General features: G+C 68.3%; 103 protein-coding genes, 1 tRNA gene and 1 pseudogene (2 of these 105 cut by a window edge). 56 read left to right on the top strand and 49 right to left on the bottom strand.

What is annotated here, in order from left to right:
• Both GLX25_RS19435 and GLX25_RS16280 read left to right on the top strand, forming a co-directional pair.
• Positions 1–2470: the 3' portion of an MMPL family transporter gene (locus GLX25_RS19435; protein ID WP_271192398.1), read on the top strand. 425 nt of this gene lie to the left of the window's left edge; only the last 2470 of its 2895 coding nucleotides appear in the window; its start codon lies off the left edge, out of view; its stop codon occupies positions 2468–2470.
• Positions 2467–4713 carry a YhgE/Pip domain-containing protein gene (locus GLX25_RS16280; protein ID WP_155843555.1) on the top strand — a complete coding sequence of 749 codons (2247 nt, stop codon included), beginning with the start codon at positions 2467–2469 and terminating at the stop codon, positions 4711–4713. Before GLX25_RS19435 ends, GLX25_RS16280 begins: the two co-directional genes overlap by 4 nt.
• A gap of 55 nt (positions 4714–4768) precedes the next feature.
• Here GLX25_RS16280 and GLX25_RS16275 read toward each other — a convergent pair whose 3' ends face one another.
• A complete protein-coding gene (locus GLX25_RS16275; protein WP_420837659.1) occupies positions 4769–5629 on the bottom strand; it encodes a sugar phosphate isomerase/epimerase family protein in 861 nt (286 codons plus the stop codon).
• A gap of 166 nt (positions 5630–5795) precedes the next feature.
• Between GLX25_RS16275 and GLX25_RS16270 the strand changes: the two genes are divergently transcribed.
• The 5 genes from GLX25_RS16270 to ilvC all read left to right on the top strand — a co-directional run bounded on the left by GLX25_RS16270 (position 5796) and on the right by ilvC (position 13252).
• Positions 5796–7967: a bifunctional alpha,alpha-trehalose-phosphate synthase (UDP-forming)/trehalose-phosphatase gene (locus tag GLX25_RS16270; RefSeq protein ID WP_155843903.1), complete on the top strand. Its 2172-nt coding sequence runs from the start codon at positions 5796–5798 to the stop codon at positions 7965–7967.
• Between the two features lie 110 nt (positions 7968–8077).
• Positions 8078–9772 carry a dihydroxy-acid dehydratase gene (gene ilvD, locus GLX25_RS16265; RefSeq protein ID WP_155843551.1) on the top strand — a complete coding sequence of 565 codons (1695 nt, stop codon included), beginning with the start codon at positions 8078–8080 and terminating at the stop codon, positions 9770–9772.
• Between the two features lie 46 nt (positions 9773–9818).
• A complete protein-coding gene (locus GLX25_RS16260) occupies positions 9819–11627 on the top strand; it encodes an acetolactate synthase large subunit (RefSeq protein ID WP_155843549.1) in 1809 nt (602 codons plus the stop codon).
• A 2-nt stretch (positions 11628–11629) separates the two neighbouring features.
• On the top strand, positions 11630–12139 hold the full coding sequence (gene ilvN / locus GLX25_RS16255; RefSeq protein WP_155843547.1) for an acetolactate synthase small subunit: 510 nt from the start codon (positions 11630–11632) through the stop codon (positions 12137–12139).
• A gap of 84 nt (positions 12140–12223) precedes the next feature.
• Positions 12224–13252, top strand: coding sequence for a ketol-acid reductoisomerase (gene ilvC, locus GLX25_RS16250; RefSeq protein WP_155843545.1), 1029 nt, complete (start codon positions 12224–12226; stop codon positions 13250–13252).
• 146 nt (positions 13253–13398) lie between these two features.
• On the opposite strand, the gene GLX25_RS16245 is transcribed toward ilvC, so the two are convergent.
• Positions 13399–17793 carry a DUF11 domain-containing protein gene (locus tag GLX25_RS16245; protein ID WP_155843543.1) on the bottom strand — a complete coding sequence of 1465 codons (4395 nt, stop codon included), beginning with the start codon at positions 17791–17793 and terminating at the stop codon, positions 13399–13401.
• 138 nt (positions 17794–17931) lie between these two features.
• A complete protein-coding gene (locus tag GLX25_RS16240) occupies positions 17932–18519 on the bottom strand; it encodes a hypothetical protein (RefSeq protein ID WP_155843541.1) in 588 nt (195 codons plus the stop codon).
• 63 nt (positions 18520–18582) lie between these two features.
• Here GLX25_RS16240 and GLX25_RS16235 point away from each other — a divergent pair, with 63 nt between their 5' ends.
• From GLX25_RS16235 to serA, 3 genes are all read left to right on the top strand, one after another.
• Entirely contained in the window at positions 18583–19089 is a 507-nt protein-coding gene (locus GLX25_RS16235; protein WP_155843539.1) for a DNA polymerase III subunit gamma/tau, read from the top strand.
• A complete protein-coding gene (locus GLX25_RS16230) occupies positions 19086–19508 on the top strand; it encodes a hypothetical protein (protein ID WP_155843537.1) in 423 nt (140 codons plus the stop codon). The genes GLX25_RS16235 and GLX25_RS16230 overlap by 4 nt, the downstream gene beginning before the upstream one ends.
• 160 nt (positions 19509–19668) lie before the next feature.
• A complete protein-coding gene (gene serA / locus GLX25_RS16225) occupies positions 19669–21261 on the top strand; it encodes a phosphoglycerate dehydrogenase (RefSeq protein ID WP_166548913.1) in 1593 nt (530 codons plus the stop codon).
• A 248-nt stretch (positions 21262–21509) separates the two neighbouring features.
• On the opposite strand, the gene GLX25_RS16220 is transcribed toward serA, so the two are convergent.
• Positions 21510–22079: a TetR/AcrR family transcriptional regulator gene (locus tag GLX25_RS16220; RefSeq protein ID WP_155843535.1), complete on the bottom strand. Its 570-nt coding sequence runs from the start codon at positions 22077–22079 to the stop codon at positions 21510–21512.
• A 79-nt stretch (positions 22080–22158) separates the two neighbouring features.
• Here GLX25_RS16220 and GLX25_RS16215 point away from each other — a divergent pair, with 79 nt between their 5' ends.
• Positions 22159–23808: an MFS transporter gene (locus GLX25_RS16215; RefSeq protein ID WP_155843533.1), complete on the top strand. Its 1650-nt coding sequence runs from the start codon at positions 22159–22161 to the stop codon at positions 23806–23808.
• A gap of 66 nt (positions 23809–23874) precedes the next feature.
• Here the strand turns inward: GLX25_RS16215 and GLX25_RS16210 are convergent, their stop codons facing one another.
• Positions 23875–24138: a DUF6458 family protein gene (locus GLX25_RS16210; RefSeq protein WP_155843531.1), complete on the bottom strand. Its 264-nt coding sequence runs from the start codon at positions 24136–24138 to the stop codon at positions 23875–23877.
• A 138-nt stretch (positions 24139–24276) separates the two neighbouring features.
• On the opposite strand from GLX25_RS16210, the gene GLX25_RS16205 reads away from it, so the two are divergent.
• From GLX25_RS16205 to GLX25_RS16190, 4 genes are all read left to right on the top strand, one after another.
• Positions 24277–25347, top strand: coding sequence for a 3-isopropylmalate dehydrogenase (locus GLX25_RS16205; RefSeq protein WP_155843529.1), 1071 nt, complete (start codon positions 24277–24279; stop codon positions 25345–25347).
• Between the two features lie 47 nt (positions 25348–25394).
• Entirely contained in the window at positions 25395–26492 is a 1098-nt protein-coding gene (locus GLX25_RS16200; protein WP_155843901.1) for a branched-chain amino acid aminotransferase, read from the top strand.
• Between the two features lie 82 nt (positions 26493–26574).
• On the top strand, positions 26575–27354 hold the full coding sequence (locus GLX25_RS16195) for a fumarylacetoacetate hydrolase family protein (RefSeq protein ID WP_155843527.1): 780 nt from the start codon (positions 26575–26577) through the stop codon (positions 27352–27354).
• Positions 27354–27884 (top strand): group III truncated hemoglobin, encoded by a 531-nt coding sequence (locus tag GLX25_RS16190; RefSeq protein ID WP_205719919.1) that lies wholly within the window; start codon positions 27354–27356, stop codon positions 27882–27884. The genes GLX25_RS16195 and GLX25_RS16190 overlap by 1 nt, the downstream gene beginning before the upstream one ends.
• 13 nt (positions 27885–27897) lie before the next feature.
• Here the strand turns inward: GLX25_RS16190 and GLX25_RS16185 are convergent, their stop codons facing one another.
• Both GLX25_RS16185 and GLX25_RS16180 read right to left on the bottom strand, forming a co-directional pair.
• Complete coding sequence (locus tag GLX25_RS16185) at positions 27898–28479, bottom strand: dihydrofolate reductase family protein (protein WP_155843525.1); 582 nt, start codon at positions 28477–28479, stop codon at positions 27898–27900.
• A gap of 82 nt (positions 28480–28561) precedes the next feature.
• Positions 28562–29632 (bottom strand): aminotransferase class V-fold PLP-dependent enzyme, encoded by a 1071-nt coding sequence (locus GLX25_RS16180; RefSeq protein ID WP_155843523.1) that lies wholly within the window; start codon positions 29630–29632, stop codon positions 28562–28564.
• 81 nt (positions 29633–29713) lie between these two features.
• Here GLX25_RS16180 and GLX25_RS16175 point away from each other — a divergent pair, with 81 nt between their 5' ends.
• The 5 genes from GLX25_RS16175 (at position 29714) to GLX25_RS16155 (ending at position 33655) form a co-directional block, all read left to right on the top strand.
• Positions 29714–30730, top strand: a complete 1017-nt coding sequence (locus tag GLX25_RS16175; RefSeq protein WP_155843521.1) for a LysR family transcriptional regulator — start codon at positions 29714–29716, stop codon at positions 30728–30730.
• Positions 30723–32237, top strand: coding sequence for a glutamate--tRNA ligase (gene gltX, locus GLX25_RS16170; RefSeq protein ID WP_155843519.1), 1515 nt, complete (start codon positions 30723–30725; stop codon positions 32235–32237). The genes GLX25_RS16175 and gltX overlap by 8 nt, the downstream gene beginning before the upstream one ends.
• A gap of 132 nt (positions 32238–32369) precedes the next feature.
• A tRNA-Gln gene (locus GLX25_RS16165) sits at positions 32370–32441 on the top strand.
• Positions 32442–32588: 147 nt separating this feature from the next.
• On the top strand, positions 32589–33371 hold the full coding sequence (locus GLX25_RS16160; protein WP_155843518.1) for a hypothetical protein: 783 nt from the start codon (positions 32589–32591) through the stop codon (positions 33369–33371).
• Positions 33372–33409: 38 nt separating this feature from the next.
• Entirely contained in the window at positions 33410–33655 is a 246-nt protein-coding gene (locus tag GLX25_RS16155; protein ID WP_155843517.1) for a hypothetical protein, read from the top strand.
• A 7-nt stretch (positions 33656–33662) separates the two neighbouring features.
• Here GLX25_RS16155 and GLX25_RS16150 read toward each other — a convergent pair whose 3' ends face one another.
• From GLX25_RS16150 to GLX25_RS16140, 3 genes are all read right to left on the bottom strand, one after another.
• Complete coding sequence (locus tag GLX25_RS16150) at positions 33663–34103, bottom strand: site-specific integrase (protein WP_166548912.1); 441 nt, start codon at positions 34101–34103, stop codon at positions 33663–33665.
• Positions 34104–34230: 127 nt separating this feature from the next.
• Entirely contained in the window at positions 34231–35142 is a 912-nt protein-coding gene (locus GLX25_RS16145; protein WP_166548911.1) for a TolB family protein, read from the bottom strand.
• A complete protein-coding gene (locus tag GLX25_RS16140) occupies positions 35139–35621 on the bottom strand; it encodes a heme-binding protein (protein ID WP_240898392.1) in 483 nt (160 codons plus the stop codon). The genes GLX25_RS16145 and GLX25_RS16140 overlap by 4 nt, the downstream gene beginning before the upstream one ends.
• Positions 35622–35705: 84 nt before the next feature.
• Between GLX25_RS16140 and GLX25_RS16135 the strand changes: the two genes are divergently transcribed.
• Positions 35706–36767, top strand: coding sequence for a Gfo/Idh/MocA family protein (locus GLX25_RS16135; protein ID WP_155843513.1), 1062 nt, complete (start codon positions 35706–35708; stop codon positions 36765–36767).
• A gap of 113 nt (positions 36768–36880) precedes the next feature.
• The gene (locus GLX25_RS16130; RefSeq protein WP_155843511.1) at positions 36881–38083 is read left to right on the top strand and encodes a glycoside hydrolase family 1 protein; all 1203 of its coding nucleotides are present in this window, start codon (positions 36881–36883) and stop codon (positions 38081–38083) included.
• 87 nt (positions 38084–38170) lie between these two features.
• On the opposite strand, the gene GLX25_RS16125 is transcribed toward GLX25_RS16130, so the two are convergent.
• A complete protein-coding gene (locus GLX25_RS16125) occupies positions 38171–39094 on the bottom strand; it encodes an NAD-dependent epimerase/dehydratase family protein (RefSeq protein ID WP_155843509.1) in 924 nt (307 codons plus the stop codon).
• Between the two features lie 184 nt (positions 39095–39278).
• Here GLX25_RS16125 and GLX25_RS16120 point away from each other — a divergent pair, with 184 nt between their 5' ends.
• On the top strand, positions 39279–39935 hold the full coding sequence (locus GLX25_RS16120) for a TetR/AcrR family transcriptional regulator (protein WP_166548910.1): 657 nt from the start codon (positions 39279–39281) through the stop codon (positions 39933–39935).
• Between the two features lie 68 nt (positions 39936–40003).
• Here GLX25_RS16120 and GLX25_RS16115 read toward each other — a convergent pair whose 3' ends face one another.
• A complete protein-coding gene (locus GLX25_RS16115; protein WP_155843898.1) occupies positions 40004–41056 on the bottom strand; it encodes a Gfo/Idh/MocA family protein in 1053 nt (350 codons plus the stop codon).
• Between the two features lie 90 nt (positions 41057–41146).
• A complete protein-coding gene (locus GLX25_RS16110; protein ID WP_155843505.1) occupies positions 41147–41749 on the bottom strand; it encodes a TetR/AcrR family transcriptional regulator in 603 nt (200 codons plus the stop codon).
• 100 nt (positions 41750–41849) lie between these two features.
• On the opposite strand from GLX25_RS16110, the gene GLX25_RS16105 reads away from it, so the two are divergent.
• The 6 genes from GLX25_RS16105 (at position 41850) to GLX25_RS16080 (ending at position 50185) form a co-directional block, all read left to right on the top strand.
• The gene (locus GLX25_RS16105; RefSeq protein WP_155843503.1) at positions 41850–43139 is read left to right on the top strand and encodes an extracellular solute-binding protein; all 1290 of its coding nucleotides are present in this window, start codon (positions 41850–41852) and stop codon (positions 43137–43139) included.
• Between the two features lies 1 nt (position 43140).
• Entirely contained in the window at positions 43141–44079 is a 939-nt protein-coding gene (locus GLX25_RS16100; RefSeq protein WP_271192397.1) for a carbohydrate ABC transporter permease, read from the top strand.
• Between the two features lies 1 nt (position 44080).
• A complete protein-coding gene (locus GLX25_RS16095) occupies positions 44081–44950 on the top strand; it encodes a carbohydrate ABC transporter permease (protein WP_155843501.1) in 870 nt (289 codons plus the stop codon).
• Between the two features lie 152 nt (positions 44951–45102).
• The gene (locus tag GLX25_RS16090; RefSeq protein ID WP_155843499.1) at positions 45103–46293 is read left to right on the top strand and encodes a glycoside hydrolase family 1 protein; all 1191 of its coding nucleotides are present in this window, start codon (positions 45103–45105) and stop codon (positions 46291–46293) included.
• A complete protein-coding gene (locus GLX25_RS16085; RefSeq protein WP_166548909.1) occupies positions 46290–47747 on the top strand; it encodes a glycoside hydrolase family 43 protein in 1458 nt (485 codons plus the stop codon). Before GLX25_RS16090 ends, GLX25_RS16085 begins: the two co-directional genes overlap by 4 nt.
• On the top strand, positions 47744–50185 hold the full coding sequence (locus GLX25_RS16080) for a beta-glucosidase family protein (RefSeq protein WP_155843498.1): 2442 nt from the start codon (positions 47744–47746) through the stop codon (positions 50183–50185). The genes GLX25_RS16085 and GLX25_RS16080 overlap by 4 nt, the downstream gene beginning before the upstream one ends.
• A gap of 63 nt (positions 50186–50248) precedes the next feature.
• Here GLX25_RS16080 and GLX25_RS16075 read toward each other — a convergent pair whose 3' ends face one another.
• The 4 genes from GLX25_RS16075 to GLX25_RS16060 form a co-directional block, all read right to left on the bottom strand.
• Positions 50249–51556, bottom strand: coding sequence for an ABC transporter permease (locus tag GLX25_RS16075; RefSeq protein ID WP_155843496.1), 1308 nt, complete (start codon positions 51554–51556; stop codon positions 50249–50251).
• Positions 51553–52281 (bottom strand): ABC transporter ATP-binding protein, encoded by a 729-nt coding sequence (locus GLX25_RS16070; protein WP_271192396.1) that lies wholly within the window; start codon positions 52279–52281, stop codon positions 51553–51555. The genes GLX25_RS16075 and GLX25_RS16070 overlap by 4 nt, the downstream gene beginning before the upstream one ends.
• Positions 52282–52934: 653 nt before the next feature.
• Positions 52935–53669, bottom strand: coding sequence for an SDR family NAD(P)-dependent oxidoreductase (locus GLX25_RS16065; protein ID WP_155843494.1), 735 nt, complete (start codon positions 53667–53669; stop codon positions 52935–52937).
• Positions 53670–54278: 609 nt separating this feature from the next.
• Entirely contained in the window at positions 54279–54920 is a 642-nt protein-coding gene (locus GLX25_RS16060) for a TetR/AcrR family transcriptional regulator (RefSeq protein ID WP_155843493.1), read from the bottom strand.
• A 221-nt stretch (positions 54921–55141) separates the two neighbouring features.
• Between GLX25_RS16060 and GLX25_RS16055 the strand changes: the two genes are divergently transcribed.
• Positions 55142–55906 (top strand): VOC family protein, encoded by a 765-nt coding sequence (locus GLX25_RS16055; RefSeq protein WP_155843492.1) that lies wholly within the window; start codon positions 55142–55144, stop codon positions 55904–55906.
• Positions 55907–55966: 60 nt separating this feature from the next.
• Here GLX25_RS16055 and GLX25_RS16050 read toward each other — a convergent pair whose 3' ends face one another.
• From GLX25_RS16050 to GLX25_RS16025, 6 genes are all read right to left on the bottom strand, one after another.
• Complete coding sequence (locus GLX25_RS16050; RefSeq protein ID WP_155843895.1) at positions 55967–56794, bottom strand: ATP-binding cassette domain-containing protein; 828 nt, start codon at positions 56792–56794, stop codon at positions 55967–55969.
• Positions 56794–58593, bottom strand: coding sequence for a dipeptide/oligopeptide/nickel ABC transporter permease/ATP-binding protein (locus GLX25_RS16045; RefSeq protein ID WP_155843491.1), 1800 nt, complete (start codon positions 58591–58593; stop codon positions 56794–56796). The genes GLX25_RS16050 and GLX25_RS16045 overlap by 1 nt, the downstream gene beginning before the upstream one ends.
• On the bottom strand, positions 58590–59531 hold the full coding sequence (locus GLX25_RS16040; RefSeq protein ID WP_155843490.1) for an ABC transporter permease: 942 nt from the start codon (positions 59529–59531) through the stop codon (positions 58590–58592). The genes GLX25_RS16045 and GLX25_RS16040 overlap by 4 nt, the downstream gene beginning before the upstream one ends.
• Positions 59528–59929 carry a nuclear transport factor 2 family protein gene (locus tag GLX25_RS16035; protein WP_166548908.1) on the bottom strand — a complete coding sequence of 134 codons (402 nt, stop codon included), beginning with the start codon at positions 59927–59929 and terminating at the stop codon, positions 59528–59530. The genes GLX25_RS16040 and GLX25_RS16035 overlap by 4 nt, the downstream gene beginning before the upstream one ends.
• An 88-nt stretch (positions 59930–60017) precedes the next feature.
• A complete protein-coding gene (locus GLX25_RS16030; RefSeq protein ID WP_166548907.1) occupies positions 60018–61559 on the bottom strand; it encodes an ABC transporter substrate-binding protein in 1542 nt (513 codons plus the stop codon).
• Positions 61560–61878: 319 nt separating this feature from the next.
• The gene (locus GLX25_RS16025) at positions 61879–62286 is read right to left on the bottom strand and encodes a nuclear transport factor 2 family protein (protein WP_155843487.1); all 408 of its coding nucleotides are present in this window, start codon (positions 62284–62286) and stop codon (positions 61879–61881) included.
• Positions 62287–62451: 165 nt separating this feature from the next.
• Between GLX25_RS16025 and GLX25_RS16020 the strand changes: the two genes are divergently transcribed.
• Positions 62452–63462: a LacI family DNA-binding transcriptional regulator gene (locus tag GLX25_RS16020; RefSeq protein ID WP_166548906.1), complete on the top strand. Its 1011-nt coding sequence runs from the start codon at positions 62452–62454 to the stop codon at positions 63460–63462.
• Between the two features lie 9 nt (positions 63463–63471).
• Here GLX25_RS16020 and GLX25_RS16015 read toward each other — a convergent pair whose 3' ends face one another.
• Positions 63472–64890: a GH1 family beta-glucosidase gene (locus GLX25_RS16015; RefSeq protein ID WP_271192395.1), complete on the bottom strand. Its 1419-nt coding sequence runs from the start codon at positions 64888–64890 to the stop codon at positions 63472–63474.
• Positions 64891–65088: 198 nt separating this feature from the next.
• Between GLX25_RS16015 and GLX25_RS16010 the strand changes: the two genes are divergently transcribed.
• From GLX25_RS16010 to GLX25_RS15970, 9 genes are all read left to right on the top strand, one after another.
• Positions 65089–66405, top strand: a complete 1317-nt coding sequence (locus tag GLX25_RS16010) for an ABC transporter substrate-binding protein (RefSeq protein ID WP_155843485.1) — start codon at positions 65089–65091, stop codon at positions 66403–66405.
• A gap of 29 nt (positions 66406–66434) precedes the next feature.
• Positions 66435–67433 carry a carbohydrate ABC transporter permease gene (locus tag GLX25_RS16005; RefSeq protein ID WP_420837658.1) on the top strand — a complete coding sequence of 333 codons (999 nt, stop codon included), beginning with the start codon at positions 66435–66437 and terminating at the stop codon, positions 67431–67433.
• 68 nt (positions 67434–67501) lie between these two features.
• Positions 67502–68266: a carbohydrate ABC transporter permease gene (locus tag GLX25_RS16000; protein WP_271192394.1), complete on the top strand. Its 765-nt coding sequence runs from the start codon at positions 67502–67504 to the stop codon at positions 68264–68266.
• Positions 68263–69231, top strand: coding sequence for an aldo/keto reductase (locus GLX25_RS15995; RefSeq protein ID WP_155843484.1), 969 nt, complete (start codon positions 68263–68265; stop codon positions 69229–69231). Before GLX25_RS16000 ends, GLX25_RS15995 begins: the two co-directional genes overlap by 4 nt.
• A 158-nt stretch (positions 69232–69389) precedes the next feature.
• Positions 69390–70175, top strand: coding sequence for an alpha/beta fold hydrolase (locus GLX25_RS15990; protein WP_155843483.1), 786 nt, complete (start codon positions 69390–69392; stop codon positions 70173–70175).
• Positions 70165–71394: a glycoside hydrolase family 1 protein gene (locus tag GLX25_RS15985; RefSeq protein ID WP_155843482.1), complete on the top strand. Its 1230-nt coding sequence runs from the start codon at positions 70165–70167 to the stop codon at positions 71392–71394. Before GLX25_RS15990 ends, GLX25_RS15985 begins: the two co-directional genes overlap by 11 nt.
• A gap of 81 nt (positions 71395–71475) precedes the next feature.
• Positions 71476–72510: an aldo/keto reductase family protein gene (locus tag GLX25_RS15980; RefSeq protein ID WP_166548905.1), complete on the top strand. Its 1035-nt coding sequence runs from the start codon at positions 71476–71478 to the stop codon at positions 72508–72510.
• A 146-nt stretch (positions 72511–72656) separates the two neighbouring features.
• Positions 72657–73649, top strand: a complete 993-nt coding sequence (locus GLX25_RS15975; RefSeq protein ID WP_155843481.1) for an aldo/keto reductase — start codon at positions 72657–72659, stop codon at positions 73647–73649.
• Positions 73649–74902 (top strand): MFS transporter, encoded by a 1254-nt coding sequence (locus GLX25_RS15970; protein ID WP_155843480.1) that lies wholly within the window; start codon positions 73649–73651, stop codon positions 74900–74902. Before GLX25_RS15975 ends, GLX25_RS15970 begins: the two co-directional genes overlap by 1 nt.
• 63 nt (positions 74903–74965) lie before the next feature.
• Here the strand turns inward: GLX25_RS15970 and GLX25_RS15965 are convergent, their stop codons facing one another.
• Positions 74966–75283 (bottom strand): hypothetical protein, encoded by a 318-nt coding sequence (locus tag GLX25_RS15965; protein ID WP_205719918.1) that lies wholly within the window; start codon positions 75281–75283, stop codon positions 74966–74968.
• 252 nt (positions 75284–75535) lie between these two features.
• Here GLX25_RS15965 and GLX25_RS18995 point away from each other — a divergent pair.
• A pseudogene (locus GLX25_RS18995) lies at positions 75536–75625 on the top strand (hypothetical protein); the annotation flags it as partial.
• Positions 75626–75821: 196 nt separating this feature from the next.
• Here GLX25_RS18995 and GLX25_RS15955 read toward each other — a convergent pair.
• The 4 genes from GLX25_RS15955 to GLX25_RS15940 form a co-directional block, all read right to left on the bottom strand.
• The gene (locus tag GLX25_RS15955; RefSeq protein WP_155843479.1) at positions 75822–76790 is read right to left on the bottom strand and encodes an aldo/keto reductase; all 969 of its coding nucleotides are present in this window, start codon (positions 76788–76790) and stop codon (positions 75822–75824) included.
• Positions 76791–76906: 116 nt separating this feature from the next.
• On the bottom strand, positions 76907–77764 hold the full coding sequence (locus GLX25_RS15950) for an aldo/keto reductase (protein ID WP_155843478.1): 858 nt from the start codon (positions 77762–77764) through the stop codon (positions 76907–76909).
• 181 nt (positions 77765–77945) lie between these two features.
• Positions 77946–78860, bottom strand: a complete 915-nt coding sequence (locus GLX25_RS15945) for a helix-turn-helix transcriptional regulator (protein ID WP_155843477.1) — start codon at positions 78858–78860, stop codon at positions 77946–77948.
• 128 nt (positions 78861–78988) lie between these two features.
• Positions 78989–79654: a TetR/AcrR family transcriptional regulator gene (locus GLX25_RS15940; RefSeq protein WP_155843476.1), complete on the bottom strand. Its 666-nt coding sequence runs from the start codon at positions 79652–79654 to the stop codon at positions 78989–78991.
• Positions 79655–79764: 110 nt separating this feature from the next.
• Between GLX25_RS15940 and GLX25_RS15935 the strand changes: the two genes are divergently transcribed.
• The 4 genes from GLX25_RS15935 (at position 79765) to GLX25_RS15920 (ending at position 82819) form a co-directional block, all read left to right on the top strand.
• Positions 79765–80697, top strand: coding sequence for an NADP-dependent oxidoreductase (locus GLX25_RS15935; RefSeq protein WP_155843475.1), 933 nt, complete (start codon positions 79765–79767; stop codon positions 80695–80697).
• A gap of 70 nt (positions 80698–80767) precedes the next feature.
• Entirely contained in the window at positions 80768–81787 is a 1020-nt protein-coding gene (locus GLX25_RS15930; protein WP_155843474.1) for an LLM class flavin-dependent oxidoreductase, read from the top strand.
• Complete coding sequence (locus tag GLX25_RS15925; protein ID WP_166548904.1) at positions 81784–82425, top strand: NAD(P)-dependent oxidoreductase; 642 nt, start codon at positions 81784–81786, stop codon at positions 82423–82425. The genes GLX25_RS15930 and GLX25_RS15925 overlap by 4 nt, the downstream gene beginning before the upstream one ends.
• A 19-nt stretch (positions 82426–82444) precedes the next feature.
• Positions 82445–82819, top strand: a complete 375-nt coding sequence (locus GLX25_RS15920) for a DoxX family protein (RefSeq protein WP_155843473.1) — start codon at positions 82445–82447, stop codon at positions 82817–82819.
• A gap of 106 nt (positions 82820–82925) precedes the next feature.
• Here the strand turns inward: GLX25_RS15920 and GLX25_RS15915 are convergent, their stop codons facing one another.
• On the bottom strand, positions 82926–83219 hold the full coding sequence (locus GLX25_RS15915; RefSeq protein ID WP_155843472.1) for a hypothetical protein: 294 nt from the start codon (positions 83217–83219) through the stop codon (positions 82926–82928).
• Positions 83216–83893, bottom strand: a complete 678-nt coding sequence (locus GLX25_RS15910; RefSeq protein WP_155843471.1) for an SDR family NAD(P)-dependent oxidoreductase — start codon at positions 83891–83893, stop codon at positions 83216–83218. The genes GLX25_RS15915 and GLX25_RS15910 overlap by 4 nt, the downstream gene beginning before the upstream one ends.
• A 22-nt stretch (positions 83894–83915) precedes the next feature.
• On the opposite strand from GLX25_RS15910, the gene GLX25_RS15905 reads away from it, so the two are divergent.
• Both GLX25_RS15905 and GLX25_RS15900 read left to right on the top strand, forming a co-directional pair.
• Positions 83916–84683 (top strand): TetR/AcrR family transcriptional regulator, encoded by a 768-nt coding sequence (locus tag GLX25_RS15905; protein WP_205719917.1) that lies wholly within the window; start codon positions 83916–83918, stop codon positions 84681–84683.
• A gap of 601 nt (positions 84684–85284) precedes the next feature.
• Positions 85285–88749 carry a family 78 glycoside hydrolase catalytic domain gene (locus tag GLX25_RS15900; RefSeq protein ID WP_166548903.1) on the top strand — a complete coding sequence of 1155 codons (3465 nt, stop codon included), beginning with the start codon at positions 85285–85287 and terminating at the stop codon, positions 88747–88749.
• Positions 88750–88859: 110 nt separating this feature from the next.
• On the opposite strand, the gene GLX25_RS15895 is transcribed toward GLX25_RS15900, so the two are convergent.
• A complete protein-coding gene (locus tag GLX25_RS15895; protein WP_155843469.1) occupies positions 88860–91112 on the bottom strand; it encodes an alpha-L-rhamnosidase in 2253 nt (750 codons plus the stop codon).
• Positions 91109–93571, bottom strand: a complete 2463-nt coding sequence (locus GLX25_RS15890) for a beta-glucosidase (protein ID WP_240898390.1) — start codon at positions 93569–93571, stop codon at positions 91109–91111. Before GLX25_RS15890 ends, GLX25_RS15895 begins: the two co-directional genes overlap by 4 nt.
• 135 nt (positions 93572–93706) lie before the next feature.
• Between GLX25_RS15890 and GLX25_RS15885 the strand changes: the two genes are divergently transcribed.
• Together GLX25_RS15885 and GLX25_RS15880 are read left to right on the top strand one after the other, a co-directional pair.
• Entirely contained in the window at positions 93707–94288 is a 582-nt protein-coding gene (locus tag GLX25_RS15885) for a TetR/AcrR family transcriptional regulator (RefSeq protein WP_155843468.1), read from the top strand.
• A 90-nt stretch (positions 94289–94378) separates the two neighbouring features.
• The gene (locus GLX25_RS15880) at positions 94379–95893 is read left to right on the top strand and encodes a glycoside hydrolase family 43 protein (RefSeq protein WP_155843467.1); all 1515 of its coding nucleotides are present in this window, start codon (positions 94379–94381) and stop codon (positions 95891–95893) included.
• 161 nt (positions 95894–96054) lie between these two features.
• On the opposite strand, the gene GLX25_RS15875 is transcribed toward GLX25_RS15880, so the two are convergent.
• The 3 genes from GLX25_RS15875 to GLX25_RS15865 are packed head-to-tail and all read right to left on the bottom strand — an operon-like array spanning position 96055 to position 99141.
• Positions 96055–96816 carry a nitrilase-related carbon-nitrogen hydrolase gene (locus GLX25_RS15875; RefSeq protein ID WP_166548902.1) on the bottom strand — a complete coding sequence of 254 codons (762 nt, stop codon included), beginning with the start codon at positions 96814–96816 and terminating at the stop codon, positions 96055–96057.
• A gap of 13 nt (positions 96817–96829) precedes the next feature.
• On the bottom strand, positions 96830–98212 hold the full coding sequence (locus tag GLX25_RS15870; RefSeq protein WP_155843465.1) for an APC family permease: 1383 nt from the start codon (positions 98210–98212) through the stop codon (positions 96830–96832).
• Positions 98213–98220: 8 nt separating this feature from the next.
• The gene (locus GLX25_RS15865) at positions 98221–99141 is read right to left on the bottom strand and encodes a carbon-nitrogen hydrolase family protein (protein ID WP_155843464.1); all 921 of its coding nucleotides are present in this window, start codon (positions 99139–99141) and stop codon (positions 98221–98223) included.
• 79 nt (positions 99142–99220) lie between these two features.
• Between GLX25_RS15865 and GLX25_RS15860 the strand changes: the two genes are divergently transcribed.
• Positions 99221–100006, top strand: a complete 786-nt coding sequence (locus GLX25_RS15860) for a FadR/GntR family transcriptional regulator (RefSeq protein ID WP_205719916.1) — start codon at positions 99221–99223, stop codon at positions 100004–100006.
• A gap of 117 nt (positions 100007–100123) precedes the next feature.
• Here the strand turns inward: GLX25_RS15860 and GLX25_RS15855 are convergent, their stop codons facing one another.
• Positions 100124–100951: an oxidoreductase gene (locus tag GLX25_RS15855; protein ID WP_155843462.1), complete on the bottom strand. Its 828-nt coding sequence runs from the start codon at positions 100949–100951 to the stop codon at positions 100124–100126.
• 80 nt (positions 100952–101031) lie between these two features.
• Between GLX25_RS15855 and GLX25_RS15850 the strand changes: the two genes are divergently transcribed.
• Complete coding sequence (locus tag GLX25_RS15850; protein ID WP_155843461.1) at positions 101032–101643, top strand: TetR/AcrR family transcriptional regulator; 612 nt, start codon at positions 101032–101034, stop codon at positions 101641–101643.
• 676 nt (positions 101644–102319) lie between these two features.
• Here GLX25_RS15850 and GLX25_RS15845 read toward each other — a convergent pair.
• The 10 genes from GLX25_RS15845 to GLX25_RS15805 all read right to left on the bottom strand — a co-directional run bounded on the left by GLX25_RS15845 (position 102320) and on the right by GLX25_RS15805 (position 109577).
• A complete protein-coding gene (locus GLX25_RS15845) occupies positions 102320–103018 on the bottom strand; it encodes an SIR2 family NAD-dependent protein deacylase (RefSeq protein WP_155843460.1) in 699 nt (232 codons plus the stop codon).
• A 91-nt stretch (positions 103019–103109) separates the two neighbouring features.
• A complete protein-coding gene (locus tag GLX25_RS15840; protein ID WP_155843459.1) occupies positions 103110–104240 on the bottom strand; it encodes a hypothetical protein in 1131 nt (376 codons plus the stop codon).
• Positions 104241–104307: 67 nt separating this feature from the next.
• Positions 104308–104955, bottom strand: a complete 648-nt coding sequence (locus GLX25_RS15835) for an NAD(P)-dependent oxidoreductase (RefSeq protein ID WP_155843458.1) — start codon at positions 104953–104955, stop codon at positions 104308–104310.
• A 130-nt stretch (positions 104956–105085) separates the two neighbouring features.
• On the bottom strand, positions 105086–105664 hold the full coding sequence (locus GLX25_RS15830) for a TetR/AcrR family transcriptional regulator (protein ID WP_166548901.1): 579 nt from the start codon (positions 105662–105664) through the stop codon (positions 105086–105088).
• An 80-nt stretch (positions 105665–105744) separates the two neighbouring features.
• Positions 105745–106518, bottom strand: a complete 774-nt coding sequence (locus GLX25_RS15825) for a GTP pyrophosphokinase (protein ID WP_205719915.1) — start codon at positions 106516–106518, stop codon at positions 105745–105747.
• A complete protein-coding gene (locus GLX25_RS19200) occupies positions 106515–106979 on the bottom strand; it encodes a VanZ family protein (RefSeq protein WP_155843457.1) in 465 nt (154 codons plus the stop codon). The genes GLX25_RS15825 and GLX25_RS19200 overlap by 4 nt, the downstream gene beginning before the upstream one ends.
• 6 nt (positions 106980–106985) lie before the next feature.
• The gene (locus tag GLX25_RS19195; RefSeq protein ID WP_271192393.1) at positions 106986–107108 is read right to left on the bottom strand and encodes a hypothetical protein; all 123 of its coding nucleotides are present in this window, start codon (positions 107106–107108) and stop codon (positions 106986–106988) included.
• Positions 107108–107521 (bottom strand): DUF6069 family protein, encoded by a 414-nt coding sequence (locus GLX25_RS15815; RefSeq protein ID WP_155843456.1) that lies wholly within the window; start codon positions 107519–107521, stop codon positions 107108–107110. The genes GLX25_RS19195 and GLX25_RS15815 overlap by 1 nt, the downstream gene beginning before the upstream one ends.
• A 41-nt stretch (positions 107522–107562) precedes the next feature.
• Positions 107563–108864, bottom strand: a complete 1302-nt coding sequence (locus tag GLX25_RS15810; RefSeq protein WP_155843455.1) for an ABC transporter permease — start codon at positions 108862–108864, stop codon at positions 107563–107565.
• Positions 108861–109577, bottom strand: coding sequence for an ABC transporter ATP-binding protein (locus GLX25_RS15805; RefSeq protein ID WP_155843454.1), 717 nt, complete (start codon positions 109575–109577; stop codon positions 108861–108863). Before GLX25_RS15805 ends, GLX25_RS15810 begins: the two co-directional genes overlap by 4 nt.
• A gap of 150 nt (positions 109578–109727) precedes the next feature.
• Here GLX25_RS15805 and GLX25_RS15800 point away from each other — a divergent pair, with 150 nt between their 5' ends.
• The 3 genes from GLX25_RS15800 to GLX25_RS15790 all read left to right on the top strand — a co-directional run bounded on the left by GLX25_RS15800 (position 109728) and on the right by GLX25_RS15790 (position 112194).
• Positions 109728–110930 carry a sensor histidine kinase gene (locus GLX25_RS15800; RefSeq protein ID WP_155843453.1) on the top strand — a complete coding sequence of 401 codons (1203 nt, stop codon included), beginning with the start codon at positions 109728–109730 and terminating at the stop codon, positions 110928–110930.
• Positions 110927–111598: a response regulator gene (locus tag GLX25_RS15795; protein WP_155843452.1), complete on the top strand. Its 672-nt coding sequence runs from the start codon at positions 110927–110929 to the stop codon at positions 111596–111598. Before GLX25_RS15800 ends, GLX25_RS15795 begins: the two co-directional genes overlap by 4 nt.
• Positions 111599–111885: 287 nt before the next feature.
• Positions 111886–112194, top strand: coding sequence for a hypothetical protein (locus GLX25_RS15790; protein ID WP_155843451.1), 309 nt, complete (start codon positions 111886–111888; stop codon positions 112192–112194).
• Here the strand turns inward: GLX25_RS15790 and GLX25_RS15785 are convergent.
• Complete coding sequence (locus GLX25_RS15785) at positions 112163–112780, bottom strand: hypothetical protein (protein ID WP_155843450.1); 618 nt, start codon at positions 112778–112780, stop codon at positions 112163–112165. The two genes, GLX25_RS15790 and GLX25_RS15785, sit on opposite strands and share 32 nt — an antisense overlap.
• A gap of 92 nt (positions 112781–112872) precedes the next feature.
• The gene (locus tag GLX25_RS15780) at positions 112873–113577 is read right to left on the bottom strand and encodes a hypothetical protein (protein ID WP_155843449.1); all 705 of its coding nucleotides are present in this window, start codon (positions 113575–113577) and stop codon (positions 112873–112875) included.
• Between the two features lie 135 nt (positions 113578–113712).
• Between GLX25_RS15780 and GLX25_RS15775 the strand changes: the two genes are divergently transcribed.
• Positions 113713–114054 carry a hypothetical protein gene (locus GLX25_RS15775; protein WP_155843448.1) on the top strand — a complete coding sequence of 114 codons (342 nt, stop codon included), beginning with the start codon at positions 113713–113715 and terminating at the stop codon, positions 114052–114054.
• 29 nt (positions 114055–114083) lie between these two features.
• A protein-coding gene (locus tag GLX25_RS15770; RefSeq protein WP_155843887.1) for an FAD-binding oxidoreductase crosses the window boundary here: on the top strand, positions 114084–115343 show its 5' portion. Its footprint extends 126 nt past the window's final position; 1260 of the gene's 1386 nt are visible here — the first part of the coding sequence; the start codon lies at positions 114084–114086; its stop codon lies beyond the right edge, outside the window.

Genomic DNA, 115343 nt, shown 5'->3' with positions numbered 1-115343 from the left:
GGACCAGATCGACGCCGTGACGGCCACCGGCGAGACCGGCCGCGACGCGGGCCTCGAGGTCGCGTTCGGCGGCGAGGTCTTCCAGGAGACGACCTTCGGCCTCACGATCACCGAGGCGTTCGGCGTGATCTTCGCGGGCGTCGTGCTGCTCATCACGTTCGGCTCGCTGCTGTCCGCCGGGATGCCGCTGCTCACCGCGCTCGTCGGCGTCGGCACCGCCTTCGGCGGCATCTCGCTCGTCGCGGCGTTCGCGACCATCTCGAGCACGGCGCCGATGCTCGCGGTCATGATCGGCCTCGCGGTCGGCATCGACTACGCGCTGTTCATCCTGTCCCGACACCGGACCCAGCTCGCGCGCGGCATGGATACCGAGGAGAGCGCGGCCGAGGCGGTCGCGACGGCGGGCGGCGCGGTCGTGTTCGCCGGCCTCACGGTGATCATCGCGCTCCTCGGCCTGCTCGTCGTCGGCATCCCGTTCCTCAGCGTGATGGGCGTCGCCGCCGCCTTCGCGGTGCTCGTCGCCGTGTTCGGCGCGACGACGCTCCTCCCCGCGCTGCTCGGCCTCGCGAAGGGCCGCCTCGCTCCGAAGGAGGGCAGCCGCGCGCACCGCCGCGCGGTCGCCTCCGACGACTCCGGCAAGCGCACCATGGGCCGCCGCTGGGTCGACACCGTGCTGAAGGCCCCCGTGGTGTTCGTGCTCCTCGTCGTCGGTCTCCTCGGCGCCGCGGCCGTCCCCGCGGCGAGTCTCGACCTCAACCTGCCCGGCGGCCAGGGCGAGGAGGGCACGAGCCAGCGCGAGGCGTACGACATGATCGAGGAGGGCTTCGGTCCCGGCTACAACGGCCCGCTCATCGTCACGGTCGACATCACGCAGACGACCGACATCTTCGACGACCTCGACGCGATCGGCGCCCGGCTCGCCGAGGTCGACGGCGTCGCCTACGTCGGCGACGGCCTGCCGAACGAGACCGTCGACACCGCGATCATCCAGGTGATCCCCGAGTCGGCGCCGACCGACCCCGAGACCAAGCAGGTCGTGCAGGACATCCGCGCCCTCGAGGACGACATCGTCGACGAGTTCGGCACCCCGATCGCGGTGACCGGCTACACGGCCGTCTCGATCGACATCTCGCAGCGGCTCAACGACGCGCTCGTGCCGTTCGCGCTCATCGTCGTCGGCCTCTCGGTGATCCTGCTGCTCGTCGTCTTCCGATCGCTCTTCGTGCCGGTCAAGGCCGCGCTCGGCTTCCTCCTCTCGGCCTTCGGCGCGATCGGCCTCACGGTCGCCGTGTTCCAGTGGGGATGGCTCGCCGACCTCATGCACGTCGAGCCCGGGCCCATCCTGAGCTTCCTGCCGATCCTGCTGATGGCCGTGCTCTTCGGCCTCGCCATGGACTACGAGGTGTTCCTCGTCTCCGGCATGCGCGAGGAGTTCGTGAAGACCCGCGACCCGCGCACCTCGATCGTGCACGGCTTCCAGCACGCCGCACGCGTCGTGACGGCCGCCGCGCTCATCATGTTCTTCGTCTTCTTCGCCTTCGTGCCCGAGGGCACGGGGGTGATCAAGGGCATCGCGTTCGCGCTCGCCGTGGGCGTCGCCTTCGACGCGTTCCTGGTGCGGATGACGCTGGTGCCCGCCGCGATGGCCCTGGCCGGCCGCGGCGCGTGGTGGCTGCCGAGGTGGCTCGGCCGCATCCTCCCCGACGTCGACATCGAGGGCGAGGGCCTGCGGCACCACCTGGCCGAGTCGGAGTGGGCGGCCGCGCGGAACGCGGACGTGCTCGCCGACGGCCTGCTCGTCGGCGACCGGGCGGCGGCGATCGGGCCGATCTCGGTGAGCGTGCCGCGCGGCGGCGTCCTCGTCGTCCTCGGCGAGCCCGCCGAGCGCCGAATCGTCGCCGCGACGCTCGCCGGCCGCGTCCTCCCGGCGGGCGGCCGACTCGCGGTCCTCGGCGCTCCGCTCCCGGTCGACGCCGGCACGGTCATGCGTCGCGTCGCGATCGCCGACGGGGCAGCGGATGCCGCGGCCGCGGGCAGCGCGGGCGAACTCATCGCCGCGCGTGCCGACGCGACCCGCGCGTGGTACCGCCTCGACTCGACCCGATCGGCCGTGGAGGCCGCGCTCCGGCGCGTCGCGGACGCGCGTGTCGCGCCCGACGACGAGATCTCGCGCCGGTCGCGCACGATCGATCCGGACACCCCGATCGCATCCCTCGACGCGCTCGACCGCCTGCTGGTGACGGTGTCGGCGGCACTCGCCGAGCACCCCCGGGCGATCGTCGTCGACTTCGACGGCCTCTCCGGGTCGGCCGCCGCGTGGACGGCCCTCGACCGCATCGTTCCCCCAGGCGTCGTGCTCATCGCGACCGCCGACCCCGACGCCGACCTCGACGCCGCCGGCGCGGCGCTCGCGCCCCGCGGCATCCGCTCGATCGACCTCGCCACCCGCCCGATGGAGGCACTCCGATGACCCGCACCGACGCCCCCGCCCAGGCCGCGCCCGCGGCCCGCCGCAGAGGCCGCCGCGCCGCGCTCCTCGCGGCCGTGATCGCCGTTCCGCTCGCCGTCGCCGGCCTCGTCGCCGGCGCGGTCGGCGGCGCCGACGAGCGCATGGACGCGATCCCCGCGATCGTGGTCAACAACGACGAGATGGTCACGACGACCACGCCCGACGGCGAGGAGCAGGCCGTGCTGGCGGGCCGGCTGCTCGTGACCGAGCTCACGGGCGACGGCGACACCGGGTTCGACTGGACGATCTCGAACGACGAGGAGGCCGCCGACAAGCTCGCCGACGGCGAGGCGTACGCGGTGCTCACGATCCCGGCCGACTTCTCGGCGTCGGTCACCTCGCTCGCGGGCGACGCGCCGACGACGGCGGCCCTCGACATCCGCACCGACGACGCGCACAGCTACCTCGCCGGCACCATCGGGTCGGCCGTCGGCGACGCGATCGCGACCACGTTCGGGCACGAGCTCACGACCCAGTACCTCGAGGGGCTCTACGGCAACCTCGTCCAGGTCGGCGGCTCGCTCGGCGATGCGGCGGATGGCGCGGGGCAGCTCGCCGACGGCGCCGACTCGCTCGCGACCGGGCTCGACCAGCTCGCGGGCGGCATCGGCTCGGCGGCCGACGGCACCGCCGAGGCGGCCGACGGCGCCGCCGCGTACGCGTCGGGCGTCGGCCAGTACACCTCGGGCGTCGAGCAGCTCGCGGGCGGGCTCGGCACGCTCGACGCCGAGGCCGGCGGCCTGGACGGTATCACCTCGGGCGTCGCGCAGTACGTCGGAGGCGTCGCGCAAGCGGGCGCGGGGATCGACGACGGCATCGCGCAGTACGTCGCCGGGGTGAAGGCAGCCGGAACCGGCGTGGACGACGGCATCGCCGCGTACCTCGACGGCGTCGCCGGCGCCGGCGCACAGCTCTCCGCGGGCACGGCGCAGTACGTCGACCGGCTCGACCTGCTCGCCGACGGCGGCGACCAGCTCGCCGAGTCGATCCCCGCCCTCCTCGCGGCGGACCCGACCGGCGCGCTGGCTCAGGCCGCCGTGGCGGAGTACGCAGCAAACGTCGAGGCCGCGGCCGACGGGGGTCGCGACGTCGTCGCGGGCACGGATGCCACGTTCGCCGGGCTCGCGTCCGGCGGCGAGGAACTCCGCACGGGAACGGCCACCGGGTTCTCGAAGCTCGTGGCCGGCGGCGACGCGCTCCGCGCGGGCACCGCGACCGGGTTCGACGAGCTCGCCGCGGGAGGCGCGGCCCTCGTCTCGGGCACGGGGTCGGGCATCGACGGCCTGCAGTCCGGCATCTCGCAGCTCTCCGGCGGCGCGTCGCAGGCCGCGGCCGGCTCGCCCGCGCTGCGGGACGGCGCCGACGGGCTCGCATCCGGCGTGAGCGGTATCGCGAGCGGCCTCACCCAGCTGAGCGACGGCGCCGCGGCATCCGCCGACGGAGCGGCCCAGCTCGCCGACGGCACGGGAGAGCTCGCCGACGGCCTCGCCCAGGGCGCGGAGGGAACGTCGTCGCTCGACGGGCTCGACCCCGAGGAGACGGCGGGCGTCGTCGCCGAGCCCGTCGTCACCGAGGCGACCCGCGCGAACGAGATCTCGACGTTCGGCGAGGTCGTCGCCATGCTCATCGGCCCGATCGGGCTGTGGCTCGGCGCGATGACGACGTTCCTCGTGTTCCGCCCGCTCCGCCGCGAGGCGCTCGAGACGACCGCGCCCACCGGCCGGCTCGTCGCGCGCACGCTCTACCGCGGCTCGCTCCTCGGGCTCGCGCAGGCGGCCGCAGTCGTGCTGCTCATGCACACCGTGCTCGGCGTCGACTGGTCCCTGCTTCCGCAGACGCTGGCGTTCTCCGCGCTCCTCGCGGTCGTGTTCACGGCGCTCCACGCGTTCCTCAGCGCGTGGCTCGGCCGGATCGGGACGGTCGTCTCGCTCGTGCTCGTGGTGCTCCAGCTCGCGGCATCCGGCGGGGTCTACCCGCTCGAGATCGTGAGCGGGCCGTACCAGGCGATCAGCCCGTTCCTGCCGCTGACCTGGGCGGTGCAGGGCATGCAGCTCATCGTCTCCGGGGCCGGCGGCTCCGGGGTCTGGGCCGCAGCGGGCGCGCTGGTGCTGTTCGGGGTGCTCGGAGTCGCGGGCACGGCGATCGTGGTCGCGCGGCGCCGAGGCATCCGCACCGCACCGCGCCTCGCACCCGCGGGCGCCTGACGGGATCGGCGGCGGCGTCGCGGCTGACGCCAGGCGTCGCCGCCCGCCACCCGGGCTACGAGTGGCGGCCCGGGATGATCGCGTCGATCACGCGGCGGAGCGGCGACTCGTGCGACGGCTCCGGCGCGGCGACGGAGGCCGCGACCGCGGTGTGCTCGCGCGCGAACGCGACGGTCTCGCGCAGCATCTCGAGTCGCTCGGCCTCGGTCTTCGCCTTGCGCGTGTTCACCTCGGCGACGATCGAGCCGTCCCAGCCCTGGTCGGCGAGCATGCGCAGCACCTCGGCCACGGGCTCGCGGCCCTTGCCCGGCAGCAGGTGCTCGTCGAAGATCTGGCCCTCGCCGATCGCACCCGACCCGTCGCAGAGATGCACGTGACGCAGGCGCTCGCCGAGGTCGGTCGCGAGTTGCAGGCTGTCGGTGCCGGAGAGCGCTGCGTGCGAGAAGTCGAGCGTCACCGCGTCGCAGTCCATCTGCCGGGGATCCCAGCCGGGGGCGTACGCCTTCATGTTCCGGCCGGCGGCGCGCCACGGGAACATGTTCTCCACCGCGATCTCGACGCCGTGCTCCTCGGAGAGGGTGCGCACGATCGAGAGGAACTCGAGCGCGTAGCTGGCCTGCCAGCGGAACGGGGGGTGGACGACGACGCTGTCGGCACCGACCGCTTTCGCGAGCTCGGCCGTGCGGGCGAGCTTGACGCGCGGGTCGCGGCCCCACACGAAGTGCGTGAGCAGCAGCACCGGGGCGTGGATCGAGAGGATGGGGAGGCCGTAGCGCTCGGACATCTCGTTCAGCGCCACGGGATCCTGTGTCGTCGCCTCCTGGGAGACCATGATCTCCACGCCGTCGAACCCGGCGTCCTTCGCGATGCGGAAGGCGTGCTCGGGTTCGAGTGGGTACACGCAGGTGGTGCTCATACCGATACGGATCATGAGGCTCGAAGTCTAGCCCCGACGGCTGAGGATCGGGTGGGGACCTTCGGCTGTTAGCCTGATTCGCGAGCCGCCAGGAGGATCCGACGACGTGAAGCCCGCGACCGACTCCGAGACCGAGCCAGAGCCCGAGATCGAGCCCATCTACGACATGGTCGTGGTGAGCAACCGCCTGCCCGTCGACTACGTGGGCGGCGAGGGCGCCGACACGACGTGGAAGTCGTCGCCGGGCGGGCTCGTCACGGCGCTCGAACCCGTCATGCGTGCGAACGACGGAGCGTGGGTCGGCTGGGCCGGCGTCGCCGACCGCGAGTTCGCGCCCTTCGAGCACGACGGCATCTCGATCGTGCCGGTGCCGCTCTCCGAGCAGGAGATCGAGGAGTACTACGAGGGCTTCTCGAACGACACGCTCTGGCCGCTCTACCACGACGTCATCGCGCCGCCGAGCTTCCATCGCGAGTGGTGGGAGGCGTACGTGGCGGTGAACCGCCGCTTCGCCGAGGCCGCCGCGGCCGCCGCCGCCGAGGGCGCCGTCGTCTGGGTGCAGGACTACCAGCTGCAGCTCGTGCCGCGCATGCTCCGCGAGGCCCGCCCCGACCTCGTCATCGGCTTCTTCAACCACATCCCGTTCCCGGCCTACGGCATCTACTCGCAGCTTCCGTGGCGGCGCCAGGTCGTCGAGGGCCTGCTGGGCGCCGACGTGATCGGCTTCCAGCGGGCAGCGGATGCCGGGAACTTCTCGCGCGCGGTCCGGCGCCTGTTCGGCTACAAGACGCGCGGCACCGTGGTCGACGTCCCGGAGGAGGACGGCGGCGTCCGCCACGTCGTCGCGCGCCACTTCCCGATCTCGATCGACGCCGCGGCCTTCGAGGACCTCGCGCGCATGCCCGAGGTGCAGGAGCGCGCCCGCGCAATCCGTCGCAGCCTCGGCGACCCCGACGTCGTGATGCTCGGCGTCGACCGCCTCGACTACACCAAGGGCATCCGCCACCGCATGAAGGCGTTCGGCGAACTGCTGCGCGACGGGCGCCTCGAGGTCGAGCACGCCACGCTCGTGCAGGTGGCGAGCCCGTCGCGCGAGCGCGTCGAGACCTACCGCCAGCTGCGCGACGAGATCGAGCTCACGGTCGGCCGGTTGAACGGCGACTACTCGACGCTCGGGCATCCGGCGATCACCTACCTGCACCACGGCTACCCGCGCCAGGAGATGGCGGCGCTCTACCTCGCCGCCGACGTGATGCTCGTCACCGCGCTCCGCGACGGCATGAACCTCGTCGCGAAGGAGTACGTCGCGAGCCGGTACGACGACGACGGCGTCCTGCTGCTCAGCGAGTTCACGGGCGCGTCCGACGAGCTCCGCCAGGCGATCCTCGTGAACCCGCACGACATCGAGGGCCTGAAGGACGCCATGGTCGAGGCGACGAAGATGCCCAAGCGCGAGCGCGCCCGCCGTATGCGCGTGCTCCGCAAGCGCGTCAAGGACAACGACGTCGCGAACTGGTCGGCGACCTTCCTCGAGACGCTCACCGGCGTCGGCAAGATCGCGCCGGGCGTGCCCGACGCGCTCCGCAGCGCCGTCCGCCGGCTCGTCGAGGCGCCTCGGCTGCTCGTCGCGCTCGATTTCGACGGCACGCTCGCCCCGATCGTCGACCGCCCGGAGGACGCGCGCGCGACCGAGCGCGCCCGGGCCGCCGTCGAGCGGATGGCCGGACACGAGGACACCCGGGTGGCCCTCGTCTCCGGGCGAGCGCTCGACAGCCTGAAGGAGGTCGCCGAGCCGCCCGTGGCCGCGCTCCTCAGCGGGTCGCACGGCGTCGAGCTGCAACTCGATGCCGGGGGAGTGACGATCGACCTCCGCGAGGGCGAGCTCACGCGTCTCGAGCAGCTCATCGAGATCGTGGAGGACGCGGCATCCGCCGCCGACGGCGCCTGGGTCGAGCGCAAGCCCGCGGGCATCGCGCTGCACACCCGCATGCTCGGCGCGAGCGCCGGCGCGGCCCTGCAGCGGAGCGCCCGCGAGCAGGTCGAGGAGGCCCTGCCGGGGCTCGCGACGCGCACCGGCAAGAACGTGCTCGAGTTCGCGGTGCGCGCGAGCGACAAGGGCGAGGCGCTGCTGCGCCTGCGCCAGCACGCCGGCGCCGACGCCGTGATCTACGTCGGCGACGACGTGACCGACGAGGACGCGTTCGCCGTGCTCGAGGGCGAGGACGTCGGCGTCAAGGTCGGCCAGGGCAAGTCGATCGCCGCCTACCGGCTGAAGGGGCCCGACGACGTGGCGGAGCTCCTGGAGCTGATCGCCGACGCACGCGACGCCGCCCGCTGAAACGCCGCGGCGCGGCATCCGCCCCGCCCTCGACGCCGTGGCGAACGGAAGCCGCCGCGAGCGCCGCACGCGCGGCGAAACGGGTCGCGCTCGGCCCGTAGACTCGACCCATGTCGGAGATCGATCCCAAGCCCCGCAGTCGCGTCGTCACGGATGGCATCGAGGCCACCACGAGTCGCGGGATGCTCCGCGCGGTCGGCATGGGCGACGCCGACTGGGACAAGCCCCAGATCGGCATCGCGTCGTCCTGGAACGAGATCACGCCCTGCAACCTCTCGCTCGGCCGCCTCGCGCAGGCCGCGAAGGAGGGCGTGCACGGCGGCGGCGGGTACCCGCTGCAGTTCGGCACCGTCTCGGTCTCCGACGGCATCTCGATGGGCCACGAGGGCATGCACTTCTCGCTCGTCTCGCGCGAGGTCATCGCCGACTCGGTCGAGGTCGTCATGCAGGCCGAGCGCCTCGACGGCTCGGTGCTCCTCGCCGGCTGCGACAAGTCGATCCCCGGCATGCTCATGGCCGCGGCACGGCTCGACCTCGCGTCGGTGTTCCTCTACGCCGGCTCGATCGCGCCCGGCTGGGTGCGCCTCTCGGACGGCACCGAGAAGGACATCACGATCATCGACTCGTTCGAGGCGGTCGGCGCCGTCAAGGCCGGCAAGATGAGCGAGGAGGACGCCAAGCGCATCGAGTGCGCGTTCGCGCCCGGCGAGGGCGCGTGCGGCGGCATGTACACCGCCAACACCATGGCCTCGGTCGCCGAGGCGCTCGGCCTCTCGCTGCCGGGCTCGGCGTCGCCCGCCTCGGCCGACCGCCGCCGCGACTACTACGCGCACCGTTCGGGCGAGGCCGTCGTGAACCTGCTGAAGCAGGGCATCACCGCGCGGCAGATCCTCACCAAGGAGGCGTTCGAGAACGCCATCGCGGTCGGCATGGCGCTCGGCGGTTCGACGAACATCGTGCTCCACCTCCTCGCCATCGCGCGCGAGGCCGAGGTCGAGCTCAGCCTCGACGACTTCAACCGGATCGGCTCGAAGGTGCCGCACATCGGCGACCTCAAGCCCTTCGGCAAGTACGTCATGAACGACGTCGACCGCCGCGGGGGCCTGCCCGTGCTCATGAAGGCGCTCCTCGACGCCGGCCTCATGCACGGCGACGCGCTCACGGTGACGGGGAAGACCCTCGCCGAGAACCTCGCCGAGATGGACATCCCGCCGCTCGACGGCGAGGTGCTCCGCACGCTCGACGACCCGATCCACGAGACCGGCGGCCTCACGATCCTGCACGGCTCGCTCGCGCCCGAGGGGGCGGTCGTCAAGACCGCGGGCTTCGACGCCGCGACCTTCGAGGGTCCCGCGCGCGTGTTCGAGCGCGAGCGCGCCGCCATGGACGCGCTCACCGCGGGCGAGATCACGCACGGCGACGTGGTCGTCATCCGCTACGAGGGCCCGAAGGGCGGCCCCGGCATGCGCGAGATGCTCGCCATCACCGCCGCCATCAAGGGCGCTGGGCTCGGAAAAGATGTACTACTCTTGACGGACGGTCGATTCTCAGGCGGCACAACCGGCCTGTGCATCGGCCATCTGGCACCCGAGGCGGTGGACGCAGGTCCGATCGCCTTCGTGCGCGATGGTGATCTGATTCGGGTCGATATCGCGGCTCGTTCCATCGACCTACTGGTCGACGAGTCCGAGCTGGCAGCCCGCCGCGACGGCTGGGCTCCGCTTCCTCCGCGCTACACCCGAGGCGTCCTCGCGAAGTACTCCAAGCTCGTGCGCTCCGCAGCCGAAGGCGCGACCACGGGCTGAGGCTCTCGCCTGTCCCGAACTCACCATCACCATGAACAGGAATCGAATGACCACGGAAGCCAACCCCGTGCCATCGCCCGCCACCCTGTCCCAGTCCCAGAACGGGCCCGAGATGCTCACCGGAGCCGAGGCGGTCGTGCGATCGCTCGAGCTCATCGGCATCACCGACGTGTTCGGACTGCCCGGCGGTGCGATCCTGCCGGTCTACGACCCGCTGCTCGACAGCCGCCGACTCCGGCACATCCTGGTCCGCCACGAGCAGGGCGCCGGCCACGCCGCCGAGGGCTACGCGTCCTCGACCGGCAAGCTCGGCGTCGCGATCGCGACCTCGGGACCCGGCGCGACGAACCTCGTGACCGCGATCGCCGACGCGCACATGGACTCGGTGCCGATGCTCGCGATCACCGGCCAGGTGTTCTCGAACCTCATGGGCACCGACGCGTTCCAGGAGGCCGACATCGTCGGCATCACGATGCCGATCACGAAGCACTCGTTCCTCGTCAAGCGCGCCGAGGAGATCCCGGCGACCATCGCGGCCGCGGCGCACATCGCGTCGACCGGCCGGCCCGGCCCGGTGCTCGTCGACATCACGAAGGACGCGCAGCAGGCGACGTTCGCGTTCTCGTGGCCGCCGAAGCTCGACCTGCCCGGCTACCGCCCGATCACGAAGGCGCACGGCAAGCAGGTGCTCGCGGCCGCGCAGCTCATCGCCGAGGCGAAGCGTCCGGTGCTCTACGTCGGCGGCGGCATCATCCGGGCCGGCGCCTCCGACGAGCTGACGGCCTTCGCCGAGGCGACGAAGGCGCCCGTCGTGACGACGCTCATGGCGCGCGGCGCGTTCCCCGACTCGCATCAGCAGCACCTCGGCATGCCGGGCATGCACGGCACGGTCCCGGCGGTGCTCGCGCTGCAGGAGTCCGACCTGCTGGTCGTGCTCGGCGCCCGCTTCGACGATCGCGTGACCGGCAAGGCGGCGCTGTTCGCACCCGAGGCCAAGGTGGTCCACGTCGACATCGACCCGGCCGAGATCGGCAAGATCCGCGCCGCCGACGTGCCCATCGTGGGCGACGCGAAGGAGGTGCTCGTCGACCTGCTCGCCGCGTACCGCGAGGTCACGAAGGCGGGCGAGCCCGACCTCGAGGAGTGGTGGGCCACGCTCGACGGCCTCCGCACCGAGTACCCGCTCGGCTTCGCGCCGACCTCCGACGGGCTGCTCGCGCCGCAGTACGTGATCCAGCGCATCGGCGAGCTGACCGGCCCCGAGGGCGTCTACGCCGCGGGCGTCGGCCAGCACCAGATGTGGGCCGCGCAGTTCATCAAGTACGAGCGCCCCAACTCGTGGCTGAACTCGGGCGGCGCGGGCACCATGGGCTACGCCGTTCCCGCGGCCATGGGCGCGAAGGTCGCCGAGCCGAACCGCACCGTGTGGGCGATCGACGGCGACGGCTGCTTCCAGATGACGAACCAGGAGCTCGCGACCTGCACCCTGAACGACATCCCGATCAAGGTCGCGGTCATCAACAACTCCTCGCTCGGCATGGTCCGGCAGTGGCAGACCCTCTTCTACGACGGCCGGTACTCCAACACCGACCTGAACACGGGGCACGACACCGCCCGCGTGCCCGACTTCGTGAAGCTCGCCGAGGCCTACGGCGCGCTCGGCATCCGGGTCACGAAGGAGGAGGAGGTCGACGACGCGATCAAGCTCGCGCTCGAGACCAACGACCGCCCGGTGGTGATCGACTTCGTCGTCTCCGCCGACGCCATGGTGTGGCCGATGGTCCCGCAGGGCGTCTCCAATTCCTACATCCAGTACGCCCGCGACCACTCGCCGGCCTTCAGCCAGGAGGACTGAACATGTCGACCCACGTGCTCTCCCTCCTCGTCGAGGACAAGCCCGGCCTGCTGACCCGTGTCGCGGGACTGTTCGCGCGGCGCGGCTTCAACATCGAGTCGCTCGCGGTCGGCCACTCCGAGATCGACGGCCTCAGCCGCATCACCGTCGTCGTCGACGTGGAGGACCTGCCGCTCGAGCAGGTCACGAAGCAGCTGAACAAGCTCGTCAACGTGATCAAGATCGTCGAGCTCGACCCGACGCAGTCGGTGCAGCGCGAGCACTTGCTCATCAAGGTGCGCGTCGACAACACGACGCGCTCGCAGGTGCTCGAGGCCGTGAACCTCTTCCGCGCCCGCGTCGTCGACGTCTCGACCGACGCGCTCGTGATCGAGGTCACCGGCGACTCCGGCAAGACCAACGCGCTGCTGAAGGTCCTCGAGCCCTACGGCATCAAGGAGATCGCCCAGTCGGGCCTCCTCGCCATCGGGCGCGGCGGCAAGTCGATCACCGAACGCGTCTTCAAGAACTGACGGCGGACGCCGTCAAGGTCGAGTAGCGCGAAGCGCGTATCGAGACCCGCAGAATCAGAACCACCACAAGGAGAAAGAACCGCAATGGCTGAGATGTACTACGACCAGGACGCCGACCTCTCGATCATCCAGGGTCGGAAGGTCGCCGTGATCGGTTACGGCTCGCAGGGCCACGCGCACGCGCAGAACCTGCGCGACTCGGGCGTCGAGGTCGTCATCGGCCTCAAGGAGGGCTCGAAGTCGATCCAGAAGGCGGAAGAGGCCGGCTTCGAGGTCAAGAACGTCGCCGACGCGGCGGCGTGGGCCGACGTCGTCGTGATCCTCGCTCCCGACCAGTACCAGCGTCACATCTTCGCCGAGTCGGTGAAGGACAACCTGAACGAGGGCGACGTGCTCGTCTTCGGCCACGGCTTCAACATCCGCTTCGGCTACATCGAGGCCCCGGCGGGCGTCGACGTCATCCTCGTCGCGCCGAAGGCGCCAGGCCACACCGTGCGTCGCGAGTTCGTCGCGGGCCGCGGCATCCCCGACATCATCGCCGTCGAGCAGGACGCCTCGGGGACGGCCTGGGACATCGCGAAGTCGTACGCGAAGGGCATCGGCGGCACCCGCGCCGGCGTCATCAAGACGACCTTCACGGAAGAGACCGAGACCGACCTGTTCGGCGAGCAGGCCGTGCTCTGCGGCGGCACCTCGCAGCTCGTGCAGTACGGGTTCGAGACGCTCGTCGAGGCCGGCTACCAGCCCGAGATCGCCTACTTCGAGGTGCTCCACGAGCTGAAGCTCATCGTCGACCTCATGTGGGAGGGCGGTATCGCCAAGCAGCGCTGGTCGGTCTCCGACACGGCCGAGTACGGCGACTACGTGTCGGGCCCGCGCGTCATCGACCCGTCGGTCAAGGAGAACATGAAGGCGGTGCTCGCCGACATCCAGGACGGCACCTTCGCCACGCGCTTCATCGCCGACCAGGACAACGGCCAGAAGGAGTTCCTCGAGCTCCGCGCCAAGGGCGAGCAGCACCCCATCGAGACCACCGGCCGCGACCTGCGCAAGCTCTTCGCCTGGACCCAGGTCAGCGACGACGACTACGTGGACGGCGAGGTCGCTCGCTGACGCTCGCATCCTCGCGCGTCCTCGTAGTCGGCGACGCGGTGCCTGTTGCTGCGCCGTCGGCGCAGGGGGACGGCGAGGTCGCTCGCTAGAGTTCCCTGCGAACACCGCGCGGCGGGGCCGGTCCGGGTCGGCCCCGCCGTGGGTGCTCAGCCGTTGCCGCCCTTGCCCTTGCCGGTGCCGCCCTTCACGACGAGCGATGCGGCGTTGCCGTTGTTCGACCCGTTCGGGTCGGACGTCGAGCTCGTCACGTCGGCGTCGTTGAGGACCGTGCCGACGCTGCCGTTGGCCTGGGCCTCGATGACGAACGACACGGTGGCCCCCGCAGGCACCTCGGACGCAGAGCACGTCACCGTGTGCGCGGCCTTGTCGTACGAGCACTGCGGCGAGATGTACTGCACGACGAGCTTCTTCGCCGTGAGCGGCAGCTCGTCGGTGACGACCACGTCGCGTGCGTCGGACGGCCCGCCGGTGCCGCAGTTCGGCGACGGCGTCGACTGGGCGTCCTGCTCGCACCCGAGGTCGTTGTGCACGACCAGGGTGAAGACGATCACCGGCGCCGGGTTGCCCGAGCGCAGGACGGCCGTCTTGTCGAGCCACAGGTCGGCGGCGGTGTCGACGTTCGTCGACTGGTTCGCCGTGTTGTCCGAGCCGTCCGGATCGGGCGTCGCCGATTCGACCGTCGCGGTGTTCTCCAGCACGGCGTCGGGGTCGAGCGACGGGTCGACGGTGACGGTCAGGTAGACCGTCCGCGTCTCGCCCGGCGCCATGGTCCCGAGGTCGCAGACCACAGTGCCCGCCTGGACGAGGGTGCACACCGTGGTCCCGTTGCCGTCCACGCCCTCGACGAAGGTCGTGCCGTCCGGCAGCTCGTCGGTGACCACCACGTCGGTCGCCGTCGACGGTCCGCCGTTCGCGACCGTGATCGTGTAGGTCAGGTCGTCGCCTGCGAGCACGGGGTCGGGCGAGTCGGTCTTGGTGATCGACAGGTCGGCCGACGCGCTCACGACCGTGGTGACGGTGTCGAGGTTGTCGATGAGGTCGTCGTCGAACGTCTGGCTCTCCACGCGGGCGTCGTCGTGCAGCTCACCCGTGAAGCCGGGGAGGATGCGGACGACGACCGTCATCGTGCGCGTCGCCGACGGCGCGAGGTTGCCGAACGAGCACCGGCTCGGCTGAGCCGCGTCACCCGGCACGCCCGCGTTGCAGCTCGCGCCGTTCGACCCGGTGACCGAGACGATCGTGACCCCGGAGGACACGGCGTCGGTCACGACCACGCCGGTGGCCGTCGAGGGCCCGCCGTTCGCGATCGAGAGCGTGTACGTGATCTCGGTGCCGGCGATCGCGGTCGGCGGCCCGGTCTTGTCGACCGAGAGGTCGGTCACGGCCTTCACGCTGATCGACTCCTGCGCCTCGTTGTTGGAGGCGTCCGGATCGGGTGTCGGCGACGTGACCCGCACGACGTCGTTGATGTCGACGTCCTCGGTCGCCGAGACCTCGACGACCACCGTCGCGCGGCCGCCCGCGGACGGCGATGCCGCCGCGAGGTCGCCCAGCTGGCAGGTCACGACTCCGCCGCTCACGCCGCACGTTCCCTGGCTCGGGGTTATCGCCCCGAAGGTGAACGCGCCGTCGCTCAGGTTCGTGTCGGTCACGACGATGTCGCGAGCCGACGAGGGCCCGAGGTTGTCGACGAAGATCGTGCACGTCCCGGTGTCGCCGGCCGGCAGTTCGTCGTCGGGCTTGCAGACCTTCGTGACGGCGAGGTCGCTGCGCTCCTGCACGAACGTCCGCTGCGTGAACGAGTTGTTCGTCAGGTCGTCGTCGACGCTCGCGCCGGACACGGTGACGACGTTCTCGATCCGGATCGTGCCGTCGTCCTCGTCCACCACCGCATCGGAGTCGACGCGCGTCTTGACGACTATCTCGCGAGACTCGCCGGCGGGGATGTCGCCCACCTGGCACGTGAGCCGATGCTCGACGGCGTCGTACGTGCAGTCGCCGTCGTCGGAGAGGTACACGACCTCGTCCGGCAGTTCGTCGACGACGACCGCGCCGGCCGCGGCATCCGGCCCGTCGTTGGTGACCGTGATCGTGTAGAAGAGCTCCTCGCCGGCGATCACTGGATCGGGCGAATCGGTCTTCGTCACGCGCAGGTCGGCGATGGGGATGAGGTCGGAGACGTCCTCGACGAGCCAGGAGCCGCGGCCCATGGTCCCGACGAGCATCACGTCGTCGCCGGCGTCGTAGGTGACGTCGAAGGCGATCGTGTTCGGCAGCGAGGAGCCGAGCTCCGCCCAGACGCCGAGGTTCTGCGTCTGGCTCATGAAGACGCCCGTATCGGTGCCGGCGAACAGCGCGAGCACGTTCATCCCGGGCACCGGCACGATCGCGAGCGAGCGGATGACGGCTCCCGGCGACACCGCACCCAGGTTGCCCGTGATGTCGGCGAACGAGCCGCCGGCGTCGGTCGTGCGGAACACCTGCGTGGAGGTCGCGACGAACGCGTCGGCCCAGTTCTCCGGGTTCAGCACGATGTCGTTGGCCACGCCGTTGGTCCAGCCCGGCAGCGTCGCGGGCGTGCCCGCGCCGCTGCTGCGCAGCCGCAGGCCGCCGTTGGAGTCGCCGAACCAGAGGACGCCGGCGTTGTCGGCGCCGCCCGCACGGCCGCCGTAGGCGATCGCGCGCGTCGTTCCCACCCCGGCGCCGAGGCTGTTCACGATGATCGTGAGGTTGTCGAGTGCATCGGTGGACTCGTAGACGCGGTTCGAGGTCACGATGAACCGCGACGGATCGATGTCGTTCATCACGAGCGGCGTGTAGAGCGGCAGGGTCGAGTTGCCCGCGCCGTCCACCTCGAACGCCTGCAGGGTCTGGCCCTGGCCGACGACGTTGAAGCCGGGCGCGGAGTTGATGCAGACGTTCGCTGCCGTGCAGCCGCGCCGCAGGAACGATCCCGCACCGAGGCTGTTGGAGCTGCTGTACCTGACGGATGCCGCGCCGCTGTCGTCGACCGCGACGAACCCGCCGTCACCCGCGCTCAGCGTCTCCCAGCTCGTGGAGCCGGAGGAGGACTGCTCGGGCGCGCCGGTGTCCTGGTCGCCGCAGAGGATGAGGTCGCCGACGTTGTCGTAGGCGCACGAGTGGTGCTCGCTGATCTGCAGGTTGCCGTTCAGCGACTGCCACTCGCCGTTCGTCGTCGACGGGTCGGTCTGGCGGTAGACGCCGCCGTCGTCGCCCTCGAGGATGTCGCCGTTCGCGTCGAACACGATCTCGCGCGAGTCGGCGTGGGGTGCGCTGTCGTCGCTCGTGCCGACGTGGGTCAGCGGAGTGCACTGAGCGCCGGCGGCGTTGCCCGAGTCGCACCGGAACAGGCGGCCGGAGAAGTCGTCCGCCCCGATCGAGTTCGGGAAGCTGCCCGCGTTCGGTCCCGCGTCGAGCGGTTGACGGTCGCCGCCGAGGTACACGAGCTGCGGATCGGTCGGGTCGGCGGCCATCGAGAAGTGGATGCCGCCCTGCCCGCCCGGCTTCGGACGCGGTTGCAGGCCGACGATCACGCCGCCCTCGTTGGTGGACGGTGTGTCCATCTGCGTCCAGTTCGCGCCCTGGTCGGTGGAGCGCCAGAGGCCAGCGAGCTGGTTGTTGTTGACGACGCCGGCGAACACGACGTTGTCGGGTCCGTCATCGTGCACCGCGAACTCGAGGTTGTTCGTCGTGGCGTTGCTGATGCCGGTGAGGTTGTTCGTCACGTTGGTCCAGCTCGCGCCCGTGTCGAGGCTGCGGAAGATGCCCTGCTGGGTCCCGGCGTACAGCACGGTCGGGTCGCCCGGGTCGCCGACCAGGTCGAAGACGCCGACGTTCGGCAGGCCGCTGGTCCCGTTGCCGGAGAGCCGCGTGAAGCTCGTTCCGCCGTTCGTGCTGCGGAAGATGCCGCCCTGGCCGCCGCCGATCACGTTGCTGTTGCTGTTCGAGGCGACGACGAGCGTGGTGCCGCGCGGCGCGACGCCCGAAATGCTCTCGCCCGCGAGCTGTGCGCCGCCGAGGGGCGTCCAGCTCGTGCCCGCGTCGGCGGTGCGGAGCAGGCCCGTGAGCGGTCCGGAGATCCGGCCGAACGAGCTGACCCGCCCGATTCCGGCGAGCAGGACGGTGTTGCTCGCGACGGTCGGGTCGAGCTCGAGCGCACCGATCGAGAGGCTCGCCTGCTGGTCGGTGAGCGGCACCCAGTGCGGCGACGCCGACGTGGCGTCGTTCGTCCGCCAGATGCCGCCGTTCACCGTGCCGATCCAGGCGATGTCCGGATCGTCGGGGTGCGCGACGACGGTGTGCACGGCGCCCGCGACCTCATCGTCGGGCGATACCGACTCGACCTGGCCGCCGGTGATCGGGCTCGGACCCTGCGCGACGTAGTCGGCCGCGATGGTCGCCGCGCCCGCGCCGGCGCCCGGCGCGAGGATCTGGGTACTCAGGAAGACGGCCGCTGCGAGTGCAGCCAGGAACCCCTTCTTCGATGAATTCGCGGTCTGTTCGGCGACGCGCTCGGTCATCACAACCCCCTCGGCGCGGTCCCGGGGCACCCCCATGTCCCATGAGGGACGCGCTCGACGGCGCCGAGTATGGCCCTGCCCGACGGCGGCGTCCAGCCTCCGTCGGACGATCGGCTGCCCCCAGTTCGGGGGTTGTCCTCAGCCGTGCGGCGCGCTGCGCTCGAGCACGTCGAACTGCACCTTCGACCGCTCCTGCCCGGCGAGCGTCTGGCGCTCCAGAACGCCGTCGAGCGTGTAGGTCGCCTCGCGCTCCCAGTCGCCGCAGGCGCCCCCGCCGTTGCCGGGCTCGTGACAGGTCACGAGGGTGCCGTCCTCCGCGAGCGGCAGCGCCTCGTCGACGTCGGCGGCGATGAGCACCCCGCGGTCGGGATCGGCGACGTAGCCGACGAGCACGCACGGTGTCGACTCGGCGCCCGGCGGGGGGCACTGCGCGACGAAGAACACCTTGCCGACCAGTTCGACCCGCCGGTCGAGCCAGGCGTCGGGGTCGGCGACGAGATCGTCGATGGATGCCTCGACCGCGGCATCCATCGTCGGCGAGGCGGTCGGTTCGGCGCTCGGGCTCTCACTCGAGGAGCCCGCCCGACCGGACGACGCGCACGCCGCGAGGGCGAGGAGGATCGCGGCGGCGACGGCGATGCCGCCGCGCCACCGTGCTGCGCCGCTGCCGGTCCGGGTCGCGCCACCGACCCCGGCCACCGGGGCGCCGTGCGACGAGACGCCCACATGTCCATGATGCGCCCGACCCATCGGCGGGTCAACGGCCGCGCCGTCGCTAGGCTGATCGGCATGGCGCGCGAATCCGGCGACGATGACGAGGCCCTCCGCTGGGAGGGCGATGACGACGCGACGCTCGCGCCGGGATGGAAGCGGGTCGGCGAGCCGGCGGCGGCCGGCGACGGCGTCGACGACGGCGACGACGACGGCGACGACGAGGCGACGGAGGCCGCGGCATCCGCTCGCTCGAACGGCGACGCCGCAGCGACGGCCGACGCCGGGTCGGCCGCGCAGGTCGGCTCGGCCGAGCTCGTGCTGCTCGGCGTCTTCGGCGGCGCGTTCCTGCTCTACACGCTGGGCTGGATCCTCACCGCGCTGCGCGTCACGAACACCGCGACCGACCCGGTGGGGCAGTCCATGTTCGCCCTCGGGCTGTGGCTCGCCGTGCTCGCGCCGGCGCTATGGTTCGGCGTGACGTTCGCGCTCACGCGCGGGCGCGTCCCGCTCCGGTTCACGTGGCTCGCGGTCGGCGCCGTCGTGCTGCTGCCCGTGCCGTTCGTGGCGGGGGTGACCGCATGAGCACCGAGCCCGACCCGACGGATCCGACCACCAGCGCCGGCCGCGCCGGCGGCGCCGCGGAGACGACCGCGCCCGCCGTGGAGAGCGCGCCGACCCGCCGGACCCCGTTCTGGCTCGAGCTCACGCTCGCGATCGTGTTCGGGCTCTTCTTCGCGTACGACGCCTGGGAGGCCGTGGGCAACCTCGTCGGCATGGCCGGCATCGCGTCGACGCTGGGCACCACGCTGAGCGCGACGGGCTGGATCGTGCTCATCCTCGCGATCCTCCTCCCGGTGGCCTTGTTCGCGATCGCGTTCCTCATCGGGCGGCGCCGCAGCGCGCTCGTGCAGGCGGCCCTGTACCTCGCGGGGCTCGCAGTGTCGGCCGCGCTGTACCTCGACATCCTGCTCATGTTCGGGCCGGGCGCGCTGCTCGCCTGAGCAGGCGCGAACCGCCCGCACGCTCGTCTGCGCGCGTCACACGATTCGGGCGGCGCGATACCCCTGAAGTAGGCTGGCCGCGTCATCCGCGCCCCGATGATGCCGGCGCGACGTTCCGCGGTGCGCGCACCGCAGCCCCAATCGCAGTGAGGATCCGTCCGTGACCAAGCCGGTCGTGCTGATCGCCGAAGAACTCTCGCCCGCCACCGTCGACGCCCTCGGGCCCGACTTCGAGGTCCGCAACGTCGACGGCACCGACCGTCCGGCGCTCCTCGCCGCGCTCGCCGACGCGAACGCGATCCTCGTCCGCTCGGCCACGAAGGTCGACGCCGAGGCCATCGCCGCGGCGCCGAAGCTGCAGGTCATCGCGCGTGCGGGCGTGGGTCTCGACAACGTCGACATCAAGTCGGCGACGACCGCGGGCGTCATGGTCGTGAACGCCCCGACCTCGAACATCATCTCGGCCGCCGAGCTCACGGTCGGCCACATCCTGAGTCTCGCCCGTCACATCCCGGCCGCGCACTCCGCGCTCGCGCAGGGGGAGTGGAAGCGCTCGGCCTACACCGGCACCGAGCTCTACGAGAAGACGGTCGGCATCATCGGCCTCGGCCGCATCGGTGCGCTGATCGCCGCTCGCCTGCAGGCATTCGGCGTCGAGGTCATCGCCTACGACCCCTACATCACGGCCGCGCGCGCGCAGCAGCTCGGCGTCCAGACGGTGACGCTCGACGAGCTCCTCGAGCAGAGCGACTTCATCACGATCCACATGCCGAAGACCCCCGAGACCACGGGCATGATCAGCGCCGAGCAGTTGGCGAAGATGAAGCCGACGGCGTTCGTCGTGAACGTCGCGCGCGGCGGTCTCATCGACGAGGACGCGCTGCACGACGCGCTCGTGGCGAAGACCATCGCGGGCGCCGGCCTCGACGTCTTCGTGCAGGAGCCGCCGAAGGAATCGCCGCTGCTCGCCCTGCCGAACGTCGTCGTCACGCCCCACCTCGGCGCCTCGACCGACGAGGCCCAGGAGAAGGCCGGCATCTCGGTCGCGAAGTCGGTGCGCCTCGCGCTCGCCGGCGAACTCGTGCCCGACGCGGTCAACGTCGCGGGCGGCATCATCGACCCGTACGTGCGCCCCGGCATCCCGCTCGTCGAGAAGCTCGGCCAGCTCTTCGCCGGCCTCGCGCAGGGCCCGCTCGAGAGCCTCGACGTCGAGGTGCACGGCGAGCTCGTCGACTACGACGTGAGCGTGCTCAAGCTCGCGGCGCTGAAGGGCGTGTTCACGAACGTCGTCAGCGAGTCGGTGTCGTACGTCAACGCGCCGCTGCTCGCCGAGCAGCGCGGCGTCGCCGTGCGGCTCATCGCCGACGCCGAGAGCCCCGAGTACCGCAACGTGATCACGCTGCGCGGCGCGCTCGCCGACGGCACGCAGGTGTCGGTCTCAGGCACGCTCACCGGTACCAAGCAGATCGAGAAGCTCGTCGGCATCAACGGCTACGACGTCGAGGTGCCGATCGCCGACCACCACATCGTCATGCTCTACACCGACCGCCCGGGCATCGTCGCGGTCTACGGCAGCGAGTTCGGCGAGGCCGGCATCAACATCGCCGGCATGCAGATCGCGCGACGCGAGGCCGGTGGCCAGGCCCTGTCGGTGCTCACTGTCGACTCGCCGGTGCCGGCCGACGTGCTCGAGCGCGTGGGCGAGGCGATCGCCGCTGACGTGCTCGTCGAGGTCGACATCACCGAGTCCTGATCGCACTTCCGGTGGTCGAGTAGCCGCGAAGCAGCGTATCGAGAACTCGCGCCCCGGGGCCTCGCTTCGCGCCTGGGGTGCTACTGACCAGCGGGTCTCGATACGCGCGCGGCTGCGCCGCGTGCTACTCGACCACCGGTGCCGCTGCGGCTGCGCCGCGTGCTACTCGACCACCGGTGGTGCCGCTGCGGCTGCGCCGCGTGCTACTCGACCACCGGGTCTCGATACGCGCGCGGCTGCGCCGCGTGCTACTCGACCACCGGTGACGGGCCGTGGGCGAGCCGCTCGAGGAGCTCGACGAGCGCGTCCATGTCGGCGCCGTGCGGCGCGTCGACGCCGATCTCGGGGTCGACGCCGTGGAGGGCCGAGTCGTAGTAGAGGCCGTCGCCGATGAGCGTGACGGCGAGGGCGATCGTCGGGTCTGGCACGTGGCGACGGATGGCGCGCAGCCACCGGTCGCGCACGTCGCGGATCATCACCACGGCGGGCGCGCTGCCGGCCTGGGCGAGGCGGGCGGCGGCGACGCCGGCTCGTTCGAGCGGCGAGTCCTGCGAGACCGAGCTGCGGACGTAGTAGGCGATCGCGCCCTCGGGCGCCTGCTCGAGCACGGCGATGTCGTCGTCGACGAGGCGGGAGAAGCGCTCGAGCACGCCCTCGACGAGCGCGTCGCGGCTCGCGAAGTGGTAGAGCAGCCCGCCCTTCGACACGCCCGCGGCGCGCGCGGTCGCGTCGAGCGTCGCCGCGCGCACGCCGCCGTCGATGAGCAGTCGCTCGAAGGCGTCGAGGACGGCGTCGCGGGCGGCGGGGGGTCGGCTCATGGCTCCGATGGTAGCGAGGGGAACGGTCGGCGGCATCTGATACTCTACCGTCCAGCCGGTACAGTAATAGGACCCCGACATGACGAACGACACCAACACCAGCACGATCGACCAGACCCGCCGCGGCGCGAATGCCGAGGCCCACGCGACGACGGATGCCGCGGCATCCGGCCTGCGCCAGGACCCCGGCCGCGAGCAGCCGCGCGGTCGTCGTGCGGCGACCCGCCGCTGGATCGCGCTCGCGGTGCTCATGCTGCCGGTGCTGCTCGTCGCGGTCGACAACACCGTGCTGAGCTTCGCGCTGCCCGAGATCGCGCGCGACCTCGGCCCGACGGCGGCGCAACAGCTGTGGATCATCGACGCGTACCCGCTCGTGCTCGCCGCACTGCTCGTCGCGATGGGCAGCGCGGGCGACCGCTTCGGCCGCCGCCGCATGTTGCTCATCGGCTCCATCGGCTTCGCGGTCGTCTCGATCGGCGCCGCGTTCGCGCCGAGCTCCGAGGCGCTCATCGCGGCACGTGCCGCGCTGGGCTTCTTCGGCGCCATGCTCATGCCGTCGACGCTCTCGCTCCTCCGCTCGGTCTTCACCGAGCGCGAGGAGCGGCGGCTCGCGATCGCGATCTGGGCGTCGGGCTTCGCGGCCGGCGCCGCCCTCGGCCCGATCGTCGGCGGCCTGCTCCTCGAGCACTTCGCCTGGGGCTCGGTGTTCCTCCTCGCCGTGCCCGTGCTCGTGCCGCTCGTCGTGCTGCTGCCGATCCTCATCCCCGAGAGCCGCGACCCCGCGCCCGGCCCGATCGACGTGCCCAGCATCCTGCTCTCGTTCGGCGCGATGGGTGCCACGGTCTACGGCATCAAGCACCTCGCGACCGAGGGCGTCGACGCCATCGCGATCGGTTCGGTGCTCGGGGGCCTCGCGCTCGGCGCGTGGTTCGTGCGACGCCAGCTGCGCGCACGCACGCCGATGCTCGACATGCGGCTGTTCCGCGTGGGCGCGTTCGGCGGCGGCGTGGTCGTGAACCTCCTCAGCGTCATCGCGCTCGTCGGGTTCCTCTTCTTCGTGTCCCAGCACCTGCAGCTCGTCGCCGGGCTCTCGCCGGTGCAAGCCGGACTCGCGCTCGCACCGGGCCTCGTGGTCATGATCGCCGCGGGCCTCTCCGTGGTGCCGCTCGCCCGACGCATCCGCCCCCGCGTGCTCGTGCCGTCGGCGCTCGCGGTCTCGGCCGGCGGCTACCTGACGGTCGCGCTCACGGCCGGGGAGCAGGGCATCGCCGGCGTCGTCGTCGCGTTCGTCCTGCTCGGCCTCGGGATCGGCATGGCCGAGACCGTGTCGAACGAGCTCATCCTCTCGGCGGCGCCGCCGGCGAAGGCCGGCGCGGCCTCGGCGGTCTCCGAGACGGCGTACGAGCTCGGCGCGGTGCTCGGCACGGCGCTCCTCGGCAGCATCCTCGCGGCCTGGTACCGCGCGTCGCTCGAGTTGCCGGCCGGCCTGACGGCGTCGCAGGCGGATGCCGCGCGCGAGACGCTCGCGGGCGCCGTCACGGTCGCAGAGTCGCTGCCGGCCGCGGCATCCGCCGACCTGCTCGCGTCGGCCGCGCACGCGTTCGACGGCGGCGTGGTCGTGACCTCCTTCATCGGCGTGCTGCTCATGGTCGGCGCGGGCGTCGTCGCGGCGCTCACCCTGCACGACGCGAAGGGCGCGGACGACGCGAGGGGCGCCGCCTCGGGGTGAGGCGGCGCCCCTCGCGGGCGATCCGGGCGGGCCGGGCCGGTCAGGCCGGCCGGCCCGCGACTCGGGTCAGACGGTCGTCGTGTCGTCCGGACGCGACGTCTCGTTGCGCGTGACGCGGTCGCCCGTCGCGGGGTCGACCGTCGTGCGCGACGTGGAGACCGAGCTCCGGCGCCGGGCCATCAGGATGATGCCGAGGATGATCACGACGGCGCCCGCCGCCATCAGGATGTAGCCGACCATCTGCAGGTTGATCCAGTCCACCGCGAGGTTCAGTGCGAACGCGAGGACGGCGCCGATGGCGAAGAGGACGATTCCGAGGCCGAGACTCATTCTGGGGTGCCTGCTTTCACTCGGGCGGCGCGGGGCCGCGGGGCAGGGGCGGGGTGCCGCCCCCGATGCCGCCGAGTGTAGTGATCGCCGATCGCGGCGGACAGTACGCTGGGAGGGCTGGCGTACGAAGGAGTGTTCATGGTAACGACGGTCAGGCTCGCGGTCATCCCGGGCGACGGCATCGGTCCCGAGGTGGTGGGCGAGGCGCTGAAGTCGCTCGAGGCCGCCACGGCCGGCAGCGGCGTGGTGTTCGAGCAGACGCACTTCTCGCTCGGCGCCGCGCGCTACCTCGAGACCGGCGACACCCTGACCGACGACGACCTCGCGGCCATCACGGGCCACGACGCGATCCTCCTCGGCGCCGTCGGCGGCGTGCCCGGCGACCCCCGCCTCGCGGGCGCGAACATCGAGCGCGGCCTGCTGCTGAAGCTCCGGTTCGAGCTCGACCACTACGTCAACCTCCGCCCGAGCGTGCTGTACCCGGGCGTCGCGAGCCCGCTCGCCGACCCGGGCGACGTCGACTTCGTCGTCGTGCGCGAGGGCACCGAGGGCCCCTACGTCGGCAACGGCGGCGCGATCCGCGTGGGCACGCCCGCCGAGGTCGCGAACGAGGTCTCGGTGAACACGGCCTACGGCATCGAGCGCGTCGTGCGCTACGCGTTCGCCGCGGCATCCGCTCGCCCCAAGAAGAAGCTGACGCTCGTGCACAAGACGAACGTGCTCGTCTTCGCCGGCTCCCTCTGGAAGCGGCTCGTCGACGCCGTCGCCGCCGAGTACCCCGAGGTCGCGGTCGACTACCTGCACGTCGACGCGGCGACCATATTCCTCGTGACGGATCCTGCTAGATTCGACGTCATCGTCACGGACAACCTCTTCGGCGACATCCTCACCGATCTGGCCGGCGCGATCAGCGGCGGCATCGGACTCGCGGCCTCGGGCAACATCAACCCCGACGGCACGTTCCCGAGCATGTTCGAGCCGGTGCACGGTTCGGCTCCCGACATCGCCGGGAAGGGCATCGCCGACCCGACCGCCGCCATCCTCTCGGTGGCGCTCCTGCTCGACCACCTCGGTCACGCAGCCGCCGCCGACCGGGTGCGCGACGCGGTCGCCGCCGACATCGCCGAACGCGGCGACGCACGGCGCTCGACCTCCGAGATCGGCGACGCCATCGCCGCACGCATCGGCGCCACCGTCGGCGCCCACTGACTCGCACCCTTCCGAAGGAGGACACCTTGACCACCTCGAACCTCACCCTGAAGACCCCGTCGCCCGCCGGACTGGTCTGGCAGGTCACGAACAACGAGACCGCGAAGTCGGCGGAGGAGCGCGCCGCGATCCTCGCCGACCCCGGCTTCGGCAACCACTTCACCGACCACATGGCCGACATCTGCTGGTCTGAGAAGGGCGGATGGCACCGGCCCCGCGTCTCCCCGTACGGACCGATCCAACTCGACCCGGCCGCCGCGGTGCTGCACTACGCCCAGGAGATCTTCGAGGGCCTCAAGGCGTACCGGCACGCCGACGGGTCGATCCGCACCTTCCGCCCGTACGAGAACGCCGCGCGCATGCAGCGTTCGGCGAGGCGGATGGCGCTGCCCGAGCTGCCCGTCGAGATCTTCATCGACTCGCTCAAGCAGCTCATCGCGGTCGACGCCGACTGGGTGCCGAGCGCTCCTGAGACGAGCCTCTACCTTCGCCCGTTCATGTTCGCCAAGGAGGCGTTCCTCGGCGTGCGCCCGGCGAAGAAGGTCGCCTACTACCTGATCGCGAGCCCCGCGGCGGCGTACTTCCCCGGCGGCGTGCAGCCCGTGAACATCTGGCTCTCCACGCACTATGCCCGTGCGGGCAAGGGCGGCACGGGTGCGGCGAAGACCGGCGGCAACTACGCCTCCAGCCTGCTGCCCCAGGCCGAGGCGCACGAGAAGGGCTGCCAGCAGGTGCTCTTCCTCGACGAGGGCAAGTACCTCGAGGAGCTCGGCGGCATGAACGTCGTCCTCGTGAAGAAGGACGGCACGCTGCTCACGCCCGAGTCCGACTCGATCCTCGAGGGCATCACGCGCGACTCGATCCTTCGCCTCGCGGCCGACCGCGGCCACCAGATCGAGCAGCGCCCGATCACGCTCGACGAGTGGCGCGAGGGCGCGGCATCCGGTGACATCATCGGCGCGTTCGCCTGCGGCACGGCGGCCGTCGTCGTGCCCATCGGTCGCCTGCTGGGCGAGGACTTCGAGATCGTGCACTCCGGCCCGCAGTCGGAGGAGCTCGCGCTGTCGCTCCGCGAGGAGCTCACGGACATCCAGTACGGCCGCGTCGAGGACCGCCACGGCTGGATGGCGCGACTCGACGCGTGACGCACGCCGGGTCGGCAGGCGGGCGGCCGCCTGCCGACCCGACCGTCGCGGCGGTGCGGATGCCGCGCAATAGGCTGGGCGCATGAAGATCGCGCGCTTCTCCCACGGTGAGACCATCTCGTTCGGCATCGTCGACGAGGAGGAGCACGAGCTCGTCGTGCTGAAGGCCGACCCGATGTTCGCCGGCTACGAGCCGACGGGGGAGCGCGTCGCGCTCGCCGACGCGAAGCTGCTCGCACCCGTGATCCCGCGGTCGAAGGTCGTCGCCGTCGGCAAGAACTACCACGAGCACGCGGAGGAGATGGGCGGCGAGGCGCCGGCCGAGCCGCTGCTGTTCCTGAAGCCCAACACGTCGGTGATCGGTCCGGGCGACGCGATCGTGCTTCCGCCCGAGAGCGCGCAGGTCGAGTTCGAGGGCGAGCTCGCGGTGGTCATCGGGCGCGTGGCCCGACGCGTGAGCGAAGCCGACGCGGAGTCGGTGATCTTCGGCTACACGATCGCGAACGACGTGACGGCACGCGACCTGCAGCGGCGCGACGGCCAGTGGACGCGCGCGAAGGGCTTCGACACGTTCTGCCCGCTCGGCCCGGTGATCGAGACCGACGTCGACCTCGCGCACGGCGAGCTCACGACGAGCGTCAACGGCACGCGGCACCAGCACGGGCGGTTCGCCGACATGGTGCACTCGGTCGCGAAGATCGTCTCGTACGCCTCCGACGTGTTCACGCTGCTGCCCGGCGACGTGATCCTCACGGGCACGCCGGCGGGCGTCGGCCCGGTCGTCGACGGCGACTCGGTCGAGGTGTCGGTCTCGGGGCTGGGGTCGCTCGTGAACCCGGTGCGCGAGGCGCCGGCGCGCTGATGGCGGGCGGTGTCGGCGAAGCGCCTGCGGCGCGCGCACGCGAGGCGCGCCAGCCGGGTGAGCCGCGCGATCTCCGCGACCTGCGCGACCGCGACGACATCGCGCGACTCGTTCGCGAGTTCTACGCGCGGGCCTTCGCCGATCCGCTCATCGGGCCGATCTTCACCGACATCGCGCATATGGACCTCGAGCACCACCTGCCGATCATGTGCGACTTCTGGGAGACGGTCGTCTTCCGGGCCGGAATCTACCGACGCAACGCGTTCACGCTGCACGAGGCGCTGAACCGGCGGGCGCCGCTCGGCGGCGCGGAGTTCGAGCGCTGGATCGAACTGTGGACGGCCACCGTCGACGACCTGTTCGCAGGGGAGTCCGCCGAGCGCGCGAAGGCGCAGGCGCGCCGGATCGCGTCGTCGATGCGGCGGCGACTCGCGGGTGGTTCGGGCAGCGCACTCGAGACGATCGGCACGCGCGAGCGGCTCGCGGCGGCGGGGGAGATCGACGAGGTGCGCGAGGCGCCCGCTCGCTGATGGAGGAGGCCGGTCAGCGCCGCACCCGATAGCGCAGGTGCAGCACCCGTTCGCCCTGGATCACGACGTCCGGATCCTCCAAGAGGTGCGGCGCGTCGACCGACCCGAAGAAGCGGCGGCCCGACCCGAGCACGACCGGTGCGACATCCATGCGGACCTCGTCGACCAGGCCGGCGGCGAGCGCCTGGCCGCCGACGTCGCCAGCCGCGACCTCGACGGTACGGTCGCCCGCGAGCTCCTGCGCCGCGGCGACGGCCGCCTCGACGCCGTCGACGAAGTGGAACGGCGCTGCCTGGTCCCACCCCTCGGGCGGCGGCCGGTGCGTGACGACCACCACGTGGTCGATCCCGCTCGGCGGCGTTCCGTCCCAGCCGTCGGTCAGGTCGAAGACGCGCCGGCCGCAGATCGTCACGCCGATCTCGTCCCAGTACGCGCGAATGACGTCGTGGGACGCCTGCGACATCTTCAGCACGCCGCTCTCGTCGAGCGGCACGTCACCGCTCGTCAACCAGTCGAACAGCGGTCCGGGCTGGTCCTCGTCGTCGGCGATGAAGCCGTCGACCGACACCGTGGCGTACATGACGACCGCGCCCATGGGGTGCTCCTCCCCGTCGAGATGCCCCCACGGTAGCGCGCGCCGCGGGCGCTCGCCCTCGTCCGGAGTCGAACGGCCCCGGTCAGCCCCGCGCGGTGCGTACGGCCGACGCCGCGCGCTCGACGTCCTCCTCGTCGTTCCACACGTGGAACGCGACGCGGGCGCGACCGGCACGACCCGACGCGACGAGGCCGGCCGCGGTCAGCGCGGCGAGGTCGTCGCCGTCGGGGTCGGGCCAGGTGACGATCGCGCTGTCGGATGCCGCGAGCCCGAGCCGCGCGCGGAACCCGTTCGCGAGCCCGAGGTCGTGCGCGAGCACGGCGGCGGGGTCGAGGCTCGCTGCGAGTTCGAGCGCCGCCTCGGCGCCGACCCAGGCGTGCCACGCGGGGGAGACGTCGAACCGTCGCGCGCCCGCGGCCAGGTGCAGCTCGGGCCCGTAGCACGACGCCCACGGGTCCTCGCCCGAGTACCACCCCGCCGTGAGCGGCGGGATCTCGTCGAGGGCGCGGTCGCCGACCGACATGAACGCGGCGCCGCGCGGCGCGGAGAGCCACTTGTACGCGTGGCAGACGACGAGGTCGGCGCCGAGGTCGGTGGTGGGGAGCCATCCGGTCGCCTGCGTGGTGTCGACCAGGGTGAGCGCGCCCGCCGAGCGGGCCGCCGCGATGACGGATGCCGCGTCCGCGACCTCGCCCGTCGCGGACTGCACGAGCGAGAATGCGACGAGCCACGTGCCCGGGCGCACCTCGTCCGCGAGGTGCGCGAGCGGCACGTGGCGCACACGCAGGTCGCCGCGGGCGAGGAACGGTGCCACGACCGAGCTGAAGTCGCCGTCGACGCAGAGCACCTCGGCGCCGGCCGGAGCGGACGCGGCGACGAGTCCCGTGAACACCGAGACCTGCGAGCCGACGGCGACGCGGTCGGCAGAGGTGCCGAGGAGCGTCGCCGCGTGGCCGCGGGCGCGTTCGACGACGCCCGTGTATTCGGCGGCGGACGCGCGGCCGTCGCGCCACCGCTCGAGGTCGCGGGCGACGGCGGCGACGGTCGGTGCGGCGGGGATGCCGAGCGTGCACGCGGCGAGGTAGCCGCGACCGGCGGTGAAGCGCGGGTCGGGGAGCGTCGTCGCGGTCGAGGCGAGGGTGGTCGCGGTCATGCCTCCAGCCTGCGCCGTGGAGTTCGATCCGTCGAGAGCAGGTCTGCGATCCATTGCATAAGAGGTGCTTATGATCGGTGCATGGATGCCTCGCCCGCCTCGCCTGCCGAGGCCGCCGTGACGACCGGCCTCGCCGACCTCGACGCCATGAGCCTGCTCGTGCTCCGCGAGATCGCCGAGCGCGGGTCGATCACGGCGGCCGCGAACGCCCTGGGCTACAGCCAGCCGGCGCTCAGCCAGCAGGTGCGCCGGGCCGAGGCGCGCGCAGGCGTCGCACTCGTGGAGCGGACCGGCCGCGGCGTCCGTCTCACCCCTGCCGGCCGCGTGCTCGCACGGCACGGCGGCGCGGTCGCGACCGCCCTCGAGGCGGCTCGCGGGGAGCTCGCCGAACTGCGCGGGCTCCGTGCGGGGCGCGTGCGGCTCATGGCGTTCCCTTCGGCTTCGCCCAGCATCGTGCCCGAGTTCATGGCCGAGATGGCCCGTCGGCACCCCGGCGTGCAGGTCAGCTTCGTCGAGGCCGAGCCACCCGAGGCCGTCGCCGCCGTGCGCGAGGACCGCGCCGACCTGGCGCTGACGTTCAGCTACCCGGGCGACCGCAGCGATCCGCACCGGGAGAGCGCGCGCGGGCTCGAGGTCACGACGATCGGCAGCGACCCGATGCACGTCGTCCTGCCCGACGCGCACCCGCTCGCAGCCGGCGACACCGTCGACCTCGCGGGGCTCGCGGGGGAGCCGTGGATCGCCGGATGCCCGCGCTGCCGCGGCCACCTGCTCGAGCTGTGCGACACCGCCGGTTTCGCCCCGCGCATCGCCGTCGAGACCGACAACTTCGTCGCCGTCGAGGAGCTCGTCGCGAGCGGGCTCGGCGTCGCTGTGCTGCCCGCGCTCGCGATCGAGTCGGCGGGGAAGCGCGCCGGTGTCGCGGTGCGCGGCACCACGAACGGCGACCGCCGCACGCTGCACCTCGTGACCGCGCGCGGCGGACGCGGCGTGCCGGCCGTCGCGGTGGCCGCCGAGGCGCTCGCGCGCCTCGTCGCAGGCCGCGGCGGAACCCCCGCCGATGCGGGCCCGGGCCGTACCATTGAGGGCGATGTCTGACACGACCCACCCCACGACGACCGCCACCGGATCCGAGATCCGCGTGCGGTTCTGCCCCTCGCCCACCGGGACCCCGCACGTCGGCCTCGTGCGCACGGCCCTCTTCAACTGGGCGTACGCGCGCCACACCGGCGGCACCTTCGTCTTCCGCATCGAGGACACCGACGCCGCCCGCGACAGCGAGGAGAGCTACGCGCAGATCATCGACGCGCTCACCTGGCTCGGCCTGCAGTGGGACGAGGGCGTCGACGTCGGCGGCCCGCACGAGCCGTACCGCCAGTCGCAGCGCGGTGAGATCTACGCCGACGTCATCGAGCGACTGAAGGCCGCCGGCCACGTCTACGAGAGCTACTCGACCGCCGACGAGATCGACGCGCGCAACGAGGCGGCCGGCCGGCCGAAGCAGTTCGGCTACGACAACTTCGACCGCGACCTCACCGACGAGCAGCGCGCCGCCTTCCGCGCCGAGGGCCGCCAGCCGGCACTGCGCCTCCGCGTGCCCGACGTCGACCTCGGGTTCGACGACCTCGTGCGCGGCCGCATCGACTTCGCGGCGGGCTCGACGACCGACTTCGTCGTCGTGCGCCCGAACGGCGCCCCGCTCTACACGCTCGTGAACCCGGTCGACGACGCGCTCATGGGCATCACGCACGTGCTGCGCGGGGAGGACCTGCTCTCCTCGACGCCGCGCCAGATCGCGCTGTACCACGCGCTCATCGAGATCGGCGTCACGAGCTTCGTGCCCCGCTTCGGCCACCTGCCGTACGTCATGGGCGAGGGCAACAAGAAGCTCTCCAAGCGCGACCCCGAGTCGAACCTCTTCCACCACCGCGACCGCGGCTTCATCCCCGAGGGCCTCGTCAACTACCTGGCGCTCCTCGGCTGGGGCTTCTCGGCCGACCGCGACGTGTTCAGCCGCGACGAGCTCATCGAGGCGTTCGACGTCGAGAACGTGAACCCGAACCCGGCCCGCTTCGACCAGAAGAAGGCCGACGCGATCAACGGCGACCACATCCGCCTGCTCGAGCTCGCCGACTTCACCTCGCGCACCGTGCCCTACCTGCAGGCCGCCGGCGTCGTCACGACGCCGATCACGCCCGGCGAGGAGGCCCTCCTCGTCGAGGCCGCCCCGCTCGTGCAGGAGCGCATCACCGTGCTCGGCGAGGTGCCCGGCCTCCTCGGCTTCCTCTTCACGGATGCCGCGAGCCTCGAGTTCGACGAGGCCGCCGTCGGGTCGCTGCCCGCCGACGCGCCCGCCGTGCTCGCCGCCGCCCGAGAGGCCCTCGAACGCATCCCCGGCGAGGCATGGACGCACACCGAGATCGAGGAGGCGCTCCGCTCCGCGATCATCGACGGCCTCGGCCTCAAGCCCCGCGTCGCGTTCGGCCCGATCCGCGTCGCGGTCTCCGGCCGCCGCGTGTCCCCGCCCCTCTTCGAGTCCATGCAGATCCTCGGCCGCGTCGAGTCGCTCGACCGCCTCGACCGCCTCGCCGCGCTCGTCGGCTGACCCCGACGGATGCCGCGGCCGCGCCGCGTTCGTCGCTGCCGCGGCATCCGCTCGAGAGGCCCCCTCGATTTGGACCGCACCCCGCGATCGGCTACAGTTACATGTCGGCCCGGAACCCCGGTTCAGGGCCATTGGGGTATGGTGTAATTGGCAACACGGCTGATTCTGGTTCAGTTGTTCTTGGTTCGAGTCCAGGTACCCCAGCAGTGAGAAACCCCCGGCTGACCGGGGGTTTTCGCGTATCTGGTCCCGGACGCTTACGGTCGCCGCGGTACGCAATCCCCTCCGAAACCCCTCCGCCGACTGGCGGGGCGAGCGGATAGTGTCGGCCACGTCGGTCAGAATGAGAGCGTGACCGACGCGATCGACAGCCTCTTCGATCCGTCCAGGAACGAGCCCCAGCCGAGCTTGGACTTGGACGCGCTGCGTCGGCTGCTCCAAACGCAAGCGAACACGATCGTCGCGGTTGGAACCGGTGGCTCACGCATCCAAGATGTGGATGCCAAGTACCAGCGGAACGCCCGCGCACTGGACGCGAACTTCAGAAGACTAGGCCTCCAGCCGCCGTTTCCGTACCAGTCGCTATGGGACTGGTACGGGTTCTACTCGCAGAATCTCAGCACCTACCGCGAGCGACGTGAACACGTCCGCGATCTGACGCAATCTGCGCTGTCTACGCTCGATGACATCGAAGCACGTGGTGAAGTGCACGATCCTGCGGCCGACGATGAGACGCCGACGTGGGAGAATCTGAACGCGCGCATCGCCGGTCTCGTTAAGGAGTACTCGACAGCGCGAGATCGCGATGACTGGCAGGACGTGGGACGGCGCAGCCGCGAGATACTCATCGACTTCGGCAAACTCATCGCCGATCCGGCCATCGTGCCGAAGGACCAGGAAGCGCCGAAGGGTGCGGACGCCAAGGCTTGGTTCGATCTGTTCCTCGCACGGTACGCGGCAGGTCGAGACAAGGCTGAACTGCGTGCCACCATGCGAGCTGTCTGGGACCTCTCGCAGAAGGTTACTCATGGTGATATTGCAGATGTAGACGCATTCGCGGCGGCACAGGCGACCGTGCTAGTCGTCCGCACAGCGCAGAAGCTTCTCCGCGATGATGAGTCGGCCGCACAGTAGCTCTGCCTCACGTCGGCCCGCGGCGGTAGGTTGACTCCGTGGCGACATTCGATGACGAGACGCTTCAGGCTATTGGCGAGTTGATTGCGCTTGGCGAGCAGGAAGGTTTCGCAATCACCTTCCAGCCCGACGCCGATGGATGGACTGTCGGCTATATGCGGGGCATGGCCGGTGGCGATCTGCACAGCGATTTTGACCTGGAGAGCGCAGCTCGCGGTGCGGTTCGTCCGCTTCTCGATCTGTCGGCCCGGTTCATATCCAATCGTCGCGAACGTCAGCGATGATCGACATCTAGCCGATCCTGACGAGCGCCGGGCGCGTGGCGACGGCTTCGAGACGGTCCATGTCGTCCGTGTGGCTGTCGGCGAACAGGTGCAGGTGGTGCTTGTACATCGTCGCGATGTCGGCGTGCCCCATGTACTTCGCCGCACGCTCGATCGGGATGCTCGCCGCCGCGCAGGCGCTGGCGTAGAAGCGGCGCAGGTCGTGCCAACGCACTGCCGGGATGCCGAGCTTGGCCAGCGCGGGCAGGTAGTGCTTCCGGTACTGGCTGTCGCGGCTGAACGGGAGCGAGTAGTCGAGTGCGCCGCGCGAAGCGCCGTGTCCGCCGCACCGTCGCGCCGGCCACAGCAACGCGGCCCGGTCGTGCTGTTGCGGATGCTGGACTGGGAGAACGGCCTCCCAGTCCGCATTGACACCGCAATTGACCCTGCTCGAGTTCGAGATCAGCAATGACGCGCGAGCCGCACCACCACCTACTCGTGCAGCGCCCACATGCGGGACTCGGCTGGAGGGCTTGAGGCCACTCCCTGCTCGGGTCGTGACCCCGCGTACACCTTCCGCCGCCAGTCCGTTGCGACTAACTGTCCGTCTGAGCGACGTCGTCGATCGGGTAATCGACGTACGCGAACTGGGTGCCATCAGGCGACCAGCTGTTTACGTTGATGGTGCCTTGACCGCCGAACAGCGTCACGATCGTCTCCGGGTCTCGCCAGTTTCCGTTCCGGACGAGACGAAGTTCGACGGGAAGGTCCGCCGGGTGGCCGATGGTCCCGGGCGGGAAGCTCAGGTACACGGCCAGCTCGCCGCGAGCGGGCAGGTGAGGGAACCAGTTGACCCGATCGTCGAAGGTCAGCTGCTCCAATCCGCTGCCGTCTGAGCGGATGCGGGCGATCTGCGCGTGCCCGTCCGTGTCGCTGAAGTGCTCGGTGTTGAAGTAGACCCACTCTCCGTCGGGCGAGTACTCGCTCCCGTCCGACGGTCCTCCTTGGAACAAGGGGCGGTCGTCGCCTCCGTCAACCCGGATCGTGTGCACATGGGCGGAGCTGATCGTCATCTCTGCGCTGATCTTGACGGCGGTGTATGCGAGTTGAGTTCCGTCGGGACTGACACCGTGCAGGAAGTGCAGGATGCCGTCATCGGGGGCGGTGATGCGCGTCGCGTCTCCACCGCTCAGCGAGGCGCGGTAGATCTGCCAGTCGTTCGCGGAGATGAAGATCTCCGTCCCGTTCGGTGCGAGGACATGGTCGTTGTTCAGGACTGGAACGCCGGTGATCGGCACCTGACGTGTACTTGCGCCCGACATGGGCGTTAGGGTCCAGAGCACTCCGTCTCCGTTCAGGATCAAGCGACCGTCCTGGGTCCAGTTCGGCGCCTCCAGCAGGACGTCGTTTCCGCGGTGGATCAATGTCGACGACATCGTGCTCGTGTCGAATACATGGACGCGACAGCTCTGGCCCGCCGCAAGGGTCCGTGCAGGAGGGATGCTCACCGGGTCGTCTCCTCAGCCAGGAGCTCGCGCAGGCATTCCGTCACGAGATCGTGGTCTTCGTCCGACGCCAGTCCGGACACGGTGGCGACGGCGACGACGCCGACTCCGCTGACCCGAATCGGGACGCTCCCTCCGCCGAGAACGTACTGTTCTCGGGGTAGCCACCCGATGCTGGCCGGGTCGAAGCCCATCTCCCCGAACTCCGCCTCCAGGACCGCTGTGCTGCGCTCGAGCCGGAGCGCCGTCGCTGACTTGCCATCCACCCAGAACTGCTGATCCGGAGTAGACCCAGGCAGCGCTGCGCGGAACAGGATCGCACCGGGCTTGCGGATGTCCACCGTGATCTTGAATCCGGCCTGCATGGCGCGTTCGACGATGCGGGCTCCTAGGCGCCACACCTCCGTGAGCCCGAATGCGGGGAATACGAGCTCGCCTTCCTCCGCGCGCAGCGTCTCGATTCGGGTCGTCGTCATTGACATGGAAGGTCCTCTCGGGTGTTGTATCGGAAAACCTAGCATATGCTAGGTTTTAAGGCGAGACCCCCAGCGCAGAGGAGCCGCATCATGTTGCCCGAGTACTTCCCCGAGCCGACCATCTACACGCCCGATAGTGGTGAGCCGACGTTGGCGTGGGGCATTCTCGGCCCCGGGTGGATCGCCGGCGTGTGGGCTGACACGGTTGCCGCGAACACCGCGCAGCGGGTCGTCGCGGTCGGGTCGCGATCCCGGGACAGGGCGGAAGCGTTCGCGGTCGCCCACGGCATCGAGCGAGCACATGGCTCGTATGAGGCACTGGTCGCCGATCCCGGCGTCGATGTGGTGTACATCGCCACCCCGCAGAGCGAACACCTGTCCCTTGGCCTCATGGCGATCGCTGCCGGCAAGCACGTGCTGATCGAGAAGCCACTTGCGATGACCCGAGTGGAAGTGGACGAGTTGGCGGCGGCCGCTCGTTCGGCAGACGTGCTGCTCATGGAGGGAATGTGGACTCGATACCTGCCGCAGGCCTCGGTGATCCGTACGTTGGTGTCGGACGGGTGGTTGGGAGAGGTGAGCGCCGTAGTCGCCGATCACGGCCAGGCGATTCCCGTCGAACTCGGCCACCGGCTGTACAGGCCGGAGTTGGGCGGCGGCGCGTTGCTGGACCTGGGCATCTATCCCGTCCAACTGGATTCGATGCTTCTGGGCGCTCCGACCGAGATCGTCGCGACCGGACGCCGTTCTGATTCCGGAGTAGATGAGACCGTGAGCCTCGTGCTGCGCCACGGCGCCCGGAATCAGTCCACGATCTTCACATCGATCGCGACTCGCACCCCGAGCAAGGGGCATATCGCAGGCACAGACGGTCGATTGGAGCTTCTCGACTCGATCAACGGCCCCAGCCGCCTGCTGGTCTCCGACGGCGGCTGGTTCACTCCGCAACGCGAATGGGACGACCCGACCGACCTCCGCGATCTAGCCGCTCTGGCGTGGGAAGCTACCGCGCTGGCGACGTTCGTCGGCGAAGGCCGCCGTGAGTCCCCGGTGCACACCCTCGAGGAGACCGCGGCGATCATCGACACGCTCGACCGTGCGCGGCGGCTGCTCGGCGTCCGTTGGGAATCGGCGGTTCGCGCAGGAGCGTGACCCAAACGGGAGCGAGCATCCCGATCCAGAGAGCGATCGCTTCGGGATCGTCGTGGTCGGTGCGCAGCCGACACAGTGCGCCGCCCATCACCTCATCTCACCCAACCGGTTCCATGACGAAAGGCACGATCATCACCACGACAACGTCCTTCCCCGCAGGCTTCCTCTGGGGTGCTTCGACCGCCGCCCATCAGATCGAAGGGAACAACACCAACAGTGACTTCTGGTCGCGGGAGAACGAAGCGGGAACGATCCTCCCCGAACGATCCGGCGATGCGTGTGACTCCTACCACCGTTGGCGTGACGACCTCGACATCGTTGCTTCTCTCGGGCTGAACTCCTATCGCTTCTCTCTCGAGTGGAGCCGGATAGTGCCGTCGATCGGCGCGGTCTCGAATGCCGAGCTCGCTCACTACCGACGGATGATCGACGGATGCCTCGAGCGTGGGCTCACGCCCGCGGTGACTCTGCACCACTTCACCAACCCGCGGTGGTTCTCCGATCTCGGCGGCTGGCGTAGCGCCGAGAACATAGCGCACTTCGAGGAGTACGTTGCCGCTGCGGCAACCATCCTCGAAGGAGTCGAGTGGGTGTGCACCTTCAACGAACCGAACATGCTCGCGATGATCGCCGCGATGTTCGATGCAGGTGAGCGCGAAGAGCTGGTTGCCGGAGCGATGCCGCCTCCCGACCGGACGACCACTGAAGTGACGATCGAGGCCCACCATCGCGCAAGGGTGCTTCTCGCCGAGCGTACCGACGCCAAGGTGGGATGGACGATCGCAAACCAGAACTTCCAGGCTGAGCCGGGTGCCGAAGAGGTTGCGCGCGCGTGGGGGTGGCCGCGCGAAGACATCTTCATCGACGCTGCGCGTGGCGACGACTTCATCGGCGTGCAGGCGTACACTCGCGTGCGCATCGGCCCGGACGGCGCGCTGCCCGCGCCCGACGACGCCGAGCGCACTCTCACGGGCTGGGAGTACTACCCGACGGCGGCCGCCGAAGCGGTGGAGCACACGGCGCGGCTACTGCCCGACGTTCCGATCGTCGTCACCGAGAACGGTATCGCCACCGATGACGACGACCGTCGCATCGACTACACGAGTCGCTCGTTGGGAGCGCTGCGGGAAGTCATGAAGTCGGGTGTCGACCTTCGCGGGTACTTCCACTGGAGCCTCCTCGACAACTACGAATGGGGCAGCTATGCACCGCGGTTCGGACTCGTGGCGGTCGATCGAACCTCATTCGAGCGCACCGTGAAGCCGAGCGGGGCATGGTATGGGTCGGTGGCCGCCGCGAACGGCGCCACGCTATGACCCTTGCGGAGCCAGCGATTCCCGGGTTCCAGCCCGACCTGCTGTGTCTGCGTCCAGTGGTGTAGACGACCTTGAGGCACTGGCGAGTCAGGCGACGCGCAGGAGGCGTTCAGACTCTCGTAGAGCGTCATCCCACGAAGTCGCCGAGATGGCGAACACGTCGGTGAAGTGAGTGGAATCCATGATGAACGGACGGTCCCATTGATAGCGGGTTGCGCGGAGTTCGCGCATCAGGGGGACGACGAGTCCCGCCGTCCATAGCAGCGGATAGGGAATCGAGAGCAGTCTTGGTAGGGGTTCATGCGCGATGGTTGAGAATCGGGTCGCTACCTGACGTAGGGAAAGCGGCTCCGGAGATGGTACGTGCCAGGCCTGGCCCCATGCATCCGGTTCCGACGCGACGGTCACCAAGGCGCGCGCAACGTCGCTTGCTGAGGTGAACGTGTGCGGCTGGTCAAGCGGGACTGGAACGATTGCGGGTCGGTGAGCGAGGATCTGCTTCGCGACGGCGAGACTGAATATTCCTGTGCCCTGGAGAATGTCGCTGCTGCGGACCTCGGAAACGCGAACCCGTCCGGATTGATGGGCTTCGAGCGCATCACGCCACATGTCTGCGCGCAACCGAAGCTTTGCGGGCGCATCGGCGCCCACCAAGGGCGTCTGCTCCGTCATCGGCTCCCGGCCGGGCGCGTATCCGTACAGGGTGGCCGCTGACACGAGAACGGCATCCGCCCGTTCGGCCGCAGAGAGCAGTGAGGCGTGGAGGGGTGGCCAGTCGGTCAACCATCGGTTGTAGGGCGGGTTCGCGCAGTTGTAGATCACGTCTGCATCGCGGGACAGCCTCGCGAGGGTTTGGATGTCTGCTGCGTCGGCCGCCACGGCCTCGACTGCAGGATGATTCGCACGTGCGCCTCGCCGCGTGACCATGCGCACGCTCTCGCCACGCTGTGCCAGCAGGTCTGCCGTGGCGATGCCACTCGCACCTGCTCCAACAACCAGATGAACTCCCATGCCCTCACTATAGTGGAGCAACCATTCCACTTACCCGTGGAGTCCGAATCAGCGTTCGTCGTCGGTGCCCCCGCGCGCATCCAACGAGCGACTGACCAGAACGAGGCGGATCGGCGCCGACGGGGCCCGACACGGCGTGGTTCAAGCGGGCATGACGATCCGGCTGAAGCTATCCTGTTGTCGGATGAACACGACATCGAGCCCGCGCCGCGTTCGCGGGCCGTACCGCAGGAGCCGCGCGACCCAGGAAGCCATTTTGGACGCCGCGCTCGCCGAGTTCGCCCAGAACGGCTTCCGAAAGGGTTCGATGAAGACGGTCGCCGAGAAGATCGGCATGAGTGAAGCCGGCATGCTCCACCATTTCCCCAGCAAAAACGCCCTCCTTGCCGCCGTGCTCAAGCGCAACGACGACCTGTCGGGTGCTCTCGACGTTGAGTCCATGGGTGGACGACGCGTCCTCGAGGAGTTCATCGCGCGTGTCGGCGAGAATGCCACCCGTCCGGGTGTGACGCAGCTCTACTGCGTGCTCTCCGCTGAAGCGTCCGACCCCGATCATCCTGCGCGGGACTTCTTCGTCGAGCGCTACCGGATTCTGCGAGGGGTCGCTCGGGAGGCGCTTGCGGACATGCGTCGCTCGGGTGAGTTGCGCGAAGGTGTAACCCCTGAATCGGGCTCGATCGCCTTCGTCGCAATGATGGACGGCGTCCAGCTGCAGTGGCTCATTGAGAAGGGCGAGATCGACATGCAGGGCGAGATGCTGGACTACTACCGTCGCAACCTGCTCGCCGAGCATCTCGACGTTCCTGCCGTCGCCGCGTCGGAGCCAACGACGCACGCGTAGTCCCGATCGATGTCCGTTGGCGCCGCGACCTGTGCCCACCCTGCGATGAGGTAGGCCTCGTCGACATGTCAGTCTCCCGCGTTCCGGGCGACGTCACTCGAAATGATCTGCTTCTGCGCGCGCTCGAGGATGTCGATGATCGACACCACCTCCGCGTGCGGATGTACTGGGGACTCGAGCAGACCCTGCTCGACGAAGAACGCGAACGCCGACGCTTCGCATGCGAGAGCCTCATACGGTTCGTCGGCGAACTCCTGATCCTCCCAATGAGCCGTGGTCGCCCCGGAGCCGGGGGCGACGAGCGTCAGGCGAAGCGCGGTCGGACGGAGGAATTCGGGTCCGATCTCGAGGCGGCCACGCGTTCCGCAGACCGTGGCAACCACCGGTGACCACGACTTCAGGGACGTCTGCGCGATCGCAACCGCTCTCGGGTAACCGAGCGACACGATTGCCTGGTCGTCGACACCGCTGTCGGCGAGCGAGCCGATCGCCGAGACACTCGTGGGAGCCCCGAGGACGGACGAGATGAAGGACACCGGGTACACACCGGCGTCGAACAGGGCACCGCCGGCGAGCGCCGGATCGAAGAGCCGGTGCGCGGGCATGAAGGGGATGCTGAACCCGAAGTCTGCCGAAACCATCGTCACGTCACCGAGGGTGCCGTCCTCGAGCAGCTGCCGCAGGCTATCGGCCTGCGGGAGGTAGCGGGTCCACATCGCCTCCATCGCGAGGACGCCGCGATCGCGTGCGGCGGCGAACACCCGCGCCGCGTCGGCCGGTGTCGTCGTGAACGGCTTCTCAACGAGCACGTGCTTGCCCGCCGCGATCGCGAGCAGCGCCTGCTCGGCGTGGACGCTGTGGGGCGATGCGATGTACACGGCGTCGACCTCGGGATCGACGACCAACTCGTCATACGAGCCGTAGGCGCGGGGAACGCCGTGCTCGTGGGCGAACCCCCGCGCGCGCTCCGCGGATCGGGACCCGATGGCCATGACCCGATGATCCGTGCGCGCGGCGAGGGCGCGGACGAATCGCGCGGCGATGCCGCCCGGCGCGACGATACCCCAGCGTAGACGCGCCGCTGTGGGCCACGGTCTCGGCCGCGGAAGGGTCGATGGCATCATCCGTCTCTGCTCCTCCACGCGCAGCTGCTCTGAGTGCGCCTGCAAAAATATAGCAGGCGCTACAGTTTCACTTGCCGCGTGGCGATTTCAGGCGACGACGGGTGATTCGGGCAAGAGGGTGGCGAGAGAGTGGCGCATCCGTTCGACCATGTCGAAGCGGTCATCGATCAGCCATTGCAGCTGGAGTCCGTCCCAAAGAGCGATCACCGCATCGGCCAGGAACGCCGCGTCCCGACTCGGATCGATCCGTCCAACGCGCTGATCTTCACGCACTGTCTCGATCATGACGGCGCGGAGTCGCTCGTAGCGAAGGACGAACCACTCATGGGCGGGATGGTCCGCAGCCGACGCCTCAGCGGCGATGATCGCGAGCATTCGCAGGAGCTCGGGGCGATCCAGGTTGCGGATGACCAGTGCGACCACCCAGCTGGTGAACCCGGGGCGCGTGGCGAATTCCTCGCCCTGGCGATCCGTCTCCTCGAGGACGGCTTCGAGGAGGTCGACCTTGCTCGGAAAGTGATGCGTGACTGCCGTGAGGCTCATGTCGATCTCGCGGGCGATCTCGCGTAGTGAGCCGCCGTGATAGCCCTTCGCCGCGAAGACTCGGATTGCCGCTTCGACGATCTCCGCCTGCCGGAGGCGCGACTTCGCATAGGGCCCTCGACGTGCTCGCGAGACCGTCTCCGTCATGCGCCTACTGTACTCGGTGCTGCGAAAGTATTGCAGCTGCAATATTTCTACGTTAGTGTCGGCGCGTGGTTCCAATCCACCTGCTCAAAGAGGAGATCCAATGCACAGCCGCAAGATCATCGCCGCCTTGGCCGCGACAGCCGCGTTCGCCCTGCTGCTCACCGGATGCGGGCGAGCAGACACCGGCGTCAACACCGATACAGCATCCGACGTCGTCATCGACGACAGCCCGGCGACCGGAACCATCGAGGTTTGGGCGATGGGCACGGAAGGGGAGCTGCTGGAACAGCTCACCGCCCAGTTCGAAGAAGCCAATCCGGATGCGACCGTCAACGTCACGGCGGTGCCGTGGAGCGACTACATGACGAAGATCCAGACGGCTGTCGCATCCGGTCAGACCCCGGACGCCACCATGGTCGGCACCACCGACCTCGCCGCGGCGGTCGACGCGGGAGCCTTGGCGCCCGTCCCCGACGACCTCATCGACTACGACGAGTTCTTCGCCGGCGCTGCACAGGGGACCGAAGTCGCTCGCACGAGGTATGCCGTTCCGTGGTACGTCGAAACGCGCGTGCTGTTCTACCGCGGCGACCTCGCGGAGGAAGCCGGTCTCGAGCCGCCGACCACGTGGGAGGAGCAGACTGAGTTCTTCGGCGCGCTGCAGGGGAACGGCTCGGAGTGGGGTACGACCTTGTTCACCGGCGCACCGAACAGCTATCAGTTCGTTCTTCCGTACCTGTGGCAGGCCGGCGCAGAGATCATCAACGAGGACGGCACTGAGTGGACCTTCGACACTCCGGAGGCGGAGGAAGGTCTCGCGTATTACCAGTCGCTCATCACGGATGGGTACGCGGATGCCAACGGTCCGGTCAACATCGGTGAGATCGAGCCCGACATCGTCAACGGCAGCGTCGCGTCGATCGTGTCCGGACCGTGGGAGTCGAGCCTGCTCGTCGCCGCCGGCGGCGAGGACTTCTACAACGACCAGATTTCGGTCGCTCCGCTCCCTTCGGGCCCCGCGGGCAACGTGAGCTGGGTCGGCGGCGCCGGTCTCGGCGTGTTCGCGGACGCCGAGAATCCTGAGGGCGCCTGGAAGCTCCTTCGCTGGTTGTCGGAGCCCGAGGTGCAGCAGCAGTGGTTCGACATCTCGTTCGACCTCCCATCGGTCGCTTCGGCGTGGGACTACCCGGCCATCGCCGACAACCCCATGTACGCCGTGATGCGCGAGCAGATGGACAACACCAACACCCCGCCCGCCGTCACCACTTGGCCCCAGGTCTACGCCGCGTTCGACGCGCAGATCGAGCGAGTCGCCGCAGGAACGGCTACGCCGGCCGAGGCGCTCGCCGCGCTTCAGGCAGAGGCGGAGTCGATCGGAACCGGCAACTGACGTGACTGCCACCACCCTGGCCCTGGCGGAGACGCTCACCGAGCGTCCCCGCCAGGGGCGACCCCCGCGCCGCGTGCGACGCACCCTGATGGCATGGAGCTTCGCGCTGCCGTTCGTCGTGCTGTTCCTCGTCTTCGGTGCCGGTCCGGTCCTGGCGTCCCTCGCGTTCAGCTTCAGCGACCTGCGAGCCCGCGACGTCCGATCGCCCTTCTCGGTCAACTTCGTCGGCCTCGAGAACTACATCGACATCTTCTCCGACGCCACCTTCGTGCGCGCGATCGGCAACACCATCTACTTCGTGGTGATCGGCATCCCGCTCACGATGGCGTTGGGACTGCTCGTGGCCGTCGGCCTGAACGCCGGCATCAACAAGCTGAAGGGCGTGTTCCGCGTCAGCTACTTCGCCCCGTTCGTAACGAGCATCATCGCCGTTGCCGTGGTGTGGCGCTACCTGTACCAGGAAGACGGCCTGCTCAACGCCCTGCTCGGGGTCGTCGGCATCCCCGGCCCCGACTGGCTCAACGACCCCGCGTGGGCGATGCCGGCGCTCATCATCATGGCTGTGTGGCGCAACATCGGGCTTCCGATGGTGATCTTCCTCGCGGGACTGCAGAACATCCCCAAGGAGCTCTACGAGGCGGGCGAGGTCGACGGAGCGCGGGGCTTCACGGCGTTCCGCACGATCACCCTTCCGCTCCTGCGTCCCACGACCCTCGTCGTCGCCGTGCTGTTGAGCATCGGCTACCTCCAGTTCTTCGAGGAGCCGTTCGTCATGACCAACGGCGGCCCGCTCGACGCGACCGTCTCGATCGGCCTGTACGCCTATGAGCAGTTCGGCTTCGGAAACTACGGCGTCGCGTCCGCAGCGTCGTACGTGCTCGTGATCTTCATCGTGGCGCTCGGACTCCTTCAATTCCGACTCTTCCGTTCAAGGACCTGATATGGCTGCCCTCATCGTCGCCGGAGCGACACAGCCCACTCGGCGCCGAGCCCCGATCCGCGTCAGCAGACTCGTGACCTATGGCGTCCTCATCGTCGGCGCGGTGCTCATGCTCCTCCCGTTCATCTGGATGCTGCTGGGCTCCTTCAAGGACAATGCGGAGATCATCGCCAACTCCACAGCATGGCTTCCGCAGGTGTGGACATTCGAGAACTACGCCCGACTCATCGGCGGTCTGAATTTCACGACGGCGTTCGCGAACAGCGTCATCGTCGCGGGGGCATGCGTGCTCGGCAACCTGGTCTTCTGCTCGATGGCCGGTTACGCACTCGCGAAGATCGACTTCGCGGGCCGGAATGCATTGTTCGTGCTCGTGCTCGGGATGCTCATGATTCCGGCGATCGCCACCTTCGTTCCGCTGTTCGTTCTGGTCACCAATCTCGGCTTGAGCAACTCGCTGCCCGGCATGATCCTGCCCTATCTGGTCACTCCGCTCGGCGTGTTCCTGATGCGTCAGTTCATCGGCGAGCTGCCTGACTCGCTGCTGGAAGCGGCGCGCCTCGACGGCGCCGGCGAGTGGCGTATCTTCGCGCAGATCGTGCTCCCGCTGTCCAAGCCGCCGCTCGCGACGCTCGCGATCCTCACGTTCCTCGCACAGTGGAACAACTTCCTGTGGCCGCTCGTCGTCGCTCAGACCGAGGATCGCTACACCCTTCCGGTCGCCCTCGCGCTCTACTCCGTCGGCCAGAACGGCACCAACTACGGCCTGCTGCTTGCCGGTGCCGTGATCGTGGTCGTGCCGATCCTGGCACTGTTCCTGTTCCTCCAACGCCAGTTCATCGAGGGCGTCGCCTCGACCGGCATCAAGTGACACCCGAAGGAGCTGACGACGTGGGCATCACCACAGTCCTCACCAACGTGGCCGACACCGCACGGTCGGTCGATTCTGCTTCGGTCCTTCTTCGAGTTCGAGCCGCTGGGCGAGCTCGCCTACCTGCTTCCGACACGATGACGAATGAGACCATGACGCCGACGACCTCTACCCACTTCCCCGCGGGTTTCCTGTGGGGGGCTTCGACCGCCGCGCACCAGACCGAAGGGGGGAACACGAACAGCGACTTCTGGGCGAAAGAGGTCGTCGAGGGTTCGATCCTCCCCGAGCGCTCGGGCGATGCGTGCGACTCCTACCATCGATGGCGCGAGGACCTCGACCTCGCCGTCGGTCTTGGCTTGAACTCGTATCGCTTCTCCCTCGAGTGGAGCCGCATCGTCCCGACCCCCGGTGCCGTGTCGCTCGCCGAGTTGGCGCACTACCGCCGGATGATCGATGGGTGTCTCGTGCGAGGCCTCCAGCCGGTCGTCACCCTGCATCACTTCACCAACCCCCGGTGGTTCGCCGATCTCGGCGGCTGGCGGCGGGCCGACAACATCGCGCACTTCGAGGCGTACGTCGCGGCAGCATCTACGATCCTCGAGGGCGTCGAGTGGGTGTGCACCTTCAATGAGCCCAACATGCTCGCGATGATCGCGACGATGTTCGACGACGGGCAGCGCGAGGAGCTCGTCGCCGGCGCCTTGCCACCGCCCGACCCCGCGATCACCGACGTGACCATCGCGGCCCACCATCGTGCGCGGGCCCTGCTCGCCGAGCACACCGACGCGAAGATCGGCTGGACGGTCGCGAACCAGAACTTCCAGGCCGAGCCGGGTGCCGAGGATATCGCCCGCGAATGGGGTTGGCCGCGCGAAGACGTCTTCATCGACGCCGCCCGAGGCGACGACTTCATCGGCGTCCAGGCCTACACCCGGGTCAGGATCGGCGCCGACGGAGCGCTGGCCGCGCCCGATGGTTCCGAGCTGACGCTCACGGGATGGGAGTACTACCCGAATGCCGCAGCGGAGGCCGTGAGGCACACCGCGCAACTGCTGCCCGGCATGCCGATCGTGGTGACTGAAAACGGCATCGCGACCGACGACGATGATCAGCGAATCGACTACACGAGTCGATCGCTCCGTGCCCTCGCCGACGTCGCCGGATCCGGCGTCGACCTGCGCGGGTACTTCCACTGGAGTCTGCTCGACAACTACGAGTGGGGTAGCTACGCTCCCCATTTCGGACTCGTGCAGGTCGACCGTACGACGTTCGCCCGCACCATCAAGCCGAGTGGATCGTGGTACGGCGCCGTGGCGTCCGCGAACGGCGCCACGCTGTGAGCGCGGCCCAGCCGGTCATCCCAGGCTTCTATCCGGACCCATCGATCTGCCGGGTCGGCGACACCTACTATCTCGCCAGTTCGAGCTTCGAGTACCGCCCTGCCGTACCCATCCATGAGAGCCAGGATCTCGTCGACTGGACGTTCGTCGGCAACGCGATCACGACATCGTCACAACTCGCCGACTCCGACGGCACGGGAAGCACCGGTGTGTTCGCCCCCACGCTGCGCCATCATGACGGCCTGTTCTGGCTCATCACGACCGACGTCGTGGACGGCACCCCCGAGCAGACTCTCCAGCATGCCGAGGATGTGCGCGGCCCGTGGTCAGCACCGGTCCGCACCCGGGGGGCGGGCGGAATCGATCCGGACATCTCCTGGGACGGTGCGGACTGCTATCTGACCTGGTCGCACTTCGATGCCGCGGGTTCGGAGATCCGCCAGGCACGGGTGGATCCGTACACCGCCGAGCTGTTGGAGGAGCCACGGCTCCTCTGGAGCGGCACAGGACTGGCCTTTCCCGAGGGACCGCACATCTTCTTCCGCGAGGGATGGTGGTACCTCCTGATCGCCGAAGGCGGGACGGAGCGCGGTCACTGCGTAAGCATCGCCCGCGGGCCGTCGCCACGCGGACCGTTCGCGGGCGCACCGCAGAACCCGATCTTCTCGCACCGAAGCCTGCCGACCCCAGTGCAGAACGTCGGCCATGCCGATCTGGTCGAGTGCTCCGACGGCTCCTGGGCGATGGCGTATCTCGGCGTCCGGCCCCGCGGCACCAGCCCCGGCTTCCACGTCAACGGACGTGAGACCTTCGTCGCCGGAATCGACTGGCGCGACGGTTGGCCGGTCGTCGACGAGGAGCGATTCGTCGCGGCATCCGTCGACACGTCTTTCATCGATGATTTCGCTGCGCCGAAGCTGCACGGCCGATGGATCTCGCCGGGGGTGTTCCCCGACACGTTCGCGCGCGGCACCGAGAACGGCTTGCTGCTCGAATCGCGGGTGCAGTGCACCCTCGGGGTTCGCACCCGCGACGACGCGTGGACCGCTGAGGCCGAGCTCTCGATCGAGGACGGGTCTGCGTCGATGGAGGTGCGAATCGACCGCGATAACGCGTACGGTATCGCCCTCGACGGATCGGATGCGGTCGCGACGATCCGGATCGGTGGGATGACGTGGAGCCTCGGCGCGGCGAAGCTGACCGACAACGTCCACCGTCTGCGGATCAGGGCGCGGTCGACGCGGTCAATCCGCGGCGTCTCGACCGGGCCCGACCGCATCGAGCTCGCAGTGGGCGACGCTCACGACTGGCGGGTGCTCGGCGACCTGGACGGTCGCTATCTGTCCACCGAGGTGACCGGCGGATTCACCGGGCGCATCGTGGGCGTCGCGGTCGAGAACGGTCGCGCAGTCCTGAGACGTTTCTCATACACCACAGGGGAGACCATGCAATGACGACCGCAACACGTGAGACGATCTCCGACGAGCAGCTGATCGACCTCCTCGGCAGACTCGACCTCGAGACCAAGATCGCCCTGATCACCGGACAGGACTTCTGGAGCACCACGGCGGTCGAAGCCATCGGCCTACGAAGCATGGTGCTGTCGGACGGGCCCTCGGGCGTGCGCGGTCCGGTGTGGGACGAGCGGTCACCGTCGCTCAACCTCCCCTCGGCGACCGCGCTGTCGTCGTCGTGGAGCACCGAGGTCGCATCCGAGTACGGGCACGTTTCGGCTGCCGAGGCGCGCCGCAAGGGGGTCGACGTCGTTCTCGGCCCGACCATCAACCTGCACCGCTCGCCACTCGGCGGGCGTCACTTCGAAGCGTTCAGCGAAGATCCGCTGCTCACCGCGGAACTCGCGGCCGCGTACGTGCGAGGCGTGCAGGAGCAGGGCGTCGCGGCCACGCCCAAGCATTACGTCGCGAACGACTTCGAGACCGATCGATTCAACGCCAACACGGTCGTGGGCGGGAGGGCCTTGCGCGAGCTGTACCTCCTGGCGTTCGAGAAAGCCGTGACCGAATCGCATGCCTGGGTGCTGATGAGCGCGTACAACTCGATCAACGGGGTGACGGCTACGGAACACGAGCTCCTCGAGACTCCGCTCAACAGTGAATGGGGATTCGACGGAGTCGTCGTGAGCGATTGGACGGCCGTGCGTTCGCTCGACGCCGCTCGGGCATCCCAGGACCTCGAGATGCCCGGTCCAGTGGGTGCATGGGGTGCGGCGCTCGTGGCTGCCGTGCGTGGGGGCGAGGTCGACGAGGGCGCAATCGACCGAAAGGTGCTGAGAATTCTGCGCCTGGCGGCACGGGTGGGGGCGCTCGAAGGAGCGGCGCCGCGGCGGGTCGACCCGATCGACGGCGTCGCGTTCGCGAGAGAAGCTGAGATCCAGGGCGCGGTCCTGGTCGAGAATCGCGGTGTGCTGCCATGGAGCGCGAGCCCGTCACGCATCGCCGTGATCGGTCACAACGCCACCGCCGCGCGGTCTCAGGGAGGCGGGAGCGCGACCGTAGTGCCGGAGCACGTCATCGCACCTCTCGAAGGCATCACTGCGGCATTTCCGAGCGCACAGATCGACTACGCCATCGGCGCCGTTGTGCAGGAAGGTCTCAGCGACCTTCCTCTCGCAGAACTGACCAACCCGCACTCCGGTGGCCCGGGCGTTCGAGTCCGATTCCTCGATGAGAGCGGTGCCGAGATCTTCGCCGAAGACCGGCTCGCGACATCCTACGTGTGGTTCGGCGGCGATGCGCCGATCGCACGTGCGCGAACGATCGAGATGTCCACTCGCTGGGCGCCGCGAGAGGACGCCCACGTGCGCTTGGGCTTCGCCGGTGTCGGGCACGGCATCGTGACCGTCGACGGTGAGATCATCGTCGACGCGCAGACGCGATCCGTCGGAGACGACCTCGGCGCCGCGCTCCTGGCTCCCCCCAGCCGCTCGGGCGCCGTACCGGCCCCGGCTGGTGTCTCGAGGGACGTCGTCGTCTCGTTCAGCTACGAGCCCCTTCCCGGCGGCCTCGCCGGCGCGATCGGCGTCGCGTTCGGGGTTGAGCCGGATGCATCCGATCCGGAGGCGCTCCTCGAGGAGGCGGAGAACCTCGCCGCGATGGCCGATGCCGTCGTGCTCGTGGTGGGAACGAATAGCCGTGTCGAATCCGAAGGGTACGATCGCGGTGACCTCACGCTGCCCGGTCGGCAGGACGAGCTTGCGCGTCGCGTGCTCGCCGCCAATCCGAAGACGGTCGTGGTCGTCAATTCGGGCTCGCCGGTCGTCATGCCCTGGGCCGATCAGGCCGGCGCCGTGTTGCTCACCTGGTTCGGCGGGCAGGAGTATGGCGCGGCGCTCGGAGACATCCTGAGCGGCGAGGCCGAACCCGGAGGGCGGCTTCCCACGACGTGGCCGCGGGAACAAGGTGACGTACCCGTCATCGACGTGACCCCCGTCGATGGCGATGTGCGATACGACGAGGGCATCCACATCGGCTATCGTGCCTGGTTGCGCGCCGGAGTCGCACCGCGCTATTGGTTCGGTGCGGGCGAAGGCTACACACGGTTCGAGACATCCCGCGCTTCCGCGAGACCTGTCGACGACGGAGTTGCAGTCACCGTGGATATCTCGAACGTCGGTGAGCGTGATGGCAAGCATGTCGTGCAGGTCTATATCGCTCGATCCCAGAGCGCTGTGGATCGACCCGTGCGCTGGCTTGCGGGTTTCGCACGTGTCGACCTCGCTCCGGGGGAGCACGAGCGCGTCGCACTGACCCTTCCGAGGCGGACCTTCGCTCATTGGGACGACGGTTGGAAGGTTGAACCGGGTTGCTACGACGTCCAGGTCTGTGCCGACGCTGCCAACGTCATCGCCGCGGTAGAGGTCATGCTGGATTGACGCTGAGCATGCCACCGTCGCGCATCGGCCGGGTTCGCCTCGGGGCGCCGCGCTGATGTGGAATCACTCGTAGCGGAGGGCGTCGATGGGGTTCTGCTGTGCGGCGCGTCGGGCGGGCAGGGTACCGGCGAGGAATGCGATACCCATGACGACGAGGATCACGGTGATGATCGCGGACGGTTCGAACAGCATGATCTGCAGCCCGGGAAGTCCGGAGAGTAGGGAGGTGGCGAGTGCAGTGCTGATGGCAGTACCGGCGAGGACGGCCGCGGCGGCGCCGATAGCGCTGCCGAGGAACCCGATGAAGACGGCTTCGCTGCTGAACAGTCCGAAGACTCTTCCGCCGCCCATGCCCATGGCTTTCATCAGGCCGATCTCGCGGGTGCGCTCTTGGACGCTCATCAGCAGGGTATTGACGATTCCGAAGCCTGCAGCGATGAGCGCGATGACAGCGAATGCGTTGAGCACGCCGATGATTCCGGAGATCACGGTTTGGAACGCGCCGATCTGGTCGGCAGTGGTCTGGGCAAGGAAACCTTGGTCGGCGAGGTCTTCCTTGATGGAGGTGATCTGGTCGTCGGTGGCGTCGCGTTCGAGATGGGCGACGGCGGAGAGGTAGCCAACGGGGGCGTCGACGGTTCTGCCGGTCTGCTGGACCTCGACGAGCGCATCGGTAAGGTTCTCGTTGATGCTCGCGCCGAGTGGCAGTAGGGAGGTGTTCTGCACGCCAACGATGGCGACGTCGACGTCGTGCTGCTCTCCGACTGCGTCTGTGGCGCCGATGGTGACGGTGGCGCCGACGGCGTCCTCTGCGTCAGCGAATCCGAGCGCGTCGAGGTATTCGTCGGGGAGCAGGATCTCGTTCTGGTCGCTGTTGGTGAGCGGCGCGCCGGCGGCCAGATCCGGCACGATCGCCGCGGAAACCGGGTTGAGGCTGATCTCGTACTTGTCGCTCCCGTCGGCGGTGATGAAGTCGGCGGAGACGAACACCGTCGGCTCGACGCTCGTAACGCCGTGGGTGGATTCGATGGCCTCAATATCGTCCACGGTGAGGGCTCCGGCCCCGAATCCGCCGGGGCCGGCGGGCGCTCCGGGAAACGGGTCGTCCGCGGTGGCCCGGTCGGGGTCGTACCGGTTGGGTCCCTCCTCGGCGGCGGTTTCGGTGTCGGGCGCCTTGTTGACGGTGAGGACACCTTCGGCGCCGATGGCGCCCAGTTGGCTGTCGATGTAGTCGGAGATGCCTGCGCCGATCGCGCTGGTGATGGTGAGCGTGAACGCGCCGATGAAGATGGCGACCACGGTGAGGGAGGTGCGCAGCTTGCTGCGGAATGTGTTCTGAACCGCGGTCTTCAGGAGGTCACCGGTGTTCATGCCGCCGCTCCTTCGCTGCCGTGTCCGTGCAGGTTCGGGGGCGCTGGGGCGTCCGTTTCCCGGCCGTCTCGGAGGTAGATCTGCCGGTCGCAGCGTTCGGCGAGCTCGGTGTCGTGGGTGACGATGATAAGTGTGATGCCCTGCTCCCGGTTGAGGGTGAACAGGATGTCTTCGACGACCTGCCCCGTGGCGGTGTCGAGATTGCCGGTCGGTTCGTCGGCGAAGATCACCTTGGGGTTGTTCACCAAGGCGCGGGCGATGACGACGCGCTGCTTCTGACCGCCCGACAGGTTGGTGGCCCTGTTTTTCGCTTTGTCGTCGAGCTCGAGCGCACGGAGCGCAGCCATGCCGCGTTCACGTCGCTCGCGGCCGCTCACCCCGGCGATCTTCAGCGGCAGCACCACGTTGTCGAGCACAGTGGCGTTCGGGACCAGGAAGAACTGTTGGAACACGAACCCGAAGTCCGCGTTTCGCAACTGGTTCACCGCTCGGCCACGCAACGTGGCGGCGTCTTCGCCCCCGACGAGGACCGCACCGTCATCGGGTTGATCCAGCAGCGCGAGGATGTGCATGAGCGTGGACTTCCCGGAACCGCTCTTGCCGACGATCGCGACGGATTCACCAGCCCTGACCGCCAGCGACACGCCCTTGAGTGCGTCGAAGCGGCCGCTACCGCTGCCATAGGACTTGTGGATGTCGGTGGCCTCGAGAACAGGACTATTCACAGCGCTCCTCGTGATTGTGCAGTCAATGCAAATTAGCATGAACTGCATTGCGCGGTCCGGTTGCTGGGTGAGTTCTCAGGACAAAGGGTGATGTGGATCATGGTGCGGCGTCGCTGCGAGTCCCGGGGTCGCGGCCGGAGAGATCTTGAGCGCGCCAGAGCGGACGCGACAAGAATCCGCACTTCGCCCGCACGACCTCGGTGAGCCGTCGTCGGGCGGCGGGACCGACCCTCCGAGTCGAGGTGGCGGGCCCGACCTCAACTCGGGTTGTGCGGCGAATGCGCCAGACCTTCCCACGCCGATCCCATCGCGAGGATCAGGGCGTCGCGGTCCGCGACAACAGTGACGATGGTGGCGACCGGAATCCCGAAGCAGCCGAAGTGGTCAACGACACGAACCGGGGCGCTGCGATTCGCCCGAGTCCCCAGGGGCGCCGGAACTCACGACATCCGTCATGTCAGTCTTCCAGGGTGGACCGCGATGACGGTCCCTTGTCACGCGGTTGCGGGTGCATAGCGGTGCGGCCGCGACAAGGAGGATCAAGTCCGATGCCTGGCTGCAGCGGTGTGGAACGCTTGCCGCCCACGAGCACTGCGCAGCCGGCCATAAGTTTTTGCTGTCCACTCAGACGGACACAGACGTCCGGGGAAAGCCTAGACGGCCGCGCGTCCGCCATCGACGGGCAGAAGCACCCCGGTGATGTAGCTGGCCTGCTCGGACGCGAGGAACACCACAGCATCGGCAACATCGGTGGTCTTCCCGATCCGGCCGAGCGGGATCGTTTGCGCCACGTAGTCGAGGTTCTCTCCGAGCGCGTCGACGACGGACTGGCTGCCGGTTGCTCCCGGAGCGACGGTGTTCACCCGGACGCCCGCGTGCGCGAACTCCGCTGCCCAGCTGCGGGTGAGGGACTCGAGTGCCGCTTTCGACGCCCCGTACACCGACATGCTCGGGGTGCCGTGCCTGGCGACGACCGAGCTGATGTTGATGATGCTCCCCCCGCGCCGGGCGATCATCTGCGCGACGAGCGCGGCCGTGAGGAAGAACGGACCCCGCACGTTCGTGGCGAAGACCGTCTCAAACGCCTCCACCGCCTGTTCGGTTGTGTGCGCCGACGCGGCGTCTGCGGCGTTGTTCACGAGGATGTCGACCGGTCCCGCCTGTTCCGCCAACGCGTGGACGCTGTCGAGATCGGTGAGGTCCGCGCCAATGAAGCGCGCCCGATCGCCGAGCTGTGTCGCTGCGGCCTGCCCGCGGGTCTCATCGCGGCCGGTGAGGATTACCTGCGCGCCGCTGTCGCGCAGGGCAGTAGCGATCTGGAAGCCGATCCCGCCAGTGCCCCCCGCTCCCGTTACCAAGGCCGTCTTGTTCAGCAGTTCCGTACTCATTCGCTCCCCATCGCGCTCGGCGAGCGTCCCTGTGACGCCGCGGCTCTCCCGCCGGACAGTAATCGGAACGCGTGGTCCATTTCCTATGGAAGTCGATCCTAACTGGAACCTCTGCTCCGCATCGGTGATCGAAGTCGCCAGCGTCACGGAAGGACACAGTGCGACGCCCACCATCGCGATAGACGGAGCCGGCTCCGGGATGGGACTGGCCATCGCCCACCTTCGGCGAGCCCGGATTCGACATTTCCCTGAAGTCCCGCACCCAGGTCAAGCTCGACGCGCTCGCGGCGCAACTGAGTGGAAGGCATCACCGCGAATGGGCTCGCCGTGGATGTCCTCGAGTATCCCCGACCACTGAACCGATACACACAGCCGCCGGCCACTTCGAGAGCATCGACGTGCTCGATGATGCTCGGGACCCCGCGCGCTGCACACCTGCCGCGTGCGCGGGTACGACGCTGTGCGCTCCTTCTTCCTCCCCGCCCGAAAAGCAGACTGACCACGCGTCGATAGGCACGCCGACACACCGAGCATCCCGGACGAACGGCGAAGTGCAGCCGAACGGCCGGTGCGCGGGCACTTAACCCGCCCCGCCTGACAGAAGGACTATCAGTCCTCGCCGAGGGCGAGTTCGTTCTGGGTGAAGCGTGAAAGAACATCGACCGCATCTCGAACGAGGTGCGTCGGCGCCTGCTCACCGCTGCCCGCGAACCAGGCGTGCATGAGGTAACGCATCACCCCGCTCGCAAGAGCGACAACCATGCGAGCCTCCTGCTCGAGTTGCGCAGGGGTCCCAGGCCGGTGCTGGTTGCGGAACCGTGAGAGGACGATCTGGATGTAACGGTCCTCCAGTGCACCCATCTTCGCCATCTCGGCCTCCATCAGCTGCGGGTGGCGCTGCAGCACCACGCGTCGGGACGGAAGGAGCGCAAGGTCAGGCTCCTGCTCAAGCTGAGCAGCGACGATCAGTTCCAGCAGGTCCGCAACGATGCCAGGTCCCTCAGTGCTCACGAACGCGTCGATCTGCTCCGCCGTCGGCTCGTGCGGGCCGCCGATGATGACCCCCTCCTTCGACCCGAAGTAGTTGAAGAAGGTGCGCTGCGAGACCATGCTCGCCTCGCAGATCATGTCGACGGTGACCTTGTCATAGCCGTGCTCGAGCATCAACGAGATCGCGGCGCGCTCGATCGCGTTCCGGGTCGCGACGCGCTTGCGCGTCCGCAAGCCGACGTCGGAGGAAGGCTCGTGCATCGGTGATCTCCACTCGTCATTGCAGTGATGGCGCACCTGGCTGCCGTTCGACCCACAGCCCCATGGGGCGCCACAATTCAGCGTGCACAAGACTAATGTGCAGTCGCTGCACGTGGGACCCTCTCAAGCATTGCCGACCTCGTCTGCGAACGATATTCTAGCGATCACTAGGTTTTCACTGATGACGCGCCGACGCGTCATGGAGCGGACAGGAGCAAACGGTGGGCATCCAGAGCATTGTGATCCGAGTTGCCGATATCGATCGGTCGCTTGACTTCTACGCCGGCCTGCTCGGCGGCGAGCCGATCGGAGTCGCTGACGGGGAGCGGGCGACGCTCGATTTCGTGACCGGCACCGTCGAACTCGTTCGGTTCGAGAACGGCACCGAGTCTGTCTGGGTTGAGGATGATCTCTACCGCGGGTTTCGGCATGTCGGCTTCGTCGTCGCCGACATCGGCCGGTACGTCGAGGAGGTCGCCCGGCGCGGCATCCGGGTGCGTTTCGGTCCGATGGACCTCGGTACTGGGATGCACATCTTCTTCGTCTTCGACCCCGACGGGACCGTCGTCGAACTCGTCCAGGGTGATGTCACCTACACGGAAGTATTCGACGTCGAGCTCGTCGAGGCGGCACGCGCGCTGGGCGCCGCCGAACGTCCGAGACTCGACCACATCGGTCACACTGTGGACTCGCTCGAGGCGAGTGTCGACTACTACGCTGCGCTGGGGTTCGGCAACGCTGGCAAGCTCGTGGCTCCGGGTGACCCGCGCGGTATGAGAATGGACTATCTGCGTGGTGGCGACACCGTGATAGAGCTCTTCAGCTGGAGCGTGCCGACGGCGGCCAATCCTCCTCGCCCGGGCAGCTACGGGTTCGCGGCCGCCGTGGTCGACGGCTCGCCGACCGGCGAACGGATCGGCAGTCTGGGCGACGGCCGAACCGTACTTGCCGATCCAGACGGACTCCCGTTGATCGCCGGGTCCTGACCTGAGTCACGACGAAGCGCGGCGCGGTCACCCGCGCCGCGCTTCGTTTCGCATCCGCTTTCAGGCCGACTGCGGCTGCAGCATGCTGCGCGACATCCGGCGCTCGCGCTGGCGATTCAGGTCTGGAATCGGGCTGGATAGCAGCAGCCGCTGCGTGTACGGGTTGCTCGGCGTTCTTGTGACGGTTGAAGCGTTCCCGCTCTCGACGATCTGGCCGCGGTACATGACCGCCACTCGATGACTCAGATGCCGAACCACGGCGAGGTCGTGCGAGACGAAGAGGTATGCGACACCGGTGTCGTCCTGGATCTGTCGCAGCAGATCGAGCACGCGCGCTTGGGTCGACAAGTCGAGCGCCGAGACCGGTTCGTCGCACACAATGAGCCGCGGTCGGATGGCGAGGGCGCGTGCGATTGCGATCCGCTGCCGCTGGCCACCGCTGAACTCGTTCGGGTACCGTTGGCCGGAGTTCGCTGGCAACCCGACCTGATCCAACAAGGTGCGCACGCGCTGTATCGAGTCGGAGCGCCCGATCCCGCTCGCCCGGAGCGGCTCGGTGAGAATCTCCTGCACGGACATCGTGCTACTCAGCGACCCATACGGATCCTGGAAGACGACTTGGATGTCGTTTGCGAGCTCGCGCCGCGCGCGACGTGGCAGACGGGTGATGTCGCGCCCCTCGAAAGCCACGGTGCCGGCTGTCACGGGCGCAAGTCCGAGCACAGCCCGACCCAGCGTCGTCTTGCCCGACCCGGACTCGCCGACCAGGCCGACGGTCTCACCGGGATGGATGTCGAGCGAGACGCTGTCGAGTGCCCGGAACCGGGACCAGCGACTGCGTCCGAACTCGACGACCAGATCGTTGATTCGAAGGAGCGGTTCGCCCATCATCGCGTCACCGCCAGATCACTCCGAGAAGGCGATGGTTCCGGTGTAGGTCTCACGTCGTCCTCGTCGATCAGCGAGCCGAACAACTCGCGCGTGTATTCGTGGCTCGGATGGTTGAAGATCTGCTCCACTGGTCCGGTCTCCACGATCTGTCCCGTCTTCATCACCGAGACGTGGTCGCAGATATCGGCCACCACGCCGAGGTTGTGCGTCACCAGGAGAATCGACAGCCCGCTGTCCTGCTGGATCTCGCGGAGCAGGTCGAGGACCTCTGCTTGGACGGTCACGTCGAGCGCCGTCGTCGGCTCGTCCGCGATCAGAAGGTCCGGGTTCGACGCGACCGCTCCGGCGATCAGGACGCGCTGCGCCATGCCACCGGAGATCTCGTGCGGATACGAGTGGAACGTGCGTTCCGGGTCAGAGATGCCGACACGGGCCAACAGCTCGAGGGAACGCGCGATCGCCTGCCTCTTCGACATCCGCAGCACGGACCGCAAAGGCTCGATGAGCTGACTGCCGACCGTGAACGAGGGGTCCAGGTTGGAGATGGGCTCTTGGGGAATGTACGCGATTCGCCGACCACGAACGCCGGATACTGCCGAGCGGTCGAGCAGGTCAACATCGTCGAACTGGATCGAGCCGGCGAAGACGCGTGCTGTCGACGGAAGCAACCCGAGTATCGCCCAGGCAGTTTGGGTCTTCCCTGAGCCTGACTCGCCGATCAGGCCGTGAACCGAACCTCGAGTGATCTCGAGATCGATTCCCCTCACCACCTCGGCCATGCCGTCCGAGTTCGGATATCCGATTCGCAGGCCTGCGACCCGCAGCAGGACGCCGGGCTCGAGTGGCGTGAGCGAAGCCGAGCGGGTCACCGAGGTCTGCTCCACCTGGCCCTTCGCGCCGCGTCGACGCGTGGTCGTCCGTCCGAGCTCGTCGCGTAGCGCGTTGCCGAGCAGCGCGAACGCGACGCTGGTCAGCGCGATGATGATGCTCGGCCAGATGATCAACTGTGGCTGCCGGTAGATGTTGGCGAACGCGTCAGTGAGCACGCCGCCCCAGGACGGCACGGTGCTGTCATCGAAGCCAAGGAAGCCCAGGCCCGCTTGGATCGCCAAGGTGATGCTCGCGAGGATCGCGGTCTGGACGATGATCGGTCCACGAACTGCACCGAGCACGTGGCGCGCGATGATGGCGCTATCTCGCAGTCCCGAAACCATCGCCGCCTCTACGAACAGCTCCGAACGCGCGCTACGCACGGCCGCGTAGACGAGACGGAAGAAGGCCGGAGACATGAGGATTCCGAAGATCGCCATGGAGATCCAGAGCGAGGGGCCGAGCACGCTCCGGACTGCAAGCAACACCACGATCCCGGGCAGTGCCATCAGCAGATTCACGATCCATGTGGCCCCGTCGGCGAAGAACCCGCCGTAGTATCCGGCGATGAGTCCACTCGGAATGCCGATCGCCGCCGCGACACCGACCGCGAGTGCTGCGGCGGTGAGGCTGACCAGCCCTCCGGCGATCAGCCGGGAGAGCACATCCCGACCGGAGCCGTCGGTTCCCAGCCAATGAGTCGCGTCTGGGGAGGCGAGCACGGCATGGATGTCGATCGTCGCGGGGTCGTGGGGCATGATCAAGGGGGCGAAGACGGCGGCCAGGCTTATGACCACCAGGAAGATCAGGGATGCCAGCCCAGCCGGGTTCCTGAGCAGACGCCGAAACACACGCGGACGCGACGAGGCAGCGTGCGCCTGATCGACGGTGGACACGTGGCCGGTAACGAGCCGTGCATCTTTCATGAGACACGAACCTTCGGGTTGAGGACACCCTGCAGGATGTCGATGATCAGGTTGACGGCGACGACGATGAGCGTGATCGCGAGCACCAGTCCGAGTACGAGCGGGATGTCTCCGCTCGCGGCGGCCTGCACGGACACCTGACCGAGCCCGGGAATCGCGAAGATCTGCTCGATCACCACTGCTCCACCGAGTAGGCCGACGAATTGCAGCGCAAGGATCGACAATGCGGGCCCAGCGGCGTTGCGGAGGACGTGCCGGAACAGGACGCGCCGCGTCGAGAGTCCCCGGCTTCGCAGCGTGCGCACCCACTCCGCCTCGAGCGCCTCGATCATCGAACCGCGGACTTGTTGTGCGACGGCAGCGATCGCGCCGATCGAGAGCGCTGCGATCGGCAGGGCGGTTGAGCGCAGCGAACCCACTATCGACTGGGAGAACGGCACGTATCCGGTGGCCGGAAGCCATCCGAGCCGTAGGGCGAACACGTCGACGAGGAAGATCGCGATGATGAAGCCCGGAATGGCGAAGCCGAGCACGGAGAGAACCTGGACCCCGGCGTCGACGACGCCGCGACGTACGGCGGCCAGGACGCCGAGGACGGTTGCCAGGATCGCGCTGATCAGTGTCGTCCCGATGACCACGGTGACGGTGACCGTTGCACGAGTCACGATCGAACTCGAGACCTCCTGACCAGTGAACCACGACCGGCCCAGGTCGCCGCCGGTCGCGCTGGAGAGCCACAGCCAGAATTGCTCGAGGAGCGGCTTGTCCAGACCGAGGGCGGCTCGTTTCGCGGTGACCGTTTCGACGGACGCGGTGGGCCCGAGGATCGTTCGCGCAATGTCCCCTGCGGCGAAGTGGAGCAGGAAGAACGCCAGCACGACGATGACGGCGACGAGCACGAGTCCTGCGCCGATGCGGCGAAGCACGAAGAGAGTCATGAGCCGAATCCGGCCGGCGGGCGCGTGTCGGCGATCTCCTCCAGCTCTTCGACGAGGCCCGCGTCATCGAAGTGGAAGAGCAGCCAGTAGTGGAAGGCCGCCGAACGTGGATCTGCTTCCGGCCAGATCCGCAGTCGGGCCAGGACCTTGCTCTCGTCGGCAAGCGGATCGGCCGTGACCTCCATCTCGAACCGGTTCTCCGCGAGCTGGGCGAATTTCGCCGCCTCGAGCTGGACGAGCGTGTCGCGACCATGGATCGCTTCCTTCATCTCATTCAGCCAGAAGGAGAGAACACCGTCTGGATGCCAGAACGACGTCCAGGTCTCGAGATCACGGTTGACCTCGGCCTGATAGAAGGCTTCGACAGTTCGCTTGTTTCGATCCGATGCGGAACTCATCACTATTCCTTTGCTTTGACTGGGGGAGGGGGTGGCGGGCGACCGGCGCGGAATTCCAGTCGCCCGCCCTTGGTTTGCGCGACCCGAATCAGCCCCCCGCGGGAAGGATGTTCCACAGGGCGGGCATCGCGCCGCCGCCTCCCTCCATGGTGATGATCTCGATGTCGGGCGAGCTCGCGTAGCGGTAGCCGGGCGCATAGAACGGCGCGAACCATGCCTGCTCGACGAGGTATCGGTTCAGATCGGCCGCTGCCTGGTCCGCCTCATCCTGATTTCCGAGCTGGATCTTCTGCAGGTAGTCGGCCACCGTCGGGTCGGTGCTGTGGAACGGATTCCACGTCGCGTTGGGCGTCAGGATGAACTGCGCCAACTGCCAGTCAGCTGGATCCTTCTGCAGCTGCATGTAGTACGCGGGGAACTTCGGGGTGAGCAGCGCGGTGAAGAAGTCACCGATGGGGACCTCGGTCTCCTCGACCGCGATTCCTACGTCAGCCAGCTGATCGGCGACGAGATCGTAGAGGGAGGCGCCGAGAGCGGCGCGTGCGGTCGGCATGCTCAGGGTGAACCCATCTGGGTAGCCGGCATCGGCGAGCAGTTCCTTCGCCTTCTCGGGGTCGTAGTCGTAGTAGCTGTCGAGGCTCACGTCATACGCGGCGGACGATGGCGGGAACATCTGCTCCGTCACCTCACCTTGGCCGCCTGCGACGGCGTCGAGCAGGGCCTGCCGGTCGAAGGCGTAGTTGATCGCCTGTCGCACGCGAACGTCGCCCAGAGGCTCACTCATGGTTCCGTCGCGGTCGGCGAGGGTGAGGCCGTTCCAGCCTGGCTGCTGCCCGCTCAAGGTGTATCCTGCGGCCTCGGCGGGTACGTTGTCCTCCGTGGTGAACAGCGGCGTACCGTCGACTTCGCCCGCCTTGATCGCGTTGAGCACGGCTGTGGAATCGCTGAAGAGCTTGATCACGAGGTGCTCGTAGTGCTGCTGGTCGGGGTTCCAGTAGTCGGGATTCTTGTCGTAGTAGTACGTGCTGCCCTCGACGGTGGTCTCGGTATCGAGGAGGTACGGCCCGGACCCGACAGGTACGGTCTGAATGTCCGGGTTGTCGAAGGCCTCGGCGCTCTCCTGGAGGCCCGCGTTCTGGGTCAGGTAGGTCAGGAACGCCGGGTTGGGCGCTTCGAGCGTCAGGACAACCGTGCTGTCGCCGTCGGCCTCGGCCGAGACCATGTCCGCGAGTTGCGACGCATTCGTGCTCGTGCCGTCGCGGAAACGCGTCAGGTTGGCGACGGCGACGTCGGCGTTGAACGGGCTGCCGTCGGAGAAGGTGACGTCCGTTCGGAGTTCTAGGGTGACGACCGTCTTGGAATCGTCCCAGCTCCACTCGGTGACGAGGGCGGGTGCCAGTTCGCCGTCCGCGTCCACCTGAAGAAGCGTGTCGTATACCGCGGAGAGGTAGGCGGACTCCTGGCTGAAGTTCGCTTCTGAGGCCTGGAATGTGTGCAGCTGAACGATCGTGCCGAGTGTGAGCGTGTCGCTGCTCGAGGAGCTCGCGTCGTCGGCGCACCCGGACAGGGCAATTGCTGCGACGGCCGCGGCAGCGACTGCTGTGGTCAGCCGCGGAGGTGTCAGTTTCATCGTTGGTGCCTTTCGCATCGAACGTCGTTGTCGGATGGGACGACTCTGACGCTACCACGAAAGCCCAGTAGTCGCTAGGTTTTCGCGCAGGACCCCGCAGTATGGTCGCGACCGAGTCGAGGTGAGCCCGACCCGGGTGGCGCGTGCTCCGTCGATGCGGAGATCCGCCCGGCGTGCCGCAGCGGTGTCACCGAGCGAACGTCAGGGCACCGGTCGATGAGGCAAAGCGACACCCATGGGCCCCACGTGAACGAGGAAGCGCCGCCGAGCAGCGAGCTCGGCGGCGCTTCAGCCTCCCAGTGACGGCAGGCCCTGAAGGTCAGGCCAGTGGACCCGGCGCGGTATCGCCGATCTCCTCGATCTCGACGATCAGGCCGTCTGCGTCGAACCGGAAGAGGCACCAGATCTCGACCCTTCTGCCGCTAGCAGTAGCCTCGCCGAGCCCGAGTCGAGCTAGGATCCGAGTCGGATCGGCAAGCCTGTCCGTGCGGACGTGAATTTCGTACGGCGGGCGCTCGGCGAACTTTGCCTTCGTGGCTTCGACGAGGGCCTCGAGCCCGACAACGGGCTCGACGGGTGCCGCGAAGCGGAAGGTGTGCCGCCCAGACTCGCTCCACAACGGCTCCCATGCCGTGATATCGCGCCGCTGCTCGGCGTCGTAGAGAGAGAGCACCGCCGCTTCATTGCGCAGGCTGGTGGCCATTTCGGTGTCGATCGTATTCGTCACATCGGCTCCTCGACTCGTGATGATCGTCCTATGGTATCTCAAAAGCGAGTCACCGCTCGAAGTTCACGGGTGAAGGCGCTGCCCATCCGTTCTCCGGGCGCCGAGCGCGGCGAGGGCCGAGTCCAACATGGAGACCGGACTTCCGGTCGTCGTTACACTGCGTGTATGTCGACCGGCGCTTCTCTCCTGGGTCGGCGCGCGAGCATCATCGACGTTGCCGAACGTGCCGGGGTTTCCAGGCAGACGGTGACCCGCGCCATCAACGACATGCCGGGCATCAGCGCGGCCACCAAGCAACGTGTGCTGGACGCTGCTCGTGAGCTGCAGTACCGCCCGAGCCGTTTCGGCAGGGGTTTGGTATCGCGAGGGACACCGACCCTGGGCCTCGTCGTCGTCGACCTGACCAACGGGTTCTGGGCGGAGCTCGCTTCCGCGGTGCTCGATGAGGCGACCGAGCGCGGATGGACGGTGCTCATCGCCGAGACGTCTCACGATGCCCGCTCGGCGGTGGCAACTTTGCTGGACCACGTCGACGCGCTCTTCGGTCTCGTGGACGTTCCGGAAACGGAGCTCGACGAATTGGTGGGTCCGACTCCGATCGTCCTTCTGGACCCCAAGCCGGACTTGCGCCGTCGCGCCTGGGTCCGCCTGGATTTCGAGAGCGCGATGGCGGATGCTGCGAGTCACCTCGTCTCGAAAGCGCGACGCCGAATCGTCATGCTGGATTGGTCGCGTTCGCAGCCTCGGTCTGAACGGGCCACGAGCTTCGTCCATGCGGTCGAGGGCCTGGGGCTCGACCCGCTGGTGCTGCGACACACTGCGACCAGCGAGCCATCCATCGACCTAGGGAGGCTCGCAGCCGAAGAAGCCCTGGTGCAGTGGCCGGACCTGGACGCGTTCGTCTGTTTCAACGACCCGATTGCGGTCGGCGCGTTGAAGGCATGTCAGGCTGTCGGACGCAGCGTACCGGCGGACGTTTCGATCATCGGAGTCGATGGTTCGGCGGTCGGCCTCGTCGTCACGCCTGAGCTGACCACGCTGAGCTTCGACTTCCGCGAACTTGCACGCACGGCGTTCTCCACGTTGCTCGCGAGCGTCGAGGGCTCGCTCGCCGATGGCGGCCCGGCGGCCCATCGGCCGGTCCGACCTCAGCTGGTCGTGCGCGGCTCGAGCTGAGCGAACCGCTCAACGCACCAGTTGAGAGGTCCTCGTCGCACGGTGAGCTGCGATGAGGTCTCGATACCACAGCGCGGACTTCTTCGGGATCCGATCCAGCGTGGCGGGGTCGACCGCAGCGATACCGAACTTCGCACTGAATCCTGCCGACCACTCGTAGTTGTCCATGAGGGACCAGAGGTAGTAGCTGCGGACATCGTGGCCGGCGCGGATTCCTTCGGAGATCCATTCCAGGAATCCGCGGACATACCTGATGCGCTCGTCGTCGTCGAGCGGGTCGGCGGCGGACGCAGGGCCGTCGGTCATGCCGTTCTCCGTAATGTGGATCGGGCCGCTCCATCCGTAGTCGTCGCGCACCAACTCGAGCGCGTCGAACACCGCTCTCGGGTAGTACTCCTGTCCGTTGTCCAGGAAGTTCCCGCCGGGGAAGGGGTCGCTCTGCGCCCACTTCGTGCCGTCGTTCTTCTCGGAGTCCACGACCACACGCGAGTAGACGTTCAGGCCGAGGTAGTCGAACGGTTCCGAGATGAGTGCCTGATCCCCGTCGGCGATCTCCGGCATCGTGCCGTCGGCTTCGAGCCTGGCGCGGATGCGATCGCTGTACCCGCCGCCGAGCAGCGCGTCGAAGAAGAAGCGGAATCCGTCGTCGTCACCCGCGTTCGCGAGAGCGATGTCGGCGGGTGAGTCCGTCTTGGGGTGACGCTTCCAGATGTCGAGCACGATGCCGATCTCGCCTGGTGAACCGGCCGCGCGGAAGGCCTGGACTCCGCGCCCATGCGCGCGCAGGGCGTTGTGCATCGCCTGCCGTCCGTCGGCTGCGTCTCGTCGCCCGGGCGCGAAGAAGCCCTCGCCGTACCCTGCCCAGATCGCGATCGGCTCGTTGAGGGTCGCCCATCGGTTGACGCGGTCCCCGAAGCGATCGAAGACGAGCGCGGCGTATTCGGCGTACCACTCCGCCACGTCCCGATTCGGCCAGCCGCCGCGATCCTCGAGGGCCTGGGGCAGGTCCCAGTGGTAGAGCGTCACGTTCGGCTGGATGTCCGCGCTCAGGAGGTCGTCGATGACTTGGTCGTAGTACGCCACGCCGGCGGGGTTGACTCGACCCGTACCCTCGGGGAGCAGCCGAGGCCAGCTCATCGACAGGCGGTAGGTGTCCAAGCCGAGTGCGTTCATCAGAGCGATGTCGTCGCGATGTCGATGATACGAATCGCACGCGACATCACCTGGGACGTCGTCCTTCACCTTGCCGCTGGTGTGCCCGAAAGTGTCCCAGATCGAGGGCCCCTTGCCATCGGCGTTCCAGCCGCCTTCGATCTGGAACGCGCTCGTGGCGACCCCGAAGCGGAAGTGCGGGGGGAGATCAAGGCTAGGCAAAGCGCCTCCTTCGACGTAGGCTCGTGAACGTTCACGATATGACCCGATGCTCACGAAGGCAAGACGCTAATGCCAATCATCGACCGGCACATCCGGGGCTTGGTCACGGCCCGGTTGCAATCACGAGAATTCCCGATCCCAGTCATTGACAGGACGGGCTCAGCGGGTCTAGCTTCAAACTGAAAGCCGGTCAGTGAATAGTTTCGGATCGGCATCCTGACGCATCACAGCAGTCGCTACAAGGAGGTACTGATGCTGCACCAACGAACCCGACGGCTTCGCACCGTCGTCGGAGCCAGTGTTCTCATCGGCGCGCTCGCGCTCACCGGTTGTTCCGATGGCGGAGGGGACAGCGGCGACGGCGAGCCCGTGACGCTCACCTGGTACATGGGAGCCGGCGTTCCGGACGACATCGCCACGGCTGAGGCGCTCGCTGCGGCCTTCAACGACCAGAACGAATCCGGCATCACCGTCGAAGTGGATGCCTCGGGACCGGAGGGCGTGGAGGGCGACAACCTCATCAAGACCCGGCTCGCCTCCGGCGACATGGCCGATCTGCTCTGGTACAACAGCGGCGCGCTGATGTACGCGCTCCAGCCCGACGACCAGCTCCTGAACATCGCTGACGAGCCCTGGGTGGATGACCTCAACGACGCCTATCGGGCCACGGTCTCGACCGAGAACGGCACCTACGGCGCGCCGGTGGGCAACGCCATGGGAGGCGGCATCCTGTACAACGTCGACGTGTTCGAGGAAGCCGGAGTCGAGGTTCCGCAGACGTGGGACGAGTTCCTCGATGTCGTCTCCGAGCTCAGCGACGCGGGGATCACGCCGGTCATCCAGTCCTACGGCGACACCTGGACGTCGCAGCTCGTGGTGCTCGGCGACTTCTACAACGTTCTGGCCGAGGACCCGGCCTTCGCTGAGGAGATCACCGCGAACGAGACCAGCTGGGCCGACGGTGCAGGGCTGGCGTCGTTCCAGAAGCTGCAGGACCTGGCAGATGCCGGAGCGTTCAACGAGGACTACTCCACGCTGCTGTTCGACCAGGCGCTGGCGAAGCTCGCGCAGGGTGAGGGCGCGATGTACCCGATGCTGACCTTCACGCAGGCCACGTTCAAGCAGGACTTCCCCGACTCGAACATCGGCTTCTTCCCGGTCCCCGGTGACTCCGCGGATGACCTCGGCCTCACCACCTGGATGCCGTCCTCGGTCTACTCGCCGGCCTACACGGAGCACCCCGACGAGGTGAAGGAGTTCATGGCGTTCGTCGCCAGCCCCGAGGGCTGCGCCGCGATCGGCGAGGCCCGCGGCAACGCTGGACCGTACGTCGTGAACGGCTGCGAGATGAGCGGCGACGTCTCCCAGATCGTCTCCGACATGCTGCCGTACTTCGAATCCGGCAAGACCGAGCCGGCCTTCGAGTTCCTGTCCGTCGTCAAGGGTCCGAACCTTGCCAACTTCACCGTCGAGGTGGGCTCGGGAATCTCGACGGCCGAGCAGGCGGCCGCGGCGTACGATTCGGACAACGTGCTCCTCGCGCAGCAGCTGGGCCTCCCCGGCTGGTGATCCGCCGGTACTAGGAATCGCAGTTCGTAGTGGGGCCGGCGTTCCGCCGGCCCCGCTGCACCTTGGAGGGACCCTTGACCACGACACTGCCTCCGCGTGAGCGGACCGACAACCCACATCCCGACAGCCAGCCTTCGCGCAAGGAGAAGAAGCGCCGCGCCAAGCGCGATCCCTTCGCGTTCGCGTATCCGGGCTGGTTCTATGCCCCGGCGGGAATCATCTACGGGATCCTGTTCCTGTTCCCGACGATCATCTCCTTCTACTTCGCCTTCACGCGCTGGAATCTGTCGTCTGCGGAGTTCATCGGGTTCGACAACTTCGTCACCTTCTTCACGCAGGAACGGCTCTTCAGGGGCTTCATCAACACCCTCATCTTCGGTGCCCTCACGTCCTTCGCCAAAGTCGTCCTCGGGCTCCTCCTGGCAGTCGTCCTCACCTCCGGGATCTTCGCCCGCGGCTATCTGCGCGCGGTCGTCTTCTTCCCCGTCCTCGTCTCGACGATCGGCGTCGGCGTCACCTTCAAGATCCTCTTCGATCCGTTCGACGGTCTGGTGAACGAGGCGCTGGCGGTGATCGGCATCACCGGCCCGAACTGGCTGACCGACCCGAACATGGCGATCTACTCGATCGCGATCGTCGACATCTGGAAGGGCGTGGGCCTCGCCGCGCTCATCTACATTGCGGGAGTCGTCGCGATTCCGAGCGACTACTACGAGGCTGCCCGGGTCGACGGGTCCAACGCATGGCACAGCTTCTGGCACATCACGCTGCCGCTGGTGCGCCCGGCGACGATCACCGTGGTGATCCTGTCGCTCATCGGGGGCCTCCGGACCTTCGACCTGATCTGGACGATGACCAGCGGCGGCCCCGGGTTCGCGAGCGACACCATCGCATCCGTCATCTACAAGCAGTACGCGGCGGGGTACTACGGACTCTCCACGGCGGGGAACGTGATCCTGTTCGTTCTCGTGACGGCGATCGTGCTGCCGATCTACATCTTCTTGAACCGGAAGTCGAAAGAGCTGTGAGAACCGAACGTATCCGGAACCTCGTCGGCGGCATCATCGCGATCGTCGTCACCGGCATCATCTTCCTGGTGCCGTTCATCTTCATCCTCCTGACGGCGATGAAGACCCGCGAAGAAGCGAACCTGCTCGAGTTCGGATGGCCCGTCGGGGACTTCCGCCTCCTCGAGAACGTCATCGAAGTCCTGCAGATCCGCGACTACACCGTGGTCCGCGCGTTCATCAACAGCAGCATCCTGACGGTGTTCTCGGTCAGCATCATGGTGGTTCTCGCTGCGATGGTCGGCTGGACCCTCCAGCGCCGTCAGAGTCGGTGGAATGGGCTGATCAACATGCTCGTGCTGGCAGGTCTCATCATCCCGCCGGCGGTCGTACCCACGATCTTCGTGATGAAGACGCTCGGGATCTTCGCCACCATGCCCGGCCTGATCCTGGTCGAGATCGCGTTCGGACTGTCGTTCTGCATCCTGCTGTTCCGTGCATTCGCGGCGACTGTCCCGCGAGAGATCGACGAGGCGGCCATCATCGACGGTGCCGGCCCGATTCGACTGTTCTTCCAGTTCGCGTTCCCGCTGCTGCGAAGCGTCATCGTCACGGTCATCGTCGTGCAATCGGTGTTCGTGTTCAATGACTTCGCGGCTCCGCTGTACTTCGCTCCCGGTGCCGAGAACGTCACCGTTCAGCTGAGCCTGTACAACTTCCAGAGTCAGTACTTCACGTCGTACAACCTGCTCTTCACGGACATCCTCCTGATCACGGTTCCGCCCTTGATCCTCTACATCTTCTTCAACAAGCAGATCGTCGCGGGCCTGACCTCCGGGGCAGTCAAGGGATGAGCGCGGAAGTCACGCAAGCGAGTTCGCTTCGACGGCTGGGCCGCTCCGGCCTCCTGACGACGCCAGTGGGCATCGGCGGCAGCCCACTCGGCGGTATGGAGGGGCTCTACGGGCACGACACCTCCCACGAGGATGGCGTCGCCACGGCAGTCCGCGCTCTGACCGGCCCGTTCACGCTGCTCGACACGTCGAACGCGTATGGCAACGGTCGCAGCGAGCAGCGGATCGGCGAGGCCATCCGGAATCTCGGAGGCGTTCCCGATGGCTACCTGGTCGCGACGAAGGTGGATGCCGATCCCACGAGCGGAGCCTTCGACCGAGACCGGGTCCTGCGCTCCTTCGAGGAAAGCACGGAGCGGCTGGGTCTGGACCATATCGACCTGCTGCACCTCCACGACCCCGAAGGGCACATCTCGGTCGACGAAGCACTGGGCCGGAACGGCGCCATCGAAGGCCTGATCGAACTGCGGGACGCGGGCCTGGCCGGCTCGATCGGCATCGCCGGAGGCGCGGCCGCAGAGATCACCCGGTACGTGGAGACGGATCACTTCGACGTACTCCTGACGCACAACCGCTGGACGCTCGTGGACCGCACGGCGAACGAACTCCTCGACCGGGCACGAGCGCTGAACATGGGCGTGATCAACGCGGCGCCATTCGGCGGCGGCGTGCTCGCGCGACGGCCCCGACCCGGCGACCGGTACGCATACGGGCTGGGCACCGCGGAGCAGGTGAACGCCGCTGAGCGGATCGCTACGTTCCTCGGCACGGTCGGGATCCCCATCGCCGCAGCCGCGCTGCAGTTCTCCGTCCGCGAATCGCGCATCGATACGACCCTGATCGGCGCATCCAATCCCGGGCGAATCGACGAAGCCCAGCGCCTCCTCGACGTCAAGATTCCCGATGAGGTGTGGGTGGAACTGGACGAGCTGACACCCGCGCGAACCCACTGGATCAACGACTGACGGCGGGCAGCGGCACGTGGTCGGCGTCGCTGCTTGAACCGATCAACGCTCCACGACTCGAGTTCGCTCATGGATGGACCACACGGAGGAACCCCGATCATGTCGGTCATCGCGAATCCCGGTTGCGGCGAGGATGCGCACTGGAAACCTGACACCCGATGAGCGACCTCGGTTGGCTCGACGACCCGCAGGCGTTGGAGGCCGAACACGTCATCGTGCTGTTGCCGTCGCTGGGAACCACGGTGCGCATCTTCGATGAGCTCGTCGACGGACTCACGGGACGATGGCGCGACCTCGCCGTGCTGCGAGCCGATCTGCCGGGCCATGGGATCGCTCCGCGGGCGTACGAGGTCAGTATTCCGTCGCTGGGCGCGGAGGTCTCCGCAGTCGTCCGGATGCTCCGAGCTCGGCACGTCACCGTGGCGGGAGTTTCGATGGGCGGCGCGATCGCGTTGGAGGCGGCGACGCACCGACCGCCCGACCTGGACAGCTTCGTGATGATCAACAGCGGGACCAGCTTCGGGACACCCGATGGATGGCGGACCCTGATCGCCAACGTCACCGAGGCGGGAGTAGCGGCAACGGCACTCGGGGCCAAGGCGGGGTGGTTCTCTCCTGATTTCGCAGAGTCGGCGCGAGCTCAGGCGCTGCTCGAGGATCTCAGCCGAATCGACTCCTCGTCGTACGTCGCCTGCTGTCGCGCGCTCGCCGACTACCACGGGCCAGCGGATCTCGGTCAGCTCGATGTCCCTGCGCTCCTCATCGCAACGTCCGACGACACGGCGACGCCCCCGACAGGACTTCGCGCCCTCGCTCGGCGGTTGAGGCATGCCAGGTTCGTCGAGCTTCCCTCCGGTGGCCACCTCTCCCTGGTCGAGCACTCTCACGCGGTGGAAGCCATCCTCGCGGACGCGATTCAGAAGGGCCGAACGAATGACTCGTGACTTCCCAGCTGACTTCCTCTGGGGAACGGCGACAGCTGCACACCAGGTCGAGGGGGACAACCACAACTCGGATTGGTGGCGATACGAGCACGCGCCGGGCAGCGCCGCCCTGGAGTCCTCAGGCGACGCCATCGACCACTATCACCGCTATTCGGACGATTTCGAGTTGCTGGCGGGAATGGGGCATACCGCTCACCGGCTGTCCGTCGAGTGGGCACGCATCGAACCCGCGCCAGGCGAGTTCAGTCGTGCGGCGATCGCGCACTACCGGACGGTGCTCGAGACTCTGCGAGCGACGGGTATGCGGTCATTCGTCACCCTCAACCACTTCACGCTGCCGGCGTGGTTCGCGGAACGAGGTGGATGGCTGTCGCACGACGCGTTGGCCTGCTTCGACCGCTATTGCCGGCGGATCCTGCCCGAGCTCGGCGAGTTCATGGACTTCGCGTGCACGATCAACGAACCCCAGATGGTGGCTCTCCACGGCTATCTCGAGGGGTACTTCCCGCCAGGGGAGACGAATCCGACGCTCTGGAAGCGCGTGGGCCGCGTCCTGCTCGATGCTCACCGGCTGGCGGTTCGCGCGGTTCGAGACGAGAGCACCGCCGACCCGGGTCTCGTCGTGCAACTGCCACTTCTCGCACCAGCCCGCGAGGATGAGGCAACTCAGGTCTTCATGCGGGCGCTACGCGCTGAGGTCGTCGATCTCTACCTCGATGGCCTCACCGGCGATCCTGACGCCGGAGGGTGGCTCGGCGTCCAGTACTACCGGAAGAACTGGGTGGATCCGGCGTCGCCCACCTTGTTCGGCACGCCACCCCCGGGAACCCGGCTCACGCAGATGGGATGGGCCGTCCATCCGGACGGCCTCCGCGACATGCTCCATCGAGCTGCGAAGACAGGGCTCCCGCTGTATGTCACTGAGAACGGCATCGCGACCGAGGACGACGCCGAACGGATCGACTACCTCGAATCGCACCTTCAGGCGGTCGCGCGAGCGAGGTCGGAGGGAGTCGACGTGCGTGGATACATCCACTGGTCGGCATTCGACAACTTCGAATGGGCTGAGGGGTATCGTCCCAAGTTCGGCCTCATCGCAGTAGACCGCGACGGCGAGTTCCGCCGGGTTCCCAAGCCCAGCGCCTACGCGCTGGAGCGCGTCGCGCGCAGCGGGGACATCTCGGCATTGCGGGCGCATGGACCTGTGTTCAAACAATGAAAGCCAATCGATGAGTTGTATTGGGCTAGGCTTTCGTCAGAAGCCGGCATCGGCGCTCGACGAGGACGTCTGGAGGACGAAGTGAAGTACCGGTACCTGGGAAACTCGGGGCTCAGAGTCACCGAGATCACCTACGGCAACTGGTTGACGCACGGCTCCCAGGTCGAGAACGACTCGGCGAGGGCCTGCGTCCGTGCCGCCCTCGATGTTGGCATCACGACGTTCGACACGGCCGACATGTACGCCAACACCGCCGCCGAGACCGTGCTCGGTGAGGCGTTGAAGGGCGTGCGTCGCGAATCGTTGGAAATCCTCACAAAGACGTACTTCCCGGTCGGACCCGGCGGAGCGAATGACTCCGGCCTGTCGCGCAAGCACATCATGGAGTCCATCGATGGGTCGCTCCGACGCCTCGGAACTGACTATGTCGACCTCTATCAGGCTCACCGCTGGGACTACGCCACCCCCCTGGAGGAGACGATGGTGGCGTTCGCCGACCTCGTCAGGTCGGGCAAGGCGTTGTACATCGGGGTCAGCGAATGGACGGCCGATCAGTTGCGACAAGGTGCCGCCCTCGCGAGGGAGTTACGCATCCCCTTCGTGTCGAACCAGCCGCAGTACTCCGCGCTGTGGCGCGTAATCGAGGCAGACGTCGTGCCGGCGTCGCGGGAGCTCGGCATCTCCCAGATCGTGTGGTCCCCAGTCGCCCAGGGCGTCCTGACTGGCAAGTACCGTTCCCGACACGCGGCACCGACCGGCAGCCGTGCGACCGACGGAAACGGCGGTGCCGAGATGATCGAACGCTGGATGCGCGACGACGTGCTGGATCGGGTTCAGCGTCTCGGTCGGGTCGCCGACGAGCTCGACCTCACGATGGCTCAGCTCGCCATCGCGTGGGTGCTTCAGAACCAGAACGTCGCGGCTGCGCTCATCGGCGCATCGCGTCCCGAGCAGGTCGTCGAGAATGCCGCAGCTTCCGGAGTCGTCCTCCCGCCCGACGCCCTGGCTGCAATCGACGACGCGCTCGGCGACGTCGTCGAACGCGACCCTGCGAAGACCAGCCTCGAATCGCCGGTCGACCGCGTTCGCACCGATGGCTGGGGGACGACGCCGTAGCACTGAAGCGAAGCGACCAGAGGCTCCGCGACACCGGCGTCCGCTCGATGCTGCTCTTGGGGGTGTCTGTCCGGACCTCCCGCCGCTCAGGCGCTCCTTGCATCGTAGAGAGCGAGTGCATCGCTCGAAGACATCAGGGAGGCCGGATGCTGCACGAACGAACGCTGGGACGACGGGGACTGAAGGTCGCCGAGATCGGCTTGGGGACGATGGGGATGACCGCCTTCTACGGTCGTGGCGGGAGCCGGGAGGAGCACCTCCGGGTCATCCGCAGGGCCCATGAGCTCGGCGTGACCCTGTTCGACACCGCCGAGCTGTACAACCGCGGGAACGGCGCGAACGAGGTGCTCTTGGGCGAGGCGGTCGCGCCGTTCCGTGAATCAGTGCAGCTCGCCACGAAGTTCGGGTTCACCTACGACGCGAACGGCGATTCCAATGGTCGTGACTCGAGCCCGTCGAACATCCGCCGAGTGACGGAGAACAGCCTGCGCTACCTCGGCACGGAGGTGATCGATGTGCTCTATCAGCACCGGCAGGATCCGGCCGTGCCCGTCGAGGAAGTGGCTGGCGCCGTGAAGGAACTGATCGAGGAGGGCAAGGTCCGCTACTTCGGACTCAGCGAGGTGGGACCGGAGACGTTGCGGCGCGCTCACGCGGTGCAGCCGGTCTCCGTGGTGCAGACCGAGTACTCGCTGTTCGAGCGAGGTGTGGAGTCCGAGGTGCTTCCGGCCGCCCGGGAGCTCGGCATCGGGTTCGTCCCGTACTCGCCGTTGGGACGCGGTTTCCTCACATCGGCGGTCAAGCCGGCGGAGCAGTACGAGGCGAGCGATTTCCGGCGTCATGATGCTCGCTGGCAGGGCGAGAACTATCGTTCGAACGTCAGTGCAGTCGATCGGCTCACCGCGTTGGCCCACGACAACGGCGTGACGGCAGCACAGTTGGCGCTCGCATGGCTGCTCGCACAGGGCGATGACATCGTGCCCATTCCCGGCACCCGTAGCGTGGATCGGCTGGAGGAGAACATCTCGGCCGCCGCGCTCTCACTCACCGCCACGGAGCTCGACCTGATCGACGAGATCATCCCGGACGGCGCGGTCGGCGCGAGATACACCGACGAGCACCTGCCGACGTGGGTGTGATGGCGGACTCCACCGGAGTCCGACACGCCGTCGCCCGCTCGCAGTCGAGCGCTGACACGGCCTCGGGCCGGCCCGGCCGACTGCCGTTCGTCGTCTCCGTGCTCGCGGCGGGGGTGTTCCTCATGGGGACCACCGAGTTCGTGGTTGCCGGGATCCTCCCCGAGATCGCCGACGGGCTGGGCATCTCCGTCCCGGACGCGGGCTTGATGATCACGGTGTTCGCGCTCGGCATGATCGTGGGGACGCCGACGATGGCCATCGTCACCCTGAGGCTCTCGCGACGACTCACGCTCGCCGTGACCCTCGTGGTATTCGCGATCGGCCACCTGCTCGTCGCAGTGACCTCGAGCTTTCCAGTCATCCTCGGCGCCCGCTTTCTCACCGCCGTCGCGACCGGGGCGTTCTGGGCCGTGGCTGCCGTGGTCGCAGCGCAGGCTGCCGGACCCGTCAGGTCATCGAAGGCGCTGGGAATCGTACTCGGCGGTGGGATGCTCGCAAATGTGATCGGGGTACCGCTCGGTGCATTCGCCGGTCAGTCGATCGGATGGCGCGGACCATTCTGGGTGCTGGCGATCGTGGCCGCCCTCGCGGCCGTGGTGATATACCGGCAGGTTCCCCGCGAGCCGCCCGCCGGAGCTGTTCCTTCGGTCCGCGCCGAGGTCGCGAGCCTTCGAGATATCCGCATCTGGCTGGTCTTGGCCGGGGCCGCGATCGTGTGCGGCTCGTCGTTGGCGGTCTACAGCTTCATCTCCCCGCTCCTCACGGAGAACGCCGGGCTCCCGGCACATGCGGTCCCACTCGTGCTCGTCGGCTACGGTCTCGGCGCATTCGTCGGATCGAACCTCGGCGGTACTCTCGGTGCGACGCGGCCGCTCACGGTGTTGTTCTCATCTGCGACCGCGACGCTGCTCGTGCTCGCCGGACTCGTCGTGTACTCGGACGATGCCGGCGTGACGGTCGTGCTGATCGTACTGCTCGGGCTGTTCGGGATGTCGACCAATCCGATTCTGATCGGGATGGCGGTGCGATACGCCGACCGAGCGCCGACACTCGCCTCCGCCCTGAGCACCGCTTCGTTCAACGCGGGCACCGCGGTCGGCTCGTGGCTCGCCGCCCTATCGTTGGGTGCGCAGAACGGCGCGGGCGGGCCGCTCCTCGTCGGCACTGGAATCGCGGCGCTCTATTTCGTGCCCCTCGGTCTTCTCGTGCGATGGCAGCGTGGTCGCCGACTGGCCGGGGCGAGCATCAGATGACTCCGAGGCGACTGCGCCGCGGATGGTCGACGTGCGGATGGCGTCCATCGACGCGGTAGTTCGTCACATGCAGGGACGGGCCCTTCCGGTGATGTTGTCGATGATGAGGGCGACGAGCACCGCGATGCATCCGATGACCGCGAGGAGGAGCGCGAGCGAGATGCCTTCCGACGTCGGGTGTCCGTCGCCGGCCAGGTGTGCCGCGAGCGCTGCACCGGAGATCGCGCTCCCCAACGAGCCGCCCATCGTACGCAGTACCTGGTTGAAGCTCACGGCGCTACCGAGTTCCTCGGTGACGACGCCGACACGATCGTCGCGCACGGCACCATCGACGAACTCGCGGATCGCACGCGGGCGCACTGGGACGCCGGCGCCGATCACGTCTCCGTGAACGTGCAACCCGACACAGAGGACCCGGTGCCGACCCTCCGTGCCCTTGCAGCCGCCGCTTCCGAACGCTGACGCCCGCCCACACACGGAGGAGATCATGGAAGTCCATCGTCACGAAACCATCAAGAATCCGCCCGAGTGGTTCACCGGTGATGTCTGGCTGGACGCCGTCGCGGCACCGAACGGAACCGGCCAGCAGGCGAACGCCGGAATCGTCCGCTTCGCTCCAGGCGCCAGGACGGCATGGCACACGCATCCCGGGGTCAGACGTTGCACGTGCTGGAAGGGATCGCGCTCGTGCAACCGCGAGGCGGCGCCGTCGTCGAAGTTCGGCCGGGCGAGACAGCGGTCTGTCCTCCGGGGGAGGAGCATTGGCACGGGGCTGCGCCGGATAGCTTCATGACCCACCTCGCCGTGTGGGATACGCTCCCCGGTCAGCCGAGCGCGGTCTGGGGGAACCACGTGACCGACGCGGAGTACGGCGCCCGGTAGCCAGCCTCGACGCTCGGGTGCTGGACCCGCGGGCTGCTCAGTGACCGGCGTTGGTCAGCGCCGATACGGCGTCCGCCTGCTCCGTCGTCAGTTGCACGTCAGCCGCTGAGGCGTTGGCCTGGAGTTCGTCGACGGATTCGGCGCCGATGATCACGGATGCCACGGCCGGACGGGAAAGCAGCCAGCTCAGGGACACCTGTTGCATGCCCATACCCCAGACGCGGGCGAGCCGTTCGAGTTCCCGTGCGACCGCGATCTCGGTCTCGGTGAAACCCGTGCCGCCGAAGCGTTGGTCACCGGAGATGCGCCGATCCAGGACGGCCAGGTCGGCGAGCAGGCCTCCGTGCAGTGGTGCATACGGCACGATCGACGCGGCGAACCGTTCGCACGCCGCGGCCAGTTCACGCTCCGCGGTCCGGTCGAGAAGGCTGTACTTGACCTGGGCGCAGACCGGTCCGGACCTGAGCCGCGCGCCGTCCGCGATCCACAACGCCTCGGTGAGCTGCCAGGCAGGATGGTTCGACAACCCGACGTAGCGGAGTTTCCCCTGTCGGATCAGGTCGTCGTAGACGGCGAGCGTCTGTTCCAGGGGCGTGTGGGGGTCGGGGAAGTGCGCGTAGTGGAGATCGATGTAGTCGGTACCCAGTCGGCGCAGGCTCTGCTCGACCTGGCGGATCACATACCGTCGCGACAGGCCGGCGTCTGGATTGAACCGCCGCTCGCCGCACTTGGTGGCGAGGACGACCTCGTCGCGGCGACCGGCGAGTGCTCGGCCGAGGATCTCCTCCGCGGACGCCCGCTCGCTCGAGGGAGGCGCGCCGGGCCTGTCGAACGTCGGCGACGAACCGTACACATCCGCCGTATCGAAGAAGTTGATCCCAAGATCGAGCGCCGCGGAGACGATACCGGCCGCATCTGACGCTGTGGGAGCGACCCCGAATGTGGCGGTTCCCAAACCGATCTGGGAAACGCGTACGCCGGTCGGGCCCAGCCTGCCGTACTTCATGGGAGGAGCCCCCTCTCCGGGCCGACGGCGCTCCGACGTCCGCCCGGACTCAGCATGTCAGCGAACCCGCTCGGCGGTAAGGTCGCGTCGACTCGGAATTCAACCTGCCCTCCTCGTCAGCTGCCCAGGCGGGTCAGCTCGTCGTCGGTGAGCCGCAGGTCGACCGCGCGTGCGGAATCGACGATGGTCTCAGGGCGGGAGGCTCCCGGGATCGGGATCATCGTGGGCGCGAGCGACAGCTCCCACGCCAGGGCGACCTGCTGCGGGCTGATACCGCGCTCGGCGGCGATCTCTGCGAACGCCGGGTTCACGCCTGCGATGGAGCGGCTGCGACCGATGCCGCCGAGCGGGTTCCACGGCAGGAACGCGAGCCCGAGTTCGGCGGCGAGCTCGAGCTCGGATCGCGAGTCCTGGTGGGCGGGGGAGTATCGGTTCTGCACCGAGACCAGGCCCTCACCCAGGATGTCGCGGGCGACGCGGATCTGATCCGTGGTGACGTTGGAGATGCCCGCCGTCTGGATCACACCGTCCGCGAGGAGATCCTTGAACGCACCGATCGAGTCCTCGAACGGCACGGCAGGGTCCGGGTCGTGGAACTGGTAGAGGGCGATGCTGTCCACGCCCAGGTTTCTCGCCGATATCCGCGCCGCGGTCTTGAGGTGCTCCGGCGTGCCGTTGTTGACCCAACTTCCGTCAGCGGGCCGCTGGAAGCCGCCCTTGGTCGCGACGACGACGTTCGATGTGTCGTCCCGGTAGCTGCGCAGCGCCTTCGCGATCAGGATTTCGTTGTGGTTCGTCTCGTCTGTTCGCGACCGGTAGGCGTCGGCGGTATCGATGAGTGTCACGCCTGCGTCGAGCGCGGCGTGAACGGTGCGAATGGCGCGGTTCTCGTCGGGCCGGCCGTCCAGTGACAGCCACATTCCGCCCAGGCCGATCGCACCGACCTCGAACGAGCCGATCTTCCGCGTGAGCATACGTGGTCCTCCCGATGTGCTTGCGTGACGTTCGGCTCCATCGTGACGGCGAATCGAACGGCGTGGGAGGCCCGGACCAGACCCCCCAGGCCTTCGCGGCGTGAATCTCGATTCGACACCTGTGGCACCGCGTCTCCGTCGACGGATGAATCGTGCGCCAGGTCCTTCACGGCGGTGCCGGCTACCCGGTCGAGCCTTCCATCCGCGCGGCGCGCGTGACATCCTGCGGATCACCGGCATCGAGCGTTCGTGCCCGTCGGTCCTCCGCCCATGCGGGCAGCAGAGCGAGGCGGTCGGCGTCGGGGGTACCGGGCTCGGCGCTGTACGTCACGATCGACAACCCCTTCTCGCCGGGCAGTTGCCAGCCGTCATATGTCACCTCGATCGCTCCGACGCCGGGGTGATTGAAGGTCTTCACCCCGCTGCGATGCTCGTGGACGTCGTGCTCTGCCCAGTCCTTCCGGAACTGTGGGCTGCGTGCCGACAGCTCGCCGATCAGTGCGGTGAGTTCCTCGTCGAGCGGGTTCCGGCCGACTTCGAGTCGGAGCATCGCGGCGGTCATCCGGCGCGCTTCCCCCCAATCCGCGTAGAACGTGCGGGCGCGTGGATCGAGGAAGGTCGTGCGGGCGATGTTCGGGCGAGCGTCGGTGTCGAAATGGATGTGGTACAGCGCGCGTCCGGCCTCGTTCGCACCGACGATGTCGTGTGGCGCGTTGTACACGATCGCCGGCAGGGCCATGCTGTCGAGCACCCGCTGCACCGACGTGCGCACGGACCCCGGAGGACGCATCGGCCGGGAGGAGACTCGCGGGGCGGATGCGCGACGAGCGAGGTCGAACAGGTGGGCACGCTCGATATCGTCAAGCAGCAGGGCCCGTGCGATCGCGTTCAGGACGCTCTCCGATGCGCCGCGGATGTTTCCCCGCTCAAGTCGCGTGTAGTAGTCCAAGCTCACATCGGCGAGCATCGCCACCTCCTCGCGCCGCAGTCCTGGCACACGCCGGTCTCCTCCGCCGTCGGGCAGACCAACCTGACCGGGTCGCACCTGGGCGCGCCTGGTGATCAGGAACTCGCGGACCTCGTCCTTCACCGTCATGACCTCACCCTAGGCATGCTGTTCCACGACGCGGGAGGCTCTGCCGCGGCCCCCCACCCACGTCCGCCCCTCGCGGTCCGAAACGCGAGAACCGGAATGGAGTGGCGAGCATCGTCGGCGCCATCCTGTCAACCGGTGATGCTTGCCTGTGAGCGCGCGCGGCTGGCGCGCGCCCACGTCCGCGGTGGCGGGGTGAGTTCGTGGTCGCCGGAATGGCGGAAGGCCTGGAGCATGTATTCGCCGAAGCGTCGCCAACTCTTTGTCGCAGCGTGTCCCATGCCGCGAATGATGCCCGCGTTGGCGTTGATCAGCAGGTAGAGGTCGCTGTGGTCGAAGTCCTCGCGAAGGGACCCGGCCGCCTTGACCCGGTCCACCAGGGCGATGCTGGCGTCGAGAGCGCGAGAGATCTCGCTGCGGAACAGGGCGGTGGCGTCGCGCGGGCGGAGGATGAGTTCGCTGAACGCGAGGTCGGCGGCCTGCTGCTCGAGCATGAAGAACACGTAGTCCTCGAATGCCTCCCAGGGCGCGGTTCGTGCGTGTTCGACCGCCTGCTCGGTGCGGTCGGCGTACCGCGCGATCTTCTCCTCCATCACCACGGTGACCAGTTCATCCACTGTGGGGAAGCGGCGGTAGATCGTGCCGACTCCGACACCGGCGACATCCGCGATGTGCTCGAGCGTGACCGCGGTGCCCTCTTCAGCGAACACGCGTCCGGCGGCGCAGATGATGGCCTGCCGGTTGCGTTCGGCATCCGCCCGCAGCGGCTTGGGTTCGGCAGTCGACGGCTTAGTCACGTCATCATCTTACCGGATGTGGAATAGTCCTTCCAGTTGTGTGGTTGACTCTTGAAGTGGAGCAACGGTTCCACTAAATCGATCTCGTGATCGCAGGAAGGCAGGAAGACATGAAGGCTCTGGTGTTGAAGGACTTCGACACGGCTCCCGAGGTGGCAGAGGTGGATCTGCCCGAGCCCGGTGCCGGTGAGGTGCGGGTCCGGATCAAGGCCGCGTCGATCAACGGATTCGACGTCGCGGTGGCGGGCGGCCGTCTGAAGGGCATGATGACCCACCGGTTCCCCGTGGTCGTCGGCAAGGACTATGCGGGCGTCATCGACGCGTTGGGTCAGGACGTGACGGAGTTCGTGGTCGGTGACCGGGTATTCGGCGTGGTCTCGAAAGAGGACCTCGGCGACGGCTCCTTCGGCGAGTACGTGACCGTGCCCGTCGCGACCGGCATCGCCCGCATCCCGGAGGGAATCGGGTACACGGAGGCTGCGGCGCTGGGCCTTGCCGGCACGGCGGCGGCGGATGCGTTCGATGCCGCGGCGATCGGTGCCGGTCAGCGGGTGCTGGTCGCCGGGGCGACCGGAGGCGTCGGCCAGCAGGTGGTGCAGCTCGCGGCGAAGGCCGGTGCCGAGGTGGTCGCCACCGCGACGTCGGACGAGGAGGTCGCGAAGGTGCGTGAACTCGGCGCGGCCTCGACGGTCGATTACCGCGCGGATGTCGCCGCGCAGGTGCGCCAGCTCCACCCGTCCGGCGTGGACGCGGTGCTGCACTTCGCCGGCGACCCGGCGGCATTGGCATCGATCGTGAGGGAGGGTGGGGTTCTCGTCTCGACGTTGGTGATGGACCCTGCGCAGCTGCAGGTCGAGGGCGTACGAGTCGTCCCGATCTTCGCGCAGTCCACGAACGCGACACTGGAGCGCATCGCCCGCGATCACGCCGAGGGACACACGGCCGTGACCGTGCAGCGCGTCTACACACTCGACGAGGCGCCCGACGCGCTGGGCCACTTCGCCGCTGGCACGCTCGGCAAGCTCGTGCTGGCCATCAACTGACGCTGACTCGCGACGGTGTGCGGGCCGCAGTGCGGCCCGCACCATCGCGCGACGGAAGGACCACCCATTCATGGAACTCGGAATCTTCTCCCTCGGTGACATCTACGCACCCGGCGGCGACACGGCCGCGTCTCGCACGGACGACATCACCTCGTACGGCGTCGCGGCGGAGCGGGCGGGGCTGGACGTCTTCGGGGTCGGCGAACATCATTCGCGGCAGTTCGCCGTGTCATCGCCGGCCGTGAACCTCGCCGCGATCGCCCAGGCGACCGACCGGATCCGACTCACCACGACGGCGTCGGTGCTGTCGGTCCTGGACCCGGTCCGGGTCTACCAGGACTTCGCCACGCTCGATCTCATCAGCCACGGCAGGACGGAGATCTACGCCGGGCGAAGCGCGTTCGCCGAACCGTTCGCCTTGTTCGGTGAGAACCTCCACGACCTCGATTCACTGTTCGCGGAGAAGCTCGAACTGCTGCTCCGGCTCCGCGATGAGGACAGCGTGACCTGGGAGGGTGCGCACCGGTCGCCGCTCGTGGACGCCGCGCCCAATCCGTCGGCACGTCCAGACCTGCCGATCTGGGTGGCCGTGGGTGGCACCCCGTCCAGCGCCCAGCGCGCCGGAGCGCTCGGGCTGCCGATGGCGCTCGGGTTCATCGGCGGCACTCTGGACCACGCGAAGCGTCTCGTGCAGCTCTACCGCGCCGCGGGGCGGGCGGCCGGTCACGGCGATGAGGTGCTGAAGGTCGGCATCACCAGCCACTTCTATGTCGGCGAATCGCAGGAGACCGCACTGGAGGAGTTCTTCCCGTACTACCAGCGGTACCTGGCCCCGGAGACCAATGGTGGTCGCGGCTGGCGGGTCGACCCTGCCGGGGCGCAGATGCTGACCGCGCGCCGGGGCGCGCTCATGGTCGGCGGACCCCGGGAAATCGCGGAGAAGATCCTCGACCTCCGGGCAGAGCTCGGCGCCGACCGCTTCCTCGGGCAGGTCGACCTCGGCGGACTCCCTCGCACGATGGTGCACGACTCCATCCGCCGCTTCGGGGAACGGGTCGCCCCGGCAGTACGACAGGTGCTCGGGTCGTGAACGTCACGGTCTTCGGCGCGACCGGCGCCATCGGGGCACTCACGGTCGACGAACTCCTCGAGCGTGGGCACGCCGTCACCGCCTACGTCCGCAACCCCGCCAAGGTCCCAGACCGCTGGGCGGGAGCAGTGTCGGTCGTGGTGGGACAGATCGACGACGCCACTGCGATCGACACCGCCGTCGCCGGATCCGACGTCGTGGTCAGCGCCCTCGGCCCGAGCATGGACCGGCACGCCACGGGGCTGCCACTCGTCGAGGGCACGGGCCACATACTCACCGCCATGCGTCGCCACGGCGTCACCCGGTATATCGGCCACGGCACCCCCAGCATCCTCGATCCGCGTGAAAGACCCACCCTGCAGACGCGCCTCATCCGCTTCCTCGGCCGCACCTTCCTGCCACGCGCCTACGCCGAACTCATCGGCATGACCGACCTCGTGATGCAAGCACGAGTGCGCTGGACGATCGTCCGCTTCACTGCCCCGAAGGACACCCCCAAGCGCGACGCCCTCCGCGTCGGGTTCTACGGGCAGAACTCGATCGGGTTCGCGATCAGCCGCGCCGACATCGCCGCGTTCACCGCTTCGCAAGTCGTCGACGACACCTACCTCGACGCCGCCCCCGCCATCAGCAACTGAACCGAACGAAGGAACCCCCATGGATATCGCTCTCTGGATCGCCTCCGGCATCCTGGCCGCCGCCTACCTCGCCGCCGGCCTGATCAAGCTCATTCGCCCGAAGCCGCAGCTGAAGTCGATGCTGCCCTGGACGGAGGACTTCGCGCCCGCGACGATCAAGCTCATCGGCGCCGTCGAGCTTCTGGGCGCGGTGGGTCTCATCGTGCCCTGGGCGACGGGCATCCTCCCGGTGCTGACGCCGTTGGCCGCGACAGGACTCGTGATCGTGCAGGTCAGCGCCATCGTCACGCACGTGCGGCGCGGGGAGGCCAAGGTCACCCCGTTCAACGTCACAATGCTCGCCGTGGCCCTGTTCATCGCCATCGGCCGATTCGTGCAGCTCGCCGGCGTCTGAGCAGCCCAGTCGAACGCGACCCTTGGCGCGGCGGCGGACATCGTGCGGGATGAAGACGCTCGCCCGGGCTTCCGCCGCGCCGAGTCTGCGCCAGCTTGATCGATCGTCAGGAGCGATCGGCTGAGAGCAACATTCCGTTCGCGTCGCGGGCGTCGTCGTCGACCCAGATCAGTCCGAGGGGTTCGTCGACGTCACCGCGCGAGTCGACCACGGTGGTCCTGTAGCCGACACGCCACCGATGGTCCGCCCCCGCGCTCCACGGCAGCGGAGTCGGATCCTCGATTCGGTCGACCAGTTCGACCACCGCCCACGCCGGAGCCATGAGGCCTGTGTGCTCCGGGGCGAGGAGGATCCTCGCGCCGACTCGCAACGGCGCCCGGAGGACATCCCCGGAGGTCATCGACGGAAGATGAACTCGGCGTGCTCCTGCGCCTGGTGCAGATCCCAGTAGGCCGCCGCGATCTCGGACGCCGGCGCGGTCGGAAACCCGGGGACCGACGCGACATCGATCGAGACATCGATTCCGACGTGAACCGCGTACACGCCGGAATCGGCCAGCTCCAGGTTGAGATTCATCGCCCAGTTGCGAAGCGCCGCCGCGGCGGCGTTGACGTTCGCGATCATCGGAACCGGGTTCACGGATCCCGCTCCCGTGGTGAACAACAGCGTTCCGGCGCCGGCTTCCTTCATCGCCGGCAGCACCGCCTGCGCGGCCGTCATTGCGCCGTAGAGTTGCGCTTCGATCTGCAGCTGCGTGTTCTCCGGTGTCATTTCCGACGGGGTTGACAGCACCGTCTCGTCCTGGCCCTTGGCGACGGGGGAGAACTCGAGGACGTCGATTCGACCGAACTCATCGGCAGCGGATGCGAGCGCCTGCCTGAGCGCCGACCGGTCGAGCACGTCGGCCGGAAACGCCGCAGCGGTGATCCCGTCGACCTCGAGTTGTCCCACAAGGCGATCGAGCGTGCCCTGATTCCTGGAGATCAGCGCGACGTCGAAGCCCCTGGAACCGAAGGTTCGGGCGATCGCAAGGCCGAGTCCCGGACCGGCGCCGACGATGGCAATAGCTGGCATGATTCCGTCATTCCCTTCACAAATGGAACGGGCGATCCGTTTCCGGGACGAGCCTAACATAAATGGAACGGGCGGACCGCTTAGTACGATGGTTGCCATGGAATTCCCGGAGGTGCGGAAGGCATCGACGCGCGAGGGCGCGGCCGAACGACGGGCTGACGCCCAGCGCAATCGACAGCGGATCCTCACGGCTGCTCGAAGGCTGTACGCGACCGAGGGCTTGGGCATTTCGATGGCGGCGGTCTCCCGCGAGGCGGGAGTCGGCAAGGCCACGCTCTTCCGCCACTTCGCGACCGTTCCCGATCTGGTCAGCGCGGCGTTCGCAGAGCAGATGGACGCGTACGTGCTCGCCACGCAGGAGGCTCTGGCCGAGGACGACGCCTGGTGGGGCTTCATCCGCTACGTCATCACCGTGTGCGAGATGCAGGCCGGCGACCGCGGATTCGCCGACGTGCTCACGACCGCGCTTCCCGGATCAGCGGACTTCGAGGCGCGCCGCGTCCAGGCGTACGAGGGCTTCCTCGAGGTGGTCGAACGAGCCCGCAGCACCGGTCACCTTCGAGACGACTTCACGTCCCAGGACCTCATCCTCGTGCTATTCGCCAACGCCGGTGTCGTCGCCGCAACGGCATCCGAAGCGCCCGAGAGCTGGCGCAGGCTGATCGGGCACCTCATCAGGGGATTCGCCGCAGAGGGGGCGCCCACGCCCTCGCTGCCAACGCCTCCGGATGACGAGGCCTTGTATCGAGCCATGACGCGCGATGCGCCCGTGGCGATCCGCCGACGTTGAGAACGGGTCTCAACGGAGCGATGGGAAGTTCTGGTCGCCTCGAATGCTCGCGATGCGCTTCGCCACTGCCGTCGCGGCGTCGTCGACCCGGGCATTTCCGGATACGCGCACGTCTTCCGAGGCCGCCCCGAGCGGACCTGCTCCGCTCCCGAGGGCGCTGAACATGTTCAGATCGCGCTCGCGTCCGCGGGGCGGAGAGATGCGGAGCACGGTGAGCCCGATGCCGTGGTTCGCCGCAGTTGTGGGGAACTTCGCTTGACCTGAACTGTTCAGCGAGTGACAAGTTCTGCCTGAACGCGTTCATGTGGCTCAAGAATCCGCGCTCCTCACGCGCCTTTTCGGTGCGGACCGGCAAATGTCAAGCATCAAAAGCAGTTCGCCGATTGCTATTGACGAACGCCGCGACACCGGGAAGAGTGGCGGCCGAACGGATTGAATCCATTCAAGTTGTTCAATCCCGGCTGTGTTCCAAACCCTGCAACCCGCCACGAAGGAGTGCGAGTATGAGCATGTTGTTGATCGCCGGAGCCGGAGGGGGCCGTCGTGGACGGCGCTCCCGGTCGGGATCGAGCGCGGTGATCGCGCCATGAGGAAGGTCCTGATGACATCACTCGTGGCGGCCGGCGTGGTCGCCCTGTCGGCGCCGCTTGGCGCGGTGACGGCTTCGGCTGCTCCACCGTCGGAGCGACTCGCCGTGACCGTCGAGGGACTCAGCGTGAACGGGCGCGCCGACCAGCCAATCGACCTCGGGACCGGTCGCCCGTTCCTGTCCTGGATCATGACGTCGGAGGACACCGAGGGCAATCCCTGCTTCGACGGCTCCGTGGCCGGGGCGTGCGCGCTGGATCGTCAGACCGGCTACGAGATCGAGGCGGCTTCGAGCGTCGCGGCGCTCGAAGCCGGCGACCTGCTGTGGGATTCCGGCAAGGTCGACTCCGACCAGCAGGGCAACGTCGCGTACGGCGCCCCGGATGCCCTCGAGTCGCGCGATACGGTCGCGTGGCGGGTGCGCGTCTGGGATGCGCTCGGCAATCCCTCCGCGTGGAGCGACCCGTCGACCTTCACGGTGGGGCTGCTGGACCAGGACGACTGGGGTGACGCGCGCTGGATCGAGCAGGCTGGGCGGACCGAGTCCGACCCGCTGCCGATCTTCGCCCGCCAGTTCGACCTGGCCGTGGGCAAGACCGTCGACCGGGCGCTGTTCTACCTCTCCGGGGCCGGGATGCACTACCCGACGGTGAACGGCCAGAGCATCACCGACGAGCACATGGCACCCGGGAACACGAACTACCAGCTCTCGACGGAGTACCGGGCCTACGACATCACGTCGGCGCTCGAGGCCGGCGAGAACGCCGTGGGCGTCGAGCTCGGGAACGGCACGGCCTACGTCCGGCGTTCGATCCACAACCCCGCGGTCGGCCGCACCTCGCCCTACGCGTGGTGGCAGAGCCAGATCAAGGGCTCCGGCACGCTGGTGGCGGATGCCCCGGCCGGCGCGACGAACGTCCTGCTCAGCAGCACGTCGAACTACCACGTCGGCGGCACGATCAACATCGACACCGGCGACGGCGGCGACCGCCTCGAGTCCCGGGTCATCACCGGGATCGGCACGGCCGGCCCGCTGGGAACGGGGATCTCGTTCGAGCCGGCGCTCGACGAGGCGCACGCCTCCGGTGCACTGGTGACCGCATCGGGCAACAACATCGCCGCCAGCGACCCCAGCGCGGGTGCCGCGGTCACACCCCGCATGATCGGCCGGATCGAGGTCTCCTACACGGACGGCAGCACGGACGTCATCGTCTCCGATCGGAGCTGGCGAGCGGCATCCGGTGCCCTGGTGACCGACGCGTGGTTCGCGGGCGAGGACTTCGACGCCCGCCGCGTGCAGGTCGGCTGGAACGAGCCGGGCGCCGATCTGACGGATGCGGCGACGCGGCGCGACGGCACGACGGTGAACTGGACCTCGGCCGGCATCGCGCCGCCGCCGAACCTGGCGACCCAGCTGGTCTCGCGCGCCGGCGAGGGGATCCACGAGGCGGAGCGCTTCACGCCGCAGACCATCACGAACCCGGCACCGGGTACCTGGGTGTTCGACTTCGGTCAGAACATGGCCGGCTGGCCCGAGCTGAACCTGCCCGAGCTGCCCGCGGGGACCCTGATCAAGGTCAAGCCCGCGGAGAGCCTCAACGCGGATGGCACGGTCAACCAGTCCTCGCTCGGCCCCGGTGGTCGCGGTCGAGACCTGTTCAACAGCTACATCACCGCCGGTCTGGCCGGCGGCGAGCAGCACGCGCCGAAGTTCAACTACTTCGGCATGCAGTGGGTCCAGATCGAGGGGCTGCCCGAGGGCCTCGAGCCGACGGCCGACATCGTCACGGCGGTGCGCCTCCAGGCGGGTACGCCCGATGTCGGCAGCTTCGACTCGTCGAACGAGCGGATCAACCGCATCAACAAGATGGCGTACTACTCGATGGCGACGCAGATCATGTCGACCTTCACGGACTGCCCGGGACGTGAGAAGCAGTCCTACCCGGCGGACTACACGATGCCGATGGACGGATTCCACCGGCTCTTCGAGTTCGACGCGTACATGCAGACCACGGAGCACCACCTGGTCGAGGGGCAGTCGCGGGCCGATACCTCGATGTTCGGCAACGTCGCGCTCAAGACCCCGGTCCACGACTGGGGCTACATCGGGCGCTTCGGTGACGAGATCAACTGGGGCAACGGCATCATCCTCGTCCCGGCGTTCCTGTACGAGTACTACGGGGACACCGACACGATGACCCGCTCCTACGACCGGATGGTCGACTTCGTCGACTACATCCGCCGCGAGAAGGCGGGCACGGGCGACGACGAGCACATCGTCAATGCCGCGCTGTCGGACTGGGTGTCGGTCGAGCAGACCGACGGCCGGATCTCGGGCACGTGGGGCTACTACGTCATGATGACCAAGATGGCCATGATGGCGGAGCTCACCGGCCACGACGAGGACGCCGCAGAGTACGCGCAGCTGGCCGAGGACATCAAGGACGCATTCAACGCGCACTTCCTCAACACCTCGGTCGGCTTCTACACGGCCGAGGGCGAGGCCGGCACCGCCGGCGCCACCCAGGCCGCGCAGGCGCTGGCGCTGGACGCCGACATCGTCCCGGAGGAGTACCGCGACTCGGTCACGGCGGAGCTCGTCCGGAACGTGAAGGAGTTCGGCGACGACGATGACCCGCACTTCAGCGCGGGCACCATCGGACTCGCTGCGGTGGTGCGTCAGCTCACCGAGTCGGGCAACGGCGACGTGCTCTTCGACGCGGTGCAGACGGACACCTACCCCGGTTACGGCTACTTCATGCAGTCGACCACGGCGAACCCCGACGGGTTCACCACGATCGGCGAGCGGTGGAACCGCGGTGACTCGAAGAACCACATGATCCTCGCCCAGATCGTCGAGTGGTTCCAGAAGGGCCTCGCGGGCATCGATCAGGCCGAAGGCTCGGTCGGGTACGAGTCCCTCGTGTTCAAGCCGCAGCCGGCCGGCGACCTCACGTGGGTCGAGGGCAGCTTCCAGACGCCCAGGGGCCTCGCCTCCAGCCGATGGGACAAGGCCGACGACCGGCTCACGCTGACCGTCGAGGTTCCGGCGAACACCACCGCCGAGGTGTGGGTGCCGACCGACGGCGACCAGGCCGTGCTCACGCCCGAGCGTGCGACGTTCGAGCGGATCGAGGGCGACTTCGCCGTCTACTCGGTCGGCGCGGGCCGGTTCACCTTCGTGGCCGGGGAGGAAGGGTACGCCGCCCTCGCCGCAGCCGTGGAGCGCCTGTCCTCCGAGGGCGAGCTCGAGGCTCGCCTCGCCGAGAGCCTCGACGCGTTCATCGCGAAGGCCCTCAGCGCCTCCGCCGAGGGCAAGGCCCAGGTCGCCGACAGCGCCCTGCGTTCCTTCCTCAACCAGATCGGGAACGCCAACGCGAAGCAGGCCTCCGAGGCGGCCAAGGCCGAGCTGACGGAGATGGCGAAGGCCCTGCAGGTGATCCTTCGAGAGGAGGGCGGAATCCCGGTCGATCGATGATCTGACCTGCTGCACCGATGCGGGTGCGGGCGCTCAGCGCTCGCACCCGCATTCGCCGTGACGGCGGATGCGGCCGGATCGCGCCTGATTCGGAACGGGCGCGACTCGGTTCAGTGAGCCGTGGTGAGGCGGTGGACCCCGCCGACGACCTGCTCGACACGGCCGTCAGGCAGCACGATCTCCGCATGGAGCCCATCGGGGAGGGCCACGTCGAGTGTGAACCCGCCGTCGTCGGTGTGCCACGCGGCCGAGATCATGCCGTGCCGGCACTCATAGGACGTCTCGGCCCAGGTGATGCCGGGTCCCGGCACCGGCTGGATCCGGACCCGGGTGTAGCCGGCGGCGGCAGGTCGGATGCCACCCACGACCTGGTAGATCCAGTCCGCCACGGCGCCGAGAGCGTAGTGGTTGAAGCTCGTCATCTCGCCGGGGTTGATCGTGCCGTCGGGCAGCATGGAGTCCCAGCGCTCCCATACCGTTGTCGCGCCCATCGTCACGGGATAGAGCCAGGACGGGCATTCCTTCTCCAGGAGCAAGGCGTACGCATCATCGACGTGACCCGTCTCCGAGAGCGCCCATGTCACGAACGGCGTGCCGGCGAAGCCGGTCGTGACCCGGTGACCGGCGTCGCGCACGATCGCGGCGAGGCGGTCTCCCGCGCGCCCGCGGTCCTCGTCGTCCAGTACCCCGAACGCGATGGCGAGCGCGTAGACGGTCGCGCAGTCGGACTTGATGATGCCTCCGTCGACGTAGTGCTCGTTGAACGCGGCCCGCGTACGCTCGGCCAACTGAGTCCATCGCGTGGCGTCCTCGGACTCGCCGATGATTCCCGCGACCTCTGCGGCGAAGGTCGCGGACCGATACAGGCAGGTAGTTGCGACGACGTGGGGATCGGCCTTCGCGTCGGCGGGCTGGTCGGGCGGTGCGTCCGGGTCGAGCCAGTCGCCCAGCTGGTGCCCGAGGTCCCAGAGCCCCGTGGGCGAGATGTAGCGCTGCACCGACGCCAGGTGAAGCTTCATCGCCGGGTAGTGCGATGCGAGGCGGTCCGCATCCCCGTATGCGGTCCAGAGGGCCTGAGGGACCCAGATCGCTGCGTCGCCCCACACCGCCGTCGCTGTCCAGGGCGGCATTTCGAAGTCCTCAGGGAAGGTTGCGTACTTCAGGGCGTCGGGAACGACCAGTGGTACGGCGCGGTCGGGGGAGTGAGCGGTCTCGGCGAGCAGGTCGGCGAGCCAGTTGTCGAGGAAGTCCGCGGAGTCGAACTGAAAGCAGGCGGATGCCGCGTAGGCGGCGAGGTCACCGGTCCAGCCCAGGCGTTCGTCGCGCTGCGGGCAGTCGGTGGGGACGCTGAGGAAGTTGCCCTTCTGGCCCCACACCGAGTTGTGGATGAGCTGGTTCACGAGCGGCTCCGAGCACGAGAAGTGCCCGGTGCGCCGCATCTCCGAGTGCACGACCACCGCCTCGAGACTGTCGGGACTGAGGTCGCCCGGCCATCCGCGGACCTCGACGTATCGGAAGCCGTGGAACGTCAGCGTCGGTTCGAACGTGTCGACGCCGCCGGAGAGGATGAAGACGTCGCGCGCCTCTGCGGCCCGCAGCGGTCGGGTGCCGAGCTCGCCGTCTTCGAGTACCTCGGCATGGCGGATCTCGATCTGCGTGCCCTCCGGTCCTTTGACCGTAAGGCGGAGCCACCCGACCAGGTTCTGGCCGAAGTCCACCAGGGTGCGTCCCGTCGGCGACGTCCAGATCGCGGTGGGCTGGAACGTCTCGTGTCTGAGTACCGGCGGTCCGCTCTGGGGGACCAGCCTCCCGCGTTCGACGTCGACCTCGAGCACCTCCAGTGGCGGTGCAGTGACGTGCCGCCGGCGCGCGTCGATCGTCTGCCCGTTGTACAGGGAGTTGCGCGTCGTGTCCGACGCGGCGGCGGACCAGTTCGCATCGGTGATGATGCGCTGGACAGAGCCGTCCCGGTAGGTGACCTCGAGGACTGCCGCGACCGAGATGACGTCACCGTAATTGGCGTTCGCTCCGGCGAACGCCAGGTCGCCTCGGTACCAGCCGTTGCCGAGCACGAGGTCCAGCCGAACGGCTCCGCTCCCGGTGGCGACCAGGTCTCGTACATCGTGCTCCTGGTAGGGAAGGCGCCACTCGTAGGCGGTCCATCCCGGGTCGAGCACGGAGTCGGAGACGGGTCGCCCATCGATGCGGGCCTCGTACACGCCGTGGGCCGTGGCGCGCAGCACCGCACCCACCACGTCCGAGCGTGGATGGTCGAGGTCGGCCTCGATCCAGAATCGCGGAGCGACGTGGCGGTCTGCCCGGGCCGTGATGAAGTGGGCGTTCCCGAGGGCGTCGAGCGTCATCGTGTTCCTCTCCAGGAGCCCGAGATCGAAGACCCATCCGCTCCGACCGCAACCGGCGCTGCTGCATCCACGGCGATGTCGAGTGTGACGGGCAGGTCGGCCACCGAGAAGCCGACGCGGAGCGCGTAGGCTCCCGGTTCGGTTCGCCAGCCGTCGTCCCAGTGCTCGAAGGCCCGCGCTGCGACCGGCACTTCGACGGTCACGGTCTCGCCGGCGGCCGCCGTGGCCGGGGCGAACCCGGCGAGCCATCGGACAGGGCGGTCGATCTCGGACGGCGAGACCCGCTCGAGGTACACCTGCGCGACCGTCTTCCCGGTTCGGGATCCCCGGTTGGTCAGTCGGATGGCGACGGTCGCGTCCGCACCTTCGGACACCGTCGCCGGCGCGGACGCTGCATCGAGGGTCCAGGTCGTGTACCCCAAGCCGTGGCCGAAGGGATAGGCCGGAGCGGCGCCCGTGCGGAGCCACGCACGACTGCCGACGTGCACGCCCTCCGCGTAGTCGAGGACGCCGTCCGTGGGTCGGGTCTCGCGCACCGGCACGGTCTCCTCGGTACCCGGCCAGGTGACCGGGAGGCGCCCGCCCGGTTCGGCGGCGCCGCTGAGGATGTCGGTGAGGGCGTCGCCGAATTCCTGTCCGGGGAACCAGCTCACGAGGATGGCGGGGACCCCGTGGCGCCATGGCAGGATCACGGGCGCGCCGGCGTTGACCACGACGACGGTGCGGGGGTTCGCTGCGGCGACCGCGCGGACCAGGTCGTCCTGGCGGCCGGGCAGGGCCAGCGAACGGCGGTCGAACCCCTCCGACTCGACCTCCGCCGACGTCGAGACGACCACGACGGCCACCTCCGCATCGGCGGCCGCATCGGCGGCCTCGGCGATGAGCTCGTCGGCGTCGCGGGTCGTGGGCGGGACGCCGACGCCCAGCGACAGCGCATCGGGCATCGCGCCGGCCACCGGGCGGAAGGTCACCGTGACGTCGGTCTCCTCCGACGGGGTCGGGACCTCGACGACCGTGGCCGGCGGGTGAAGGACGGCGGCGGCCGGATCGTCGTCCGGCCCGGTGCGGAGCGCGCCGGCCGCGACCTCCATGCCGTCGGCGGAGACGGCGTAGTCGGCGAGGCCGACGATGCCGAGTCGTGCGACGGGTTGGTCCGTGCCCGGTCGCCAGCGGAAGCTCATCTCCACGCGCGCGGCTCCGACGACGGGGGACTCGGGGTCGAACCCGACGATGCGAGACGTCTGGCGTCGTTCTTCGAGGGTCACCGACCCCGACGCATCCAGGTATCGAACGGTCATGCCCGGCAGCCCGTCGAGCGTGGTGAAGTCCTCCGGCGCGAGGTCGGCGACACCGTGCTGCACGACCGCGCCGAGCGACCAGCTCACCCGGGTGTCCGGCCATCGTGCGCCGATCGCCGCGAGGGGTGCGCTGACCGCCTCCGGGATGACCGTCGCACTGCCGCCGCCCTGGGTCCGTGCGACGCACGCGCCTTCGCCGATCAGCGCGATCGACTGAGGGGACGTCATCGGGAGGAGCCCGTCGTTCTGGAGTAGCACCGACCCCCCGATCGCCGCGGCCCGAGCCGTCTCACGTACAACGCGCGCATCGGCGGGCGCGACGTCCGGTCGTCGCGGGACATCTCGGAGCGCCCCCACGCGCGCGGCGAGCATGAGGAGGCGGTCGACCTTGCGATCGACGGCCTCACGGGGGATGCGCCCGTCCTCGACGGCGCGGACCAGCGCGTCGCCCCACGGGCCGCTCGGGCCGGGCATGGCCAGGTCCTGGGGATGGCGGGCGCTCTCGATCGAGCGCACGGCCGTCCAGTCGCTCACGACGACACCGTCGAATCCCCACTCGTCGTTGAGCGGGGCGGTGAGCAGGTCGTTCTCGGAGGCGGTGCGCCCGTTGATGGCGTTGTAGGCGCTCATCACCAGCCAGCTTCCTCCGTCGACGACGGGGCCCTCGAAGGCGCGCAGGTACACCTCGCGGAGCGCGCGGTCCGAGACGCGGACGTCGACGGTGAAGCGATCGGTCTCGGAGTCGTTGGCCACGTAGTGCTTCACGGTCGCGCCGACGCCGAAGGACTGGATCCCGCGGACGTACCTCGTCGCGAGCACGCTGGTCAGCAGCGGGTCCTCGCTGAACGCCTCGAAGTGGCGGCCGCCGTACGGCGTGCGCTGGATGTTGATCGTCGGTGCGAGGACCACGTCGACCCCCTTGCGCACGGCTTCGCTGCCGAGCCCTGCGCCCACTCGTTCCACCATCGCGGGATCCCAGGACGCGGCGACCGCCGTGGGCGACGGGAAGTTGACCGACGGTGATCGCTCGTCCCACAGGGCGCCCCGGACCCCGGCCGGCCCGTCGGAGAGCACCATGGAGCGCAGCCCGATCGATGGGAGCGGGGTCGTGGACCACGAGTCGCGCCCGGTGAGGAGCGCGACCTTCTCCTCGAGCGTCAATGACGCGCGAAGCGCGCAAAGGTGGCTTCGGATCTCGTCGTCCACGGTGTCGTCTCCACTTCCTCGTCGGACTCGACGACCGGAAAACCGGTCAGCGACATAGTTTCATAGAATCCGCGTCGGTACCATGGCGACATGGCGTCACGTGGTCCCTATGCGAAAGGTCTCGCTAAGCGAGGCGAGATCCTCGATGCTGCACTGGAGGAGTTCGGGCGACGCGGGTACGACCGGACCTCGATGCGCGAGATCGCGCGGCAGACGGGCCTCAGCCAGGCCGGCCTGCTCCACTACTTCAGCACCAAGGAAGAACTGTTCCTCGCGGTGCTCCGTCGCAGGGACGATCGCGCCACGGCGCCAGATGAGGACAGCCACATCCACTCCGTGAAGCGATTGCTCGATGCGGTGGCGCGCAATGCCGGCGAGCCGGGTCTCGTCCGGCTGTTCGTCTCGATGTCGGCCGAGAGCGTCGACGGCGACGGCATGGCCCATGGATTCTTCGTCGACCGCTACCGCTGGCTGATCCATGAGATCGCCGGCGACATCCGTGCGCAGCAGGAGGCTGGGAAGGCCTCGACGGCCATCGACGCCGAGGATGCTGCGTCGATCCTCGTCGCCGTTGCGGATGGACTGCAGCTTCAGTGGTTGCTGGACCCGGACAGTGTGGACATGGCCGATCGGATCGCGAAGCTCTGGTCGATCCTGAAGGTGGCCGAGTAGCTCGTTCTCCGCGGAACGGAGAACGAGCATCGAGCTGTGGTTCACTCCGTAATACAGTTCGATGAGCGGTTTAACCGAGGAGGCCCGCCGATGCCGGTTTTCAACAACCCTGTGGTGCGCGGCACGGAGCCCGATCCGTCCATCACACGAGTCGGGGAGGACTTCTACCTCGCAACCTCGTCCTTCGGTCTCCTGCCCGGAGTCCTCATTCGCCATTCGACGGACTTGGTGAACTGGACCATCCTCGCCGGAGCGATCTCACGGCCGGAGCAGTATCGCAGGGACGGTCGAGAAGGCCCCATCATGCTGTTCGCTCCGACGCTTCGATACGTCGATGGAGTCTTCTACCTTGCCTGCACGAACGTCGCGGAAGGGGGCGGCAACTTCATCGTCCGTGCCGAAGACCCGAGCGGCCCTTGGTCGGATGCTCTGTGGGTGGACGATGAGGCATTCGACCCGTCTCTGCTCTACGACGACGGACGCTGGTACTACACCAGACGCTCGATGCGCCCGCGCGAAGACGGCTTCCTCGGCCCCGTCGTGCAGGCCGAGCTCGACATCACGACCGGCGAGCTCGGGCCGTTCCGGGAACTCACGACCAACTACGGCGGGTTCCAGTCCAACGACATCGAGGGACCGCACCTGTACCGGATCGGCGATTGGTACTACCTCTTCAGCGCCGAAGGCGGCACCTGGAAGGGCCACATGCAGACCTGCGCGCGCAGTCGCAGCCCGTGGGGACCATTCGAACCGGCGCCCCATAACCCCGTCCTGACGCATCGTCACCGCGTGGGTCACCCCATCCAGAGCACCGGCCACGCGGACCTCATCGACGACGAGAACGGCAACTGGTGGGCAGTGTTCCTCGGCACACGGCACGAGAGCGCGGGCGGATTCGCAGTGCACCACAACCTGGGACGGGAGACCTTCCTGGCTCCCGTGTCGTGGACCGCCGACGGGTGGCCCGTCATCGGTCGCGACGGAACCGTCGAGCTCATCCAGGAGCACAGCGCACCACTGCCCGCACCAGCCACTCCACGGCCGACGTCCGCACCCACGTCGTGGATCGAGTACGGCTGGAAAACGGTCGGACCGTCTCCGGACGGCATCAGCGCGACGGAAGCCAGCGTGACGCTCCCTCGCGGCCGTGCTCTCGGCGAGCCTCGGCAGGGAGCACTCCTCCTCGCCCAAACCGAGGATTCGCAGACCTTCGAGGCGACATTGGCGTCAGCGGACTTCGACGGTGCGGGAGTAGGTATCTACAGCGACGACGCCCACTTCTTCCGGCTGACGCTGCGGCGTGGTCGAGACTCGACCATCGAGACCACGTTCACTCGAAGAGTCGATGACCTGCACACCGTCGACCACCGCGTGCTGCCTCCCGCCGACTCCATCACTCTCCGAATCGTCGCCACCGCCGACTACTACCGGTTCGAGGCGGTCCCCGGTGGGCAAGCGCCCGTCGCTATCGGTCAGGGCCGCGCGCGACTGCTCTCAGCTGAAGCGGCGGAGTGGTTCGTCGGAGTCCACTTCGCGGTCCTCGCCGAGGGAAGCGGCGATGTCGTCCACTTCCGTGGTGTCCGGCGGACCTCGGAAGCCCGATGAGGGCCCGAGGCGGGTGGTAATCCGCCGGCCGTTTAGGCCGGCAACGTCACGATTTCGCTTCCGGCGGTCGGTACCACGTCTCGTCGGGGTGCTATCGCCTCTTGACCCGCTCCCTTGAGCCGGAGACCCCGGCGCCCACGGGCGTGGAACGGAGGTCGCGCTCAGCGCGCCGCGGCGGCCCGCCTCGCCGCGACCTCGGTGATGTCGACGTCGAGCGTCAGCAGGGCAGGTTCCTCGTCGAGCGACGCGATCACCTCGCCCATCGGGTCGACCACGAGGCTCGAGCCGATCGAGATCGGTGCGGCCTGGGAGACTGCAGCGACGAAGTACAGGTGCTCGATGGCGCGGGCGCGGGCGAGCACGCGCCACTGGTCGAGCTTGTGCTCACCCGGTACCCACGACGCGCACAGCGCCACGATCTCGGCACCGGCTTTCGCCAGGGCGACGCCGAGTTCCGAATGCCGCACATCGCTGCACGTCATCAGCCCGACGCGCACGCCGTCGACCTCGACGACGGTCGGTTCTGGGTGCTCTGCCGGGGAGATCCAGGCGGACTCGTGGAATCCGTACGCGTCGTAGAGGTGGATCTTGCGGTGGCGGCCGAGCAGCCGGCCGTCGCGCCCGATCACGACGAGCGTGTTGAACGGGCGATCGCCGTCGGGGTGCTGCTCGACGATGCCGGCCACGATCGCGACGCGATGGGACGAGGCGAGGGCCGAGAGCGCGCTGCAGAACTCGCCGTCCACGGGCTCGGCGACCTCGGCGAACGTGGCGTCGACGGCGTGCTTCTCGTACATCGCGTACTCGGGGAACACGACGAGCGTCGACCCCGCGGCAGCCGCGCGCTCGACGGCGGCGCCGATGCGGCGCAGGTTGCGCGCCGCATCGGCGTCCGAGTCGATCTGGGCGAGGGTGAGTCGCACGGCAGCGAGTGCGTCAGCGCGTGGCCGCGGGCTCGGCCGGTGCGGTCGTGTCGACGGCATCCGCCTCGTCGACGGCGAGCTCGGGAGGCAGGCGCCGGAAGCCCTTCGTCACGAGGGCGAGCGTGATGACGCCGAGCGCCAGCCAGCTCACGCCGAGCATGATCGCGTTGAAGTCGAGCTGCGTCAGCAGGTAGGCCGTCACGATTGCGCCGACGATCGGCACCACCAGGTAGAGCACCGGGTTGAGGCGCTCGCCCTCGCGGCGGCGCTTCGCGTAGTAGACGATCACCGCGACGTTCACCATGGTGAAGGCCGTGAAGGCGCCGAAGTTGATGAATGACGTGGACGTGGCCACGTCGAGGAACAGGGCGACGAGTCCGACGATTCCGATGAGCGCGATGTTCACGACCGGAGAGTGGAAGCGAGCGCTGAGCGTCCCGAAGACGCGGCGGGGGAGGGCGCCGTCGCGGCCCATCGCATAGAGCAGGCGGGCGGCGGAAGCCTGGGCGGCGAGCCCCGACGCGAACTGGGCGATGACCAGCCCGGCGATGAAGATCGCCCCGAACGCGTTGCCGCCGATCTGGAGGGCGATGTCGAACGCCGCCGACGAGGCATCCGCGAACTCCCCACCGGGGTGCACGAGCTGCGTGACGTACGAGACGAGGATGAAGACGGCGCCGCCGATGAGCGCGATGAGCATGATCGCGCGTGGCATGTTCTTGCGCGGCTCGATCGCCTCCTCGGTGAACGTCGTGACCGCGTCGAAACCGAGGAACGAGTACGCGGCGATCGCGGCGCCCGCAGTGATCGTGGCGAACGACGAGGTGGGATTGGCGAAGGGCGCGGAGCTCACAAGGCCGGCGGCGCCCTCGTTCGCGATGACCGAGCCGATCGACAGGGCGACGAACACGCCGATGACGAGCACCTGGAAGGCCATCATCAGGTAGTTCGTCCGGTCGGCCACCTTGATCCCGAGGATGTTGAGCAGGCTCGTGACCACGATGAACCCGACGATCCACACCCACGCGGGCACGCCAGGGAACTGCGCCTCGAGGTACGCCGCGCCGATGAGCCAGATGACCATCGGGAGGAAGAGGTAGTCGAGGAGCACGACCCAGCCGACGAGGAACCCGACTCGCGAGTCGATCGTGCGGCGAACGTACGTGTACGCGGACCCGGCGACGGGGTACGCGGCGGCCATGCGGCCGTAGCTCGAGGCGGTGAAGAGCATCGCGACGAGCGCGACGAGGTAGGCGGACGCGCTTGCGCCGCCGGTGACCTCGGCGACGACGCCGAAGATCCCGAGGACGATGAGCGGCGTCATGTAGGCGAGGCCGAAGAGCACGAGCGACGGCAGTCGCAGCGTGCGGGTGAGCGTCGGGGATGGCGCGGACATGAAGACTCCTAGCGGGTGGGGTTGGCGGTGCGCGTGCGGGTGATGCCGGCGAGGGGGGTCGCCCCGGTGGCCGCGGGATGCCAGCGTTCGGGGTCGATGCGGCCGGCGTAGAGGGGGAGTTCGATCGGGGCGTCGGCGGGCCGGAACTGCGACCACATGCGGTTGGTGCCCGCGGTGCCGTGCTCGCGGACCTCGGCGATGCGGTCGAGGTCGAGGTCAGTGACCAGGGTGACGGGATCGCCGTCGTCGGACGCGTCGAGCACCTCGCCGTCGGGGTCGACGACGAGGCTCAGGCCTCGGCCGATCGGGCCGGCGCAGTTGACGCTCAGGGTGAAGGTCTGGTTGACGATCGAGTTGGCGCGGGCGAGCACGAGCTCCTGCGCGCGGTCGGGGGTCGTGGTCTTCACGATGTTGACGACCACCTCGGCGCCCATCCACGCGAGGTGGCGCGAGACCTCGGGGAACCAGGCGTCGTAGCAGATCGAGAGGCCGATGCGGCCGAGGCCGTCGAGGTCGACGGTCACGAAGCGGTCGCCCGGGTCGTAGGGCTCGAACGGCCGCCACGGGAAGACCTTGCGGTAGCGGGCGACGAGGTCGCCGTCGGGCGAGAAGACGAGCGCGGTGTTGAAGAGCTCGCCCTGCTCGCCGCGCTCGCAGATGCTGCCGGGGATGAGCCAGACGCCAGCCCGGCGGGCGAGGTCGCCGAGCGACTGCACGAGCTCGCTGTCGATCGGCACGGCGGAGGCCCGGAGACGCTCGGTGCGCTCGGTGTCGGGCCACGTCTCCGACCCGAACAGGTGCAGCTCCGGGTAGACGACGAGGTCCGCCCGGCCGGACAGTGCGACGACCTCGTCCGCGAACGAGGAACGGTCGGTGCCGATGGGGACCGGGGCCGACTGCTGGGCGGCGATGCGAAGCGTGCGGGGCATGAGGACCTTCCGAGGTTGCGTGGGAATAAAATAGATCAGAATGATCGAATATTGCAAGACCCCGCGTACAGTGAGTTCCGTGAGCTCGCTGCAGTCAACCGATCCGCCGGAGGCCTCCACGCCGGACGCGCACGCGCTGACCGAGCCCGAACTCAGCGGGATCAGCCGGATGTCGGCCGTCGACACCGTGCGTGCTCGGATCGCGCTCGCGATCGACCTCGACCTCATGACAGTGGGGGAGAAGCTGCCGCCCGACGCCCGAATCGCCGCCGCCCTCGACGTCAGTGAGATCACCGTGCGCCGCGCCCTCGAGTCCATGGCCGCGGACGGCGTCGTCGAACGCCGTCGCGGCCGGAACGGCGGCACGTACGTCACCGGCCTGCGCCCGTCGGTGCCGGACAGCGCAGTCGAGGCCTACCGCGCTGATGCCGCCCAGGTGCACCGCCTCATCGACCTCCGCACTCTCCTCGAGTGCGCCCTCACGCACCACGCGGCAGTGAAGGCCTCCGCCGGTGAGCTCGCCGAACTGGCGCAGCACGTCGCGGACGCCGCTGCCGCCGAGAACTGGACGGAGTACCACCGCGCCGACGAGCGCTTCCATCTCGGCATCGCGGAGGCGAGTGGCCTGACATGGGCCCTCGAGCAGTACCGCGAGGTGCTCGTGGAGTTGTACCGCTACTTCATCCCGTACCCGATCGACGTGCTCCACGCGGCGAACGAGGACCACGCCCGGATCGTCGACGCTCTCGCTTCGCATGACCCGGTCATGGCCGTGGACGTCGCGCGCGAGCACGTGCAGCATCTGCATTCGACGATGTTCGTCGGGCAGTTCGAGGAGCAGTACCGACAGGACGGCGGCAAGTAGCGGTCGATCCGCCGCCGCCGCCGAGGTGGATGCGCTGGGAGTCCTCCTAGAGGTCCTTCAGTGCATCCGTCGCAGATCGGGGAGGGGCGGCCGAACGGCGCTCCTCCCCGAGTGCGTTCAGTTGCCGTTCGCCTCGATGGAGACCAACTTCCACTGGTCCCAGGTCTCGAGCCGCTGCTGGTAGAGGTGACGAGCGATCTGCGTGGGGGCCGTGCCGAACAGGACGCGCAGCGGAGGCTGCTCTGCATCGACGATCTTCAGTAGCGCGGGGCCTGCCGCGGCAGGGTCGCCCGTCGCCTGCCCGGAACTTGCCTTCATGCGCTCCGCCATCGCCTGGCGCAGCGGATCGTAGGCGGGCATCTGCGTCGCGTGCACGGCGCTGCTGCCGGCCCAGTCCGTGGCGTAGGAGCCCGGTTCGACGAGCGTGACCTTGATACCGAACCCGGCGACCTCCTGGGCGAGTGATTCGCTGAGGCCCTCGAGCGCCCACTTGGAGGCATGGTATCCGCCGAGGTTCGGGAACGCGCCGATGCCACCGATCGTGGAGATCTGGATGATGTGGCCGGCGCCTTGCGCGCGCAGGGTCGGCAGGACCGCCTGGGTGACGTGGAGGACGCCGAACAGGTTGACCTCGAGCTGCTCGCGCAGCTCCTGGTCACTGATCTCCTCGACCGCGCCGAACAGGCCGTAGCCGGCGTTGTTGACAACGACGTCGAGCCGCCCGAACTGGGCCACAGCGGCTGCGACGGCCGCGTCAACGCCTGCACGATCGGTGACGTCCAGCTGCACGGGAAGGACGGCGTCACCGTACACGTCCACGAGGTCCTGGAGGGCGTCGAGGTTGCGGGCCGTCGCGGCCACCTTGTCACCGCGCTGCAGGGCCGCCGAGGCGAACTGCTTGCCGAATCCTCGGCCTGCGCCGGTGATGAACCAGGTCTTGGTCATTTCTACTCCTCACTTCAAGTACCCCGCGCCACATATGACATCAGGTGACACTTTCGTACCTCAGTGTATAGCATGGAGGCATGACAGAACCGGGAATGGGCGCCACGCTGCGCGAGCGTACGCGTCGGGCCGTTCAGGCCGAGCTGCTCGCTGCCGGCCAGGCGCTGTTCGTCGAGCGTGGCTACGAAGATGTGACGGTCGATGAGATCGCCGCGGTCGTCGGGATGTCGAAGCGCAGCTTCTTTCGCTACTTCGGAAGCAAGGAAGCGCTCATACTCGGCAAGTTCGACAAACAGGGCGAGGACTTCGCTGCTGCACTGGCGAGGCGCCCGCTCGACGAGCAGCCTTGGGTTGCGCTCCGACGGATGTTCGACCCGGTCGTGATGTACATGACCGACGAGGACTCGCGTCGATCGGCGCTCGAAGTGAACCGCGTCATCCAATCCTCGGAGACGCTCCGCGCGGGCTATCTCGAGCGAATGGAGCGCGCCCAGCGTCTGATCGCGATCGAGCTCGAACGCCGCGAAGCCGAGCGTGAGTCGGAGGCGACCGCGCTGCAATTGGCAGCCGTCGTGGCCGCCGCGTTTGCCGCATTGTCGACCGCGAACCGCTTCGCCGAGTCGCAGGGAGTTCCGCTCGCGACGGCATTGGACGACGCCATCTCGGCGATCTCGGGCGGCGAGTTCGCCTGACATACGTCGCGCACACCAGCCTCGTCGACCGCCGTCTCAGGTGACCAGAAACCTGCCGAGAGCGCCCTCGGAGACCAGATTCGGCCCGTATGACTCCGTAGCAGCACGTAGACTTGGGCGCATGAGATCCGCGGAAATCCGCGGAATTCCGCCTCTCGCGGGCCGGCCCCGAATCGCCGAGATCGACTTCAGTTGTTCTTGGTTCGAGTCCAGGTACCCCAGCAGTGAAGAAAACCCCCGGTCAAGTGGGGGTTTTCGCATTTCTGCGGTTGAACGGACGGTATGTCCGATTTCCGCTATCCTCTCAGGTTCCGGCGCGGTCTTTTGCGGCTTCTCGCCCGGAATTCCGGGGATCTCGGGGGATTCGCCGTCGCGAAGTCTGGGAGGACGTGATTCGGGGCGGATTGTTCTTTATTCGAGTCCTCGCGAGAGTAGTGCCTGATCTGGGATTGTTTCTGGGTTCGCGAGCCGGTGTGGAAGCGGCCGTTCCGAGGGACGGTCGCCGCATGGCCCTTGGAAATGCCGTGTGATCTGGACTTCTCATCATGTGCTGCGAGGCGTCGTCGAAGACCGTTCTTGGTCTCGTTTCTGGTCGCGTCCTGCCACCGCGGTTTGCGTCTCGGTACGGCTGGGACCGCCAACACAGATGACGACGCCGACGCCCAGGCCGAGCCGATCAGAGCTCGGAGAACACGTCGTCGGCCTCCGCGCGGATCGTGAAGGTCGCGAGGTCATCGAACGTCGTGGGCTTGGGATTCACCTGCACCAGGCGCGCGGTGGGGTTCAGGTCGCGGAGGTATCCGCCGTACATGCCCTTGGATCCGACGGTGATCACGAGGTCTGCCTGGGAGACCCAGGCTCCGGCGCGGTCGTACTCGGGCTGGTTGACACCGACGTGGGTGTAGACGGGGAAGGACACGACGATTCCGCCGCATGCACGGCAGCGGGGCGCCGTGCCGCGGTTCCAGATGTCGATGTCGTCGTCGCTCAGGCGGCAGCTCAGGCAGCGGTTGATCGCGTAGCTGCCTTGGATCTCGGCGACTTCGCGGGAGCCGGCGAGTGAATGCAGGTGGTCGATGTTGGTGGTGATGACGCCGTGGACGAGGCCCTGGTGCTCGAGCTCGGCGATCTTGCGGTGCGTGATGCTCGGGCCGGTGTCGAAGATGGCGTTGAGGAACGACTTCCGCAGGAGTCGGTAGCTGCGTTCGGGGTGGAGGCGCACGAGCGCCTCGACACTGGTCTGCGCGACCTGCAGGACGTTCATGTGCTCCATGTCCAGGATCCCGGCCGACATGGAGATGCCGGCACCGGTGATGACGATGGTGGAGCGACTGCGTTCGATCTCGTGCCGAAGAGCCGCGATCTGCTCGTGCATGATCTGTACCTTTCGGGTCTGGTGGGCGGACTCGCGGGTGGGGGTGGGGAGAGGGGGGTGCGTGCCGGGGCACGCACCCCCCTCTCTCGCCTCAGGCGCGGACGAGCTGTTCCGCGGGTGCGGCGTCGGTCGTGGCGGCGGTGGTGCTCATCACGAGGGCGGTCGCTGCGCGACGCTGCTCGCGGAGGTGTCCGACGAAAGCCAGCAGTAGCCCGCCGACGAACCATGCGCCCAGCACGAGCCAGGAGAAGAGCATGTTCGCATCGGGGAAGTACGACAGTTCGCGGACGAGGGTGGCGGCGGCGCCCGGCGGGAACCACTGGCCGACCGTGCCCCAGATTCCGGGAAGGAACTGCGCGGGAAGCGCGGCGCCGGAGATCGGGTTGGCGAACAGCATCATCACGACCGGGCCGACGGCGATGCCCGCGCGTCCCAGGAGACCGACGAATCCGATGATGGGGGCGGCGATCGCGCCGATGGCGAGGGCGAATGCTCCCCAGTTGGTGAGGAAGTCGCCCTGGATCGCGCCGAACCAGTTCTGCAGGATGCTGGTGAGCACCAGACCGCCGACGGCGGAGTACACGGTGACTCCGACGATGCGTCGCAGCGACCCGACGATGGCGGTGGAGATCACGATGCCGCCGATCATTCCGCCGAACAGGATCGGGAAGAACGCCGAGGTCAGCAGGGACCCGTTCGGGTCGTCCTCCGAGAGCGGGACGACGTCGGTCACGGCCAGGGTGATCTCCGGTGCAGCGATGGCGGATGCATCCAGGCCCTGCGCATCTGCCATCGCGGCGGCTTGCGCGGTGGCCTGGGCGTCGAGGGCTTCCTGCAGCGGGTCGGCGAGGCCGGCGATGACCTGGTTGATGGTGCCGTTCGCGGACGCGGTGAGCAGCTCGGGTTCGGTGCCCAGGATGATCGCGCCGGCGTAGTCGCGCTGCTCGATGCCCTCCACCGCGGCGTCCCGGTCGTCGACGGTGGTGATGTCGAAGGTGTCGCCCGCCTGCTCCTCGAGGAGCGGTTGGACGGCGGATACCGCGGCTTCCGGGCCGGTGAGGGCGAGTGCGACGCCCTTGGGCTCCGCGGTGAGTGCGGGCCAGGAGAAGGCGAGCAGTACGACCGCGATGAGCGCGGTCAGCACGGTCGACAGGGTGATGGTGCGCCACATCGGCGTCTTCTGCGGAACCGACGGTGTCGTCGATTCGGGGGTCGTGGACATGGGATCCCTCCGTGAGGTGTGAACGAGGTGAGTGAGGCTGGTTGGGACAGCGAGTGCCGGCGCCGCGTCAGGCGGCCTGGCGGGCGGAGGTGATCAACATCTCCTTGCCGTACGTGTCGGGGTCGTCGATCGCATCGAGAATCGCTGCCGCCACATCCGCGCGCTGGGTGCGGGGAGCGCCCGGCATCCGATACCCGGTGGCGGCATCGACGATCGTGGGGTGCGGGGTTCGGGCGGCGTCGAACAGCGGGCCGGGGTGGAACGTGGTCCACTTCAGGCCCGATCCGACCAGTTGACTCTCCCCGGCGACGTGGTCGCGGAAGTTGCCCGCCAGGAAGGTGCGGCACCCGAACCGGTACGGGTAGCGCGTGTTCGCGAACGTGTTTCCTGCGCCGAGGGCCGACAGCACGACGACTCGGTCGACACCGGTCGTACGAGCGGCGGCGATCACTGCCGGTACGGCCGTCTGCATGATCGGCACGTTCGGCTGCGTGACCTTCGGGCCGAGGGTGATGACGACCGCATCGCAGCCGGCGAGTGCGCGCACGAGCGCGGCGCCGTCTTCGAGCTGCCCTCCGACGATGGTCAGGCCGGCTGCAGCGTTCATCGCCTCAGGGCGCCGCACATAGGCGACCACTTCATGACCCGCCGCGAGGGCCTGGCGAACGACTTCGCCACCGGTTCGGCCGGTGGCACCGAGAACGGCAATACGCATGACTGCTCCTTCACAAGAGTTCCTCGCCGTCGCGCCGTGAGGTCGTCGGCTGAATCTAACTGGACAACTGTCCGGTTATGAGTGTAGCGGACAATTGTCCGTTTGTGAAGTCGAGCGAATAGGCGGGTGATCAGTCAGGGGCTGCGGGGGTGCGGAGGGCGTCCATCACGAGGTCGAGCAGTCGCGTCATCCGGGGTTCCCACCCGGCGCCGGCCGGGATCTGCCAGATGCCGGCGATGAGGGCGACGAAGTCTTCGCTGGTGATGTCGGAGCGGATCACGCCGGCTTCTTGGCCGGCGGTCAGGAGGGTGGCCACCGCGTCGACGACCTGCGCGTACCCGGGGCGGGCGGTCTTGTCCTCAGCCTTCACGGCGGGCCGCATCGCGGGCCCGAGGTCTGCCTTCGCGAGCGCGAACCGGGAGAGGGCGCCCATCCACTCGCGGAGCGCGGATGCCGGATCGGTCTCGCTCAGGAGCCGGTCGGCGCTGTCGACGAGCTCTTGAACCTCGCGGCGGTACACCGCCCAGAGCAGCGCCTCGCGGTCTGGGAAGTTCCGGTACAGGGTGCCCTGGCCGACGCCTGCACGCTTCCCGATCGCGCTGAGCGACGCGTCGGGATCGCGCGCGAGCTCCACCACCGCCGCCTCGAGGATGCGATCGCGATTGCGGATCGCGTCAGCGCGCTGACGGGGGGCTTCGATATCGGACACGGTGCACCTGCCTCGAACTAAGCGGACGACTGTCCTATTAGGATACGACGAATGGAGCTCACCAGCGAGCTGCGCGCGGATCACGCATCCGGGGCGGTGTCGTCGGCGTTGGCCCGCGCCATCTTCCACAGTTGCAGGAGCGTCTGCTCGTCCACGCGCATCTCGTCGTCGACGGTGTCCGTGTCGAGGCCCCGTACTTCTCGATGGAGCTGCTCCATGTGTTCGTCGAGTATCTGCGCCGCGCGTGCGGCGGCGGTCAAACTCGTGACGAGGCCGGCGGGCACATCGCCGTCGTACTTGTAGTGGATCTTGTGCTCCAGGCTCGCCCAGAAGTCCATTGCGATGGTCCGCACCTGCAGTTCGACGGCGACGTTCACGGCGCCGGTACTGAGGAACACGGGGATCTCGATGAGGGCATGCAGGCTCTTGTACCCGTTCGGCTTGGGTTCGGCGATGTAGTCCTTGACGTTGATGACGCGCACGTCCGTCTGGGACGTGAGGGCTTCGAGCACTCGGTAGGTGTCGGCGATGAAGCTGCAGGTGATCCGCACGCCGGCGATGTCCCGGATGCGCTCTCTGATCGCCTCGGGGGTGGGGTCGATGCCGAGTCGGGCGGCCTTCTTGAGCGTGCTGGAGGGGCTCTTCACCCGCGAGGTGACGTGCTCGATGGGGTTGTATCGGTGCAGGTGCTGGAATTCGCGTCGCAGTATCGAGACCTTGGTGAGCATTTCGTCGATCGCGAACTCGTGCTCCATCTGGATCCGGTCGAAATCCTGCCGCAGTCGACGAGCGAGCTGCACCATCTCACGCTCCGGCCCCGAATCTGCGCTTGACTCATCGGCATCGTCGGTCATGTCGCTCCTCGATCGATGTCAGCGATCGTACGCGCCGGCAACGTGCGTCCACGTGTGATCAGGACCCCGACCACCGCTCCCATCGTGTTGGCGATGAGGTCCCGAGGGTCGGATACGCGAGGGAGGGGAATCTGCGCGATCTCGATGCTGAGGGTGACGAGCACACTGACCGCGATCAGCGCCGCCGGGGATGCGCGTGGAAGTGCACGCCCGAGCAAGAACCCCAGCACCGCGAACAGGATCACGTTGGCGGCGAATTCGAACGCGCTGCCCGTGGTCCACGTGTCGGCGTCGGTCCACGCGCCGAGGGCGAGGACGCCACCTGGAATCTCGTTCGGCGTGGTCAGCCAGGGCGGATCCGCCAGCGTGAATCGTCCGACGAGCAGCAGGTATGCGAGGGTCAGGGCCGCGTAGACGGGGGAGAAGCGCCCGCGCGACCCTGACCGTTCTGCTGTGGGCACAGCCGGTCAGCCGCCCCACACCGCGATGAGGGCGAGGAGGATCGCGGAGAGCGGGATGAGCACGGCTGCGCCGTGGACGAGCAGCGGATGCAGCGGCAGCCCGGCGATCTCCCATTCGATGCCGTCCATCAGCGCTCCTCGGGGACGCGCATCAACCGTGCGTACACGGTGATGCCGATCGCGAGGGTCGCAACGTGCATGATCATCAGCGTCACCGCCAGGATCCACCCCATGCTGATTCCCACGAGGATGTCCGGGACGAACGAGACCACCAGGAAGGTCGGTACCAGCCAGGTCAGCACTCGTCGTGGACGTCTCGCGTACCGATTGATGAGATGCCATCCGACCGCCCCGGCGATCGCTGCGATCACGGTGAGGGTGATGTACGACATCGGCAGGATGCCGCCGGTGGCGGGGGCTCCGAGGGCGAGGCCTGCCCAGGCGATGAGCGCGTTGGCGAGGCTCGCCGTGAGGGCGACGATGCCGGCGCTGAGGGGGATCGCCTTGCTGGCCCGGTACGTGGTTTCAGTGGCCGTGTCCATGTTGTACTCCTGGTTCGAGGGTTGACTCGGTAGGTGTCGGGCTACTCGTAGCGGAGTGCGTCGACGGGGTCCTTGCGGGCGGCGCGAGCTGCGGGGAGGGTGCCTGCGAGGAAGGCGACGGCCATGATCACGAGGATCGTGACGCCGATGGTGATCGGATCGAAGGCGATGAGCGTGAGTCCGGGGAGGTTCGCGAGCAGGGCGCCGGCGAGGAGACCGCTCACAGCAGTGCCGACGATCATCGCGGTGATGACGCCGATGGCGCTGCCGAGGAATCCGATGAAGACGGCTTCGATGCTGAACAGTCCGAACACGCGGCCGCTGCTCATGCCCATCGCCTTCATCAGGCCGATCTCGCGGGTGCGTTCCTGCACCGACATCAGCAGGGTGTTGACGATCCCGAATCCTGCAGCCAGCAGGGCGATTCCGGCGAATGCGTTGAGGATGAGCACGATGGTGTCGATCACGGTCGTGAACGCTCCGAGGGTGTCGGCGGTGGTGGTGCCGCTGAAACCTTCGTCGGCGAGTCCCTCCTTCAGGGCGTCGACTTCGTCCGGGGTGAGTTCCGGGTCGAAGGTCGCGGTCGCCTGAGCCCACTGGTCGAGCTGGTCGTCGGGGAGTCCGGTGCTCTGCAGCGTGACGAGTTCGTCCTGTAGCGCCTGGTTGGCGATGAGGCTGGCTCCGCCGGGACCGGCGAGGGTCTCCTCCGTGACCCCGACGATCTCGGCGTCCACGGTGTGCTGCTCGAAGGCGCCGTCGGTGACGGCGATGGTCAGCGTTGCGCCGATCGCGTCGGTGTCGTCGTCGAAGCCGAGGGGCTCCACGTAGGTCGGCGGGAGGGAGATCTGGAATTGCGTGGTGCCGTTCTCGGGCTCGGCGCCGGCGGTTGTTTGCACGGTCTGCCCGGGGGTCAGGGCGCTGACCGTGGCGGTGTACCGGGTGCCGTCGTCGTGGCTGACGTAGTCGACCTGCGCGGGCGTGATGGGCTCGACGTCGAGGATGTCGTCGACGTCGCCGATCGCGTCGAGGTCGTCTTGGGTCATCATCTCGATCGAGGTTCGCGCGATACCGTCTCCGGTCGTGACGGCGTTCGGGTCGTATTCCTGCGGGCTGGTGTCGGTGGGGTCGAAGTCCTCGTCCGCGACCTTGGTGACGGTGAGGACGTCGCCGCCGCCGATCGCGGCGACGGTGTCGTCGATGTACCGGTTGATCCCGGTTCCGAGGCCGCTTGTGATGGTGAGTGTGAATGCGCCCACGAAGATCGCCAGGACGGTGAGGGTGGTTCGAGCGCGGGAGCGGAAGGTGTTGCGCACGCCGGTCCGTACGAGATCGATCGTCTTCATCGGGTGGCCTCCTCGAGGATGCGGCCGTCCTGGATCTGGATTCGCCGATCGCACCGGGCGGCGAGGTCGTCATCGTGGGTGACGATGACGAGGGTGATGCCCTGCTCCCGGTTCAGGGTGAAGAGGATGTCTTCGACGGTGCGCCCGGTGGCGGTGTCGAGGTTGCCGGTGGGTTCGTCCGCGAAGATGATCCGTGGGTGGTTGACCAGGGCGCGGGCGATCACCACCCGTTGCTTCTGCCCACCGGAAAGGTCGGTGGCCTTGTTCTTGGCCTTGTCGGCCAACTCGAGCTGCTCGAGGGCGGCCATTGCCTGCGCACGGCGGGCGCGGTTGGGCATGCCGGCGATCGTGAGCGGCAGCATCACGTTCTCCAGCACCGTCTGCGTCGGCGTGAGGAAGAACTGTTGGAACACGAACCCGAAGGTCTTGTTCCGGGCGCGATTGAGCTCGGAGCTTCTCAATTCCTTCGCGTTGCGACGGTCCAGGAGGACGGTGCCAGCGGTCGGCTCGTCCAGTAGTGCGAGGACGTGCATGAGGGTGGACTTGCCGGAGCCGCTCTTCCCGACGATCGCGAGGCTCTCACCCTCGCGGATGTCGAGGCTGACGCCGCGCAGGGCGTCGAACCGGCCGGCCCCGCTGCCGTACGTCTTCTCGACGTCCCTGACGGAGATGATGGCGGCGCCCTGAGTATCTGCGCCAAGGGGATCAAGCATCGTGAGTCCTTCGTTCGTATTCCGGTCCCTTCGAGGCTCTCGGAACGCGGCCACGGGCGCGTCGCCCGCCGGGGGCATCCCTGTACCCCGGCCGGGGTATTCGCCGTGTGGAACCCTCACCAGCCCCTGCCCGCGGCAGATACTGGGGTCATGTCCGACACGTCACCGACGTCCGCCCCCGCTCGCAGCGGGTCGGCCCTGGCTCGTCTGCCGGGATGGTCGAGGGACCTGCTCGCGGCGCTGCTGGTGATCGTCACCACCGTCGGGCCGCTGCAACGGATCGTCGAAGAGCCCACGATGCGCGGCTACGCCCTCGCGCTGCTACCGGCTGCGCTGATGTTCGCTCGCCGGCAATGGCCCTGGGGAGTCCTCATCGGATGCGTCGCCGCGTACGTCGCGGCCACGCTCGTGCTCGGCGTGAGCCCGTTCTCCGCGCTCGCCGCCGGTATCGCGCTCTTCACGATCGCGACACGACACCCGCGCCGGACCGTGATCATCACGACGCTCGTCGTCGCCGCAGTCATGGTTCCCGTCGCATTCATGCACGAGTCCACAGAGCAGCATCCGTTCACCGTTCTCGTTCTGGCCACTCTCGCGTTCTTCGCCGCTGCCGGCGACGCCACTCGGACACGCCGCGCGTACATCGATCAGATCGTGCAGCGCGCGGAGTTGGCCGAGCAGACTCGTGATGCCGAAGCGTCTCGGCGTGTCGCCGAAGACCGTCTTCGGATCGCGCGCGACCTCCACGATGCCGTTGCGCACCAGATCTCCGTGGTCAGCCTGAACACCGCTGCGGCCGACCGCACGCTCACCACCGATCCGGATGCCGCCCGGGCGGCCCTGGCGACGGCCCGAGCCGCCGCCCGTGATGTCCTCGGCGAGATCGGTGACCTGCTCGCAACGCTTCGCGCTGCGGAGGAAGGTGCTCCGCGAGCGCCGCTGCCCGGGATCGCACAGCTCGATGCGCTGTACGCGTCGTTGGAGGCCTCAGGACTCCACGTGACGATCCGCGAGGAGAATCTCGAGCCGGACCTGATCCCCGGCGCGGTCGACGCGACGGTCTACCGGCTCGTTCAGGAGTCGCTGACCAACGCCGGCAAGCACGGCGCAGACGATCGCGCGCACGTCTGGATCAGTCAGGGCGCGGACGCCATCCGCCTGCTCGTCACCAACCCGACGACCGCGATGAACGGGGGCGATCCAGCCGCTGGCGACGTGCCTGGTCATGGCATCCTGGGCATGCGCGAACGCGTCGCAGCCGTCGGCGGGAGCATCGACATCTCCCGACAGGGCGGAACGTTCCGCGTCAGCGCCGACCTCCCGCTGAGGCGTACGAAAGGAGGAACACGATGATCCGTGTCGCCGTGGCCGACGATCAGGCCCTCATCCGCAACGCCGTTGCACAGATCATCGGAAGCGAACCCGACATCGAGGTCGTCGGCCACGCCGACACGGGACTCGCCGCCCACCGACTTGCAATCCAGGCCCGACCCGATGTCGTGCTGATGGACATTCGGATGCCGGTCATGGACGGCATCGAAGCGACCGACCTCATCTGCCGCGATCCCGCACTCGCGGAGACCCGCGTGCTCATCCTCACCACTTTCGAAGAGGACGAGTACGTCGTCGCCGCACTCCGCGCCGGGGCGAGCGGCTTCGTGGGTAAGGGAGCTGAGCCGGACGAGCTGGTCCGGGCCATCCGTGCCGTCGATGCCGGAGAGGCCCTGCTGTCGCCGGCCGCGACCCGCGGACTCATCGACAGGTACCTTCGGACCGATCCGAGCGCCGTGCGCCCGGGCCCCAAGATTCACGCTCCGGAACTCACTGCGCGCGAGAACGAGATCCTGCTCCTCGTCGCCCGCGGCGGATCGAACGACGACATCGCGAAAGCGCTCTTCATCTCACCTCATACCGCGAAGACGCATGTCAAACGCATCATGGCCAAGATCGGCGCCCACGACCGCGCGCAGGTCGTGATCTACGCGTACGAGAACGGACTTATCAGCTCGCAGCAGGGCTGATGTGCAGCGATGCAGCTGAAGCGGTTGGGGGTCCGTCGCAGGTTTCGTGCTTCAGGTGACTGGAAATTGCTCTTGATCGGGAGATCTGACCGCGGCAGCGAGGCCTTCGTCATCGCGGTGCCGTGAGCCGACTGGGCAGCACCGACCAGGTTGGCGCGGGCGTGATACCCATTCGGGCAGTACGCGTCCTTGAAGGAGCGTGCGAAGCGGTCCACCCCGGAGCAGCTTCGTGCGCTGAACATCATGCTCGATGAGCGATCGTTGGCGCGCGCGTAAACGCCGGGCTGGTGCTGACGGTGGAGCGGGCGAAAGAACTGGTCGAGGAGCTCGAGCGGCGGCTCGTGGCGCATGGCATCCGGGGTTCGGTCCGGATCGTGGGTGGCGCGGCGATGGTGCTCCGCTTCCCGGATGACCCGGTGATGCGGGTCACGACCGATGTGGATGCCGCGTACGAGCCGCGCCCGGAGATCGACGAGGTGATCGCCGAGATCGCCGGTGACGTTCTCGCCGCTCGCCGTCGCAGGTTACCGGTGTGTCGAGAACTGGGCCGGCGGGGCGACTCGGCTATGACTCGACGAGTTCGCGGAGCCGCCTGAACGTGGCATCCGCGAAGCCGCGCGCGCGGTCATCGAGGACTGACCACCAGATCGCGTCCGGGACGGAGAGTTGCTGGATCATCGGCCGCAGGTGCTGTCGATCCCGGCGCGAGAGCTCGGTCGCGAGGTATCGACGTGGGGTTGCTGCGAGGAGCACGACCACGTCTTCGAGGTGACGCTCCCGATCACGACGATCGACCGAGTACGCGGCCGCCTTCGCGATGATCGCCCCGGTTGCATCGGGGACGTTCACGAGGGCGGTGGCGCCGCCGTGCCGACCGGTCACCGTGTATTGGTCGAGGCGCTGGAGTGCTTGCTGAGCTCCAGGCGATCGCAGTACCGGTCTCATCCGCCAGCGGTAGGTGCGGTCGGCTGCCTGCGGCACCATCACGTCGACGACGTCACGCCCGCGTCTGAAGCGATGGAACGGCCCTGTTCCGTTCGGCTCCACGGGCTCGAACCCAGCCGCCTGAAGGGGTCCTGCGACCTGGGAGATACGCGCGGCGCCGATGTTGATGAGCACGTCGAGATCGCTGGTGTGGCGTGGTGGTGTGATGCCGGCTCGGATCGCGTGCGCGTGGACCATGAGACCGCCAACGAGAGCCCAGCGCTCAGATGGCACGGCTTCTGCGACCTCGAGGAGGAGCGCCCACTCGACGGCGCGTTCGTCGACCTCGATCAGCTGCGCTCGGCCAGCCACGCGTTCCGCATCCTCTCGAGGGCGTCGAGACCCGCCCGGCGGATCCTGGTCGTGGTGCTGCGCGTGCAGTCGGCGGCCACGAGTGCCGCTGGCGTCTCGTCGGCGATGCGCGGGGTACCGCTCTTGAAGCGATGGAGGAACACGTCGCCGGTCGGCGACGGCACCAGGTCGAACTCCTCGAGGAATGCATCGCGCGACGCGTCGTCGTGTCGCACGTACCCGTGGATCGACTGGCCCTCTTGCTGATCGACGACTCGCGCCGCCCGGTCTCGTTCGATCCGGTCGAGCGCGCTCGCACCGGTGAGGGCGAGCGACCGACGGATGTCGTCGCGGTCGCGCTCGAGGTCACGAGCGTCGTACCGTTCGACGTCGACCGCGGCGACCATCCGGCGTGCGAGATCCGGGGAGTCGTGCTTGAGGATGCGGCGGCTCGCCTCCGACGTGTCGGTGGGAGTGCCCGCTTCTCCCGAGAGGATCGCGATGACCTCCCAGACGATGTCTCCGGACCACGGGCGTCCTGGAATCGCGCCGATCAGCTCCCGCTCGTGCACGCTCGCGAGCTCGATCGACAGGCCGGCCGAGTTCTTGCTGCCACGCAGCGCACCTGCGTGCCAGAGCTCGGCGACACGTCGACGCGAGATGCCGAGCCGCCTCGCCGCTTCACCGGCAGTCACCATGCTCATCGTCTAAACCCTTCTCGATTGAGAATAGTTTAGCCCGACACTGCGCTGAACGGTCGCGCGGCGCGCGATGTCAATCGTGAAGCGCAGCGTCCCGTCGGGGGTGCACCACCGTGCCCTGTGAGGGAGAATTGCCCCATGGCCGCGGCCGACATCGTCGGAGAGCCGCACGTGAACGGGCACGAGCTGCCCACGGCGCTGTGGCGCCGGATCGACCTCTGCCAGGGGCATCCCACGGGCCACGTCCTCGGGCAGACCCGCGTCGCCCTGCGCCTCGTGGAGCGAGCGCCGCTGGACGCCGGCGCCCGGCGCGAGGTGTTCCACACCTCGATGCTGTCGTGGGTGGGCTGCCACTTCGACTCGTTCGAGCGGGGCATTCGCGGACCTCTCGACTCAGGTCACCGACGCAGCTCGGCCACCGGTCGGGCGCCGCGGAACTCGTGGACGCAGCAGCGGCAGACGAGTTCGGCCTCAGGGTGAACTGACGAAGGGAGGTACGCATCGTGGCAATGTCGGAGATCGCGCGCCGATCGCTGATCAGTGAGCTTGGCGCGCGAGTGCGAGGAACGGTGATCGGCCGGGATCACTCGGAATACGACGAGGCGCGAGCTGTGTGGAACGGCCTGATCGATCGACATCCGGAGGTCGTCGTTCGTTGCGCGGACACCGATGACGTGGTCGCCTGCGTGACCGCGGCGCGGACGCATCGACCGATCGTGTCGATTCGCGGGGGCGGGCACCAGGTTGCTGGGAGCGCGGTCTGCGACGACGGGCTGGTGATCGACCTCTCGCGGATGCGCGACGTGGTCGTCGACCCGGTCGTACGCACGGCCCGCGTGCAGGGCGGGGCGCGCTGGGCCGACGTGGATGCCGCCGCCCAGGCGTTCGGGCTCGCCACACCGGGCGGCGAGGTCTCGGAGACCGGCGTCGCCGGCCTGACGCTCGGCGGCGGCCTCGGCCTGATGCAGCGCACCCACGGCCTCAGCTGCGACAACGTGCTCTCGATGACCGTCGTCACCGCGGACGGCGCGGTGCGCACGGCGAGCGCCGACGAGAATGCCGAGCTGTACTGGGCCCTGCGCGGAGCCGGTCGCGGTCTCGGGGTGGTCACGGAGTTCACCTTCGCGCTGCATCCGCTCGGTCCGGAGGTTGCTGCGGCCGCGTTCGTCTACCCGGCGGAGGACGCCGGTGCGGTCTTTCGCGCGTGGCGGCGCCTTGCCGCGGAGGCGCCGCCGACCATCGCGCCGCAGTTCGCACTGTGGGCGCTCCCGCCCTTCCCCGGGTTACCGGATGAGTTCGTCGGCGTTCCGGTCGCGATGGCCATCGGCACCTACATCGGCGAACCCGCCGATGCGGCACCGGTGCTCGAACCGTTCCAGGGACTGGGCGAACCGATCCTCGATCTCAGCGGCACGAGCACGTGGGTGGAAGCGCAGAGCGAGTTCGACTTCGCGCTCCCCGACGGCGGACGGTACTACTGGAAGTCGCATTTCACGGACGAGCTGGATGACGCGACCATCGACCTCATCGTCGAGCACGCCGCCCGCCGACCCGATCCGAACTCGGCCGTGTTCGTGCGGACCCTGGGTGGCGCGATCGACCGGATCGGTTCTGACGAGACGGCGTTCGCCCATCGTGGTGCGCGGTTCAACGTGAGCGTGGACGCGGTCTGGAGCGATCCTGCGCTCGACGACGATGCGATCGGCTGGGCGCGCGGGCTCTGGAACGCGCTGGAGCCGGTCTCCCGCGGAATGTACGTGAACTTCGCC

The organism is Agromyces luteolus, from assembly GCF_009729855.1.
GTDB lineage: Bacteria > Actinomycetota > Actinomycetes > Actinomycetales > Microbacteriaceae > Agromyces > Agromyces luteolus.
The sequence above is the reverse complement of the archived record's forward strand: the minus strand, read 5'-3'. Positions and strand labels throughout refer to the sequence as shown.

What these genes read in the sequence shown, in the direction of transcription:
- GLX25_RS16280 (WP_155843555.1), top strand. Translation starts at nt 2,467, where the DNA reads ATGACCCGCACCGACGCCCCCGCCCAGGCCGCGCCCGCGGCCCGCCGC.
- GLX25_RS16275 (WP_420837659.1), bottom strand. Translation starts at nt 5,629, where the DNA reads ATGAGCACCACCTGCGTGTACCCACTCGAACCCGAGCACGCCTTCCGC.
- GLX25_RS16270 (WP_155843903.1), top strand. Translation starts at nt 5,796, where the DNA reads ATGGTCGTGGTGAGCAACCGCCTGCCCGTCGACTACGTGGGCGGCGAG.
- ilvD (WP_155843551.1), top strand. Translation starts at nt 8,078, where the DNA reads ATGTCGGAGATCGATCCCAAGCCCCGCAGTCGCGTCGTCACGGATGGC.
- GLX25_RS16260 (WP_155843549.1), top strand. Translation starts at nt 9,819, where the DNA reads ATGACCACGGAAGCCAACCCCGTGCCATCGCCCGCCACCCTGTCCCAG.
- ilvN (WP_155843547.1), top strand. Translation starts at nt 11,630, where the DNA reads ATGTCGACCCACGTGCTCTCCCTCCTCGTCGAGGACAAGCCCGGCCTG.
- ilvC (WP_155843545.1), top strand. Translation starts at nt 12,224, where the DNA reads ATGGCTGAGATGTACTACGACCAGGACGCCGACCTCTCGATCATCCAG.
- GLX25_RS16245 (WP_155843543.1), bottom strand. Translation starts at nt 17,793, where the DNA reads ATGACCGAGCGCGTCGCCGAACAGACCGCGAATTCATCGAAGAAGGGG.
- GLX25_RS16235 (WP_155843539.1), top strand. Translation starts at nt 18,583, where the DNA reads ATGGCGCGCGAATCCGGCGACGATGACGAGGCCCTCCGCTGGGAGGGC.
- GLX25_RS16230 (WP_155843537.1), top strand. Translation starts at nt 19,086, where the DNA reads ATGAGCACCGAGCCCGACCCGACGGATCCGACCACCAGCGCCGGCCGC.
- GLX25_RS16220 (WP_155843535.1), bottom strand. Translation starts at nt 22,079, where the DNA reads ATGAGCCGACCCCCCGCCGCCCGCGACGCCGTCCTCGACGCCTTCGAG.
- GLX25_RS16215 (WP_155843533.1), top strand. Translation starts at nt 22,159, where the DNA reads ATGACGAACGACACCAACACCAGCACGATCGACCAGACCCGCCGCGGC.
- GLX25_RS16210 (WP_155843531.1), bottom strand. Translation starts at nt 24,138, where the DNA reads ATGAGTCTCGGCCTCGGAATCGTCCTCTTCGCCATCGGCGCCGTCCTC.
- GLX25_RS16205 (WP_155843529.1), top strand. Translation starts at nt 24,277, where the DNA reads ATGGTAACGACGGTCAGGCTCGCGGTCATCCCGGGCGACGGCATCGGT.
- GLX25_RS16195 (WP_155843527.1), top strand. Translation starts at nt 26,575, where the DNA reads ATGAAGATCGCGCGCTTCTCCCACGGTGAGACCATCTCGTTCGGCATC.
- GLX25_RS16190 (WP_205719919.1), top strand. Translation starts at nt 27,354, where the DNA reads ATGGCGGGCGGTGTCGGCGAAGCGCCTGCGGCGCGCGCACGCGAGGCG.
- GLX25_RS16185 (WP_155843525.1), bottom strand. Translation starts at nt 28,479, where the DNA reads ATGGGCGCGGTCGTCATGTACGCCACGGTGTCGGTCGACGGCTTCATC.
- GLX25_RS16180 (WP_155843523.1), bottom strand. Translation starts at nt 29,632, where the DNA reads ATGACCGCGACCACCCTCGCCTCGACCGCGACGACGCTCCCCGACCCG.
- GLX25_RS16175 (WP_155843521.1), top strand. Translation starts at nt 29,714, where the DNA reads ATGGATGCCTCGCCCGCCTCGCCTGCCGAGGCCGCCGTGACGACCGGC.
- gltX (WP_155843519.1), top strand. Translation starts at nt 30,723, where the DNA reads ATGTCTGACACGACCCACCCCACGACGACCGCCACCGGATCCGAGATC.
- GLX25_RS16140 (WP_240898392.1), bottom strand. Translation starts at nt 35,621, where the DNA reads ATGTCAATGACGACGACCCGAATCGAGACGCTGCGCGCGGAGGAAGGC.
- GLX25_RS16135 (WP_155843513.1), top strand. Translation starts at nt 35,706, where the DNA reads ATGTTGCCCGAGTACTTCCCCGAGCCGACCATCTACACGCCCGATAGT.
- GLX25_RS16130 (WP_155843511.1), top strand. Translation starts at nt 36,881, where the DNA reads ATGACGAAAGGCACGATCATCACCACGACAACGTCCTTCCCCGCAGGC.
- GLX25_RS16125 (WP_155843509.1), bottom strand. Translation starts at nt 39,094, where the DNA reads ATGGGAGTTCATCTGGTTGTTGGAGCAGGTGCGAGTGGCATCGCCACG.
- GLX25_RS16120 (WP_166548910.1), top strand. Translation starts at nt 39,279, where the DNA reads ATGAACACGACATCGAGCCCGCGCCGCGTTCGCGGGCCGTACCGCAGG.
- GLX25_RS16115 (WP_155843898.1), bottom strand. Translation starts at nt 41,056, where the DNA reads ATGCCATCGACCCTTCCGCGGCCGAGACCGTGGCCCACAGCGGCGCGT.
- GLX25_RS16110 (WP_155843505.1), bottom strand. Translation starts at nt 41,749, where the DNA reads ATGACGGAGACGGTCTCGCGAGCACGTCGAGGGCCCTATGCGAAGTCG.
- GLX25_RS16105 (WP_155843503.1), top strand. Translation starts at nt 41,850, where the DNA reads ATGCACAGCCGCAAGATCATCGCCGCCTTGGCCGCGACAGCCGCGTTC.
- GLX25_RS16095 (WP_155843501.1), top strand. Translation starts at nt 44,081, where the DNA reads ATGGCTGCCCTCATCGTCGCCGGAGCGACACAGCCCACTCGGCGCCGA.
- GLX25_RS16090 (WP_155843499.1), top strand. Translation starts at nt 45,103, where the DNA reads ATGACGCCGACGACCTCTACCCACTTCCCCGCGGGTTTCCTGTGGGGG.
- GLX25_RS16080 (WP_155843498.1), top strand. Translation starts at nt 47,744, where the DNA reads ATGACGACCGCAACACGTGAGACGATCTCCGACGAGCAGCTGATCGAC.
- GLX25_RS16075 (WP_155843496.1), bottom strand. Translation starts at nt 51,556, where the DNA reads ATGAACACCGGTGACCTCCTGAAGACCGCGGTTCAGAACACATTCCGC.
- GLX25_RS16065 (WP_155843494.1), bottom strand. Translation starts at nt 53,669, where the DNA reads ATGAGTACGGAACTGCTGAACAAGACGGCCTTGGTAACGGGAGCGGGG.
- GLX25_RS16060 (WP_155843493.1), bottom strand. Translation starts at nt 54,920, where the DNA reads ATGCACGAGCCTTCCTCCGACGTCGGCTTGCGGACGCGCAAGCGCGTC.
- GLX25_RS16050 (WP_155843895.1), bottom strand. Translation starts at nt 56,794, where the DNA reads ATGGGCGAACCGCTCCTTCGAATCAACGATCTGGTCGTCGAGTTCGGA.
- GLX25_RS16045 (WP_155843491.1), bottom strand. Translation starts at nt 58,593, where the DNA reads ATGAAAGATGCACGGCTCGTTACCGGCCACGTGTCCACCGTCGATCAG.
- GLX25_RS16040 (WP_155843490.1), bottom strand. Translation starts at nt 59,531, where the DNA reads ATGACTCTCTTCGTGCTTCGCCGCATCGGCGCAGGACTCGTGCTCGTC.
- GLX25_RS16035 (WP_166548908.1), bottom strand. Translation starts at nt 59,929, where the DNA reads ATGAGTTCCGCATCGGATCGAAACAAGCGAACTGTCGAAGCCTTCTAT.
- GLX25_RS16030 (WP_166548907.1), bottom strand. Translation starts at nt 61,559, where the DNA reads ATGAAACTGACACCTCCGCGGCTGACCACAGCAGTCGCTGCCGCGGCC.
- GLX25_RS16020 (WP_166548906.1), top strand. Translation starts at nt 62,452, where the DNA reads ATGTCGACCGGCGCTTCTCTCCTGGGTCGGCGCGCGAGCATCATCGAC.
- GLX25_RS16010 (WP_155843485.1), top strand. Translation starts at nt 65,089, where the DNA reads ATGCTGCACCAACGAACCCGACGGCTTCGCACCGTCGTCGGAGCCAGT.
- GLX25_RS15995 (WP_155843484.1), top strand. Translation starts at nt 68,263, where the DNA reads ATGAGCGCGGAAGTCACGCAAGCGAGTTCGCTTCGACGGCTGGGCCGC.
- GLX25_RS15990 (WP_155843483.1), top strand. Translation starts at nt 69,390, where the DNA reads ATGAGCGACCTCGGTTGGCTCGACGACCCGCAGGCGTTGGAGGCCGAA.
- GLX25_RS15985 (WP_155843482.1), top strand. Translation starts at nt 70,165, where the DNA reads ATGACTCGTGACTTCCCAGCTGACTTCCTCTGGGGAACGGCGACAGCT.
- GLX25_RS15975 (WP_155843481.1), top strand. Translation starts at nt 72,657, where the DNA reads ATGCTGCACGAACGAACGCTGGGACGACGGGGACTGAAGGTCGCCGAG.
- GLX25_RS15970 (WP_155843480.1), top strand. Translation starts at nt 73,649, where the DNA reads ATGGCGGACTCCACCGGAGTCCGACACGCCGTCGCCCGCTCGCAGTCG.
- GLX25_RS15955 (WP_155843479.1), bottom strand. Translation starts at nt 76,790, where the DNA reads ATGAAGTACGGCAGGCTGGGCCCGACCGGCGTACGCGTTTCCCAGATC.
- GLX25_RS15950 (WP_155843478.1), bottom strand. Translation starts at nt 77,764, where the DNA reads ATGCTCACGCGGAAGATCGGCTCGTTCGAGGTCGGTGCGATCGGCCTG.
- GLX25_RS15945 (WP_155843477.1), bottom strand. Translation starts at nt 78,860, where the DNA reads ATGACGGTGAAGGACGAGGTCCGCGAGTTCCTGATCACCAGGCGCGCC.
- GLX25_RS15935 (WP_155843475.1), top strand. Translation starts at nt 79,765, where the DNA reads ATGAAGGCTCTGGTGTTGAAGGACTTCGACACGGCTCCCGAGGTGGCA.
- GLX25_RS15930 (WP_155843474.1), top strand. Translation starts at nt 80,768, where the DNA reads ATGGAACTCGGAATCTTCTCCCTCGGTGACATCTACGCACCCGGCGGC.
- GLX25_RS15920 (WP_155843473.1), top strand. Translation starts at nt 82,445, where the DNA reads ATGGATATCGCTCTCTGGATCGCCTCCGGCATCCTGGCCGCCGCCTAC.
- GLX25_RS15915 (WP_155843472.1), bottom strand. Translation starts at nt 83,219, where the DNA reads ATGACCTCCGGGGATGTCCTCCGGGCGCCGTTGCGAGTCGGCGCGAGG.
- GLX25_RS15910 (WP_155843471.1), bottom strand. Translation starts at nt 83,893, where the DNA reads ATGCCAGCTATTGCCATCGTCGGCGCCGGTCCGGGACTCGGCCTTGCG.
- GLX25_RS15905 (WP_205719917.1), top strand. Translation starts at nt 83,916, where the DNA reads ATGGAACGGGCGATCCGTTTCCGGGACGAGCCTAACATAAATGGAACG.
- GLX25_RS15900 (WP_166548903.1), top strand. Translation starts at nt 85,285, where the DNA reads ATGACATCACTCGTGGCGGCCGGCGTGGTCGCCCTGTCGGCGCCGCTT.
- GLX25_RS15895 (WP_155843469.1), bottom strand. Translation starts at nt 91,112, where the DNA reads ATGACGCTCGACGCCCTCGGGAACGCCCACTTCATCACGGCCCGGGCA.
- GLX25_RS15885 (WP_155843468.1), top strand. Translation starts at nt 93,707, where the DNA reads ATGGCGTCACGTGGTCCCTATGCGAAAGGTCTCGCTAAGCGAGGCGAG.
- GLX25_RS15880 (WP_155843467.1), top strand. Translation starts at nt 94,379, where the DNA reads ATGCCGGTTTTCAACAACCCTGTGGTGCGCGGCACGGAGCCCGATCCG.
- GLX25_RS15870 (WP_155843465.1), bottom strand. Translation starts at nt 98,212, where the DNA reads ATGTCCGCGCCATCCCCGACGCTCACCCGCACGCTGCGACTGCCGTCG.
- GLX25_RS15865 (WP_155843464.1), bottom strand. Translation starts at nt 99,141, where the DNA reads ATGCCCCGCACGCTTCGCATCGCCGCCCAGCAGTCGGCCCCGGTCCCC.
- GLX25_RS15855 (WP_155843462.1), bottom strand. Translation starts at nt 100,951, where the DNA reads ATGACCAAGACCTGGTTCATCACCGGCGCAGGCCGAGGATTCGGCAAG.
- GLX25_RS15850 (WP_155843461.1), top strand. Translation starts at nt 101,032, where the DNA reads ATGACAGAACCGGGAATGGGCGCCACGCTGCGCGAGCGTACGCGTCGG.
- GLX25_RS15845 (WP_155843460.1), bottom strand. Translation starts at nt 103,018, where the DNA reads ATGCACGAGCAGATCGCGGCTCTTCGGCACGAGATCGAACGCAGTCGC.
- GLX25_RS15840 (WP_155843459.1), bottom strand. Translation starts at nt 104,240, where the DNA reads ATGTCCACGACCCCCGAATCGACGACACCGTCGGTTCCGCAGAAGACG.
- GLX25_RS15835 (WP_155843458.1), bottom strand. Translation starts at nt 104,955, where the DNA reads ATGCGTATTGCCGTTCTCGGTGCCACCGGCCGAACCGGTGGCGAAGTC.
- GLX25_RS15825 (WP_205719915.1), bottom strand. Translation starts at nt 106,518, where the DNA reads ATGACCGACGATGCCGATGAGTCAAGCGCAGATTCGGGGCCGGAGCGT.
- GLX25_RS19195 (WP_271192393.1), bottom strand. Translation starts at nt 107,108, where the DNA reads ATGGACGGCATCGAATGGGAGATCGCCGGGCTGCCGCTGCATCCGCTG.
- GLX25_RS15815 (WP_155843456.1), bottom strand. Translation starts at nt 107,521, where the DNA reads ATGGACACGGCCACTGAAACCACGTACCGGGCCAGCAAGGCGATCCCC.
- GLX25_RS15810 (WP_155843455.1), bottom strand. Translation starts at nt 108,864, where the DNA reads ATGAAGACGATCGATCTCGTACGGACCGGCGTGCGCAACACCTTCCGC.
- GLX25_RS15805 (WP_155843454.1), bottom strand. Translation starts at nt 109,577, where the DNA reads ATGCTTGATCCCCTTGGCGCAGATACTCAGGGCGCCGCCATCATCTCC.
- GLX25_RS15800 (WP_155843453.1), top strand. Translation starts at nt 109,728, where the DNA reads ATGTCCGACACGTCACCGACGTCCGCCCCCGCTCGCAGCGGGTCGGCC.
- GLX25_RS15795 (WP_155843452.1), top strand. Translation starts at nt 110,927, where the DNA reads ATGATCCGTGTCGCCGTGGCCGACGATCAGGCCCTCATCCGCAACGCC.
- GLX25_RS15785 (WP_155843450.1), bottom strand. Translation starts at nt 112,780, where the DNA reads ATGGTCCACGCGCACGCGATCCGAGCCGGCATCACACCACCACGCCAC.
- GLX25_RS15780 (WP_155843449.1), bottom strand. Translation starts at nt 113,577, where the DNA reads ATGAGCATGGTGACTGCCGGTGAAGCGGCGAGGCGGCTCGGCATCTCG.
- GLX25_RS15775 (WP_155843448.1), top strand. Translation starts at nt 113,713, where the DNA reads ATGGCCGCGGCCGACATCGTCGGAGAGCCGCACGTGAACGGGCACGAG.